Origin of the sequence: Porphyromonas uenonis 60-3 (assembly GCF_000174775.1) — a bacterium.
Classification (GTDB): domain Bacteria; phylum Bacteroidota; class Bacteroidia; order Bacteroidales; family Porphyromonadaceae; genus Porphyromonas; species Porphyromonas uenonis_A.
In genome coordinates this window covers 1-102,573 of the sequence record NZ_ACLR01000214.1, presented here as the reverse complement: position 1 = coordinate 102,573, position 102,573 = coordinate 1, and the positions used below count along the sequence as shown (strand labels likewise).

Genomic DNA, 102,573 nt, shown 5'->3' with positions numbered 1-102,573 from the left:
CTTCCGTATGAAACTCTGGTTTCACCCAAGTGGTACTGATAGATAGCTCATTCCTTCAGAACTACCTACTTGATCTTTCTCAAAAGGATGGCTCCTTTGGCTGGATTAAAAGAGCGAGCCAGCTCTCCGACGCGCATGGGTCGAGGAGCTGGCTCTGTGTATGAAAGCCCTCTGTAGTACTAGAACTCTACTGTAGGTGTCTTGGTGTATACACCCATTGCCGTAGGAAATGCTCCACCGACTAGGCTGTACTCAAAGTAGACCTTCAGCTGGTCATTGTAGTACTGATATAAGTCTGCTTCTATATCGTATATACTTACCTTTTCCATTCCTTGGTAGGTGAAGCCATTCTTCGTCATGAAGTCCTTAATGAGGGGATCCGTCCCTGGTATATTGGCTTTCATCCACTCTTGTGTGAAGAGGTAAGAAATCAGCTCGATGGTCGAGCCACTTTTTGACTCGTAGGAGTAGCTCCTAACTCGAGGTTTGCTGCGGTCAGCGGGCTTGAGCTTTGTGATGAAAGGCATGTTGACCACAATGGCATCATGCTTATAGCCCTTATCAACGTTTGCTTTCACAAACTCAATCTCGCAGTCGGGGTGGGTCTTTTGCTCACGATCGATGATGGGGCTGTCTTGGCTAATCTTCTGACCGAAGACGTCTAGCAGTGGTAGGTAGAGCGCTTGGAAGTTCGGATCCCCAGGGGTCGTCTTCTTGTGATAGAGGTCGGGAGCATCTGTAAAGGTGAGACCGACTCCAGGTGTCGTGCTAGAGAGCGTAAGGCGTACGGCGAGGTCCTTGTTGACAAACTTCTCCGAAGCGTTTTGATCAGAGCCCTCGTAGGTGAAGCCGTTGAGCTCGAAGTAAGAGCGTAGCTCAGGCTGCTCACACATATCCATTGTGAAGCGGTCGGCTCGTGCGAAAGCCCCCGACTTACTCTCATCCCTAGGGATAATCTTGTAGCAGACATAGGTGAGGTTGACTTTCTTGGGGTTGATAGCCTCATAAATGAGACTGGTATCCGTCTTCTTGGTCAGCTTGCGTAGTCCGAGCTGCTTCTCGTAAGCTTCTATCTCTCCAAAGGAGTAGGTGCTCATCTTGGACTCTTTCTTGAGATAGGGGAAGTCTTTGACCTGCAGAACTTCAGTAGTCGTAGTCGGCTCTGATTTGGGCTTGCAACTATTCATCGCAAGGGTCACGCAGACGATCGCGGTGAGTGCTGCTAGGATACGTTGTAAGTTTGTCATGATTGAATAGGGTTTAGATGATTGTTTGTAAGGAGCTGTCTGCAGATGGTCTAGCTGGTCTGTCAAGACTGCTGTGTAGTGTATGCGAAAAAAAAAGGCGAGGAGGCACCCCGATGCGAGATCTCGCATCAGTTCCCCCTACGCCTTGTATAGAGTACTCCTAGTCACTGTCTAGGAGCTATGTGCGTGCTATAGGTATCTCCTATCCGATGATGAGGATGTCTGTACCCTCTAGGATGGAGTCTCCAGCCTTGACTTTGATCTCGGTGATGGTGCCGTCACACTCTGCGTTGATGCCGTTCTCCATCTTCATAGCTTCGAGTACAGCCACTTGCTGACCGCGCTTGACCTGCTGACCGACCTGTACATCTACCGATATGATGACGCCAGGTAGGGGAGCCTTGACTGCTTTGCCCTTGCCTGTGGAGGCTGGCACTGCAGCGGGTGCGGGTGCTGCAGTAGCAGCGGGTGCAGATGTAGGAGCAGGCTTGGTGACCTTCGGGGTCTCCTTCTTCTTCTCCTGTATGATCTCGACGCTGTATGGGGTGCCGTTGACCTCTAGTTGAGCTTGGTCACCCTCGATCTTGTCTATCTTGACGGCGTACTCTTTGCCATCGATCTTATACTTATATTCTTTCATAAGGGATTTGATATGGGTGCTTAGTAGTCTAGCGAGCTAGCCTGCTAAGGTACTGCCGTTTAGGATTAGATATAATACTGCTTCTGTGGTGTGACACGCATGTTCTGTAGCTTGTGGGACCAAGGGTCAAACTCCTTGTGCCGTATCGTGAGCTGGTAGGACTCCTCATCGTGAGGGGTGCCTAGCGCCTGCGCTAAGGCGAGCGCTATAGCAACCTCCTCGGGAGAGGGTGCTGGCGCTGCCTTCTTAGCTCTCTTGGCGGGTGCCTTCTTACCCTTTTCTATCTTCTTGGTAGCCATCGGTAGAAGGGGTTAGAGAGGTACGTTGTCATGCTTCTTAGCGGGGAGCGTCTGGCGCTTCGTGCGTAGCTGTTGTAGCGCACGGATGATGCGGAAGCGGGTGTTCCTCGGCTCGATGACGTCATCGATGTAACCGTAGGAAGCAGCATTGTATGGATTGGCAAAAGCATCACGATACTCCTGCTCTTTCTCCAGAGCTGTCTTGGCGGGATCGTCGCTTGCCTTGACCTCCTTGGCAAAGACCACCTCGACGGCTCCTGACGGACCCATGACGGCAATCTCGGCAGAGGGCCAAGCGTAGTTGATATCTGCGCGAAGGTGCTTGGAACCCATCACGATGTAGGCACCACCGTACGCCTTGCGTAGGACGACCGTGATCTTAGGTACGGTAGCCTCGCCGTAAGCGTAGAGGAGCTTAGCTCCGTGTGTGATGACGGCGTTGTACTCCTGACCAGTACCTGGGAGGAAGCCTGGCACGTCGACGAGTGTGACGATGGGGATGTTGAATGAGTCGCAGAAGCGTACGAAGCGTGCTGCCTTGCGAGAAGAGTTGCAGTCGAGACTACCAGCCATTACCTTGGGCTGGTTGGCGACGATACCGACGCTCTGTCCGTTGAAGCGTGCGAAGCCGACGATGATGTTGCGGGCGTAGTCACGATGTACCTCGAGGAACTCGCCGTGATCCACGATAGCTCCGATCACTTCGTACATATCGTAAGCACGGTTGGGCGAGTCAGGGATGATTTCGTTGAGAAGCTCCTCGCAGCGGTCAGCGGGATCGTCGCAAGCGACGAAGGGTGGCTCCTCCATGTTGTTTTGTGGCAGGAAGGAGAGCAACTGACGGATGAGCTGAAGGCCAGCCTCGTCGTTGTCTACAGCGAAGTGTGCCACGCCACTCTTAGAAGCGTGTACATCGGCACCGCCTAGCTCCTCCTGTGTGACGTCCTCGCCAGTGACCGTCTTGACCACCTTAGGACCAGTGAGGAACATGTAGCTGGAGTTGCGCACCATAATGTTGAAGTCGGTCAATGCAGGAGAGTAGACAGCGCCACCAGCGCAAGGCCCGAAGATACCAGAGATCTGAGGAATGACGCCTGAAGCAAGGATGTTGCGCTCGAAGATCTCGCCGTAACCACAGAGCGCGTTGACCGCCTCTTGGATACGAGCACCACCCGAGTCGTTGAGACCAATACAGGGAGCGCCCATAGTCATGGCTAGGTCCATGACCTTGCAGATCTTAGCCGCGAGCATCTCACCGAGTGCGCCACCGATGACGGTAAAGTCCTGAGCGAAGACGTAGACGAGGCGTCCGTCAATGGTACCACTACCTACGACGACACCGTCCCCGAGGAACTTCTTCTTCTCCATGCCAAAGTTCGTGCAGCGGTGCTGGACGAACATGTCTATCTCCTCAAAGGAACCCTCATCGAGGAGCATAGCGATACGCTCACGAGCTGTGTACTTGCCCTTAGCGTGTTGCTTCTCAATGCGCTCCTCGCCTCCTCCGAGACGAGCCTCCTCACGCTTGGCAAGGAGTTGCTTTATCTTCTCTTGTTGTACACTCATTATTCTATGTAGCGTTTGTTTGATTGGACGAAATTACTTAGCGACATCCTTGCAGTCGCAGATCTCTAGGAGTATGCCGTGTGCACTCTTGGGGTGAACGAAGGCAATGTTGAGACCCTCAGCACCTTTGCGAGGCTTCTCATCAATGAGGCGTATGCCCTTGCCCTTGAGCTCCTCGAGAGCTGGTGCCACATCGTCAGATGATAGTGCTAGGTGGTGGATACCCTCGCCACGCTTCTCAATAAACTTCGCAATAGGGCTCTCATCGCTCGTAGGCTCTAGGAGCTCTAGCTTGACCTCGCCTATCTTGAGGAATGCGGTACGCACCTTCTGGTCGGCGACCTCCTCAATGTTGTAGCAGGTTAGTCCGAGGACTCCCTCAAAGAAGGGGAGCGCCTCCTCTATGCTCTTGACTGCTATCCCAAGATGCTCAATGTGTGACAGATTCATACGCTATACTGTTTTTTGATTTGTGTATCTATTCAAAGGAAGAAGGGACTACGCCCTCCAAACGGGGACAACCTCTCTAGAGACTATCACCCGACTGCAAATATAATAATAATCGCTAACGTAGCGAATGTGCTGGACCTCCCAGCTACGATTTCGTCCCTCGGCGAGAGATCGCTCAGGCGAAGGTGAGCGCATGGACAGGAGGGCGGCTGGTCAATTGCCCGTCACGGTAAGCGATCTGTCCATTGACCCAAGTAGCTACGATGCGATGCGAGAAGGTGTAGCCCTCCAGTGGTGACCAGCCACACTTGCTGTAGAGACTCTCCTTAGTCACCGTGGTTTCCTGATGCGGATCTACGAGGACTAGGTCGGCGTAGTAGCCAGTGCGGATGTAGCCTCGCTCACGGACCCCAAAGAGCTGGGCGGGAGCGTGCGCCATCTTCTCAACCACCAGTTCTGGAGACCAAAGCCCCTCGTGAGCCAGCTCTAGCATCATCAGTAGACTGTGCTGTACGAGCGGACCTCCCGAAGCTGCCGTGAGAGCGTCGCCCTCCTTGTCGGCTAATGTGTGAGGTGCATGGTCGGTAGCTATTACATCGATACGACCCTCGACGAGCGCTTGGCGTAGAGCCTCACGGTCACGAGCCGTCTTGACTGCGGGATTCCACTTGATGCGGTTGCCTAGGCGACTATAGTCCTCATCGGTAAACCATAAGTGATGGACGCACACCTCAGCGGTGATGCGCTTCTCTGGCGAAAGGGGAGCTGCCGAAAAGAGCTCCATCTCCTCCGCTGTCGATAGGTGTAGCACGTGTAGTCTAGCACCGAGACGCTTGGCACGCTCTATGGCGCTGTGCGAAGACGCGTAGCACGCCTCGCGAGAGCGTATCAGCGGGTGCGCCTCAATGGGGGGATGCCCATCGTACCGCTGGCGGTAAAGCTCTTTATTGCGTGTGATGATCTCCTCGCTCTCGCAATGCGTGGCGATGAGCTTGGGGGCATGGGCGAAGAAGTAGTCGAGTGCCTCCTCGCTGTCCACCAGCATATTCCCCGTGGAGGCTCCTAGAAAGAGCTTGTACCCTGGGATCAGGGCTGGGTCGATAGCACACGCTTCGGGCGCATTGTCATTGGTTCCGCCGAAGTAGAAGGCATAGTTTGCCCAGCTTGTCTCCTGAGCACGCTGACGCTTGTCGAGGAGCGCCTCGAGGGTGACCGTCGGAGGCTTTACATTTGGCATATCCATGTAGGAGGTGACACCGCCAGCCACGGCAGCACGGCTCTCGTGCGCTATGTCGCCCTTGTGAGTCAGTCCAGGCTCTCTAAAGTGTACCTGATCATCGATGCAACCAGGTAGTAGCCAGAGCCCATGTGCATCCACGATCTCCGCTCCTTGGAGTAGTTCGTCTGGGAGTTCAGACGCTTGGTCGACACCTATATATATAGACTCGATGCGCTCGTCGGAGAGGCATACGGAGCCGACGACCTGTCGACCTTCATTGATTAGGGTAGCTCCGAGTATGATCTGTTTCATATTATTTCTCAGGATTACGACGCTTGGGGAAGCCCTTGAAGAGTCGCCAGTAGCGTAGCTTGAGGACACCCGTGAAGGCTTCGCCAAAGATTGACCCATTCATCTTCGAGCTCCCGAGCTTACGATTGACAAAAGTGATGGGCACCTCCTTGATCTTGAAGCCCAGACAGTGAGCCGTGTACTTCATCTCAATCTGAAAGGCGTAGCCCTTGAAGTGCACCTCGTCCAGTCTCATCGCCTCCAGCACCTCACGCCTGTAGCAGACGAAGCCAGCTGTCGTGTCTCGTACGGGTAGCCAGGTGACTAGGCGCACGTAGACCGATGCGAGATAGCTCATGAGGATACGGTTCAGAGGCCAATCCTTGACCCCGCCGCCCCGCACGTAGCGAGAGCCTACCGCCACATCGTAGCCCTCCTCAGAGACTGCACGTAGGAGATGAGGAAGCGCTGAGAGAGGATGGCTAAAGTCGCAATCCATCTCAAAGATATAGTTGTATCCATGCTCTAGAGCCCACTCGAAGCCTGTGAGATAGGCGGTGCCTAGTCCCATTTTGCCTGGACGCACGATCAGGTGCAGACGGTCCGTGTAGTCCGTCTCCTGCTGTAGCGTACGGACGATCTCTGCAGTTCCGTCTGGCGAATTGTCATCTAGGATCAGCAGGTCGAAGGCTTCGGGCAGAGCCAGGACAGCGCGAATCATCTCGGCGACATTCTCGCTCTCGTTGTAGGTAGGTATGATGATAAGGCTAGCGTGCATAGCGTGGTGGTCTCGGTGAGTGGTGATGCGTAGGGTGAGGCGTACACAGACACCTCATGTCATAGCACCACAAAGGTAGTAAAAAACTGCTTGTCCTCTGACTGAGATACTGCAAACCCCTGAAGTGACAAATTGTCAAAAATGAGCTCTTCAAGGGGTAGTGTTGAGGAAATGGAAAATGCCTCGGTAGAAAACAGAAATCCTCCACCGAAGAACGAAAAAATTCTTCGGAACTTTGATTTCTTTCTTCCGAAGTTTCATTTCATTCTTCCGAACTTTTATTTCGGCCCTCCGTGACGAATTTTTCTTTTCCAGCGGGCTATTCGGATTTTTCTGCCTAGGGGTGGGGTGTCGGAGGGAGAGACCAGAGAAGGTCGCACAAAAGAAGAGCCTGCCACGAGACATTGTGACAGGCTCTTGCGTTGTTTGTATGGATCAGGTGCTAACTGTCTTTTGATCAGCTAGCTACGCTGTGTGATTAGCGGAGACCGCGGAAGCGTAGGAGTGGCTCGATGTCGACCTCCTTGTGACCAGTGAATTGCTCGAAGAGCACCATCAGATCCTCGCTGTTACCACGAGAGAGGAGGATGTCGGCTAGACGCTGTCCGTTCTCACGGGTCATACCACCGTGAGCCTCGATCCAAGCGTAGACCTCGTTGTCTACAGCCTCGCTCCAGAGGTAGGAGTAGTAACCAGCAGAGTAACCGTTGCTCCAGATGTGGCGGAAGTATGGTGAGCGGTAGCGTGGTGGAATCTGCGCATTGAGCATACCATACTTTGTAAGTGCCTCCTGCTCAAAGGCCTGAACGTCATCAACCTTGTCGCCTACTGCGAGGGCGTGCCAGCACTGGTCGATGAGTGAGGATGCGATGTTTTCGCCGATAGAGTAAGCCTGGTTGAAGTTGCCCGCAGCAATCATCTTGTCACGTAGCTCGGTAGGCATAGCCTCGCCAGTCTTGTAGTGCTTCGCATAGTTGGCAAAGACAGTTGGCTCGGATGCCCAGTGCTCGTTGAACTGTGAGGGGAACTCAACAAAGTCTCTTGATACGTTGGTCCCAGAGATCGAAGGATAGGTCTGCGTAGAGAGCATACCGTGTAGCGCATGACCGAACTCGTGGAAGAGCGTCGTCACCTCGTCCCAGGTCATCAGACAGGGCTGACCAGCAGCGGGCTTCTTATTGTTGCAGACGTTATAGATGACAGGCTTATTGCCTAGGAGTGTAGACTGCTCGACGAAGTTGCTCATCCAGGCACCACCGCTCTTGGAGGGACGTGCATAGGGGTCGAAGTAGAAGAGTGCGATCACCTCGCCCTTGTCATTCTTCACATCATAGACCGTTACGTCGGGATGATAGACAGAGACATCGGTGCGCTGCTCGAAGGTGAGACCGTAGAGCTTATTGGCAGCATAGAAGACACCATTGTGCAAGACGCTATCTAGTACGAAGTACTCACTGAGCTGCGTCTCATCGATGTCGTACTGCTCCTTACGCATCTTCTCAGCGTAGTAAGCCCAGTCGTAAGCCTCGAGCTTGAAGTCAGGACCCTCGCTCTTGCGAGCAAACTCCTCTAGCATCTTAGCATCCTCCGCAGCCTTAGGCTGGTAGAGCTTAGCTAGACGCTCAAGGAAGTTGCGAGCTGTCTCGCCATTCTTAGCAAGAGCGTCTTGTAGTGTCCAGTCGGCAAAGGTCTTGAAGCCAAGTAGCTGAGCCTTCTCAGCACGGAGCGTAGCGAGACGCTTGATGATGGACTGCGTGTCGTACTTGTCGCCATTGTTGCAACGATTGATAGAAGCCTCAAGGATAGCCTTGCGACTGTCACGATTGTTGAGCTTAGCCATGACGGGCTGCTGGGTCGTGTTGACTAGGCGGATAGCCCACTGTCCCTTTTTGCCCTCCTCCTTGGCGAGGTCGGCAGCCTCTTGTAGCTCGCTCTCGGAGAGACCGTCGAGCTGGCTCTTGTCGGTGAAGAAGACGGGCACGTTCGTGGCATCGGTCAGCATATTACCAAACTTAGCGGTGAGCTCGGCCTCCTCGCCGTTGAGCTTCTTGAGCTTCTCCTTGTCCTCAGCGGATAGGTTAGCACCAGCCTTGACATAGTTGTCGTAGTACTGCTTGGTGAGGCGTACCTGATCTGGCTGTAGTCCCTCTAGGCCAGTCTCGTAGACAGTCTTGATGCGAGCGAAGAGCTTGTCATTGAGCATGATCTCATCACTGTGGGCTGTGAGCTTGGGTACGTACTCAGCCTCGATGGCGCGTAGCTCATCGTTGGTATCGGCACTGGTCAGTGCGAAGAAGACGGCAGAGGTGCGCTGGAGTACCTGTCCAGCACGCTCGAGTGCCTCGATGGTATTGGTAAAGGTGGGTGCCTCAGCATTGTCCACGATGGCTGCTATCTCCTCGTTGTGCTGACGCATACCCTCGTCAAAGGCGGGCGCAAAGTGCTCTGCCTTGATCTTGGTAAAGTCGGGTGCATTCATGTAAGTTTCACTAGGATGAACGAATGGATTGTCAGCCAGGTCAGCCTGCTTCTGCTTGTTGCAAGCGAGTAGCATCGTGGCGATGGCTAATAGCATAATTGCTTGTTTACGCATAGTCTTAGTTCGTTTGTATGATTTATATAGTTACTTTTGCATAGCAATGAGGTGCCAAGATGTGGCACTACACGAGACAAAGATACTAATAATAAAACACATACCCCCATGACAGACGCTAGCAAGAGCCTCGCCGAGGAGCCACAGCAGACCTACCAAGAGGCGATCACACGTATTCAAGAGATCGTGCGACTCCTCGAGGCGGGAGACATAGAGGTGGACGAACTGACCAAGCTCATCGAGGAGGCGACGGGCTTGATACAGTTTTGCTCCACACGACTCACCGCTATCGACAAGGAGGTCTCACAGCTCCTCCAGCAGCTCGACGAGAGCCAGGAGTAAGCTCTTACTTTACTTAACGATACTGATGGGTCGGTCGCCCTCGAAGTAGCCGATGATGCAGTTGCACAGCTCCTGCGCCATAGCGACTCGCGCCTCGTAGGTCTGCGTGCCTACATGCGGTGTCATGGTCACCTGCTCCATCTCGTACAGCTCGGGGAGCGGGTTGTCACTATGCTCGAAGACATCTAGCCCCGCAGCGGCGATCTCGCCAGTCTGGAGGGCGTGCACGAGAGCTGCCTCGTCAACGACCGCTCCGCGCGCTGCATTAATCAAGATAGCCGAGCGCTTCATCTGAGCTAGACGACTAGCCGAGACGAGGTGGTGCGAGTCTTCATTGTATGGGGTGTGGAGGGATACGACATCACACTCCGTAAAGATCTTGTCCAAGTCCGCATAGGTGACTCCTAGCTCCTGCTCCGTGGCAGCGTCGAGCTGGTGACGCTTGTTGTAGAGGACGGTCATACCAAAGGCTTGCGCCATATGTCCCACGGCTCGGCCAATGTTGCCGTAGCCAATGATGCCGATAGTCTTGCCACAAAGATTGGTCGCCATGCCAGAGCTGTCGGAGAGCGACTTGCTACTGCTCTTGGTGCGACGCATGTGACGATCCCACATAGCGATCTTGCGACTGCAGCTGAGGAGTAGTCCCATCGTTAGCTCTGCGGTAGGCTGGATCACGGCACGAGGCGTATTGGTCACGGTGATCCCTTTGCTGTGTGCGTAGGCGACATCGATGTTGTTGTAGCCGACGCCATAGTTGGCGATTAGCTTGATATTGGGGAAAGCATCAATCAGCTCACGATCCACAGGGAAGGTAAACTGCGTGGCGAGCGCATCGTACTGTGCGCCTATCTCCATCATCTCCTCACGTGTGAAGCTCTCGCCCTCAGGGCGGCGGGTCATGTCGGCCCACTCGACAAGCTCCTCGAAGCCGGGGCGTACGGTGTCAAAGGAGATGAGTACTTTCTTTTTCTTGTCCATAAGATATATCTGGTTTAGATGTTGATTAGATACGTAGGCGGTAGGGCTTAGGGTATAAGTTGTTGAGCCGTGCGCCCGTGCTGTGTGCTAAGCCTAAGGGGATGCCCCGATAGGTGATGACTGTGACGCCTCGCTCTGTCGGTGTCTCCGTCGTGAGCGCCTCGCCTCGCAGGTAGCGCAGTGCTTCTTGCAGAGGAAGCTCTAGAGCGGGCAGGCCTGCCGTGGCATATAGTGGGTGATGTAGCAGGGCAAAAGAAGGTTCGTAGCCCTTCGCCTGATGGCGCATGGAGGCTATCTCAAGTCCTGGAGTGGCAATGGCGAGACGATGCTTGTAAGCCTCGGCAAGATGCTGTGTCGCCTCGGGCGTGAGCTGGTAGATGCGCTCGCCGATGGTGTAGTAGTCTGCGGATGTTGCTTTGCTGAGCCAAGAGAGCGAGTCGAAGGTCTGTCGGCTGGTTCGTGTCAAACCTTTGGCTTTGTGCGTTTCGCTCGGGGTTTCTACGATATCGGTGAGACGTAGCGCAGCGAGGTATTGCCCCTCACCACGTACGATGCCTGGCCAGAGGTGCAAACCATACGAAGTGGCGCAAGCTCCAGCGATGCGCTCGGCACAGTGGGAGAGGTCGATGAGTTCGCATGGGTAGTTGTCAAGTAGCCATTGAACCATCTGATCGTTTTCCTCTTGGTTGAGCGTGCAGGTGGCGTAGAGGAGCACGCCCTCAGGAGCCAGCATACGCATCGCCTCCTGTAGGATAGATCGCTGGCGGGTCACGCAGTCGGCGACGAGCTGAGGCGACCACATACGCCTCGCCTCCTCGTCACGGCGCATCAGCCCCTCGCCACTACAAGGCGCATCAACTAATATGAGGTCACAGAAGCCTTGTAGCCAAGGCGTCAGACGCTGTGGCTCCTCTTGCGTGATGATCATTTGGTCGGCACCGCACCACTTGACCATATTCTCCACAAGGATTTTGCATCGCTTGGGTAGTATCTCATTGCTCACGAGGAGCGTTTCTGCGGGGAGCAGATCGCGCAGGAGCGTACTCTTACCTCCAGGCGCTGCGCAAAGGTCAAGAGCTAGCTTAGGCGTCTCGTGCCAGCCGAGCTGCTCCCAAATCGTGGCAAGCGTCATCGCACTAGCGTCCTGCACATAGTAAGCTCCAGCGTGCCATAGAGGATCTAGCGCAAAGGTGGGACGCTCGCTGAGCCAGTAACCCTCCAGCTCCGTCGGCAGCCACGGTATAGTCCCATCCTCCAGCTCTGCAAAAGGGTGTGCCGATAAGGTGCGAGCCGGGTTAAGACGCAGAGAGACTGAGGGGGGCGTCTCTAGAGCCTCGACAATGCGAGAGGCATGCTCGGGGTATGCTTGCGCTAGCTTAGCTTTTAGCTCTGACGGGACAGGAGTCTGCATGGTGTCGGAGATGTTAGGGCAGGAGCGTCATACGCTTGATGATCACATCTCGCTTGGGACGGTTCGTGCTGTCGGTCGGTAGGTCTTCAATCTTGGTAATCGTGCGCATACCATCGGTGACTTCGCCAAAGACCGTGTACTGCCTGTCCAACCATGGGGCACCGCCCTGAGTCTTGTACGCCTGACGCTGCTCTGGCGTGTAGTCCCACCCACGCTGAGCTGCTATGTCGTCCAGGTCAAAGTCGGTGTAGTAGGTGCCCGTGACAATGTAAAACTGACTGCCCGAAGAGTCCTTCTTCGGATTCTCTTCATCCGGTAAACGCGCTGCCGCTAGGGCGCCCCGCTTATGGATATGGTGCGGTAGGATCTCCGCAGGAATGGTGGTCGAGAGGGTGTCAATGGATACATCCGTCTCGCGGGTCGCTCCACGGGTCGAGAGGTTACCTCCCTGGATCATAAATTGCGCTATGACACGGTGCATCAAGACTCCCTCGTAGTCTCCCCGACGTACATGCTCTAGGAAGGCCGCTTGGTGTAGAGGTGTATCGTCATAGAGTAGGAGCGTGAAGTCTCCCTGCGAAGTCTCCACGAGCACCCGTCGCCCAGCGGGAAGAGCTTCAGCCGTAGTCTGAGCTGTGAGTGAGGTAACGCAAAGAGCGCAGAGGAGTAAAAGGGTGGCAAATGGTTTCATAGCTTAGAGGATCTGAGGCGCAGTATCGTTAGTCGCATTGGTCGTTGCGATAAAGGCTTTGGGGTCAGCGAGGAGTACCGCTTTCTTGAGCTTATTGACATGTTTGCGCTCCACAATCATAAAGATGATGTCCCGTTCGGCACCTGCGTAGATACCGCTACCGTGGAGGAAGGTGCCCCGCAGATTCAGTTGCTCGATGATGAGCGTGCGTAGCTCAGCGGTATGCTCGGAGACGATGAAGATCGCTTTGTTGGGATTCTCAGGCTGTAGGAAGTCGACGACCTTGCCATAGACGAAGATGGTGATCCAGGAGTAGAGAGGTACGCTAACGTCATTAAAGGCGACTAGTCCAAAGAGTACGATAGCCGAGTCAACTGCTATAATCATATGGCTGGTCTTGAGGTTGTTGCCTTTGGAGAGTACCCGAGCGATGACATCGGTTCCTGCACTGGTGCTGCCCGCCTTGAAGGTAAGTAGCACGCCCAGCCCGAGGATAGCCCCGCCATAGACGGAGGAGAGAAACTTGTCGTTGCTCACGATAATCACATCTCGTGTCATCGAGGTGATTAGGTCGGTGCAAATGGATATAAGTAGGAAGGTAGCGATCGTCTTGCCCCCACTGCGCAAACCGAGGGAGCGAGCTGCTAAGAGAAAGAAGGGAATGTTGAAGCAGAGCGCCACAGCACCAATGGGTAGCCCCTGGGGAAAGGCCTCAAAGGTTCCTTGCGTCAGGTGGTTAATCGTGATACTGAGGCCATAGCACCCACCTGGGACAATATTGGCAGGAGCGATAAAGCAAGCGTAAGCGGCTGCTTGGCACACAGCTCCGATGATGAGGTAGAGTATCTCCACGGCAAGCGGAGAGCGTCGAGGCGTGAAGGTTTGTCGCTCATGAGGCGATGGTGCAGGCTGTCGCTTTAAGTGCAGTGTCGTGCTGGGCATAGATTGCTAGAAGGAAGACGAATGGATGATAGCTTGATTGCAAAGTTACTCAATCTTTGCAATTGGAGTGCTGAGTAGACGGGTTCTTCGACTAACTCTAGAAGCCACGCACGATGATGAACAAGGGGACAGGATTTGCTTGTTGCTACACGGTGCTACAGACTTGCCCTGTTCGCCTTGCTTCGCTTGAGAGGAGTTACGCCGTGGGGGCGGGGCGACGGTGCTTGACGGCGACCATCTTGCCACGAGCGGTGATGCGCTCGCCACAGTGTAGCTCAAGTGACATGATGACCTTGCGATCGGTCACCTCTACGGGGTATGCGCGGATCTCTAGCTCGATGCCCATCGGTGTCGGGGCGAGGTAGTCCACCTCTAGGTGTGCGGTGATGAAGCGCTGGAGGTTGTCTGCCGTCAGCTCCTCCGCATGTGCTACTAAGTAAAGAGCGGCAGCTGCGGCTGTGCCGTGGCAGTCAAAGAGCATGGCGATGAAGCCTCCGTATAGGTTGTCGGGGACTCCGCCTGTGTAGACAGCATTGGGCGTGTGATGACAGTAACAGTAAGCGTGGTCTTCGCTGAGGTAGCTCTTGAGATGTAGCCCGTAAGGGTGAGCAGCGCCACAACCCCAGCAGTGGCTGTACTCGGGAGCGTAGAGGTCTTGGATGGCGGACATATTAGACTTTAGAAGTTAGAGGTTAGACTTTAGACTTATTAGGGTATCCTTAGGCGCTGACCTGGGCGGAGTCGTGGATTGCGACCCTTGAGGCCGTTGGCTCGCTTGATGGCAGAGGCGGAGACGCCGTGTCGCTTAGCAATCTTGGATATGGTGTCCCCACGTCGCACCTTATATGTTTTGTGCCCACCCCGAGAGGCTTTGCTCTTTTGCGTGGGGGCGGGGGCTTGTTTGATCTCTTGTTTGACCTCTTCCTGCGCCTCGGCGATCTGCTTGGAGAGCGCCTCTTTGTGATCGCGACGCAGTGTGATGAGCGCCTCGTCTAGACGTGAGATACTCTTCAGAGGAAGTCGTATGGTGTAGGGGACTGGTCCAGCAGCGGGTATGACGCCTCGCTTGTATTGCGGGTTGAGCGTGCGGATCTGTTCGGTGGGTATGCCAGTGCTCTGTGAAATCTGGGCAAAGGTAAGCGGTATCTGCACGGCTAGTGTGTCAGTCGCCAGAGGCATCGACTGAGCTTGGGGGCAGATGTTGTGCTCGTTGTGATAGTAGCAAGCGTAGTAGGCTCCGATAAAGAGGGGAATGTAGTTGCGCGTCTCACGAGGCAGATAGGGATAGACATCCCAAAAGGTGGTCTTCCCGCCAGAGCGCCGGATTGCTTTGGTGACATTGCCCGGGCCACAGTTGTACGCAGCGATAGCTAGGAGCCAATTGTCAAAGAGCCCGTAGAGCTGCTTGAGATAGAGCGCAGCAGCTTCACTGCTCTTGTACACGTCAAAGCGTTCGTCAATAAGGCTATTGACCGTCAGTCCCAAACTACGTCCCGTGGGGAGCATAAGTTGCCAAAGTCCAGAGGCCCCTGCAGGTGAAACGGCAAAGGGATTGAGCGCCGACTCAACGACGGTCAGATAGATAAGCTCGACGGGTAGTCCATTACGGTCGAAGATCTCCTCCATAATGGGGAAGTAGTAGTCCCCGAGGGCTAGGATGACACGTATCAGTCGAGGACGATCCGTGATGTAAGTAGCAATGCCCTCCTTGACCATAGCGTTGTAGGGGATCGGGATGACGGTGGGCAGCGCCTGCAGTCGGGATATCAGCACGGAGTCGCTTAGGGAGCGAATGTTCTCAGCCTTGTAGGAGCCACACGGTACCTCAAAGCGCTTCTGTGTCGCATAGCCCGTACGCCAGGTCTCCATGAGCAGACCGAGGTCCGTGTCTAGACTCTTCGGCAGGTACTCCTGTAGCTCTTTGCGAGCCGTGACAGCGTCCAGCTCGACGGCACCCTCCGTGTCTACACTGTCTTGAGCGGTGTACAGAGGTGTCGCTACGAGCAGTGCTGGCAGGCAACAGAAGAGCATTATATAGGTCGTGATTCTGACACCAGTGTGTCTTAGAAAGGGGATCTTCATACAGAGGTCTTGTCTAAAAGCGCACCGAGGCACCGACCATCACACTTTGAGGTCGAGGTCCTGCAGGCTTGTCTCGTAGTCCCTCGCCCATATCTACTGTGAGCTGTGGGGATACATTAAAGTAGTATAGCTCCGCATCTACATAAGCGTCCAGCGCTGAGAGGAGATAGAGCGCCACCGTGAGGACGATGCTCAGGTCTCTACTCTCCTTGTATTGCTTAGAGCCACGCTCCAGACGCGAGCGCAGATTGCCGTCGGAGACATACTGACTAGGATCAGCTCCAGACGGGATAAAAGCTTGCCAAGAGGTGTGGTCGAGCGGATTTTCGCTTAGCAAGTCAGCGTAGGCCGTGTGGTACTCGTTGTAGAGTCGCTGATTCCACGTGACCGCATAGAGCCCCGCCGTCATGGCCGAGAGCGCGATCGGTATCTTCCAGTAGCGCTGATTGTAGAGCTGTCCGCCACCTGGGATGATGGAGCAGAGGAGCGCCACGTTGGAGTTGGGATAGCGCGTGAACCACCTGGTCATCTTCTTGAAAAAAGGCACTCCTTCAGGGCGCTTGTCTCCCTTCGTCGCTGTCGTACTTTGCAAAGCTTTGCTCTCAGTCTTGCCCTTAGCGGTCAAGTCTGAAGTAGCCTTCTGTGGAGTAGCGACGAGTTTGCTCGGCTCCTTCGTACCCAGCGTGTCGGCTGTGCTCGTGCCCAACGTGTCGGTCACCAGCGCCGTCGTGTCTTGTGGCACTATCGGCGTAGTCGCATGGAGAGCCATCCCGCTGTAGCAAGCTATAGCGCAGCTCATCACGAGGATGAGTAGGGAGCGGGTCAGGGCGGTGCGGGACATCTTTTTAAATAGTTGACTAATGGTTAGCTCCGCCCTCTAGGATCGAGCAGATCTCAATGAGCTGCTCCTCAGAGCTAAAGGGAATTGTGATGGTTCCCTTGCCACTCTCTTTACAACGCAGAGAGACCTTCGTCCCGAAGAAGCTACTCAGCTGCTTAGCTAGAGGAGCGTAGTCATTGCCACTGGAAGCGAGCTTGGAGAGCGTCTGCCTTTTCTTGCTCGCTTTTGGAGTCTCTTCGGTCGGCTCTCGCATCTCATTGGCCAAAGCCTCTACCTGTCGCACGCTCAGATGCTCCGTGAGGGTGGTCTGGTAAAGCTTTAGCTGCTGTGCTGGATCGGTCAAGCTCAGTATGGCACGAGCGTGACCCATGTCGATCTTCTTCTCCGTCAGTCCCAGCTGCACCTCTGCGGGCAGACGGAGGAGACGTAGGTAATTGCTAATAGAGGAGCGAGTCTTGCCCACCTTCTTGGCAAGCTCCTCTTGCGTCCCCTCGGAGTGCTCTAGGAGACGCTTGTAGGTGAGTGCTATCTCAATGGCGTTGAGGTCTTCGCGCTGTATGTTTTCGATCAGCGCCATCTCGACCACCTGCTCATCGTTTGCCTTGACGATGTATGCCGGAATGGAGGTTAGGTTGGCTAGCTTAGAGGCTCTCCAGCGACGCTCTCCCGATATGATGAGATGCCGTCCGTCAGTCAGCTCCCGCACCGTGATAGGCTGCACAATGCCGAGGGCACGTATGGAGGCGGCCAGCTCCTCGAGACTCTCTGGGTCAAAGTGTGTACGAGGTTGGTCAGGATTAGGCTCGATCTTGTCGATGGCTATCTCGCTAATGCTGGAGGAGTTGCTCACATCGCCGAGTAGAGCGTCTAGTCCTCTGCCGATTACTTTGTTCTCTTTCTTCTTGTTTGTCATGATGAACGTAGGGGTAGGGTGTAGTTATAGCGCAGCGCGCTGAGCCGTGCGACGAATCAGTTCCTCGGCCAGCTGGAGGTGGTTGATCGCCCCCTTGCTGTCCGCATCGTAAAGGAGTGCGGGCAAGCCGTGACTAGGCGCCTCGCTCAACTTAACATTGCGCTGTATGACCGTGTCGAAGACAAGCTGCCCGAAATGCTCCTTGACCTCCTCGTACACTTGATTAGCCAGTCGCAGACGGCTGTCGTACATGGTAAGGAGAAAGCCCTCGATCTCCAGCGCTGGGTTGAGGCGACTCTTGATGATACGTATCGTGTTGAGGAGCTTAGAGATCCCCTCCAGTGCAAAGTACTCGCACTGCACGGGAATGATCACCGCATGGCTAGCGACCAAAGCATTGACCGTGATAATGCCGAGCGAGGGCGAGCAGTCGATGAGGATGTAGTCATACTGATCCACGACAGGGCGGAGCATCTCTCTCATGACGGTCTCCCGCTCCTTAAGCTGGAGCATCTCTATCTCCGCTCCGACCAGGTCAATGTGTGAGGGAAGTATGAAGAGATTGTCTACGTGTGTGGGGCGTACCACCTTGTCGAGCGGTAGACCACCGATGAGGCACTCGTAGATAGTCTCGCTGAGGGTCGTGGAGTTGACACCCAGTCCCGACGAAGCGTTAGCCTGTGGATCGGCATCGACTACGAGTACCTTCTTCTCGAGTACAGCCAAGGAGGCTGCGAGGTTGATCGTAGTGGTCGTTTTGCCGACTCCACCCTTCTGATTAGCAAGAGAGATGATTCTACCCATGATACATATCGGTCATAAATAACGCGTCAAAGCTACAGAATAATCTAGACATAGACGCTTAACTGTTGATAACTTGAATCCCGCAGAATCGCTGCAAAGCAAGGCGCAATGCGGTTTGTAGAGCGTAAAGACGTGTAGCCCGCTGTAGGGACGTACGGAAGTGTCTAGCGGGAGGGCGTCCGTTGTGTCAAGGGTTACAGCGTTGTGGTTTTAACGAAGACGGACGCTCGACCGAGCGTCCCTACAAAGGGTTACTCGTATCGTGCTGCTGGTGTGGCGGATACGAGTTTCAAAATGGTTCCTCGGGCGGAATTCTGGAGTTCTCAGGGAGCTATTCCTTATCCTCCACGGAGGAATGAGAAAATTCTTCGGAACTTTGAAATCTTTCTTCCGAAGTTTCATTTCATTCTTCCGAACTTTTATTTCAAACTTCGGAGGAATTTGGGATTTCCTCGGGAGCTTTTGGAAAATTGCTACCGAAGAATTGGTTTCTAGAGGAGACTGTTGCAAAAGTTTCTAGAGGTGAGCGGTGAGTCGCTTGGCTGGGGCATCGGGACGACCCAAACGCAAGTAGCCCCACTCGGTACTGAGACCAAGCGGGGCTACTAGGCGTGTGTTAGACTTTTATGGTGAGACTAGAGCGGGAGGCTCTGGTCTAGCGGTGTGGCGCTATTACTCGATAGCGATGGTGCGACGAGCCTTCTGCTGATCCTCTTCGCTGATCTTGGGAATCGATAGGGTGAGGACACCGTCGGCCATGCGAGCCTGGATGCGCTCCTCGTCGACATTGTCTGGCAGGATGAGGGTCTGCTCGAACTTGCTGTAGGAGAACTCGCGACGTAGGTAGCGACTCTGCTCGTTGTCGTGCTGCTCCTCCTCGTTGTGGCGCTCCATCGTGATGACTAGGTCGTGCTCCTCGTTGATCTCGATGTTGAAGTCTTCGCGCTTCATGCCTGGAGCTGCGATCTCTACGCGAAATTCCTCGGGAGTCTCTAGTACGTTGATAGCGGGTGCGGTAGCATTGGGTCTTACCATCCAGTTGCTGTCAAATAGGTCGCTCCATAGTGCGGGCCTCCAGTTGTTGTCTCTTCTTGATAGTGTCATAGTTGTATTGATTTTAATAGGTGTTTGTATACTCACTCTGTGCAGGGCCTCTGATCTCTCAGGGTGACCTGCACTAACTATCTAGCAAAGGGTAAGCCAACGGCTGGAAGTGCGACAATTTGTCGCAAAGAAGAAACTAGCAAAGCTACTCAGAGCGCTTAGCACCGCGGGCTAGCTGGTAGAAGACCTCGTCCATCGAGTCACAGTCAAATTGTCGCTTTAAGGCTCGTGGGGTGTCTAGAGCTTTGATTTGACCGTCTACCATGATGGAGATGCGGTCGCAGTACTCCGACTCGTCCATATAGTGTGTGGTGACGAAGACGGTGATGCCCTCGGCGGCTGCGTTGTAGATAAGCTCCCAGAAGCGTCGCCGTGCCACAGGGTCTACGCCTCCCGTAGGCTCATCGAGGAAGACTATCTTGGGGCGGTGAAAGATGGCAACGGAGAAGGCTAACTTCTGCTTCCACCCGAGGGGAAGGCTGCCCACGCGAAGCTTGCGCTGATCGTAGAAGTTGAGCTCCTCAAGGAGTCGCTCCATACGACTCTGTATGATGCGTCGCGAGAGACCGTAGATGCGCCCGTAGAGGAAGATATTCTCCTCGACAGATAGGTAGTCGTAGAGTGAGAACTTTTGGCTCATATAGCCGATGTTGCGCTTGATCAGCTCGGTCTCTTTGCGCACATCATAGCCTGCGACCTCGGCATAGCCTGAGGAGGGCTTGAGGAGTCCGGTGAGCATACGTATGGCGGTGCTTTTGCCAGCACCATTGGCTCCGAGGAAGCCGAAGATTTCGCCAGGCAAGACATCAAAGGTAATCTCATCGACAGCGGTGAAGTCTCCGAAGCGCTTGGTGAGTTTATTGGCCAATATACTATACTCGGTGGAGGGCATGGGCTAGGACTCTTGGGAGATGATGAGGAAGTAGTCCTCGATGGAGGGGGGGATCTTGCGAATGTCTAGCCCCCGCACGCCCTGCTCTAGGAGTCGCATGTGGATCTCCTCGGGGGTGATCACCTGCTCGTCAAAGGTGAAGTGGTGCGCCTCGCCAAAGGCAAAGCTGCTGAGCACGCCCTGGAGGCTGCGCAACTTGAGGAGTAGGTCGCCCATATCCTCTGCGGTGGCGGACCAGAGGGCACGATCCATCTGCGAGACGAGCCCGTCGGGGGTGTCTATGGAGAGGATCTGCCCATCTTTCATCAGGGCAACTTGGTCGCATAGCACTGCCTCGTCCATGTAGGGTGTGCTGACGATCATCGTGATCTCGCCCTGCTCGCGTAGCTTGGAGAGCATCTGCCAGAACTCACGTCGTGAGACGGGGTCTACGCCTGTGGTCGGTTCGTCGAGAAGGAGTAGACGAGGCTTGTGTATGAGTGCGCAGGAGAGCGCTAGCTTTTGCTTCATACCACCTGAGAGCTTGCCAGCGGGGCGCTTTTCGAAGGGAAGGAGCATCTTGTAGATGTCCTCAATGAGGTGGTAATTCTCCTCGACGGTCGTCTTGTAGACGGTGGCGAAGAACTCTAGATTCTCCCGCACGGTGAGATCTTGGTAGAGGGAGAAGCGACCTGGCATATAGCCGATCTGATGGCGCAGCGGGCGGTAGTCGCGCTTGACGTCGTGACCTAGGACGGTGACTGCACCAGCGTCGGGGTTGAGGAGCGTGGCGATGATGCGTATGAGGGTTGTCTTGCCGGCTCCATCGGGCCCGATGAGTCCGAGCAGCTCGCCCTCACGGACGCTGAGGTCGATGCCCTGGAGCGCAACGGTCTTGCCAAAGCTCTTGCATACGCCCTGGCAAGATACTGCTGGTTGGGTCGCCTCCTCTACAGACATAGGTCTAGTGGTCTAGCGCTACACGTCCATACTGTCCGATGCGTAGCTTGCCGTCGTTGGGGACGCGCACCTTGATCGCGTAGATGAGCGAGGCGCGGGCATCGGGTGTCTGGATGTTCTTGGGGGTAAACTCAGCGCGGTCGGAGATCCATACCACTTCTCCTGTGTAAGCTTGCGGCTCCTCCTCGCCCATGTCGCTATAGACGGAGACTTGCTGACCGAGGGTCACCTTTTGGAGTTGCTCTGCTGTGACGTAAGCCCGTAGGTACATTTGCTGGAGATTGGCTAGACGAAAGAGCGGCATGCCTTGTCCTGCGAGCTCACCCTGATGCAGGTAAACGGTGAGCACCGTCCCCGAGATAGGCGCCTTGATGAAGCTTCGAGAGATCATCTGGTCGACTTGACTCTCTTGTACAGAGAGCGCATTTCCGCTCCCTGTGGCGGAGCGGTTTTGCTGTCCGATGGTAGCTCGTGCGGCAGCTATTTGCCCCTGGACAGCGGAGATCTTGGCATCGATCTCGTCTAGCGTGCGCTGAGCCATGATGCCACGAGCCACGAGTGGGGCGTAGCGGTCACGCTCTTTGCGGAGCGCTTTGAGTTGAGCCTCTAGAGGCGCTACCTGTGTCGCTGCATTGGTATGTCCCGCTGCATTGACTGTCGCCTGCTGCGTGTCGACGAGGTCTTTCTGTAGCGCCAGGAAGGTGGTATCGATCAAGCCTACGACCTGTCCCTCCTCTAGCTGGTCTCCCTCAGAGACATCTAGACGAAGCAACTCGCCAGAGGTGGTCGCTGAGACGACGATCTCGTCTGCCTCAAAGATGCCTTGGGCGGAGTAGTCGCTACTGTGGTCTTTGCAACCCCACGAGAGGAGGAGGGTGAGGAGGAAGAGGTAACCTATATATCGCTTAGCGTGTGTCATCTTATTGGTCAATGAGAGAAAAAAAGGAAGGGACGTATCAAAGGTAAAGAAAGTTTTTGAGAGAAGCGGGAATATCGCCTTTGAGTTCCTCGCGCGAACCTTGCCACGCGACCTGCCCTTTGTCTAGATATAGGATGTGATCAGCGACAGTCTTGATGGAGTTCATGTCATGCGTGTTGATGACTGTCGTGATCTGGTACTCCTCGGTGAGCTCTTTGAGGAGCTTGTCTATCGAAGCCGAGGTGGTGGGGTCTAGTCCAGAGTTTGGCTCATCGCAGAAGAGGTAGTGCGGGTTGAGCGCTACGGCTCGAGCTATGGCGACGCGCTTCATCATACCGCCACTGATCTCGGAGGGAAACTTGCGCTGAGCACCCTCTAGTCCGACTCGATCGAGGAGTGCCATCGCATGAGCTTTGCGCTCTCGTGGCGAAAGCTTGGAGAAGAGCTGGAGCGGGAAGAGGACATTCTCTAGAACGGTCATACTATCGAAGAGTGCCGACCCCTGAAAGAGCACACCGGTCACTTGCCTTAGTTGTTTGAGTTGCTCCTTAGACAAGAGCGTCATGCTGTGCCCGTCGAAGAGGATCTCGCCCGAGGTGGGCTGTATGAGACCTATGAGGCACTTGAGCATGACGGTCTTGCCAGCGCCACTGCGTCCGATGATGCAACTGATGCTTCCTGGCTTAAAGGTGGCGTTGATCTGGTTTAGCACCTCCTTTCCGTCAAACTCTTTGCAGAGCTCCCTGACCTCTATGATCTTAGTTCCTTTGCTCTCTGTCATACCTACATAAACAATAGACTGGTGAGTACGACATCGGCGAGGAGGATGAGTACGCAGCTTGAGACTACCGCATTGGTGCTGGCGCGTCCTACGCCGAGGGCTCCTCCCTTGACCGTATAGCCGAAGTAGCTAGCGCCCGATGAGATGATGAAGGCGTAGACGAGCGACTTGATGATGGAGTAAAAGATGTTGCGAGTGACAAAGAAAGTCTGCAGTCCCATCTCAAAGTCTGACGGCGTGATCGTGGGAATGAAGTAAGTCGCCAAGTATCCGCCCACTAGCCCTGTAGACATGCTGATGACGCTCAGTACGGGGATGAATAGCATGAGCCCGAGGATCTTGGGGAGGATGAGGAAGTTGGCCGAGTTGACCCCCATAATCTCCATAGCGTCGATCTGCTCCGTCACACGCATGGTGGCTAGCTCTGAGGCGATGCTGGAGCCGACCTTACCTGCGAGGATGAGACACATGATAGAGGAGGAGAACTCGAGAAACATGATCTCGCGACTGGCATACCCTATGGTAAAGTGCGGGATGAGTGGCGAGTTCATATTGATCGACAGCTGGATCGTGATGACCGTGCCAATGAAAAAGCTGATGATCACCACGATCCATATGGAGTCAAGGCCATACTTAGCGATCTCACGGATCAGCTGCTTGAAGAAGATGCCCCACTTCTTCGGCCGTCTGAAGACCTGCGCCATGAGGAGTGTGTACTCGCCCATGACACTGAGCGCATTGCTGATCGGTTTAGCCATAGCTTAGCGGACTCGGATGGTGCTTAGCTCCTCCCCGCACACCTATGCGGACTGAGCCTTCGAGAGCTGCTTGGGATGAAAGAGTAGCAAGAAGAGGACTCCCGTCACGAGCGCATAGCCAGCGAAGATGTACCAGACAGTCGTCCAGTCGGTCACCTTAGCTATGGTAAAGTGCTCTACAACCCAGCCCGCACCTAGCGAACCGATGACGACACCGAGCCCGTTGGTCATCAAGAGGAAGAGCCCCTGAGCACTGGCTCGCATTGAGGGCGAGACGGACTGATCGACAAACATGGAGCCAGAGATGTTGAAGAAGTCAAACGCCATCCCGTAGACTACCATGGATAGAACGAGTGCGATGATGCCTGGCATCCCAGGGTCGCCTATGCCAAAGAGTCCGAAGCGTAGGAACCTCGCAGCGAAGCTCATCGTCATCACACCCTTGATACCAAAGCGCTTTAAGAAGAATGGGATCGCTAGAATAAAGAGCGTCTCCGAGATCTGGGAGAGCGACAGTAAGATGTTAGGATACTTGACCGCAAAGCTATCGGCATACTCAGCGACCCCCTTGAAGTGGTCGAGGTACATATTGCCGTAAGCATTGGTCACCTGTAGCGCTGCGCCGAGGAGTATGCAGAAGGTAAAGAAAACCGCCATCTGCCTATTCTTAAAGAGCACCAGAGCGTCCAGCCCTAGGATGGATAGGAGCGAGCGACGTCCCTCTTGAGCCTTCTTGACTCCGTGCGGTACTGCTGGTAGTGTCCAGGCATAGATCGCTAGGGCGATGGCGGCAAAGGCGCCTAGATTGAACTGCATCGGGCTGTCCATCCACTTAAATAGGTTGACCAGCCACATCGCTACGATGAAGCCGATGGTACCCCAGACACGTATCGGTGGAAAGTCCTTGACGATGTCAGCCTGTACCGTGCCGAGTGCATGATAAGCGACCGTATTGGAGAGCGATAGGGTCGGCATGAAGAAGAGGTTGACCCCAAAGATGACTAGCCAGGTGGTCGCAAAGGGTGTCCCTACGGGTAGGAAGCCGACAGCGATCAGGCAGGCACCCGTCAGTAAGTGGCAGATCGAGAGCAGACGCTCAGCGCCGATCCATCGGTCAGCGATGATACCAGTCAGTGCGGGCGTGATGATCGCTGCAAAGCCTGCCGTAGCAAAGAGCCCGCCGACCTCCTGTCCGTCGTACTGCATTACATTGCCCATGTAGCGTCCCATAGAGATGAGCCATGCCCCCCAGATGAAGAACTGGAGGAAGTTCATCACGATCAGTTTGAGCTTGATCTGTTCCTTTTCTTTAGTCATACCTTTAGTCGCTAATGTGTCTCTTCTGAGGCTTATCGCCGATTGTAAAACCCAGTCCCGATGACGCCCAGCTTGAATTCCTTAGCACCCCACTTGAGCTGTACGGCTGAAGGGTAGAGCAGGTTGGTTATAGCAACTGTCTGTCCAGCTGAACTGGGCGTCGATGCTAGTTCCGTGGCTACGGGGATCAGGAGTAGCTCTAAGTCTTTTGTGACGCGATGGGTGCCATCCGCATCGGTCACCATATTGCCCCGCATATGCGCCTCAATGAGGTGACTTATATTGCTAAACGTATAGTTGCGCTCCAAGACGCTGTATCGTCCAGAGACAAAGGCCGTCGAGGCGACCAAGGGATCGTTGATACTCCTCGCAAAGAAGTGCGCCACACTATCCTTCGGTATGAGGAGTAGCTGAGGGGGTGGGTTGAAGTGGGTATCTACATTGGGGACATCTACGGCTATCTGTAGCTTGCCCTCGTTGATTACCCAGCCAAAGTCCTTTTTATCCTTGCTCATCTTCTCGTACTCGTGGAGCAGTCGGCTGAGCTCCTCCTTGCTACAGGAGAGCTTGGTCACGACACCTGCAGGAGATTTAATGTAAGTCTTGCCGTCAGGAGAGGGCTTTTTGAGGAGCTTCTCCAGGTAGCTGTGCTTGAGGCTGTTTAGAGCGTAGAGGCTCTTGTTGTTTGTAAAGATCTCCCACGTAGGCTTGTAGACTGTCGAGTCCACACCTTTGGACGACTTTTGCTTAGTCTCATAGGTGTAGAAGATGCGGAGAGCCGTCGAGTAGACAGAGATGACATGTCCCGTGCCCGTTGTTGTGGTGACGTAGAGGCCACGGAGTAGATTGGACTCAAAGGCTTCTTGCGAGGCAAACCACTCGGGATGCTCACGAGAGGCTTTGAGAAAGCGCTCTCCCAGCTCATTCGGCACACGTATCGTAAGCCCTTTGACTCTTGTCGTGTCGGAGGGGCGGTAAGTCAGTTCGCCGAGTAGCTTAGCCCCCTGCGTATAAGGTGTCAAGTCATCTACCGAGTAGCGACTCTTGGGTAGTGGCTTGGTAATCTCATAGACCTGAGCTTTGCCCCAAGTGGTCGTATCACCGACACCACTGTAGTAAGAGAGTATGATGTTGACCGAGTCAATGCGATCGTTGACCGGCTTACGAGAGAACGTGAAGCCTGGAGCACACTGCAAGCGGTTGATATAGGAAGCCTCAAAGTCTCCAAAGACTGGGTCAGATATCTGCCCCAGCAGTGAGATAGCACTACGACTATATATAGAGTCTAGAGGTATCGTCTCGGCACGAAAGATGAGTGAGTCGCCACGCGCCGTCACGAGGTCTCGCTCGGGGCGTAGACTCCCTCCGAGGGTAGAGTAAGCATCATTGCAAGAGGTCAGTCCTAGAGTGCATAAGATGCAGATCAGGAGGGGCGTCTGAAGGATATGTAGTAAAGTGCGATTCATAGATTCAGTCTAAGTGTCAGGAGCTCGGTCTATAGTCCCAGTATAGTAGCTAGAGACCACCAAAAAAGCACCAAACAAGTAATCTAGCTCCAAAGGTAAGGAAAAAAACGATTTGACCGTACATGTGCCCTAGCTGACGCATGATAATCCTCTCCTCTAGGGACGACATACGATGACCTCCAAGGAATATAGGGGTGTTTCCTAGCTCTAGAGCGCTATAGACTCACTTGATAGCAACTCCTACATCTCCGCTGATTGCAATTTCTTACGAGGAAATCGAAAATCTCCAGCGAGGAAGCGAAAATTCTCCACGGAACCGGGAAATAAAAGTTCGGAAGAATGAAATGAAACTTCGGAAGAAAGATTTCGAAGTTCCGAAGAATTTTTTGATTCCTCCGTGGAGATTTGGTGATCTCCACCGAGGAATTGCTCGATTTCCTTGATAGTAGCGTAGGTGAACTCATCCTATATCATCTGTCAACTCTGCAGTCGATGCCTAAGACGCAAGAAAAAGCACCGCCTGCGTAGGAGTGACCTTTGCGGGCGGTGCTTTAGTTATGTAGACTAGAGGTAGATCGACTTACTGCTTCTTGTCGAGCAGGTTGCGGATCTCCGTCAGTAGCTTGACCTCGTCAGAGGGCTCGGGAGCTGGTGCTGCGGGCTCCTCGTGCTTTCTCCTCAGACTGTTGATCGCACGGATCATGATGAAGATGACTAGTGCGATGATGAGGAAGTCAACAACGTTCTGTATGAAGAGTCCATAGTTGAGCGTAGTCGCTGAGACGATCTCCTCGCCAAACTCATTGAACTCAGCGGGCTTGATCTCATAGGCTAGCTCGGTGAAGTTGATACCTCCCGTAAAGAGCCCAATGATAGGCATCAAGATGTCATCAACGAGTGAGGAGACAATCTTGCCAAAGGCTCCTCCGATGATGATACCGACAGCCATGTCCATGACGTTGCCCCGGAGGACAAACTCTTTGAATTCTTTTTTGAAGCTTGCCATAATATCGTTTATTTAGTTAGTTCATCAATGATCTCTGGGGTGCAGGCGCAGAAAGCTGGGATTAGGTTACGGTCACCAAATCCGTTGTCTATGCGAGAGACATTGACCCAAAACTTGTTATCCTCGAGATAGGGTAGTGCGAAGGCGGCTTGCTTGCGGGTGTAAGCGTGATGCCACTCGTCGGCACAGACCTCGTACTGGGGGTGAGGAGCGTTTTTGATCACATTGTCCTCAGCGTCTGCCTTGCCTGAGGCGATATCCTGTGCCTCTTGGTAGATCTGATTCATCACAGCGACAAAGCGATCGAGCTCAGCCTTGCTCTCGCTCTCGGTCGGCTCGATCATGAGCGTACCGTGAACGGGGAAAGAGACCGTCGGAGCGTGATAGCCGAAGTCCATCAGACGCTTAGAGATGTCGCCCTCGTCGACGCCTGCCTGAGCCTTGACACCACGACAGTCGAGGATCATCTCGTGTCCGACGAAGCCACGGTCGCCCGTGTAGACGACACCGTAGTTGTCTTGGAAGCGTGCCTTCAGATAGTTGGCATTGAGGATCGCCATAGCGGTCGCTTGACGTAGACCTTCGTAGCCTAGTAAGCGAATGTAAGCGTAGGTAATCACAATCACACCAGCACTACCGTAGGGGGCTGCTGAGACTTGGTTCGTACCGTCAGACCAGCGCTCCACATGCTTAGGTAGATGGGGTACTAAGTGCTCTGCTACGCAGATCGGACCGACACCAGGTCCACCACCACCGTGGGGGATGGCGAAGCTCTTGTGCAGGTTCAGGTGGCAGACGTCAGCTCCCATATAGCCTGGATTGGTCCAGCCGACCTGTGCATTGAGGTTGGCACCGTCCATGTAGACCTGTCCGCCGATCTCGTGGATGCGGTCGATGATGGTGCGGATGTTGCTCTCGAAGATACCGTGCGTACTTGGATAAGTGATCATGATGGCTGCGATACGATCCTTGTACTGCTCGGTGAGCTCCATAAAGTGATCCATATCAATGTCCCCATTGTCGGCCGTGCGAATGGTGATCGTGTCAAAGCCTGCCTGTACAGCACTCGCGGGGTTGGTACCGTGTGCAGAAGCGGGTAGGATGATGAGGTCACGAGCGCCCTGACCCGTAGCCTGTAGATAGCTACGGATGACACGCAGACCAGTGTACTCACCCGCAGCACCTGAGTTGGGCTGGAGCGAAGCACCCTTCATACCAGTGATCTCGCAGAGGAGAGCGGATAGGTTGCGTATCATCTCTAGGTAGCCTTCGACTTGGTCGTCGGGAGCGTAGGGGTGGATATAGGCAAACTGTGGATTGCTTAGCTGAGCCACCTCCGAAGCCGCATTGAGCTTCATGGTACAGGAGCCTAGCGAAATCATTGACTGAGCGAGCGAGATGTCCTTGCGGTCTAGTCGCTTGATGTAGCGCATCAGCTCGGTCTCGGAGTGATACTTCTGGAAGGTCTCATACTGTAGGAAGTCACTCTGACGAGCGAACTTCTTATCAAAGTAAACCTTCGTGTCGTCTACCTCAACGCCCTCGATGTCTCCCTCTTTGCCCTGAAGCTGCGAGAAGATGTAGAGGAGGACTGAGAGGTCGCTCTCGAGCGTGGTCTCGTCGATGCTGATACCGATGTGACGACCATCCTCGTAGTAGCGCAGGTTAACCTGACAGTCGAGGGCGATCTCACGGAGCTTCTCAGCCGAAAGCCCTTCGGGAAGCTCGATGTATAGGGTATCGAAGAAGTTATCGTTGAGCTGCTTGTAGCCCATCGCTACGAGTTGCTCGGCTAGATAGCCCGCATAAGCGTGGATACGGTGAGCGATGTCACGTAGTCCCTCGGGACCGTGGTAGACAGCGTAGAAGCTACTCATCGTAGCCAGCAGAGCTTGTGCCGTACAGATGTTGCTGGTGGCACGCTCACGCTTGATGTGTTGCTCGCGCGTCTGGAGAGCTAGGCGGTAAGCGGAATGACCGTAGGTATCTTTGGAAATGCCGATGATACGTCCAGGGATGGTGCGCTTGAAGTCCATCGTCGAGGCAAGATAGCCCGCGCTAGGTCCGCCGAAGTACATCGGGATACCGAAGCGCTGAGCCGATCCGAAGACGATGTCTGCGCCCCACTCGCCTGGAGGCGTGAGTAGTACGAGACTCATCAGGTCGGCCGCTACGGCAACACGTGTACCAGTAGCTTTGGCACGTTCCATAAAGTCGTGGTAGCAGTGGATGCTTCCCTTTTCGTCTGGGTACTGGATGATAGCTCCGAAGACTTTGTCCGTAAAGTCAAAGGTCTCGTAGTCGCCTACGACGATCTCCATGCCCTGCTGGGGCACACGTGTCTGGATGACCGCCTGCGTAGAGGCGAAGACACGCTTGTCTATGAAGAGCTGGTTGGCACCAGCCTTCTTTTGCTCTCTCGAACGCTCGTTGTAGAGCATGAGGGCAGCCTCGGCACCTGCGGTAGCTTCGTCAAGTAGCGAGCAGTTCGTCAGAGGTAGTCCCGTCAGGTCGGTGATGACCGTCTGGAAGTTAAAGAGCGCCTCAAGACGACCCTGCGATACCTCAGCCTGGTAAGGTGTGTAGCTGGTGTACCAAACGGGATTCTCTAGGACATTGCGGATGATAGGCTGTGGGGTTACGGTATCGTACCAGCCCATACCGATGTATGAGGTGAAGATACGGTTGCGAGACCCTAGCTCGAAGAGATGCTCGCTGAGCTCACGCTCGGTCATAGGCTCAGGTAGGTCAAGTGGCTTCTCGAGGAAGATCCCCTCGGGGTAGACCTTGTGCATCAGCGCATCAACGCTGTCTACGCCGACGACCCTGAGCATCTCGGGCAGGTCAGCCTCGGAGATGCCTATGTGACGATAGGCAAAGTTTCTTGTATCCATCTAGTTTAGTTGATATAAGGGTTATTGATTTTTTCGTTGTGTATGGTAGTGTGCGGTCCATGCCCAGGGTAAACGATCGTGTCGTCTGGTAGGGGACGCAGTTGAGTCTTGATGCTGTGCAGAAGCGTCTGGTAGTCGCCTCCTGGTAGGTCGCTACGACCGATGTCGCCTCTGAAGAGTACGTCGCCCGTGAAGACGATATGCTCGCTCGGTAGGTAGTAGGCGACGTGTCCTGCTGTGTGTCCTGGTACGAAGAGGTTGTAGATAGCTATCTCGCCCAGTCGTAGCGGTTGATCGCTCGGTAGAGGGCGTATCTGAGACAGGTCGAAGGCTTCCTCTGGTACCTCAAAGCCCCAAGCACGCATCTGCGCTTCGGGAGAGACAGCCTGTGCTAGCTCGACAGGGTGCGCATAAGCCTTTGCCTCGGGGAAAGCTTGGAGTGCCCAGGGTAAGCCCCAGAGATGGTCAAAGTGTAGGTGCGTGAAGAGGAGCAGATCTACACTTAGTCCCCACTGCTCAATGCGCTGTGCGAGGCGCTTCTGCTCGCTCACGGTGGCGCATCCGCAGTCGATGATGGCTGCGTGGCCGTCGTTGGTCGAGAGGAGGTAAGTGTTTTCCTGTATGATGTTACATACGAATGTAGATACTTCGCAGTTCATGGGTCTTTTTCTGTTAGTTGGTTCGTTTGCCCTGCTTAGCGACATAGACGATCCATTTGTCCTGATAGTAGTCAGGGTAGTCCGCCAGTGTAGAAATCGCTGTGAGTTGCGCGGTCACGCCCGCCTGCGCTATCTCCTCGCTGAGGTCACCACCCTTGAGACAGTAGATGCCAGTGCGTGGAGCCGTGGAGCCGTGGAGCATATGCTGTGTGTACTTATGGAGGAGCTCTAGAGGCATCGCCGCACGAGACACGACGTAGTCGCAGCACAGGTCGCAACTCTCGACGCGCGTGTGATGCGTAGAGACATTGGTCAGACCTATCTCGTCAGCGATGGACTGAGCGACGTGGAGCTTCTTGGCGATGCTGTCGATCAGCAGGAACTGGTACTGAGGAAATAGGATAGCTAGCGGGATGCTGGGGAAGCCTCCGCCACAGCCCACGTCGGCGATGGTGAAACTCGTTGGCTCGTCGGGTAGGAGCCAGGCGAGCGCCAGCGAGTGCATCACGTGGTGCAGATAGAGATTGTCAATGTCTCGTCGGGAGATGACGTTGATGCGTGCGTTCCACTCTCGGTATAGCGGATAGAGAGCGGTCAACTGCTGTGTGGCAGTTGGTGAGAGCGCAGGAAACTGCCTCAGGAGCCTATCCAATTGCTCCGTGGGGGTAGTAGTTGGTGTGATGGGCATCTCTAGGGCGCACGGTTAATAGCAGGAGGGTACATCGTATCCCTCCACAAATGTACAAAAAAAGAGCACACCCCACAGTGTCGTGAGTTGTGCTCTTAATCTCTTTGTGCTGTACCTCCGACTGGAAGTATCAGTAAAGTCTTAGGAAGCTGTCTAGTCCCTTTAGTCTAGTTAGTCTACGAAGGTGAGCTGTCCGTCGGTGCCTACGTCTAGCGTGATAGGCTTCGTGCGCTCTACGGTGCCTGCTAGGAGTGCCTTCGAGAGCTCGTTGAGGACGAGACGCTGTATGACACGCTTGACAGGACGTGCGCCAAACTCGGGATCGTAGCCCCGCTCGGAGAGTAGATCGATGGCGGCGTCGCTGTAGTGGAGCGTCACGCCATTTTCCTGTAGTGTACGAGCCACCTTGTCAAGCTGTAGCCGTACGATCTGAGCGATCTGAGCCTTCGTCAGCGGTGTGAAGACGATGGTTTCATCGATACGGTTGACAAACTCAGGACGGATCGTCTGCTTGAGTAGCGTCTTGACCTCCTCTTCGGTCCGCTCAATGACCTCTTCACGGTTCTGCTCGTCGATGTGCTCGAAGTTGTGACGGATCAGGTCGGAGCCGAGGTTGCTGGTCATGATGATGATCGTGTTCTTGAAGTTGACCACATGACCCTTATTGTCGGTCAGCCTACCATCGTCCAGTACTTGGAGGAGTAGGTTGAAGACGTCAGGGTGTGCCTTCTCAATCTCATCAAAGAGCACGACCGAGTAAGGCTTACGCCTGATCGCCTCGGTGAGCTGACCACCCTCATCGTAGCCGACATAGCCAGGAGGTGCACCGATCAGACGAGTGGCGCTAAACTTCTCCTGATACTCGCTCATATCGATACGGGTCATCATGTGCTCATCGTCAAAGAGGCACTCAGCCAAGGCTCGAGCCACTTCTGTCTTACCGACACCTGTCGTGCCGAGGAAGATAAAGGAACCGATCGGCCTATTGGGATCCTGTAAGCCAGCACGACTACGACGCACCGCATCTGCAATGGCAGTGATCGCCTCATCCTGACCAACGACACGCTTGTGTAGCTCGTCCTCTAGGTTGAGGAGCTTGTCGCGCTCGCTCATGAGCATACGACTGACAGGTATGCCAGTCCAGCGAGCTACGATGTCAGCGATGTCTTCGGCTGTCACCTCTTCGGTGATCAGTGCGGTACCAGAGGCACGCTGCTCGGCAAGCTTCTGATTGATCTGGGCTATCTGATCGTCTATCTCTTTGAGCCGTCCGTAGCGTAGCTCAGCAACACGACCGTAGTCGCCTAGTCGCTCCGCTTTGTCCGCCTCAATAGTGGCTTGCTCACGCTCGACTTTCAGTTGCTGCGCTTCATTGACTAGATCTTTCTCGCCGTGCCACTGAGCAGCCAGCGCATTGCGCTCTTCCTCGAGGTCAGCTATCTGCTTAGAGAGTGCAGCCAGCTTAGGCTCGTCGTGCTCGCGCTTGATCGCTTCACGCTCTATCTCTAGCTGCTTGATACGACGCTCCAACTCATCTAGCTCCTCGGGCATTGAGTCAATCTGGATGCGTAGTCGTGCGGCAGCCTCGTCCACAAGGTCGATCGCCTTGTCGGGAAGGAAGCGGTCGGTGATGTATCGCTCGCTCAACTGTACGGCTGCTAGGATAGCATCGTCCTGGATACGCACCTTGTGGTGGTTCTCGTAGCGCTCCTTCAGACCTCTTAGGATAGAGATACTGCTCATCTCATCTGGTTCGTCGACCATTACCATCTGGAAGCGACGCTCGAGCGCCTTGTCCTTCTCAAAGTACTTGCGGTACTCATCAAGGGTGGTGGCACCGATGGCCCGTAGCTCACCACGAGCGAGGGCGGGCTTGAGGATGTTTGCCGCATCCATAGCGCCTTGCGAAGCGCCCGCACCAACGAGCGTGTGGATCTCATCGATGAAGAGGATCACCTCACCGTTGGAGGCGGTCACCTCGTTGACGACTGACTTGAGACGCTCCTCAAACTCTCCCTGATACTTCGCACCTGCGATGAGAGCACCCATATCAAGTGAGTAGATGAGCTTGTCCTTGAGGTTCTCTGGCACGTCGCCACGTATGACACGATGCGCTAATCCCTCGGCGATAGCGGTCTTACCGACACCTGGCTCACCGACGAGGATAGGATTATTCTTCGTACGGCGAGAGAGGATCTGTAGGACACGACGTATCTCTTCGTCACGACCTATGACAGGGTCTAGCTTGCCCTCACGAGCTCGCTCGCAAAGGTTGATCGCATACTTGCCAAGGGCGTTGTACTGCTGATCGCTCGTGGCGGAGTCTACCTTGCGCCCCTTGCGCAGCTCACGGATTGCGCTCTCAGCGTCGGCGTAGTTCAAGCCTGCATCTAGGAGTAGCTGACGAGCTTCACTGGATACCTTGAGAAGAGCTAGGAGAATATGCTCTACAGCGATGTATTGGTCACCCATATCGCTAGCTATCTGCTCCGACTGGGTGAGCACTTGGTTCGTCTGGTTGGAGAGGTAAGGCTCTCCTCCAGAAACGTGAGGCAGACGCTCTAGTTGCTGCGCTACGGCCTGCTCGATCTGGTGCATGTAGGCACCCGCCTTGGTAGCGACATACTCAACGACATCACGTCCCTCACGTAGCAACGCATCCAGGAGACAGATCGGCTCTAGAGCCTGATGCCCCTGCTGGCGCGCTTGGGCGATCATCGTTTGGATCACCCGTTGGGATTTAATGGTGTACTTATCTATGTTCATGTTTTTAAGGTTTGATTCTGACTATCTCAAGCAAGTGATGTGCCATTGGACAAAATGTCACGCATTGGTGTCTTGAGCTCACACAAAAGAAGAGAAGGCAAGCACACTTCGCTTACCTCCTCTTACTATTATATATAAAGGTATCTTGATTGGCCGCTTACCTCTTCGGTGCTGTAGAGGTGGCAATCTGTAGTCTCAGACCGAAGCCAGCTCCATCGGAAGCAGGCACAGACTGGATGCAAAGCCACAAGTCACCTTCGGGGTATCGGCCTCTACAGTAAGCATTGAAGAGTGGCCCTTTCTTGTCATCCTTTGTCATCCTAAAGTCTTCGGTAAAGCCGTACCCCTGAGCGATACTCTTGAGTAGATTGTAAGCTTCGCTGTCTTTGCCTTTTTGGTACGCTTTGATGAGAATGTCTTCATTGGATAGATAGGCGGTGAAGAGTAGCAGGAAAGATCGATCCGTACGACCAGGTGTGTATCTGTAAGCGATGCGCTTGATGTAGCGTATGTCGGTATAATTGTCTCCTTGACTCGGGGCGATAAAGGAGAGTGCGTAGGAAGGGCTCCTAGGTACCTTACGATCACCTTCCAAGAGCCAATCTTTAGCTTCGTTTGCCTCCTGTATCTCATCCTTGCGTTGCTCTATCTCCGCAAGGATTGGTATGTAGATTGGGACAAATCGTCTGTCGGTGTCATCAGCTCCTATATATCTCTTGGCATCAATCTGGACGGCGGGCAAGACTTGGACAGGAACGGTGACACGCGCTTCGCCAGCAGCTATAGTTATAGTACAGTGCCCTTCAGCCACGGCGGTTACTAAGCCTTGGTTGCTGACGGTGGCGACGGTCTCATTTGTCGACTTGTAGGTGTATCGCAGTGTCGCATCGGCGGGTGTCGCCGAGACGCTCAGCTGTGCATGCTTCCCTATCCGTAATGAGAGCCTATCGGGTGTGACGGATAGCGTCGTCTGAGTAGGCTCCGTGGATGGCTTCGGCTTTTCGCCTGGCTCCTTGTGACAAGCTATGAGCGAGAGCATCAGAGCTAGGAGTAAAGCGCTTAATGGTAGTGTTTTGATGAACATATGGTTGGTCTTAGGGGATCTAGAGAATCTCTCTGTCTGAGTGGTACAAAGGTAGAAAAAACAAATCACTTGTCGCACTGTGCCCTTTGGCGGAAATGAACTTAATACAAAAGGAGACCTACACACTCTTTGGTGTAAGTCTCCTTCGGTATGGTTAGACTGCTATTGCTATGGACTAGCTATAGGCAGACCGGAGTTGTATTACTAGTAGATGACGTCCATGTCTACACGACGAGCGTCAGTTCGCTTGCTGGGAGTCGTATCAACACCGTTATCGTAGCGCTTGATAGCTGCTGCGGGTACGCCTGCTGCTTGGAGTGCCTTGATGACACTAGCAGCACGCTTGGCAGCGAGTCTATTGTTGAAGGCTACAGGACCATCGATACTAGCATAGCCGTATACGAGGACGAGTGCGCGTGGATCGCCGATGACAAAGTCAGCGACGTTACGTACGGCCTCGAGACCCTCTGCGTTGAGAACGTCCGAATTGACCTTAAAGAAGACGCTACGACTGAGCTGTACGTTGTTACGTGAGCGATCCTGGTGGATCACCCGACGGTTGTCGTAGTTGTACACAGGAGCCTGTGCGGGAGCCTTCTCTAGCTCATCAATCTGCTGACGTAGTGCTGCCAGCTGCTGAGCTATCTGATCATCGTTACGCTGCGGATTTTGCTGAGCCTCCTTGAGGCGAGCCAGCTCATCTTCGAGTGCTTTGATCTTGTCAGCATCGTTAGCGACTGGAGCCCCTTGAGCACCCTGAGTGACAACTAGGTTGCTGCTCCCAGCAGGATAGTAGAGCTGTCCTCCCCAGCTGATAGGCTGTCCAGCCTGCATGGCGGGCTGTGCGAAGGTGGGGACGGAAGCCTTCATCGCATTCAGGTTGTGATACTGCAGTAGTAGGTAGAGGAGGTCTCTATCCTTGTCATCCGTGATGGTTATGTCACGTTGCTGTGCATGTGGACAAGCTGGCTTTCTCACTTCCTCGGTAGCGTCATTCTCTTCGGCAGCTGTGACGATAGCATTGACGAGCGTGGCTAGCTCCTGCTTGGTCATAACCACCACTTTCTCACGTCTGTCACGCTCGCCCTTGTCGACACGCTCTGTGCGGTCGCGCTTCTGGCGAGGTGCCTGACGCTTGTCTTGCTGTGCCTCCACAGAAGTGGAGACAGCAGCAGACAGAAGGATCACGCACAGCCCGACTATTATTGATTTCTTAGTCATACTGTTGTAGTGATAAATGATTAGAAGTAGAAGCGATATCCGAGAGATATGCTATGATTGCGTAGTGAGTGACGGAAGCCGTAGTCTAGGAAGACGGCACTGTTGAGCTGTGGTAGCTTGTAAGCTGTACCTAGGAGGAAGTTAGCACCGAGCTTGGTGTCTGTAAACCAACCGATACCAGCACCTAGGTAGGGTACGAAGTCGCCTAGCTCCTTAAAGTTGAAGTTGTAAGCTACATTACCAGATACACCGATGGTGGTCTTCTTGCCAAAGCCTACGAAGAGCTCAGGGATGAAGTCAAGGTTGGTGTTGCTGATAGGCATGTAAGCACGAGCGCCTACGGCAAAAGTGCTGATGAGGTTTGCATCCTGAGGCTTAACAAGGTTCGTACCGATGAGTAGACCTACAGAGTTAAGACGTACGAGGCTGTTAGAGTCGTTGTCAGCTGGAGTAGCGTCAGCACTAGGCGTTGTCGTAGCAGGAGTCGTATAGGCAGGATGTGTAGGAGGCGTTACGATCGTCGTGGTCGTAGCGGGCTGCTGTGTACGCACCTGCTCGCTCTGCTCGATCTTTCTGTCCAGTGCGTCAAGACGGTTGAGGATCTCCTCGTTTTGCTTAGCTATCTGCTCGTTGTCTTGAGCCTCTGTAGCCTGAGCTGCAGCTTTAGGGCACTGAGCAGCTTGCTGCTGGAGCATCTGCTGCTGAGCGACATACTGAGGAGAGTTGCCGATGAGGGCATGTACTAGCTCGCGCTCTAGAGGTGTGAGTGCGTCATCGTTAGGCTGACGGTGGAACTGTCCCTTGGACTTGCACTGATCCTTAGACTTGCACTTACTATGCTCGGTCTTAGTAGCCTTGTTGCGGTCGATGATACGCTGTGCCATCTCCTCGATCTCCTCTGGAGTCATGCGTACGTACTCGTCATCGTTGTCCTGACCATAGTAGTAGTACTCACGGATCTCGTTGACGCGATCTTGTGTCTCTGTGCTCTCCTCTGTGTCAAACTGATAGTGACGAGCTGGCTTGCCTAGGTTAAAGCGTACACCGAACTGGTAAGCCACGTTCTTAGCAAGGATCTCAGACTTATTCGTGACAGAAGTTGTCTTGACACCAGGAGCAGGGTGTGCGATGAAGTTGGCACTACCGAACACGCTGATATAGCGGAAGAGGGGTACCTCAAGACCGACACCTGCCATAGCGAAGACTACGTCGTGTAGGTTAGCCTTGTCTAGCTCAGTAGCCTTCTCAGAGAGCTTGGCGTCGAGGTAACCAGCACCGAGGTTGACGTAAGGCGTCACACCACGAGGTAGGTTGAGGCGACCGGTGAAGTAACCACCATACATAGCACGCTCCTTGTCAAACTTGAAGTTGGGCTTCTTACCGGGTTGACCAGCCTGATAGTAGAATGCGCGAACACCGAAGGTGCTATTGAAGTCAAGACCGAGCTGACCACCGTAGAACCATGAGTCACGGCTATTCCAGTAAGAGTTCTTGTTGAAGTCCATGTAGAGCATAGAAGGCTCAACAGTGAAGACCATACCACGGAAGCCGTTAGAGAAGAACTTCCTGTAAGCACGGCTTACCTCATTGCCACCTGTGGGGTTGTAGCCACCGAGATAGATGGAGAGACCAGCACGAGCTGAGAAGTTGTTCATCAGAGCTAGACCGTTCTTGTCTGCCTTAGCCTTGGTGATGTCGACGTATGGGTTAAGTAGGTCCGTGCGGAAGCCTAGATAGTTACCCGATAGGTTGAGGGCAACACGACGAGTGAGGTTGATCTTGAAGCCTAGAGCTCCAGAGAAGTATAGGTGATCAGCCTTCATCATCTCGATCTTGTCATCAGCGATGGGGAGCTCATACTTCATGTTTTGTACACCACCTCCTACGAGTACGTAGGGAGCTAGGATGTAGCCGTCGAGGAGGTTGAACTTGAGCTCAGCTCCGTAGCGCTCAATGTCGATTCTGCGATCAGACATTTTGTTTTGGAAGACGGGATCAATGTTCCACTGTCCGCCATTGAGCTTAGAGTTGATGCCGAAAGAGCGGTCATAGACACCGCGTAGCTCTACGATAGGACCAAAGCCGAAGCCTGCGCGTACGCCCCAAAACATGGCGTTATCGATGTTGAGGGCTTTGTCGAGGAACTGATACTCGACGCCACCACCGACGGTGACGCTAGCATCCTTGACCTGTGCCTTGGCTACGTTGAAGCTCAGAAGAGCTACAAGAGCCGTACATAGTAATAGGATCTTTTTATTCATAGGTTGAACTATTAAGTTGATTGATAATGCTAAGTGATTGGTGTAGGAATATGGTAACCCTAATCCCTCCAAAAAGCGAGGCAAATGTCTCTCAAAAGTGTCTGAACGGGGAAGTAGATCACCTATCCTATCGCCAAAGGTATAAAAAAACAGCGACACGGCACAACTTTTGTCCAAACAATTTGACGTTTTCAGTGATGTTTGATAGCTCTATAACCTGCTCTAGTAGTAGCTTTGGAGTAGTAGTGCTACAGAGGGTGCTCATACCCTTGCACAAACTCACTTTATAGCCAATCCTAGATCTCTGCTGATGGCAATCTCTCCCGAGGAAATCGGAAATCTCCACGGAGCAAACGAAAATTCTCCACGGAACCGGGAAATAAAAGTTCGGAAGAATGAAATGAAACTTCGGAAGAAAGAAATCAAAGTTCCGAAGAATTTCTCCTTTTCTCGCTGGATAATCAAAGATCTCCACGGCGAAATTTGAGATTTCCTATGCGTAGATGCTACAGAAGTTGTTACATCTCTCCATTCCTGCAAGTTGGATCTATTTTGAAGAATTGGGGAGGTCAGGTCTGACGCAATTGCTCCGTTAGGAGCCACACATTAGCGACAAGCGAGACTTGGATGAATTCATTATATAGTATTGCTGTCCGACTACTCGACTTCGACCAAACTACAGTTTTCTTCGTAGGAAACTCTAGTTTCATACCTAGAAAACTCTAGTTTCATGCCTAGGAAACTCTAGTTTCATACTTAGGAAACTTTAGTTTCATGCCTGGGAAACTTTAGTTTCACCCAAGTGGTACTGATAGTTAGCTCATTTCTGCAGAACGATCTACCTGATGCCCCCTCAAAAAGCTTTCACTGGGCAGCAATAACTATATATAATGCGTCACCCCTATTGGGGAGGCCCGAAATGAGTACGGGGAGTCGGTTATTTATTACCTTTGCCAGCGCAAGTGTTAACAACTAAAAACCTGATAAAATGAAGCAGTGTGGTTTTTTTTACTGTAAGGGCTTAGCAAAGCTGTCTTGCCTAGTGGCTTCGCTTCTACTTTTGCTAGCTAGTTGCTATATGCCCAAGAGCGAGGTCAGTTGCAAGAACTTTGTTTTTGAGACTTTATCCCCACGCTATTTGTCTGTAAACGAATACCAATCTAGGAGTCGTTTAGACACGCTGACAGAGGCAGAGGCGTTGAGACCACGCACCTTCAAGTGTCGGGTAGTGGATGGTCAAATTCGCAATGTCGACTATCTTACCCTCACAGGAGTGAATACGGACAATGGCTGGTTTTTTGGTAAAGAGATCGGGGATACGGCTTATTATCGTCGCATCCCTGTCGTTCAGCGTGAAGATCTATATTTTAAGAAGAAGTACACCAAGTATTATATCCCTGATCGGGCTCTCTACTGGGAGTTTCAAGATATATCCATCGTGAGTAATAATGCCAGCTTTGGTGCAGACTATCCTGTCGGAAGTGACCTAACCCCAATTATTCTCTTTGGCTTTCCCTCCCTTATGGAGTTCATAGAGAACGGCTACAAAGGTCCCTATACCACCGAGCATCTCATACGAGCTAACGACAAGGAGGCGTGGGCTAACCTTAAAGTGTTTGAGACGGGCAAGCCTACGCTCATTATTGACCGACTACCAACGGAGGTGATAGATGGTGGTAAGCCTACAATTACTATCCGTATGAAGTTCATCGATAAGGGAGCTATCCTCAAGAATAAGAATGCTTCCTGGGATCAATATATGGAGATTCGGGATGATATCAAACCGTTCAAAGAGACCTTCGACCTGCCAGTCACGCTACAACTAGACATTCAGCAGTAGACGCACGGATCGAAAAGTCGTTCTAAAGAGGGCTAACTTCTCTTTTGAGAGGAGTCAGCCCTTGTTCTATACCTTACCCAAGTTTTACCGCAGATCTGCTACTAAGGTAGTTAGTGAGGGTGGAGGCTTTGACGTGAAATGAGTACATTTGCAGAGCGAGTGAAGTAGACGGAAGATGGACGAGCAAACGAAGCAACTGATCATAGATACGGCACGCATTGAGGATGTGGTGTCTGACTTTGTGCAGCTACGGCGCAAGGGGTCGGGCTTTGTGGGGTTGTGCCCATTTCACAAGGATCGTCACCCCTCCTTTATCGTTACTCCGTCCAAGAATATCTGCAAGTGCTTCGCCTGCGGTGCTGGTGGTACGCCTGTCTCCTTCATCATGAAGATACAGAACTGCTCCTTCGTTGATGCGCTACGCTACCTCGCTCAGAAGTACAATATCCCCGTGCCTGAGCGGGAGATGACTGAGGAGGAGCAGCAGCGACAGAATGAGCGTGAGGCGCTTTACCTTGCTAATGAGGTGGCAGCGAAGTTCTTTACCGAGCAGCTCCTCAGCCAGGAGGAGGGTCTGGACGTAGCCTTGCCCTACTTTACGCAACGTGGGGTGCGGTCGGAGGCGATACAGACCTTTGGGCTGGGCTACTCGCCGAGTGATCGACGTGCGCTGGCGAAGTATGTCGAGGAGCATGGCTATGACATGGAGAGCTTTGTGGCGACGGGCCTGCTCTACGCTCCGAGCGAGGGCCGCCCGAGTGCCGACCGCTATCACGAGCGCGTTATATTCCCCATATATAATGTGGGGGGGCGTGTCGTCGGCTTCGGAGGGCGCACGATGCGTAAGGCGGACAAGATCGCCAAGTATATCAATTCGCCCGAGAGCTTCATCTACGACAAGAGCCGTGAGCTATACGGCCTCTATCAGGCTAAGCGCGCCATAGCACAACGGGATCAAGGTATCATCGTCGAGGGTTATCTCGATGTGATCGCCATGCACCAAGTGGGGATAGAGAATGTGGTGGCGACGTCTGGCACGGCGCTTACGGAGAGTCAGATACAACTCTTGCGACGCTTCTCGCGCAATGTGCTGGTGCTCTTTGACGGTGATGAGGCGGGTGTCAAGGCTGCGCTGCGCTCGGTCGATATGCTCCTCGCTGAGGGGATGCAGATCAAGCTCTTAGTGCTACCCGATGGCGAGGATCCCGACGAATTTGTCTCTAAGCGTAGTCGCGCTGAGGTGGAGGAGTACTTTGCAGCGCATCAGCAGGACTTCCTAACCTTCAAGTCTCAGCTCTATGCTCCGCAGATGGCGCAAGATCCACAGCTTAAGACGCAACTGATGCGAGACATCTTGCAGAGCATTGCTACGATCCCCGACAGCCTTGAGCGGATTGTCTACATTCAGCAGATGTCTCAGATGTATGGCGTGGCGGAGGATCTACTCTTGCAGCAGATCAAGCAGGAGCGCTTTAGCCGTGGACGGGTCTATCAGTATGCCCCGCCAGAGGCAGCAACACCTGAGGAGAGCGCCCCCGAGGAGACCCCGCAGGAGGTTTCGCCTCTAGATGCACCGATGAGCAACGAGGCACTGGACTTGATCCGCCTAGTGGTGCGCTACGGGGAACGTATGCTCAAGATATCCGTGCAGGACGAGGAGGCAGACGAGAGTGCAGAGCCTACGGTGATACGGGTCTCTGTGGCCAACTTTGTCTATCAGGAGCTCAAGCAGGATGATATAGTCATCGAGCACCCGCTGGTCAAGCGCATTCTCAACGATAGTAATAAGATGATGCTGGAGGAGCTCGACGTGTCGGGAGGCGAGTCGGAGCGTACGTGTGGTTCCTTCCTCTGTAACTCGGAGATCCCGCAGGTGTCAGCGCTGGCGGTGGATCTCTACGCGACTCCCTACCGCCTCTCTCGCAAGGCCCGCGAAGAGCTACAGATGCCTGATGATGAGAATGAGAAAGTGCCTGACGAATGGGTGCAGGAGATGACCTTTAAGGTGCTATACACCTATAAGTTAGCGTACGCTGAGGAGCGCTGTCAGCAGATTTCGCAGCAGATTCAGACGCTACAGCAGGAGCACCCAGAGGCAGACTACGAGAGCTATCAGCCACTCCTTCAGGAGCTGTCTACATGGCAGGAGATACGTAAGATGCTGGGACAGTTTAGCGGTCAGCGGGTGGTCATTTCGTGAGCTAAAGAAGAGAGTCACCGTTAACCCTTTTACCAAACCTAAAGAAGAAAGTGCCGTCATGCAGTTTGCCGATATATATGGATACCAAGCCCTCAAGCAGCAGTTCGCACATTTGACCCACTCAGGACAGATGCCCCATGCGGTGCTCCTAGAGATCCAGGAGGGCTACCCGGGGCTACACCTAGCGTGGGCCTGGGCGCAGTACATCCAGTGCCAGTCGCCTACGGACGAGGACTCGTGTGGTGCGTGCGCCTCCTGCAAGAAGGTCGCAGCCATCGCTCATCCCGATGTCATCTTCGTCTATCCCGTGGTCAAAGCAGCACAAGACGAGACCCCTACGGAGCGATACTTCGATGAGTGGCGCACCTTCCTCGAGCGGTCACCCTACATTACCGATCAGGACTGGCTTGAAGTGCTGGAGGCGGGCAATAGTCAGCCTGTCATCTATGTGAATGAGATCAATAGTCTCTTGTCTCGTCTCTCGGTTACAACCACTGAAGGGGGCTGGCGCACGATCATCATCTACCAGCCAGAGCGTATGAATGACGCAGCGGCCAACAAACTTCTCAAGTCGCTCGAAGAGCCTCCCGCCGAGACGCTCTTTATCCTTGTGTCGGCACACTCGGATCGTCTCCTAGACACGATCCTGAGCCGTGTACAGCGCTTCGAGCTGCCCCCGATGACGGAGGCAGAGATGAGAGAGGCGCTAACCGCAATGCACCCAGAGCTGGCGACTGATGCACTGGAGGCGATGATTCCCCTAGTGGACGGTAACCTGAGTGATGCGCTACGGTTGCTCGACAGCTCCGCCTCGCAAGACAAACTACAGGAGCTGGCGCAGCAGTGGTACGATGCGACGCTACGAGCCGACATCTTGCGACTGAAGCTTCTCAGTGAGGAGGTGGACAAAGCTGGTCGCGAGGGAGCGGTTGCTTTCCTCAAACTACTGATGCAGCAGGTGGGGCAGCAGTGGCACCGTGCGCTCCGTGGCGAAGCTCGTGTGGGAGAGCTACGAGTCAACAACAAGGCGATGGGTGCCTGCTACAGACTCCTCGAGGAGGCGATGCGAGAGATCCGTGGCAATGTGCTGACAAAGATGGTGCTCTTCGACACGTTCCTGCGGATGCTGCTTGCTTTGCGCAACTAAGACCAGCTACGATGTCAGAGCAGACGTTACGCCATCAGGGACTTGACCTCTTACGGCTCCTCTCGGTCGTGATGGTGATCGGCATCCACACGGCGGGAGGTTACTTTATCGGAGAGGCTTCGCTCGCAGAGCGTTGGCAGGCTGCCCCATGGTATGCGCTTTCGGTGGGAGCGGTGCCACTCTTTGTGATGATGAGCGGAGCCTTCATGCTGTCGTCCGAGAGACAGATCGGGAGCTTGGCACACTTCTACAAGCGTAGGGTAGGGCGCAAGATACTCTTGCCACTAGTTGTTTGGTCTGTGGGCTACTACTTCTGGCACTGTGCGAAGGAGCAGACATGGCTCGCCTTCCAGTGGTATCACTTGTGGTATCTCGTGATGCTGGCGGGGCTCTACGTAGTCACTCCTATGCTGCGTTGGCTCTGCGAGCGGATCGAGCGTAGCGATAGTCCTACCTATGGTGGCAATCGTGGACTACTTATCTTAACGCTCGGGAGCTATCTCGTGGCGCTTACGATAGATGTTTACTACCGCTCGTACGACGTTCGTCAAGTTTGCCTGCTTTGGTGGGTACAGTACCTGCCTTACTTCCTTGCGGGGCATTTGCTCGCTCGCACCGCTAGTCGGTTGCCTAGTAGGAGCTGGCTCTTGACGCTATTCATCGGGAGTATGCTACTACACGGAGCGCTGCTCATTTACGTGCCTTACCAACTATTAGAGCGGGTGGGTGTCAACTTCCAGCCTCTGGTCGTCCTCAAGGTTCTCTCGCTCTTCGCCCTTTGCTATAGCTGGCGTCCCAAGGGTCGGCTCCTTGTCTCGGCAAGTACGCTCTATCCCTACGTGATGGGGATCTACTTAGTTCACTTTGCGGTGCTACAGGTGGTCTTCAAGCTGTTTGAGCTATTCCTCCCTACAGTGACCGCTTGCTTAGTCGTAAGCCTCCCCCTGCGCATCCTGCTCATTGCGCTCATCTCGCTAGGGGTCACCGCCTTGATGCGCAAGGTGCCCCTACTGCGACAGCTTGTTTAGAGGAAAAGCCTTCACAAGAAGGCAATGATTTCGTATCTTTGCGAAGTAACCAATCAATAGAGCAAACCGAATACATATATGTTTAGTGGAATAGTAGAAGGCATGGCGCAGGTGCGTCGCCTAACCCGCGAAGGGAGCAACCTGCACATCACACTCGCTTGTAGCTTTGCCGCAGAGCTACAGATAGATCAGAGCATCGCACACAATGGGGTCTGCCTTACCGTTGTCTCGCTCGAGGAGGGCGGCTACACGGTGACAGCCGTCCAGGAGACGCTGGATCGCAGTAATCTGGGACTCCTGCAGGTGGGCGACTATGTCAATGTGGAGCGTAGCATGATGCTCGGAGGTCGTCTGGACGGTCACATCGTGCAGGGACATGTGGATCAGACGGCTCGTTGTACGGCCATTCGTGAGATGGACGGAAGCCACTACTTTACCTTCGCCTATGAGGTGGATCGTGAAATGATGCGCCAAGGCTATATGACGGTCGAGAAGGGCTCCGTGACGGTCAACGGCGTGAGCCTCACCGTCTGCAATTCGCAGGAAAACTCATTTGAGGTAGCGATCATCCCTTATACGCTGGAGCATACCAACTTCAAGTACTTTAAGGAGGGAAGCGTGGTCAACCTCGAGTTTGACATCTTGGGCAAATACATTGCTCGTCTGCGCTCCTTTGACTAAACCCCTGTAGCTATCTATGAAAGCGGAAGACCTATACGCTCTCTATCGGGAGCGTCAGAGCGATCGAAAGTTTGCCGATCGCCCCGTACCGCAGGAAGTGCTGGAGCGTATCCTGCACAACGCCATGCTGGCGCCCTCAGCGACCAATCAGCAGCCTTGGAGCATCGTCGCAGTCTCCGAGCCAGAGACTGTGCAGCGTGTGGGACAGGCGGTCATCAAGGGGGTGACTAATATGAATAAGTTCGCACTAGAAGCACCCGCCCACCTACTCATCGTGGCAGAGCGGGGACGCTGGATAGCGCGTATGGGTAGCCGCGTGATGGGTGTGGACTACCGCCCCATAGATCTAGGCATCCTCGCAGCGCACATCGTCCTGGCTGCTCAGGCGGAGGGTGTCGGGAGCTGTATCCTTGGCTGGATCAATGACACTGCTCTGCGCAAGGAGCTCGGCATCCCCAGCAACCGCCAGGTAGTCCTAGACATCCTCCTCGGCTACTCGGAGCAGCCGACCCGTGAGAAGAAGCGCAAGCGCCCCGACGAGGTCATCCACTGGAACCAGTGGTGACCAGCTCACTACGAGACACCTCCCGTAAGGCTGTATCATCGCAGGTTCGCTACCCTTTGAATTTCAATAAAAGAGCGCTCTCCACTTAGCAAAGAGCGTAGCGGGATCGAAGGAGGATTTGCTTTTGTCAAAATAATTGCGTTACTTTGCAGTCTGATTGCAGACCCACACCATGATGATGCTAATGGATGGGCTGTGTCATCTCAGAAACATCGTAGAAGTATAAAAGAAATACCACACCGTCATGTCTAAGATATGTCAGATCACCGGTAAGAAGGCTATGGTGGGCAACAATGTCTCCCACTCAAAGCGTCGCACGAAGCGCACCTTTGACGTTAACCTCTTCCGCAAGAAGTTTTATTGGCCAGAGGAGGATCGCTGGATCTCTCTAAAGGTTTCAGCAGCAGGGCTTCGGCTCATCAACCGTGTAGGGCTCAACGAGGCTCTCCGTCGCGCTAGCGATGCTGGCTACCTAAGCATCAAGAGCAAATAAACCACTCACTCCCTAATTACACTGATTTACTATGTCTAAGAAAGGTAAAGGCGATCGAGTACAGGTGATACTCGAGTGCACAGAGCACAAAGAGAGTGGCATGCCAGGCACCTCTCGCTACGTCACCACAAAGAACAGAAAGAATACGACACAGCGTCTAGAGCTTAAGAAGTACAATCCTATCCTCAAGCGCTACACGCTACATCGTGAGATTAAATAATCATCTCTCCCCTTCACTAACTAAATAAGAACTAAGTACAATGGCTAAGAAATCGGTCGCAACCTTTAGAACGGGCGATGGTCGCTCATACTCGAAGGTTATCAAGATGGTCAAGTCGCCTAAGACTGGTGCTTATACCTTCCAAGAGGAGATGGTACCAAATGACCACGTACAGGACTTCCTCAAGAAGTAATCTGAATACGCTATAGAGTCCTACCGTAGAGAGGACGGTGATCCACATCTCTCTACTCGGTGGGCGGACACCATATGGAGAGCATTGACACGCTAGTCGTGTCGATGCTCTCGCTTTGTTTTTAGGGTGGAGCTGTCGGAGGTTAGAGATTGGAGATTAGAAATTAGAGGTTAGAGAGATACGAGTTGCGATTTTGTAGTGAAGATCCTCCTCATTAGGTTGAGCAACTAATGGGGGGGGTAGGAGCATCTACGGAGGAAATCGAGAATCTCCACGGAGCAAATGAAAATTTTCCACGGAACCGGGAAATAAAAGTTCGGAAGAATGAAATGAAACTTCGGAAGAAAGATTTCGAAGTTCCGAAGAATTTTTTCGTTCCTCGGTGAAGGATCAAGAAAAGCTTCGTGGGGATTTCTCAATTCTCGCGGAGCTTTTTTTATTGCGTAGTGAGATGAGTGCTCGAGAAGTGGCGGAATTGTAGGCCTAGAGCGGTAAAGTGATAGGGGAGTCGTCTGATGGCTTAACAACTTCACCGTGTCGTAACATTTTCGTCACAGTGGAATAATCCATTGGGCGTAATATTGCAAGCGAAAAGGGAGATCTAACCTTCCCGATTGTCTCGGTAGGTCCCTCTCTCAGCAACAAACAAACTTACCAATATAACTATGAATAAGAGTACACTCCAGGCTTTAGTCCTCATCCCCATCGCTCTCATGACTGCCAGTTGCGCTGGCAAAGGTGGGCGTGTGACCCAGCTTGACGCTGCGGGAGCGACCTTCCCGCTACCTTATTATACCGAGGCCTTCAAAGCTTATGAGGAGCTGTCGGGGATACATGTTAACTACGGTGCCGTGGGTAGTGGCGGTGGTATCCGTAGCCTCAAGGATGAGGTGGTTGACTTTGCCGCTTCTGACGCCTTCCTCTCGGATGAGGAGCTGGCGGAGATGCCTCGCGAGGTGATCCACATACCGACCTGCATGGGCGCCGTCGTCATCGCATACAATTGTCCCGAGATCACCTCCTTACAGCTCACGGGTGAGATCATAGCAAACATTTATCTAGGCAAGATAACCCGCTGGAATGACCCCGCTATCGCTGCGATCAACCCTGACCAAAAGCTCCCCGACAAGGAGATCTCACCCGTCTATCGCTCTGATGGTAGTGGCACGACGAATGTCTTCAGCGACTATCTGACGAAGGTGAGCCCCGACTGGGCTGCGCAGATCGGTACGGGCAAGTCGCTCAAGTGGCCTACGGGTATGGCTGCAAAGGGCAATCCAGGTGTCGCAGGCGTGATCGCTCAGACGGATGGGGCACTCGGCTATGTGGGTAGCGAGTACAGCTTTTCGCTAGATATACCGACAGCAAAGGTGCAGAATCAGGCGGGAAACTTTGTCCTCCCCTCACTCGAGTCAATCTCTGCGGCAGCTGCTGGCGAGGTGGCCCCCGATACACGACAGATGATCACCAACTCGGCGCACCCTGAGGCTTATCCTATCAGTTGCCTCACCTGGCTCATCACTTACAAGGATCTTAGCTACAGCAACCACTCAGAGGCTGAGGCTACCGAGACGGCTCGTCTACTCAACTGGATGCTAAGTGATAAGGCGCAAGCGATCACTTCGCAGATCCACTTCGCTCCGCTATCGCCTGAGATGCTCGCTGCAGCCAAGGCACAGCTAGCTCAGCTAACCTATGGCGGTAATCCGATAGACTTAACTAGCTCTCCTAAGGAGTAGCTCCCTATATACACCTGAAAAACAAAAAAAGGAGACTGCTACCGTCTCTGTAGCAATCTCCTCACACCAAAAGAAGAACGTCTCTCCTCCCCCTCTCAACAGTAGTGCCGTCTGGATAGCTCCGATGACTTAGTGAGTCGCATCCGACCTGTACCGCTCTCTATTCGGAGGAGAGATGTCTCTTTACCTTTCACACCTACTATTCAAACAGTATGTCCACCCTCGTCCGTAAAGCGTCACGCCCCATCGGAGACAAGATCTTCCGAGGTCTACTCATGAGCTCTGGGCTCCTCGTGCTACTGATCTGCCTAGCGATGCTGATCAGTCTGATTAGTAACAGCATGGAGGCCTTTAGTGAGTTTGGCTTCTTTCGCTTCATCTGCTCCTCCGAGTGGGACCCCACGGCTGGGCGGGAGCAGTATGGGGCGTTGCCCTTTATCGTGGGGACCGTGGTCACCTCGATACTAGCCTTGATCCTCTGCGTCCCCTTCTCACTACCGGTGGCACTCTTCATCGGAGAGTACTTCAAGGGGAAGCGCATCGCAGGCGTCATACGTTCGCTGACGGACCTGCTGGCGGGCATTCCCTCTATCGTGTACGGTCTGTGGGGCTTCTACACCCTTCGTCCGCTCATTGACATGATCGATGGACCGCAAGGCAATGGCTACGGGATCCTCACTTCGGTGCTCATACTGACCATTATGATCATCCCCTACGCCTCGTCACTCACGGCGGAGTTTGTCATGCTTACGCCGAAGTCGCTCAAGGAGGCAGCTTACAGTCTCGGAGCCACCCGCACGGAGGTGATCGGATCGGTCATCCTACCCAACGCACGGAGCGGGATCATCGCAGCGTACATCCTCGCTTTGGGACGAGCGCTCGGCGAGACGATGGCGGTGACCATGCTGATCGGCAATACGGACAAGGTGCCCACATCGCTCTTTGACACGGGACAGAGTATGGCTTCGCTGATTGCTAATCAGTTCAACGAGGCACACGGGCTCAAACTCAGTTCGCTCATAGCGATCGCACTCGTCCTTTTCCTGATCACTGCCATTATCAATGGCATTGTGAAGATTATCCTAAACAAGCAACGAGCTTAACCGACCATGGCATCACTCAAAGTAAGACAGGGCTGGGACCGTACGGTCTATCTAGTCAATATCGTACTCGCCTGCATTACCGTCATACCGCTCTTTCTCATCATCGGTAAGATCGTCATGGAGGGGTATGAGCAGATCAACTGGGACTTCTTCACCAAGACGGCACCGACAGCTGTCGAGGCGATGATGGCTAAGCGCGCTAACACGATCGAAGGCTCTCGCACGATACTCCCAGGCGGTATCGCTAATGGTATCGTCGGCACGCTCCTCATGACCTTTGTAGCCTCTATCATCGCTATCCCCATAGGTCTCCTAGGTGGTATCTATCTTTCGGAGAATAGATCGTCACACCTCGCCAGTGTAGTACGCTTTGTCACGGACCTACTACAAGGCACTCCCTCGATCGTCATCGGTATCATCGTCTACGCTTGGATCGTACTACCGATGCGGGGCTACTCGGCTCTAGCTGGTGCTGTGGCTCTAGCGATCATGATGTTACCGCTCATCATACGCTCTACGGAGGAGACGCTGGCGCGACTGCCTAAGTCCTTCAAAGAGTCGGCGCTCGCTCTCGGTTGCTCCTATCGCAAGATGGTACTTAAGATCCTTCTTCCCTCTGCCATGGGTGGTTTGCTGACAGGTATCCTGCTAGCTGTGAGTCGTATCATCGGCGAGACGGCACCGCTCATCATGACGGCTCTGGGCAGTGCCCGCATATCGTGGACGCTCGACACCCCTTCGTCAGCTGTGCCGCTACTCATCTGGGAGTTTTACAGTGATCCCAACCTTCAGGAGCTGATATGGAGCTCGTCGCTCTTCCTCTTGCTCCTAGTACTCCTTCTAAACTTTATCGCCAAGCGTATCTCCGCTCGGACACGCTACTAGTAACCTCTTTTTGTCAAAAGCATGACTCTAAACGCTATACAGACGACAACGCCCGACGTGGTCCTCCAGCTAGACAACGTAAGCATCTGGTACACTTCTGAGAAGAGTGCCGTGACCAATGTCTCGGCGGAGATCCACGACCATGAGATCACCGCCATCATGGGACCCAGTGGTTGTGGCAAGAGTACCTTGCTACGAGCCATCAACCGCATGCACGAGCTTTACCCCGGTATACGTACCGACGGGCGCATCCTCCTGCAGGGGGAAAACATCTTAGAGAAAGACCCGATGGTCGTCCGTCGTATGGCGGGGATGGTCTTTCAGCAGCCGAATCCCTTCCCGACGATGAGCATCGCTGACAATGTGATGGCGGGCTACAAGCTCAACGGTATCAAAGTCTCCAAGGCGCAGCGCGAAGAGATCCTGACCAGCTCTCTGCAGTCGGTCGGACTCTGGGAGGAGGTCAAGGACAGACTGGACAAGCGTGGCTCCTTCCTCTCGGGCGGACAGCAACAGCGGCTCTGTATCGCTCGTGCTTTGGCACTACGTCCTCGGCTTCTACTGATGGACGAGCCGACCTCCGCACTAGACCCGATAGCGACCAATCGCATCGAGGAGCTGATCTTAGAGCTTAAGAAGGAGATAGCCATCCTCATCGTCACGCACAATATGGGGCAGGCAGCGCGCATATCCGACCGCTCTATGTTTATGTACCTTGGCGAGCTGGTCGAGTATGACCGCACCGACAAGATGTTTACCAACCCCAGCGATCAGCGCACCGAGGACTACCTACAGGGCAACTTCGGATAAAACGTTGTAACTTAGATCTGCCGTACAGACAGACACATAATCAAGTAAAAAACGAAACTGTCACAGCCTATGTCACCCAATATGGATCACCACGTCGTCCTGATCAAGGAAGACTTCAACGTACTCAACAAAGTGATCGCTCGCCAAGTCGAGGCGATACAGCTTCTCCTCAGCGGGATCGTCGAGCCTGAGGCTTACGAGCACATTGAGATGAACGAAACCATCATAGATAGCCTAGAGGTCAAGATAAGGAGCGAAGTCATCAACGGGATCATCCTCTACGCTCCTCGTGCCTCTGAGGCGAGGCGTATGTTTGCCCTGCACGATATGACCAGCTACCTAGAGCGCATCGGTGATCTACTGCTCAATGTGGCCAACTTCACCCGTGCGATTGATATGGGCAATGGGCTGTACCTACAGTATGCCGACACGCTTCGTGAGATGCTTGCTGAAACCTATAGGATGGTTACAGATGCGGTCACATCGTTCTTCGCTGGTGACTCCGAGCTTTCACGCAGTGTCATCGGTCGAGACACGCATATAGACGATCTGCACTACCAAATCAACGATTCGCTACCCCAAGCCTTACTAGACACTGAGCAAAGTCCCGACGTAGACTCCATACAGGCTTCACTGGCGATCAGCAGCATAGCCTACAATCTGGAGCGTATCGGTGACAATGCGACAAACATTGCCGAGGCGGCCATCTTCCATTCAGAAGGAAAGAACCTGCTCCACGCTAAGAGCCAAAAAGTAGAGATCCCCACCGAACAAGAGCTAGAGAATTATGGACAAGAAGAAGTTTAAGCTCCTCATCGTCGATGACGAGGAGGATCTCCGCGAGATACTTACCTTCAACCTCGCCAGCGAGGGATATCAAGTCTCCACGGCTGCCAATGCTGAGGAGGCGCTCAAGATGCCACTTGAAGAGTACCACCTGCTTATCCTCGACGTGATGATGCCTGGGATGAACGGCTTCAAGCTCGCTGAACTCATACGACGGGATAAGAAGCTCACCACGCCGATCATCTTCCTCACTGCTAAGGGAACAGAAAACGATCTCCTCACTGGCTTTAACATCGGAGCCGATGACTATATGGCGAAGCCCTTCTCCATCAAGGAGCTACAAGCACGCATTCAGGCTATCCTCATGCGCTTCTTGCAGAGCGGACCAGATTTTGGCGAGAGCCAGATAGAGATCGGCACGCTCCTCATTGATCTAGATGCCAAGCAGGTCTTCGTCCATGGGGAGCTTATCGAGCTAACTAAGAAAGAGCTTGAGATCCTCGTCTTATTGGCACGAGATCCAGGCAAAGTCTTCTCCCGTGAGGAGATCCTCGACCGAGTATGGCGCGAAGACGTCTTCGTCTTGGAGCGCACCATTGACGTACATATTACCCGCATTCGCAAGAAGCTACGCAGTGGCGGGATCAAGATCATCAACCGCTCAGGCTTCGGCTATTGCCTCGTCGAGGAGGAGCCCCAGTAGTCCCACGCTTACACCATCTACCGTCCTACTATGAGCCAGTACAACTATAAGTCCAAAGTCTTTATCTCCGCAACGCTACTATTTATCCTCTTTGGTGGCATCATCTACTTCGTACAGCGTGCCTCCGAAAAGGAGATCAAGACCAAAGCCCTCGAGGAATACCTCGAGCAGGCCACCGATTGTGTTAATAGCTACATCATAGACTACACGACACACCCTCAGAAGCGACAGCCAGACACGCTCTCTAACTTTAGCCACTTACCTGATCCACAAGCTCTAGGACACTTCTTGGCTTACCTCCCGAACAAGTTGCGCTTTACGATCATCAACCTGAGGGGCGATGTCTACTTTGACAACTTTACCCAGGGACCTATCCCTGAGAACCACCTCTCACGTGCAGAGCTACAGCAGGCCAATCTCCATGGCACTGGCACCTCCAAGCGCTATAGCGAAACGCTCGGGGAGGACTTCTACTACTTTGCGAAGGAGTACCAAGATCAGGGATACTACATTCGTGTTGCCATACCTTATCATATAGACTATGTCAACTACTTTCGCTCCAATCACTTCTTCCTCCTCCTCATTGTCGGCATCTTTAGTCTAGCTCTGCTGGCAGTGGTCTTCTTTACCGACCAGTTCTCCCGCTCAGTGCGTAAGCTTCATGACTTTGTGGCGAAGGCACAGGCTGGAGGGGAGTACGAGTCGGTCACCTTCCCCAAGAGTGAAATCGGAGAGCTAGGAGAGCAGCTTAAGAAGACCTTTAAGATGCTCGAAGAGAGCAAAACCCGCTACGAGATCGAGCGCGAGAAGCTCATACAGCACTTCGCTAGCTCCGACGCTGGCATATCTTTCTTTAGTGCGGAGCGCAAGTTTATCTATGCCAATAGCCACTTCATACAGAATCTCAACACCCTCGTCGACACCCCCACCTTTATCATCGATGAGCGCATCCTCGACTACCCAGAGCTTTATCAGGTCAAGACCCTTCTAGCTGGTATAGAGTCCGATTCAGATACTGCTCCCCGCTCCACACGATACATCATCGACAGGGACGGCTCGCACCTAGAGGTACGCGCTCAGCTCTTCCCGGACAATAGCTTTGAGGTCGTCCTAACCAATGTGACTAAGAAGGAAAACGATCGTCGCCTCAAGCACGACATGACTAATAGTATAGCCCACGAATTGCGCACCCCAGTCACTTGTGCTCGTGGTTACCTTGAGACAATCCTCAACCAGCCACTTCCAGAGGAGAAGCAGCGCTACTTCATCGAGCGTACTTACAATCAGATGATACGTCTCTCGCAGCTCATCAGTGACGTCTCTATGATCACCAAGCTGGAGGAGGCGAGCGACCTCTACGCTCTGCAGGAGCTCACTCCATACAGTGTCGTCGAGGAGGTCAAAGCGGCTCTAGAGATCAAGCTCCAAGAGGCGCAGATGACCATCTGTAATCGGATCCCTGTGCAGACCACCGTACAGGCGAATCACTCGCTACTCTACGCTGTCTTTGCCAATCTGACGGAGAATAGTATCCGCTACGCTGGCACTGGCACCACCATAGAGATCGAGCAGACGATGGAGGACGAGCGGTACTACTACTTCACCTTTGCTGACAACGGTCCTGGCATCCCTGAGAGCGAGAGCCTAGCTAAGATCTTCGACCGCTTCTACCGCATCGATGGCGGACGCAGTCGTGAGATGGGCGGATCGGGACTAGGGCTCTCCATAGTACGCAATGCTATCCGCTTCCATGGTGGAGAGATCTCGGCAAAGAACAGACCCACGGGAGGACTTGAGTTCTTCTTTTCGCTAGCCAAGAGTGCACCCGACAAGACGCCTCGTGAGCATTAGTTAAAGATTGCCTCTCCTATCCGACCAATATTCGCACTATTCGTGTGAAGGGATGCTATCCAAATTTGTAAAGCAAACCAGCTGACATCAATCCTTCCTGAGGAAATTGGTAAACTTCAGCGAGCAAACGAAAATTCCCCACGGAACCGGGAAATAAAAGTTCGGAAGAATGAAATGAAACTTCGGAAGAAAGATTTCGAAGTTCCGAAGAATTTTTTCGTTCCTCGCTGGCCATCCCAAGATCTCCACGGAGGAATTGTCCAATTTCCTTGATAGTGCGTAGATGAAGGCATTCCGTAGTAAAGCTTCCATCCTTGGGAAAAAACATTTCCTCCCTTGGGAAACTAAATTTCCAAGGGAGGAAACACTTTGGCGCCTTAACAAGACGGCTCCACGCTTCGCTTCTGACTCCTATCAGGGGTGCTAGAGTAGAGTAACTCTAGGAGAGGAGCGTCTTGTAGTAGCGATGATTCGGCATTTGTGTTTGCCAGCCAGCTTTACTTAGGACTTTTCTGAACCACCTGCATCTCTAGGTAGTAAACAGACTCCTGAAGCTGGGTGCAATAGATGGAGCCCCACATAGGGCCCTCGGGGAACTGAGTCATGTTGTACCCCTCGAAGTTGAGCTGTCCACTCTTCTTGAAAGCAGATGGTTTCAGCTGCTCAGTGAAGCCATACAGTGTCAGGATGTCCTTGAGTAGCTTAATGTCTTCAGCTGAACCCTCATGGGCGGCCTTGACTATATCCTTCTTGAAGATAGGCTTGGACCAGCAGTCGAAGTAGACATCACCCTTCTTGTAGTGATAGAAGAGGCGCTCGATGAGTCGGCTGTCTGTGTAGCCAGTATCGTTTCTAGGAGCCAGCATGGTGAGCATTCTGTGATCCTCCTCGGTGTCATCCTTGAAAAAGGTCCAGCCGTACTGCTCATTTGCCTTTCTCAGGCTGGCACGGTTCTCATCTTTGGCTAGCTCATCAGTCAGGACGGGAAGATAGATAGGCATTATCTTCTTGTCGCTAGAGACTTTACCGAGATAGCGAGTTGCTTCGGTCGTTTTCTGTTGCTCGGGCTCGCACTCTTGATTGCAAGAGCTGAAGAGCGTAAGTGTGGCTAGTGCTACTAGGAGCACATAGACTTTTTGCTTCATCATAGGATGCTTATTGTTTAGTGAATTATTCTCTGTTGCAAAGATACTTGTTTTAGATGACAAGACAACTAACCTCAGTGGAGCTACTCTAGGTGACGCTCGGCGTGGTAGGAGGAGCGTACGAGAGGACCGCTCTCGACATGGCGGAAGCCTTTGCCCAGGGCTATCTCCCGAAGCTCGGTAAAGCGGTCGGGATGCACATACTCCTGCACAGGATAGTGACGACGAGTCGGCTGGAGGTATTGACCGAGCGTGAGGATACTACACTGGACCTGACGCAGATCGTCCATCGTCTCGAGGATCTCCTCCTGCGTCTCTCCGAGACCGAGCATCAGTCCCGTCTTAGCGGGCAGCCCCGCCTCAGCAATCTGTGCCAAGACAGAGATACTGCAGTCATAAGTAGCTCGGCTACGCACGATGGGGGTGAGCCGTCGCACGGTCTCCATGTTGTGCGCCACCACCTCGGGACGCTCCTGTAGGATTGGAGCAATGAGCTCCGCCTGACCATCGAAGTCTGGTATCAGTACTTCGATCGTGACACTTGGGCAGAGCTCACGTATCTGTCGTATCGTCTCGACCCAGTGGGCACTGCCCTTGTCGGGTAGGTCGTCGCGATCCACACTGGTGACCACCGCATGCTTGAGCCCTAGCGCACGGACACTCTCGGCTACATGACGAGGCTCCGCTGGGTCTAGCGGTAGCGGACGACCTGTCTCTGTATTGCAAAACTTACAAGCGCGTGTACAGACCGCCCCTCCGATCATAAAGGTAGCGGTACCTCGTGACCAGCACTCACCTTGATTGGGGCAGCGCCCGCTCGTGCAGATGGTGTGCAGGCAATGCTTCTGCAGCACCGCACGCGTCTCGTCATAAGTTACATCGCTACCAAGCTTGATCTTGAGCCACTCAGGCTTGCGTATGTGGGGTTGCTTCATCAGCTCTTACTACTTCAGCTTACGATCGAGGAACTCGATGATGCGACTGTAGAGGTGCTGTCTATTGTTGCCCCCATAGATGCTGTGATCCTTGTCCGTGTAGGTTGCCATCTCAAAGGGTATGTCCGCCTTGACCAGCTCGGTGGCTAGACGCATCGTGTTTTGCAGATGCACATTGTCATCAGCCGTGCCGTGGATGACCAGCAGTTCGCCATGGAGGTTGTGCGCGATAGAGAGGACTGAAGAAGCCTCGTAGCCCTTGTTATTAACCTGCGGTGTCGCCATAAAGCGCTCTGTATAAACTGTGTCGTAAAAGCGCCAGTCGGTCACAGGAGCCACTGCTACACCAGCACGAAAGACTTTGCCACGGCAGAGCGACATGAGCGTATTGTATCCACCGAAACTCCAGCCGAAGATAGCGATGCGACTTCCATCGATATAGTTAAACTGCTTGGGTAGCGCCTCAGCAGCTGCTATCTGGTCGCTACTCTCGCGCAGACCTAGCTCACGATAGGTGCACTTGCGCCATTCGGTGCCACGCCCACCAGTGCCACGTCCGTCCACACAGACTACGACGTAGCCTGCCTGTGCGAGCGCATACTCCCAGCCGATGTAAAACTGATCCAGTACCTCCTGCGAGTCGGGACCGCTGTACTGGTGCATCACCGTGGGGTAACGCTTGCTCGCATCAAAGTGTGGCGGGCGGATCATCCAGCCGTGGAGCGTACGCCCAGGAGCCACCTCAATGGTGAAGAACTCCTTGTCATTGTAGTCATACCCCTTGAGCTTAGCGACCAGCTGTGCATTGTCTTCGAGCGTACGGATCACCTTCCCCTCCTTGGTCGTGCGGATTGTCGTGATAGCTGGTGTCTTAGCATTGCTATAGCTATTGATGAAGTAGCTGTAGTCCTGAGTAAAGCTAGCGCGATTGATGCCAGCCTCTCCCGCTAAGACGGTCGTCTTACCCCGCGGGGTCGTCTTGAGGACACGTCGCTGAGTAGGCGTCTGGTCGGCAGCCTGGTAGTAGACATTGCCCTCACTGTCACAACCGTAGAAGTTGATGATGTCCCAGTTGCCCTGCGTCAGGCGCTTCTGTAGCGCTCCATTCGTGCCGTACTTGTAGAGCTGTGTAGATCCATCGCGCTCGCTCAGCATGACGATGCCATCGGGGACGAAGCGCATGGAGTTGATGAACTCATTGTTGATATATCGTGGATCTTGCTCACGAAGGGTCAGACGAGGCGTGCGGCTCTTCGGGTTGATGCGATAGACCTTGAGGTCGTTCTGCAGGCGATTGATCGTGACGGCTGCTAGATCGCTACCCCAACCAGTGAAGACGATGCGGGGTATGTAGCCGTCAGCGTCTAGCGGTAGATCCACACGGTCGGTGCGCTTGAGATCAAGGTTGTAGAGGTGTAGCGATACGGTCGAGTTTTGCTCGCCCACCTTCGGATACTTGTAGACATAGTCCGTGGGGTAGAGGTCATCCCCGTAGATAGGCATTGAGTAAGCCTTGACCTGGCTCTCGTCACTGCGTACGAAGGCTAGGAAGTCGCTCTGGGGGCTCCACTCCATCAGGCGTGTCGTGCTAAACTCCTCTTCGTATACCCAGTCGGTGGTACCGTTGATTACCTCGTTGCGCTTTCCTTCTGTAGTGACCTGTACCTCAGAGTTGAAGTCAAACTTCTTGATAAATATGTTGTTGTCCCTGACGAAAGCAACCATCCGCCCATCAGGACTAAAGGTGGGGATCATAATGTCGCCCTCGGTGAGTGGCTCGCAAAGGTTACGGCGCACATCGTAGTGGGTGGCACGTAGCGTGTAGGAGCGCCGGTAGATCGGCTTGATGTCGGTATAGATCAGGATATGATGTCCCGAGGGGGCTATGTCGTAGTCCCAGATCGCCTTGATGTCGCACTCACGCGCCTTGGCAATGTCAAAGAGCGTATCGACAGCCCGCCCCGTAGCGTACTCGTACTTGACGATGCGCTGGTAGTCGTCGCTGATGAGCGTGTAGTGCTTGCCGTCAGGTAGAGAGCGAAAGCCGTTTCCAGCGCCACGAGCTGCAAAAGCGCCTGATGTGACCTCTGGTAAAGTGATCTCACGTTGCTGCTGGGCGACGAGTGTGAGCGAGCAGAGGAGTGCGAGGGTGGTAAAGAGTGTGCGGATACGCATGGGGAAGAGGTTAGAGATTAGAAGTGAGAGATTAGAGGTAAGGTCATAGCGTAGACCTTGAGTGAAGGTCTACGCTATGGCAAGATGTCGTGCGGGGTTACTTGCGCTTGAAGGTGAGGCTGGGCTGACCCGAAGCGTCGTGCGTAGAGTAGAGCATGAGCTTGTTGGAGCCACTCATACGGAAGGTCTTAGCCTCCTCTAGCGATGCTAGGAAGATACGCTCGTACATTAGTCTGTCGCAAGCCATCAGTGTGGACGTTATATCACCGATCTTGATGCGACCGTCAGAGTAGACGAGGCACTCAGCACCGTAGCTATTGCAGGCAGCTCGTCCTGAGATTCGGCCTTTACTGATATTGATGTTGGCCGTTTGGATAGCATCCTTATTGACCTTAATACCATCCATATGGGTGAGTACCCAAGAGCTACCATCGAGTGTAGCTAGATTGACGTCGTTACTGCTCTTACAGGTACCACAGCTGACGCAGAGTAGAGAGGTCAGCAGGAGTAGTGCTACAAAATAGATTCTCTTCATAGTGATTCGTTTTGCAATTGGTTATTTCATTAGTACTGTGATAGAGACAGATGCTCTACCGCTATGGGTGTGTCAAAGAATATAGAAGCCGTACGGGAGAAACGCTCCGTCTGCTCCGTCGTGTAGTAGCGTGTCGTACCACCACGTGTTAGCTGCGCCTCCATCTCGGGGTGTCGTACGAGGTACTCTTCGAGAGACTTAGCTACTAGTTCGCCCTGAGCCACAACCTTGATCGAGGGGGTGAGCAGGCGCTGTATCTTAGGCATCAGAATAGGGTAGTGGGTACAGCCGAGGATGATCGTGTCGATCTTCTCGTCCTGTGCCAAGAGACGCTCCAAGTGCTTGCGCACGAAGAAGTCGGTCCCTGGGCTATCACTCTCGCCTGTCTCTACGATCGGCACCCAAAGCGGACAAGCCTCCTGCACGACGGTCATGTCGGGGTAGAGCTTGTGTATCTCAGCTACATAGCTCTCGCTAGAGACGGTGCCCTCAGTGGCTAGGATACCCACATGCTTAGTGCCCGTGAGTGTGTCGATGCACTCGACTGTCGGGCGAATGATCCCCAGCACACGACGACGCATGGAGCCACCGTCAAGCTTGGGCAGATCCTCTTGCTGTATCTGTCGGAGCGCCTTCGCTGAGGCGGTGTTGCAGGCGAGGATGACTAGGGGACAACCTAGGTCAAAGAGCTTCTCAACGGCCTCTCTCGTAAATTGGTAGACGACATGCATAGACCGCGAGCCGTAGGGCGAGCGCGCATTGTCGCCGAGATAAACGAAGTCGTACTGAGGTAGCTGCTCACGTAGCTTACGCAGGATGGTCAATCCTCCGTACCCTGAGTCAAATACCCCGATGGGACCCTCTATCTGTTGCATCGATTGTACTATAGTTTATAGTGTCTAGCTTGGGAAATGGGAGCAACTCTCGCAACTCCACTCCAAAGGTACGAAAAAGAAGTTAGAGGTTAGAGATTAGAAGTTAGAGATTAGAGGTTAGAGGAACTAATATCCCTCGGAGCACTAGTGGCGCTAGAGAGAATTGAGTCTCTATGTAACAGCCAGCCGTTGACAGCCGATCACCGCCACTCAGCCCAGAGCTCCGAGGAAATCGAAATTGCCTCGGTGGAAAATGAGAATCCTTCACGGAGGAATAAAAAGATTCATCGGAACTTCGAAATCTTTCTTCCGAAGTTTCATTTCATTCTTCCGAACTTTTATTTCGGCCCTCGGTGAAGAAAATTCATTTCCTCCCTGAGAAAACGAAAATAGCCACGGAGATCTCTGAGTGACTCGTCTTAGCGGACAACACAATCGGCGAAAAGGATTGGAGGGCGAAGCGAAAAAGCCCCAAAGGAGGTCAAAACTTCCTTTGGGGCTGCCTAATTGATTGGTTTATAAGGCCTAGTGGGCGACGACTACACGTCGGCTTCCTAGCGCAGTATTGAGAATGTAGGCACCACTGGGTAGATGTGCTAGGCTAATCTGTAGCTGGCCACTGGCTGAGGTGACCGCCTCTAGTAGTCGCTCACCTTGTAGCGTGTAGAGCGTCACGGAGCTGGTCGCAGGAAGCCCCACGACGGTCATCTGATCCCGTACGGGCATCGGATAGATTGCCCAGTCACTTTGCATTGCCTCCGCAGGCGTATCAATGGCCGTATAAGCATTCCCCTGCTGATCGGTGACGGTCCAGCCACGCTGTGCTGCCAGTGCTACCTGCTCTGGGGTGCAGATGCTGCCCTCGAGGTCAGGTCTAGAGGTGTCGATGAGTGCTATGGTACCAGGTGTGGTCGCTGAGCGGTCGGGTAGTGACTGTAGCATCTCGGTCATCGCCTCACCTCTTATCTTGCTGTGGCATATGGATACGTGCTGTAAGAGGGGAGAGGCGTGAGAGAAGTCGGCCGCGATAATTCCCGTGGAACTGTCTGTCTGGTCAAACTCTAGGGAGCTGAAAGCTCCAATGATGGCGGTACGACCATCGCTAGCTCTACCGTTGATATGGTAGACTCCATCTTTTTGTGACATCCCCGTGAGGCTCAGTCCATTGAGGCGAATCATACTGGGTGTTGCTACATTGACCTTGAGAGGGTATGCACGGTCAGACTCCTTCTCTAGTGAGACGTAGTGCTCCTCGTCAATGGCTGGTGAGAGCTGGTCTACAATAGCTATGGGGAGGTTCAGCTCGCCTTCTTTTTCTCCATATCTATTGACTCCGAAGTCCTCAACTATGTCGTACAGCTGGACGATGAGGTAGTAGTCAGAGCCTTTTGCCACATCTGTCCACTGAGAGGACTTTATAGTGTACTGCTTCGTCTCCCCTCTCTTGAGGGTCTCTATGTAGCCTTGACCTTCATGTCTGATGGAGTCACTATCTTTTAGATTAGTCTGTACGAGTGCCCACTGAATGAGCATCCTGCCTCTTGAGAGTTTGCCCAGATTGCTCACCTCAAAGGTCATATCGTGAACTCCTGGGGCATACTCTATAGCTCCCGTTAGAGAGCGCTGAGCGACACACTTGAGAGAGGATGCCTTGTAGATGGGGTCTTTGGCTGGGAGTACCTCTAGACACTGTCGGGAGCGTATGATGTAGTCTTGATCGCTACCATCGGCATCTATGTAGCTTCCCTTGAGGAGTATGTTGCCCTTGGTGCCAGCGGGGAGCGATAGTCTGGGGACCTTGAGGGGAATCTCTTGCTTTACCTGTGGACTCAACAATGCGGAGGGCGTTCCTAGGAAGGTGTGGTCACCCTTCATATCCTCAAAGTAGCAGTCCCATGACGAGAAGTACTCCTCCTGGCTTAGGTTGTCAATGAAGAGTGTGACCGAGCTCCTGCTGTAGCCACGTAAGTCAGACGTTTTGATTTCGGACAAAGCTAGTCTAGGCTTCATCTGGGGGGACGTGCAGTGAGCCTTGCCGTCTGAGTCAAAGGTGACTGTCACCTCAGAGACACCACCATTGTAGTGGCGTACGGGGATGAGCTTACCGCCATTGCCAGCGTAGGCGAGCGTCACAACGTAGCTCGCATTCTGTGTGGGTAGACCTAGGTCTCTGAGGTCAACGGAGGGAACGGGGTGTAGGCTTTTCTCAGAGTAGATATAGTAGTTGTGAAACTCTAGCTCTTGCTCCTCACTGAGTGCTCCGTATTTACTCTGTGCTCCCTCCTGAGTTGGTGTGATGGCGAGGCAGAGCTGCGTCTTGTACTGGACGGCAGAGCCCAGCTCGAGGACGACATCTTTGAGCGCAATCGTCTTATTGTCATCGCATGACACGGCTAGGGCAAGTGCTGATATATCCTCACTGACGGTGCGCTCCGAAGACCCGTCACGGTCGGGCTCTATGCCGATCATGATCTCCTGCAGGTTGTTGTACCCATCATAGGAGGTTCCGCCACCAGTACCTAGCGTCCTAGGCGTGATAGCATAGAGGAGGAAGAATCCGTCCGCCATACCGTTCCACCCGAAGTTGATGTGGAAGTATCCATTCTGCCGATAGCCATCGCAGACGAAGGCGTGTCCTACGGTGCTACTGGCTCCAGCGTAGTAGACGGGGCGCTCCTCGTTGAGCTCCTTGGCAATGATGTCCATCCAGTCAGCAATCTTGTAGTTCATGCGGTTGAGTAGCTGGATGTTTTTGCTGTACTTGAGGTATTGGCTTAATCCCTCCTTAGGGTATTGCGAGAAGGTGCCACTACCCGCAGGACTATACTGCATGTGTGAGAGGACACCGACGTGATAGCATAGCGTAGAGAGCGCATCGGTCACATCTTGTGGCTCATACCGATTAGGGCGTTTAGGCATTTTTGCCCAGTTGTAGGTAGTCTGAGAGAAGTCAACACGATGCTCGGTGCCGTCCTTCTCCTTATACTCGCAGATCCCCACACCCTTGTCATCAGGCCACTGGTGATAGCGAAGGATCTGTGAGAGAGCCGTTGCGACACACCCTACGACAGACTGACCTCCATTCTTGTAGGGGCAGTGCGTATTGAAGGGGTAATCTTGTCCCCACTGAATGCGATCGAGAAGAGGGTTTACGCCTTCCGGACGTAGCTGTGAGGTGCGGGGCATCACTACGGGCTTGCCTTGCGCTACCAAGTATTGTAGAGAGGCTCGCACCTGAGCGAGAAAGGAGGCGATGTGCTCTGGCTGCTCCTCATCAGGAAGGAAGGCCCCAGCGTCGGCATAGGCGATTACCTCGGGGAGTAGATCATCGCCCGAGACCATCACGTAGCCTCTTTCGGTACCTATATTATATACGTAGTATGCGGTGGCTTGATCTTGCACGGTCGGAGCCATCATCTGATGACGTACGGTCATACCATCGGTGTCTGCGGAGGGGGCTGACACGAGCGTTAGCAAAGGCGTAGTGCCAGAGCGTAGAGAGGCTAGCTCACTACTGCTAAGTCGTTGTATAGTATATTGCTCGGCTATGAGTCGAGCCTGCGTCTCTGTACGAGGTTTAGCCCACAGCGTGCTCATAGAGAGGATCACGCTTAAGGCTAGGAAGAAGAAGCGTTGGGTCATATGGTTACAGCGTTTTGTCTAAGGAAGCAAAAGTAGTACAATTTCCCTACACGACAGCCCGTCCAACTCATCAAAAACATACCTTATAGTAGGTATTTTTGTGCGTGTTGGCTATTGATTTTCTCGAAAAATAAAACTATCTTTGTTATAGGTATTACTCTTAAAGCTTAAAACGATATGACAAGAAAACTACTCTCTTCATTACTCCTACTCCTTGCGCTGAGCTGCGCACTGACAGCTCAGAAGACAGGATGTAAGATCACGCAAGAGCCGAAGGCACTACCAGCCGAGGCTTGTAGCTTCTCCATCTACGGTACCAGTCCCAACGGACGATACATATATGGAGGTAGTCCTAACTCCACAGCTTTCTGCTACGACACGCAGCGAGACACGACATCACTCTTCCTCTCTGAGACGGGTGCTGAGAAGTATATGATCTACGCTGTCTCTGATGATGGTGAGATCTTTGTCGCTCAGGATGAGGTAGGGGCTTTTGTCTACAATATGGCACAAGAGAAGCTACACGAGATTAAGACCCCAGAGAGTGATTGGTCTGACGTAAGACCTGTCTATGTAACTCCCGATGCCAAGCACCTCGTGGGCTACGTGATGGATCCGACCTATGCTCAGGAGAGCATGGCGATACCTATCTACGGTACACGTAGTGAGGATGGCTCCTGGACGATTAAAAAGCTCCCTATGCTTGAGAAGGACTATCTGAACAACAAGCCCAACTACACGCAAGCCTTCTTCTGCTCTGATGATGGAAAGAAGATCTTAGGGCGACAAAACACCCACAACGGGACCGACAGACCTCTCTTCTGGCAACTTGATGACCAGGGGCAGTACCAGTGCTCTACACCTTGTGACTCATTCCTCTACAATCTAGAGGCTCCACTGCCTGGTCCTCAGCCAGAGTGGGACGACTATGTGACTGCAGACTATGAGACGGATCCTGACACCTACGCTCAGCAAGAGGCTAAGTATAATGAAGCTTATGCGGCCTGGGAGAAGGCATACAATAAGGCCGTCAAGAGAGCTGTCCCTGATCTAGCGTGGCAGATTATGTCTCCAGCAAGTGGCTACTGGATGATATCCATCCAAGAGATGGTGGGAGAGGGCGATGACATGGTTACAATCACCTATCCTGGATCTCTAAGTGTGGCTGATGGTAGCATCAGTCGGCTCAATATAAAAGAGGCTTATGGTCTCGGAGGTGTCGGGCGTACTAATGATGGCGGATGGATATGCTATCCAGATGGAAGCTTGGACCCCTCTGACCGCAACACCTACGTGCTTTACTCAGACGGCAAGAAGATGACTATGCTGGAGTATCTGAAGCAGATCACAGGTACAGACCTATCCCCAGCCTTCACTTACTCTTACACACCTTATGGCAAGACGGAGCAGGAGAGTATTACAGATATGGGGGCTATAGCACTCTCTGCAGATGGTAAGACCTTGACCTCTTGCGCTGTGGATATGACGGGAGCGAAGTACTATCGCAGTGCTTATCTGCGTATGGACAAACACTTCCTAGTTCAGCCACTAGCGATTGCGCCTATTGAGATCGAGCGTAGTAACCTTTCTGTCCTTTGGCAGGGTGATGCACTTCACTTCTCAGAGCCCGCTACGGGTACACTCTATCTGTACGACACAACGGGTAGACTACTAGAGAGCTACAGACTGTTAGATAGTTCAAAGCTTTTCCTGACTGAACTAGCTCAGGGGCTTTACGTTGGTCAACTGGTGACGGAGCGAGGCGTTAGTACTGTACGATTCGTCCGTTAGAAGACGTTTCTGATAAAACAAACCAGTCCCGTGAGGAGTCTACAGCAATGTTGTGCTCCCCGCGGGACTGCTTTGTTTGCGCTTATTCGAAGCTATAGCTCAGTAGCGACCCAAGCGACACCGACTGTCTCGATGCCCGTGAGGGTGTCTTGACCAGTCGCCTGGCTTAGCTCGATGGTGTAGAGCCCCGGGTGAGGCGGTGTCAGGAGCGTGTTGACTTTGTAAAGTTGCTGTCGCAGTGCGTAGCCCTCTCCAGACCAAACGCCAGGCTCCTCGGTGAGAGGCAGTGCCAGGGTCGTCGTAGCGCTCCACCCGAGAGCAGAGCGTAGACGAATGGTGAGCGGTAGGGTAGTGTATGCGTAGCGACTGTTGTACCGTATGTAGAGGTAAAGCGTGTGAGGCGTCCGAGGGTGCTCGACGAAGCTATCAAAAGAGATGTTACGTCCCGCAGACCATCCGCTCTCGGGTATCTCTTCGGTCTGCATTTGCTTCTGATAAGCCGCATAGTGGCAGGAGCCAAGAGTTAGGAGAGTCAGGATAGACAGCACAGCTATCCACCCGACGACACCACCTCTGCACCCTCTGCTCATAGCTCTAAGTGATCTAGCGGTAGTGGGCTACTCCTCCTGAGGCTTCGTGCGTGGACGGCGACGACGATTGCCCGCCTGAGGCTTGCGCCTCGGCTTGCGAGGTGATTGCGTGTCTGACTCTTCGCTAGCACTTTGCCCGTCCAGAGGCTCCTCAGTATTGTCGCTCTCTAGGTTGGCCTCCTTCGCTCTCGGTGTGTCAGAGCTGAAACGCTCTCTCTTCTTTGACTTACGACGCTTACGCTTCTTGGGCTGATCAAAGCGGTTGATTGCATTGTCAAAGAGTATGTCCTTAGGCTTCTTCGGAGCCTCCTGCTGGTCAGAGAGCGTCTCGGGGATCTCGCCACGCTGGTTCATCTCTATAACCTCCTTAGCCCGCTCCACAGATATGGTCTCAGGCTCTTCAAGACTCTTAGGCGCTAGGCTGTAAGTGATCTCTCCCGCTAGGAGGTCGCACTTGTTGAAGTAGTAGGTGCCACTCTCCGTCTCTAGGGTCGTACGACTCGAGGGAAAAGACTTCTTCGCCTCCATGTAGACGTCTACCTCATAGTTGGTACAGCACTTGAGCTTGCCACACTGTCCGGTGAGCTTGAGCGAGTTCTGAGCTAAGTTCTGAAAGCGAGCTGCAGCCGTACTGACAGAGTTAAAGCGGGAGAGCCACGTCGAGCAGCAGAGCGCTCGTCCGCAGGGACCGATACCTCCTATACGTCCCGCCTCTTGTCTAGCGCCTATCTGACGCATCTCCACACGTATGTGGAAGGCATCAGCTAGGAGTCGTATCAACTTGCGAAAGTCTACTCGCTGATCCGCTATGTAGTAGAATATAGCGCGCGTCCCGTCGGCCTGATACTCCACATCGCCTATCTTCATGTCTAGTCCCAGCGAAGTAGCTATCTCGCGCGACTCAATCATCGTCGGGTGCTCGCGAAGCTTAGCCTCACGGTAGTGATCCATGTCGGCAGGACGAGCTTTGCGGTAGATCGCCTTGGCGTTGTCCACATACTGCTCATCATGGTTGGCTCGTATCCTCGTGGAGACCAGCGTCCCCGTGAGTGCTACCATGCCGACATCATAGCCTCCGCTGTCAGCCTCTACGACCACGTAGTCTCCTCGCTTGAGGTCCAGGTGATCCACGTTGCGGTAGTAGTTTTTGCGGGTATTCTTGAACTGCACCTCGACGATCTCCTGCTGCTGCACCCCGTCGGGCAGATCCGCCAGCCAGTCAAAGGTGGAGAGCTTGCAGCAGCGCGACCCTACGCCTTTGCATCGTGGGCAGTCTATTTTATCTAGTAGGTCTGGTTTGTATTCCATCGCATAGTTTCAAAAATGAGAAGGTCGTAAGATTACTTCTTCTTCCTTCCAGTCACCTTTTCTAGCGAATCAAAGCCTTGCCCATATACGCCATGTACAGTAGACTCAGAGATAAAGGCGTTGGGGTCTACAGCATTGATCACTTGGTAGAGACTACCTCGCATGTTCTTGCGTATAGTCACTAGGACCACATGAGTAGGCTGATGGCTGTAGCCACCCTCACCATGTAGTATCGTACAGCCATATCCTAGACTCTGAGTCACAGCCTCGCTGATCTGCTCGTACTTGGTGCTGACGATGAGTAGCTGCACGGACTGCTTGTTGGCATTCATGATGTAGTCCAGCATCTGCCCCACGATAGTGATCTCTATGAAGGAGAAGGCGAGCTTGCCTAGAGCCGTGCCCCAGTTGTATTGTGGCCCGAAGAAGTGGCTCACGACAGCACCCGTCGTGACGATGATGGCATCCATAAAGATCATAGCACGTCCCAGTGAGAGCGTGCTGTACTTATTGACGATAGCCACGATTATGTCCGTGCCACCCGTACTACCATTGGCAGAGAAGACTAAGCCTAGTCCAGCACCGCAGATACTAGCCCCGATGATCAGTGCAACAAAAGGCTCGTCAGGAGCCAAGAGAGGTCCGAAGTTAGGTAGCATCTCTGTCAGAAAGTGAGGTAGGTTGTTGTACACCTCCAGACCCTGTCCCACCATAGGAGTGAAGAGCGCCTGCCCGACAGGTATCGTCAGGAAGAGCATCCCGACAGCTATGATAGTCTTCAAAGAGAAGTGCAGACCTAAGACAAAAATAGCGAGTATCAGTAAGCCTCCATTGAGGATGTAATATGGTATGGTAGCAGGTATATTTGTCGCAAGCTGCACGATGGTGACGATACCTGCCAGCCCCCCAGAGGTGATGTCCTGCGAGAGGATGAAGGCAGTCCAGCCGAAGGTGTAGAGGACGACACCAGCGAAGATAATCAGTATATCCCTTAGGAAGTCGGTAGACTTGCGTGGATCAGGATAGTGCAAAGGTTTTTCAGTAGTCATGAGTGACAAGTTTATTATGTGGTGAAGAGGAGTCACACCTCCAGGCACCAACTTCAGAAGTTACACAAAGGTAGCAAAAAAGAGAGATAGGAGTCTTCATATCAGCCGATGGAAGAGCTTGGTGTCGCTATCAAACACTCTAATCCATCCAGCCTGTTATGAGGGCTCCTATCCCTAGACATTCTAGTCCTATGCAGAGATTACTCTGCGTGGTCGGGATGAGAAGACTCGAACTTCCGACCTCCACGTCCCGAACGTGGCGCGCTACCAACTGTGCTACATCCCGATAGGACTACCGCTCCACGGCGACTAGTCCCTACTTACGACTGCAAAGGTACTAAATAATGAGACACCGCAGACAACCCCACGGGTGACGCAGCATAGGGGAGGGGGGCATCCGTGTCACTATCAAGGAATTTGAGCAACTCCTCGGTGGAAATCGCCGAATATCCACGGAGGTATCGAAAAATTCTTCGGAACTTCGAAATCTTTCTTCCGAAGTTTCATTTCATTCTTCCGAACTTTTATTTCCCGGTTCCGTGGAGAATTTTCGTTTTCTCCCTGGAGATTCCCTATTTCCTCGGGAGAGATTGGCATCAACGGAGATCGATAAGTAGCCATAAAGTGAGGCTATAGCGCTACACAAGCCACATATCCCGTGCTCGTCGTTAGGTTTGGCTCCTTGAAGGTTAATTGAGATGTTTAAGCTCTGTCTGCAGGATTGAGAGCGATTTGCATTTTTTCTAGGGATTGTGTATCTTTGTGATGTAAGAGTTTATGCTGTGAAGAACAAGGTTTGTTTTTGCGAAAATAGGTTCTGTAATTAGTTCAGCTAAGACAAGCCAGGTCGGAAGAGCGTTGTTTGCATACACTATCAATTAGTTATGGATAGACTATTATTGCGCAGATTCATTTTGCTTTTTGAGCTAGTAGCATTTTTGATCCCTACTTGCTTAGTGGCTCAGGAATCTTTTGGTGGAGTCCCTAGGGGATCTCGCCTCATCCGTGCATCGTCAAGAGTCCATCGAATAATGGAAAGTGCCTCAGATGCTGAGGCTGTTTTGTCTTGGAAGAGTCAGCAAGAGGGAACATCTTATATAGGGAAAGTTATTTCCCTAGATCCCGCTTCATTAGAGTGGCAATATGATCCTGCCACAGACATTTGGCAACTAGAAATTGAGGCTACGGGTGCAAAGGCTTTATCTCTCTACTATGATTCATTTCATATACCTGAGGGAGCTAAGCTGTATATTTATAATCCATCCTTGAGTAGTGGTCGAGTCTTAGGAGCCTATACATCAACCTCTCTACCTCAAGAGAATAAGGGGCGGTATGCTACGGAAATGCTATCAGGAGATCACTTAACTCTAGAGTATCAGTCATCATCCGATGGAGAAGAGCCTACTGTCAAGCCCTCGGCTGTTGGATACATTGTCCATCTCCCACAGAACAGTAGTAGTTTACGGTATACTGATAGTTATGACTTTGCTGGAGAAAATAACTCAGGCTCTTGTATGGTAAATGTAAACTGTGAGGAAGGTCGTGCTTGGCAAAACGAAAAGAAAGGGATCGCATTTATCCAGACTAAAGTAGGAGAGTATATTGGCGTGTGTAGTGGCACGCTCCTCAATAACACGGCAGAGGACGGAGCTCCCTATCTCATCACTGCCGCTCACTGTGCCATCCCAGAGGAAGGACAGAAGTCCTCTCCTGAAGATTTGGATCAGTGGGTCTTCTACTTTCACTACGAGAAGGAGGCCTGTGACAATAGTAGTGTCGCAACGCTCAATGCGGTATCCCTCGTTGGCGCAGAACTCCTAGCTGTCAGCCCCCTCAAAGGTGGAACGGATGGTCTCTTCTTGCGCCTTAAATCTGAGATCCCCGCAAGTTATAATCTTTATCTCAACGGTTGGTCTAGAACGACTTCATTACCTCAATCAGGAGTGGGATTGCACCATCCATCTGGTGATGCAACCAAAATATCTACCTTTACAACTCCTCCTAAGGTAGAGCCATGGAATGAAGATTCTCAACCCACGGCACATATCAATGTCGCTTACCAAGGTACATCGCATGGACATGCTGTCACCGAAAAAGGATCAAGTGGGTCGGGACTCTTTAACTCTGAGCATCTTTTGGTAGGTACACTGACTGGTGGCGATGCGTCTTGTACTCATTTAGAGGGGACGAACTTATATGGGCGCTTTTCTAGTCACTTTGAGAGTATGAAGCTATCTCGTTGGCTAGCTCCAGGACAATCAGATCTGATTTCTCTCTCAGGACGTTACATGGGGGGAGAGAATCTCGCAGAGATACAGGATCTCCTTGTCTGGATGACTCAGAAAGGGCTTCATGTTCAGTGGTCAAAGCCTTTAGTACCTACTGAAAAGGTTCAAAGCTATCTCATATATGTGGACAACAAAAAGCTTCAAGAGGTAGCCTCTGATGCTCCTTTTCCACTCGTATTGGACTTTCAAGAGCCAGGAGATCACTACTTATCAGTTGTGACACAGTATGCCTCTGGCGAGAGCCGTCCGATGGGAGCCTACTTCTCTAATAGAATGCGCCACATAGAGGTGCCTATATCTGATGAGCATACAGACTCTAGCTTGACGTGGCTTAAGCCTCGCTTGGAGCAGACTTGGTCCTTTGCTGAGCCTGCGATTAATACTGCGGAACTACATAGGGTGGGTGACATCTCTGTTGTGACCTACTTCTATGCAGGGGTTTGGTATGGAGCAGATCAACTGCGTCGTGCAGCTCTAGCTCACTCATATATTACAGCCATACGGTATGTACCCATCAGCTCCTCTGTGAAGTCGTATATATACATTCGCCAGGGAGATAGAGAGTACTCTCAGAAGATTACAGATCCAATGAGTCTGGATGTGCTTACCACGATCCAGCTAAAAGAGCCTTTTGTCCTTAATGATAGGGAACCCATCTTTGTGGGGCTGAAGTTTCGAGGTGACACGAAGACCCCATTCATCGCTATGACTAGTCAACCTCGCATATTGGGACGAAGTATGATGGCGTCACTAGACGGCAAAAACTTTTTTGAATACAAGACTTTGTCTCATAGCCTAGCGATGGAGACAGTGGTTACTGCATCGCTATCTAAGGGTGAGCCTCAAGAAGTCATCCGATGTGCTATGCCGAGCACATTTCCTCAGATTGTGGGGTATAGGATTATGTACGGTGACAAAGAGGTAGTTACACTTATGTCAAGTGAAGAGCAGTGCTCCTATAGTCCGTCTCTCACAGACTATCCTGACAGATCAAAGTTTAGGGTCTTTGCTGTTATTGATGGTCAGAAGCCTACCGCCCTGATCTCTCAGTCTCATGGCGAGACTCGCCCCTTCCTTTGGAGCAACCAAGGAAGGCTGCATCTGGCGCAAGCGGAGAGCATTACAGAATTGGCTCTATATGATCTCATGGGCAAGTGCCTGTATAGGATAACTCCTGAGCAAGTAAGCGATATAAGTCTCTCCTCGGGTACTTATGTAGTGCGCATAGGCTTACGAGATGGCTCTGTCCTTGTCCAAAAGATCACTCATCGGAACTAAATCAATCAAGTATAACTAAACACAAAGCGCAATTCTTATGAAACAATCTAGTTCAGCTTCATGCTCTATCTTGCTGACGCTTGTAGCGTTGCTAACAATGAGCCTAAAGGGGTATGCTCAAGATGGTCAGTGGGTCACAGTAATTCACGAGACCTTTGATGCCTTTTCACAAGGCACCAATACTGCTCCAACACAACCTGAGGCAACCCTTCTAATCAAAGATCAAACGCTAGACAAGTTTGACCTAACCAAGTCTAAGTCGCTCTATCAAGCTGGTGGAGCAATCCTCTTTTATGATGCTGAAGGAGCTTCGCTTTTCACTAAAGAAATGAACCTCCTAGGAGACAAGCTACGCATCTCTTGCAAAGTAAAAGCCTTTAGTGCTATGTCTCCACTTGCTTTCAAACTAACCTCAGAAGGAGCCGAGCAAGAGACTCAGTTTATAGACAATGACTATAGCAAAGACTGGCAGTCTATGACCTTTGAGATGCCTGCAGGCAGTGAAAAGTGTGCCTTACGGATCTCCACAAAACCTGGCTTTTTTGGAACTGTTACAGGAGTCTTCCTAGATGAGATAACGGTGGAGGTCCTAAATCCTAGAGAGGTCACTACAGATCCTCAACTCATCGTCAGTGAGTCTGATGTTACCTTCCTCGACTCTGAGGTCAATGACGAGAGCTATGCCAAGGAAATAACTGTAAAGGGCTATAATCTCACGGAGCTCCCTACTTATGAAATAGAAGGAGCCAATGCGGATGAGGCTAAGTTTACAGCTTCAGGTGACTTGACAAAAGACGGTGGTAAAGTATCTGTGAACGTAACTCACCTTAAGCCTGGCGTTCACACGGCCCAGCTTGTTATCACTAGTGGTAGTCTTAAGCATACTGTCAACTTAAAGGGCCGAGGACTAGGTGGTAACCCTATAGAGGGTATGCCTCAAGACAATCCTAAGGTAGAGCTACAGGAGTCTTTTGCTAAGGCGGGTTTACCAGAAGGCTGGAAGACCTTTATCACTGCTGGGTATGAAGACTGGAGTATACAACCTTCTAGCTTTGATAAGACTAACTTTGTGGCAACGATGAATGCAACTAAGTCTTCGCTCGAAGATTTTATTTGTGCATCATTCCTTATTACCCCTTGTATGACCAATCCCAAGGGGTACCAGCCTGAGATCTCTTACGACCTCGCAGTAATGAAGTCCAACGAACTCTTTGCTAGTTCTACAGCGTCTGTCTACTGTATCCTAGCCGATGGATCGATGGATATAAAGGCTCCACTGTTTACTGTTAATTATGATCAGCAAGCAGAGTATGCTACTCTTAAAAACATCAAGGTGAAAGCTCCTGACACCCTAGCTGGAAAGTATTTCGTAGGGTTCTATTATCAGGGGGCAACGGCTGCTAGTCGCTCTGTTGGAATTGAAGTGGACAACATCCAGATCTCCTCTAAAGAGAAGCCTACATCTGTAGAAGAGGCTACTGTAGCTCCTGCTAAAGTGTGGCGTAGTGGCGATCAGATCTATTTTGAAGGCCTAAATGGGGTGGAGCTACAAGTTTATTCAATCACGGGTACGTTGCTTGTGACATTCCCAGTTGCTGATACAGGGGCTGTAACCCTTCGAGATGCAAATCAGCACTGCCTAGTACGTTACGGTACGAGCAGTCTGGTACTTTAGATAGAGCAAACTAACTAACAAACTCATATAGATATGAAGACTTTAATCTCGTGGAGTACTCCACTACTCCTTCTAGTCCTCTTTGCTGCGACCTCCTGTCAGTCACAGAAGCCGACTCCAAAGCCTCAAAAAGAGAAGGAGGCAATATCCTACAAGCTTCCAATTGTCGACTACGACTTCAAAGGGTCAATAGATGATATTGTGGCTTTTGAGACTGCATTGGGACATACATTGGACAAGAGCCAGTCTGATGCTACAACCCTCACCTTTAGCACTGGCAAAAAGGAATTCTCCGAGACTGTGTATCGTCTACAGAATAAGCGAATCGTGGAGGTCTATCAGCCCAGTACTAGTGGCGAGGCTGTAGAGGACATTCTCCCTCAGCTGACTAAAGAACTAAAGGAAAAGGGGTGGAGTGAATGGCCGATGCCAGTGAGCAATGGACAGTGTGATGCGGCTTTTCAACTGAGTCGTGAAATCAATGGTGCTCAATCGCAGATTGGATCCGTCGTTGTACACACTCGCACTAACAATGTCAAGAAGACCTATCCTAGTATCACATTTATATTTAGCCGTATCGCAGAGGACATTGACCCTAATACCGTCGTCCTGCCTGACATCTATTTAGATGGTTTGGACAAGACAAAGGAAGAGATCAAAAAGTACTATGAGCCAAAGGGCTGTGACTTCAAAACGTCTGCTGCTTTTCTAGATGTGTCTGTAGACAATCCTGCGTATAAAGATAGAGTGTCCTTCTTCTTTCAAGAGGGAAATCCTAAGTGTCACTCGATTATTATTACTGCAGTGAACTTCGGCATCAATAAATCTAAGAACTTACCCAAGCAGTTAGAGAAGCTAGGCTTTGAATTCGATAGTGAGGAGGGTAAGGCTATTAGCAAATACTTCAACGAAGAGAAGCAGATTTGGGCGTTCGTTCGCTTCTATCCTCTATCGCAGTTAGATCAGCCAAACATAACCTTTACTAGGCATCCCAAAAACTTCTAATCAGAAGCCTTAGGCGCTCTGTAGAGCTCCTCTCTCATACTAAAGCGTAGCTTTGAGTGTTGTCATACCCAAAGCTACGCTTTTTGTGTAGGAGAGAATAATATTAGGACCGGGTGACGCAGCATAGGGGAGGGGGGGCATCCGTGTCACTATCAAGGAAATTGAGCAACTCCTCGGTGGAAATCGCCGAATATCCACGGAGGTATCGAAAAATTCTTCGGAACTTCGAAATCTTTCTTCCGAAGTTTCATTTCATTCTTCCGAACTTTTATTTCCCGGTTCCGTGGAGAATTTTCGTTTGCTCCCTGGCGCTTTCCAATTTCCTCCGTAGAGATTGGCATCAACGGAGATCGATGAGTAGCCATAAAGTGAGGCTATAGCGCTACACAAGCCACATATCCCGTGTTCGTCGTCAGGTGTCGTCTTGGGATGCTGGGTTATCCTGCGTCGATCCTAGATGGAGGCTTTGACTTCGGTGATGTTAGGGCTTGATTTCGTAACTTTGCGCCACATGCTTACATAACAGGAGATAGCACTTATGTACCCAGACAATCTTATCAAGGCTTACGAGGCGAGCTTCCGAGAGCACTTCCGACAGCCGGCTCTATCGGATTACGCCACTGGCTATACGATATCTTATCGAGACTTAGCGCTACAGATCGCACACCTACACTACGTATATAAGGAGACTGGTCTACAGCGTGGTGACCGTGTCGCCCTGATGGGGGCCGACTCGGTGCACTGGTGCGTCATCTTTATGGCTACGATCACTTACGGCGCTGTGATCGTCCCGATACTGCAGGACTTCAATGTCGAGGACGCTAAGACGATCATCAATCACAGTGAGGCGAAGCTCCTCTTTATAGACGATCTTATCTTGTCAAAGCTCAATCCGGAGGAGGATCTGCCGATGGTGCAGACGATCTTTGACCTCAAAAAGATCACTTGGCGGTACGCTCGCTCGGGGATGCCGTATGACTACAAGCAGCTCCTTCCCTTTGCACCCTTTGTGGCGCGCTTTTACCCCAAGGGCTTTCGTCGCACTGACATTGTCTACCCCGAGGTGGGCAATGATGAGTTGGTCGTAATCAACTATACCTCAGGTACAACTGGCTTTAGCAAAGGGGTACTGATCACAGCGGGCAATCTGGCGGGTAATGCCATCTATGCGGACTCGCTTGATCTTATGTTTAGCGGCGAGCAGATTATCTGTTTCTTGCCATTGGCACACACGTACAGTTGCGCTTTCAACATGCTTGCAGCTCTTTACATTGGTGTCCACACGTATATCTTAGGTAAGGTCCCTTCGCCCAAGATATTGATGCAAGCCTTTGCCGAGATACGCCCCGTGCTCATTATCTCTGTGCCACTTATCTTGGAGAAGATCTACAAGCAGTCTATCGTGCCTGTCATAGAGCGCCCTGCGATCAAGGCACTCCTGCGTATCCCGCTCCTACGCAAGCTGGTCTACCGAGTAATCCGCAAGAAACTCACTGAGGGGCTCGGGGGCAACTTCCGCGAGGTGATCGTCGGGGGTGCTCCGCTCTCCAAGGAGGTGGGGCTCTTCCTACATCGTATAGGCTTCCCGCTCACCGTCGGCTACGGCATGACCGAGTGCGCTCCACTCATTTCTTACAGCAACCATCGCCACTGGGTGCCCCTATCTGCGGGGCGCTCCCTGCCTCATATGGATATACGTGTTGAGGTGCCAGAAGACTTTGACCAGCCGCTAGCTCCAGGTGTCGGTGAGATACAGGTGCGCGGTGACAATGTATGTCTTGGCTACAACAAGCTCCCCGAGATCAATAAGCATCTCTTCACCTCGGACGGCTGGATGCGTACGGGTGACCTAGGGCGTCTGGACAAGCGGGGCAATCTCTTCATCCTCGGTCGCTCTAAGACAATGATCCTAGGGGCTAATGGCCAAAACATTTACCCCGAAGAGATTGAGGCGAAGCTCAATAATCTCCACTTTGTGGCAGAGAGTTTGGTCTATCAGAAGAATGGACGTCTTGAGGCGCTCGTCTATCCCGACGAACTGGCTGCCAAGCAGGCGGGACTAACTATGGAAGAGGCGTGGGAGCAGATCAAAGCTCAGCGTAATCATCTCAATGCTAAGCTAGGCTCCTACGAGATGGTGACCAAGTTTGTCCTGCAGAGGACCCCCTTCATCAAGTCGCCCAAGCGCAGTATCAAGAGACATCTATACAAGGATGGCATTGAGGTGACGCAGACCAATGGGTAGCATCACTGAGCCCGCTTATCATATCGAGGGAACGCTCCGTCAGCTGCCTCTAGAGGCGTATATGGCGGAGTACTTTGACCCTGAGCGCTTCCTCGCTCTGTGCGAGCATTGTCCTACTTACTTGACCAATTGGTCTTGCCCGCCCTTTGCCTTTGATGTGCGGGAGGCGCTGGCGCACTACCGCTATGCGCATATCCTCGTGCATCGTGTCACGCCTGATGAGCAGTCGTGGACTGCTTGTCAGCCAGCCGAGGTGGGGGACTACTGCTTTCGCTTGATGAGAGCCGTGCGAGACTGGATTGATCCGCTCCTCTATCAGCTAGAGCGACAGCATGCGGGGAGTCGGCTCTTTACGGCAGGTCGCTGTCGGCTCTGCCAGCCACAGGAGTGTACACGTCGTGCTGGCGAGCCTTGCCGTCATCCCGACCAGATGCGTTCATCGCTTGAGTCGTGGGGCTTTGACCTGAGTGGCACCACAGAGCGCCTAGCTGGGATCCCGATGGTGTGGGGCGAGGAGGGGCATCCGCCACGCTACCTTACGATGGTCTCGGCTCTACTCTCGGCCGAGCCTGTCCCTGAGAGAGACTTTGAGAGACTAGAGGTTAGACTTTAGAGGTTAGAAGTTAGAGGTGCGTAGAGGCTCTGCTCTTTATTTTGTAACTTTGTGGAGCTAAAGACTGCATATCAATATAAACTTATCATACACCTCTATGGAACTACTTCAAAAGAACGTACAGCGCGCTAAGGCTAACAAGCAGCGCATCGTACTCCCCGAGGGTCTCGAGCCTCGCACCCTCCAAGCTGCTGATCGCATCCTCGCTGACGGCATCGCTCACATCATCCTCCTAGGCAACCCCGCTGAGATCCAGGCTAAGGCTGCTGAGCTAGGGCTCAAGCACATTGACCAGGCTGAGATCATCGATCCGCAAAATCACGCACGCCGTGAGGCTTATCGTGACCTCCTGATGGAGCTGCGTAAGTCTAAGGGCATGACCCGTGAGCAGGCTGACGAGCTAGTGGTCAATCCGCTCTACCTCGCCTGCCTGATGATCAAGTCTGGCGACGCTGACGGTGAGGTAGCTGGTGCACACAACACAACGGGCAACGTGCTCCGTCCTGCACTACAGCTTATCAAGACTCGCCCAGGGCTCAAGGTGGTCAGTGGCGCATTCCTCATCTTCTCTCCGCTCAAGGAGTATGGCGAGAACGGCTTCTTCATCTTTGCCGACTGCGCCGTCACGCCCAATCCTGACAGCAACGAGCTTGCTCAGATAGCTATCGCTTCTGCCGATACGGCTCGTAGCATTGGCGACATGGAGCCACGCGTTGCCCTCCTAAGCTACTCTACAAAGGGCTCTGCCAAGAGCGAGATGATCGACAAGGTTACGGAGGCTTACAAGATTGCTAAGGAGATGGCTCCTGATCTACTCATCGACGGTGAGCTACAGGCTGACGCTGCTATCGTAAGCAAGATCGCTGAGCTCAAGGCTCCCGAGAGTCCCGTGGCTGGTAAGGCAAACGTCCTCGTCTTCCCGAACCTAGAGGTGGGCAATGTCGCTTACAAGCTCGTCGAGCGTCTCGGTCGTGCTACCGCTGTCGGTCCTATCCTACAGGGTATGGCTGCTCCAGTCAATGACCTAAGCCGTGGTTGCTCTGTAGACGATGTCTACAATGTGATCACGATCACTTGCAACCAGGCTATCGCAGCTAAGAAGTAATTCACCACCCCCCTTCCCCTTACTAAAGATAAATTATGATCGTACTAGTCCTTAACTGTGGCAGCTCGTCTGTCAAGTATTCACTATATGACATGCCTGAGGCTCGTATCCTCGCTTCAGGTGGTATTGAAAAGCTCGGCCTGCCCGACTCTTTCATCAAGTTCAAGACGACCGATGGCAAGAAGGTGCAGATAGACCGTCCGCTACCCGAGCACACGGTAGCTGTCGAGTTTATCCTCGAGATCCTGACGAAGTCTGAGTACGCTGTCCTAGACAGTGTTGACCAGATCGAGGCTGTGGGTCACCGTCTCGTACATGGTGGTGAGGCGATCAATAAGAGCGTCCTCATCAATGACGAGGTGATCGAGCAGGTGAAGCGTGTCTCTGACCTCGCTCCTCTGCACAATCCACCCTCACTGAAGGGTATCGACGCTATCACGAAGCTCCTCCCGAAGGTGCAGCAGGTAGCAGTCTTTGATACGGCCTTCCACCAGACGATGCCCGCATATACTTATATGTATGCACTACCCTACGAGTACTATGAGAAGTACGGGGTGCGTCGCTACGGCTTCCACGGCACGAGCCACCGCTACATTAGCCATCGTGCTTGTGAGATCCTTGGGAAGGACTTTGACAAGACCCGCATCATCACCTGCCACATCGGCAATGGCGCTTCGATCGCAGCTGTATGCAATGGCAAGGTCCTTGACACCTCTATGGGCTTGACCCCTACGGATGGTCTGATGATGGGTACTCGCTGCGGAAGCATTGACCCAGGTATCGTGCCCTTTATCATGGAGCATGAGAAGATGACTCCGAGCGACTTCTCGACGATGGTCAATAAGAAGAGCGGTGTGATGGGCATCAGCGGTGTCTCCTCCGACATGCGTGACGTAGAGCAGGCTGCTGAGGCTGGCAACGGGCGCGCTAAGCTTGCGCTCGAGATGTATCGCTACCGTATCAAGAAGTACATCGGAGCCTACGCAGCTGCTATGGGCGGTGTCGATGTCATCGTCTTCACGGGCGGTGTCGGTGAGAACGACCAGACGACTCGTGAGTCGGTAGTCTCTGGACTAGAGTTTATGGGCGTTGAGTTTGACTCAGCAGTCAATCGCTCTAGCCGTGGCGAGGAGAAGGTACTCTCGAAGCCCTCTAGCCGTGTGACCGTCCTCTGCGTCCCCACCGACGAGGAGCTGATGATAGCACGCGACACGATGGATCTCGTCAAGTAAAGCGAGCCAACGAACTCGTCACAAGACGACAAAAATAAAGGTAGGGGCGGACATCTGCGGATGTTCGTCCCTACCTTATTATATATATAGGTGTGCTGTCCTATCTTGAGACTGTTGCAAAAGTCAACAGTCTCATCTTGTGAGCGTGCCGAGGCGCAAGTCCGTGTGCCACGACAAATCTCTTTGTATCGTGCTGGTTTTCTAGTATATATGAGTTCCAAAAATGGTTCTCCTCTTGGAACTTTTTAGTTCCAAGGCGGGAACTTCTCAGTTCCAGCGGAGGAACTTCTCAGTTCCAGCGGAGGAACTTTCACATTCCACCGTTGGAAAAGTAACTTTCCACCAAAGGAATGTTTAGACGAAGCCGGATCTGGCGCTGATCCCGTGTAAGAGGCTCTAGATGAGTTCGTAGCATGAGACATTTGCCACCTTTTACTGTCAGCTTTCCGTCAGAGAGTACCTAACAGATAGTATTGAACGGTTATTACTCTTCGCTCGTATACCTACAATTTGCTAGTCTTTACCGAGAGCCATTGTACGCTCCTGCCGTACCTTTGTGGTAGGAATTTGTCGGGTAGTCGGCAAGCTCCATTGGATGCCCTGTAGCAGGAGGTTTCGTTCCCCTTAATATCTTCGTTTCCCCACCCTGCCACCGCCCGTTCATACATACACAAAACAAAGTAAGGGTCGCTGAAGAGGCTTCCCCTGCGTTTGATTCACTCGGATGTCAAACACTCTATAATAATATATGAAACGATTCATTTCGTATCTCCTCTGTGGGCTCGTACTGTGTACCGTACAGCTATCAGAGGCGCAGACTGTGGACACTTTGTCGCAGACCTCCGCACCAGCTCCTCGTCGGCTCACCATCGGTGGGTATGGAGAGGCTGTCGCATCGAGGATGTTTTACAGTAATAACTTCAAGCGCTACACCGATGCTGCGCTCTACAAAGATGCTCGTAGCTTCGGTCAGGTAGACTTGCCACACGTTGTTTTCTTCGTTGGTTATGACTTCGGTCATGGTTGGTCTCTAGGCTCTGAGATTGAATTTGAGCATGGTGGCACGGAGAGTGCTGTCGAGATTGAAGAGGAGGAGACTGGCGAGTACGAGTCTGAGATAGAGCGTGGTGGCGAGGTGGCTCTCGAGCAGTTTTGGCTACAGAAGAGCTTCTCACCAGCGCTCAACCTGCGCATAGGACATATGGTCGTACCTGTCGGAGCAACGAACGCATCTCACATGCCGACAGAGTTCTTTACGGTCTACCGCCCCGAGGGCGAGAACACAATCCTGCCCTGCACCTGGCATGAGACGGGTATAGGCCTGTGGGGTAAACTACCTAACTGGCGGTATGAGGTGATGGGTATCGCTGGGCTAGATGCTGACCGCTTTAACAATAAGGACTGGATCCATGGCGGGTCTGGTAGTCCCTACGAGTTTAAGATGGCGACGAACTATGCCTGTGCTATGCGTGTGGACAACTACTCGGTACGCAATCTGCGTCTTAGCCTGAGTGGTTACGTCGGGACGAGCGGTCGTAACACGCTCAATGCGACAAACAAGTATGACCATATCAAGGGTCTCGTCTGCATCGGAGCTTTTGACTTTCAGTATGCTAATCCGCACCTCATCTTGCGAGGCAATGTGGACTACGGTCATCTAGGCGACTCAATGGAGATCACGAAGGCTAATCGTACGACCCGCAAGGACTCCCCCTCGCCAAAGAATAGTGTCGCCAAGGCGGCTCTAGCTGCTGGCCTGGAGGGCGGTTATGACCTCTTCTCAGCTTCGGCCAAGCTTCGTCAGCTCAAGCAGCGCCTTTACCTCTTCGGACGGTATGATTACTACGACTCCATGTTTCAAGTAGTGCCCAATATGACCGACGAGCTGGAGTGGGAGCGACAGAAGTTTACCGTCGGACTCAACTACTACCCGATCCCTGATATCGTCGTCAAGGCTGAGTATAGTCACCGTATGCTACACAAGCAGTTCAACGATGAGCCGACCGTCAGCCTCGGCATCGCATACTTTGGTATGTTTCACTTCTAAGCTTTTATAATTCAACACAATACAGTCAACTATGAATAAGTACACTAACGTTTTTAAGATGCTCCTTCTCTCAGTCGTGGGCATTCTCCTCGTCTCTTGTCAAGAGAGCGATGAGCCAAAGGCAAAGCAGGTCGACCCAGAGCAGACAGCTATCCTCGAGCAGTTTGTCCACGGAGTCGTAGTACCCACCTACAAATCTCTAGCAGACAATACCATCGAGCTATCGGGTATCTGCCAGGAGCTGATGAAGAGCCCCTCCCAAGAGCTGGTCGACAAGGCTTGCAAGAAGTGGGTTGAGGCACGTGCATACTGGGAGCTAAGCGAGGCTATCCTCTTTGGTGCGGCTGGCGACTACAATATCGATCCACACATTGACTCTTGGCCTCTACAGAAGAATCAGCTAGATAACATCCTTCAGAACAAAGACCTCCTCGATGAGCTTAAGGAGGAAGGCGCTGATGCCAAGGGCTTCGCTTCTCTAGGCTACGGTCTACTAGGCTTCCACGCTGTGGAGTACATGATCTTTAGAGATGGTAAGGCTCGCAAGGTCGCTGAGATTACAGAGCCTGAGCGCATCTACAATGCGGCCGTCGCTGAGGATCTAGCTCGTCAGGCTACTCGTCTAGAGGCTAGCTGGGCTGGTGTAGACAAGATCACCGCAGCTAAGAAGAAGACCCTCGAGGATGCCGAACTCCTCCCCACAATGGACTACGGCGAGATCATGATAGCCGCTGGAGAGCAGGGCAATACGACCTACAAGAGCCAGAAGGATGCCTTCGTACAGATCCTACAAGGTGCGAGCGACATAACCGATGAGGTGGGTAACACGAAGATTACCGACCCTGTTAACTCTGGCAACGTCCTAGACGTGGAGTCTTGGTACAGCTGGAACTCTATTGAGGACTTCACAGACAACCTCCGTAGCGTCCGCAATGCTTACTACGGCTCTCTCGACGGCACTGCCCACAAGCATTCTATGGCTAGCTACATGGCTCAGCATCATCCTGAGCTAGACAAGGAGATCCGCTCTGCCATAGACAATGCGATCAAGACGGTCGCAGCTATGCCTGCGCCCTTCCGCAATAACCTAACCAAGGATGCTACTAAGCCCGCCATCGATGCGTGCAATGCGCTCCTTGAGAAGATCGATGCAGCTATTGAGGCTGTACAGAAGTAATCAATAACCAACCGTCATACCATCTGCAGGATCCCTAGGGGAACCCTGCAGATGTATGATAGTATTTTAGAGGAAGTTGTTATGAACAAGGTATTAAGCATATGTAGCCTGATAGGCTGTCTGGCTCTCCTGAGCGCATGTAGCTCAGACTGTCCAGATTCAAGCGAAACGAATCCATACGAAGAGCAGTACTATAGCGGGGGAAAGCTAGGCACCGCGTTCAATAACACGGCCACTTGTTACGAGCAGTTTACCCCTGCAGTCGAGGAGGCCGGTTTGGTCGCTAGGTTTAAGAGGGGGGAGCGCCTCTTCGAGAATCCCTTTGACACATCTACTGACCCAAACTTCCCGCTGCGTGGCTTAGGCCCCTTGTGGCTGCGTGCTAGCTGTATCGCTTGCCACCCGGGATACGGTCATGGCGCTAGACAGACTGAGTACAACTCAAACATCATAGGTAACGGCTATCTACTCGTCCTCACGGATCAAAACGATAACTACCTATCCTCCCTTACAGGTATGCCTCAGACGCAAGCTGCGCCACCCTTTAAGGCACCACTTGATGAGCGTAAGATCAAGATAGACTGGCTCCCCTACACAGATGAGTGGGGCAACAAGTTTGACGATGGCGAGACCTACGACCTCATTTACCCAGAGGTGACCATTCCTGAGGATGCCTTCTATGTACCTCTACAGGCCAAGGGCAAGGACATCCCATACTCCGATCTACGCGTTCGTCTCGAGAGCACCATCGGTATCTACGGTACGGGTCTACTCGACGCTATCAGTGACGAAGACCTCCGTGCGCAGTATCAGACGGAGGAGAAGCATGGCGCCAACCTCAACCCCACCGTGTGGAAGAATGGAGACTTCGTTAGGTACTACGTCAATAAGAAGCAGGGTGACGGCACTAAGTACCTGCCCCGCTACACCTATGGCTTGACACGTGGTAGCATACAGGATGGTCCTGGAGCCAATGCTATCTGGAACATCACCAACGTAACTCGTAGCGATCGTCGCTACCACTATATGACTACTGCCTATGCCAAGGTCGCTTCCGAAGACCCCGATGTACAGGCAAAGTTTTACTCCTATTATCCAGAGTGGAGGAAGAGCGGGGATGTCAAGAAGGACATCTACGACTACCTAACCTCTAGCGAGCTCCCTGCCGATATGACCGACGAGGAGTACATTAACTTTATGGTATGGCACCGTGGACTAGCCGTCCCGTCGGCACGAGATGCAGATAGCGAAGAGTTCCAACAGGGTAAGAAGCTCTTCGAGGAGATGGGGTGCGCTACCTGCCACCGTCCTACCTGGACTACGGGCGAGGATAAGATCCGTGACCCGAACAACTTCTTCGTAGGTGCTCGTGCCAATCTCCTACCACGCTACCCGCATCAGAAGATCTGGCCATACACCGACATGATCCAGCACCAGCTACAGATGAAGAACAACATTCGCACAGGTTGGTGTCGTACCACTCCGCTGTGGGGTCGTGGCCTCAGCATGAAGGCTACAGGAGCTAGCGACCGACTACACGACTGCCGTGCGCGTACCGTGATCGAGGCGATCATGTGGCACGGCGCTAAGAACAGCGATGCGAGACAGTCAATTGAGAAGTTTCGTAAGCTCAGCAAGGAGGAGCGCAAAGCTGTCGTTACCTTCATTGAGTCGATCTAATCTCTAACTTCTAAAGTCTAATCTCTAGACTCTATTTAATTCTACCCCTCCCCTGAGCGAGCATTTGCCAGAGCAATAGATTATGATGATAGATATAAGCTGTCGGGGGAGGGGAGACACATTCCCCAAAAATCACTTTATCCTTATGAAGCACTTAACTACACAGCTAGCTCTACTAGCACTCATCCTCACCTGTCTGACAGCTTGTCAGCAGGATTGTGGGACGGACACTCCTCAGACGCTTAGCGAGGAGTACTACAGTGGAGGTAAGCTCGGCACTACCTTCAACAACACCTCCTCCTGCTTTGAGCAGCCCACGGAGGCTATCGCACTAGCTGGACTAGATGCCAACTTCAAGCAGGGTGAGCGTCGCTTTGAGACAGCACACGCTGCTGGCGATGTGCCTGGTCTCACCTTTACGGGACTAGGCCCGCTGTATCACCGCACATCGTGTGAGGCTTGTCACCCAGGCTATGGACATGGTAGGCGCGTCACACGCTACAATAGTGAGCAGATGGGCAATGGATGTCTCATCATCGTCACTGACAAGGAGGGGAATATAGCTACATCTCTTGGCTTAGTACCTATGACAGCTGCGCTACCTCCGTTCAAGCCGATGATAGACGAAAAGAAGATGACCATCGACTGGCGTAGCTATACGGACGAGTGGGGCAATAAGTTTGACGATGGCGAGACCTACGACCTCATCTATCCTGAGGTCCACCTACCTGCGGATGCTCTCTACTCACCGCTAGAGGTGAAAGGCAAGCCCTTCCCGCTTGATCAGGCCGTTGTCACGCTTGAGTCCACTATCGGTATCTATGGTACAGGTCTGCTTGATGCGATCAGTGACGAGGATATACGTCAGCAGTATATCAAGGAGGCTCCGCACACGCCACTCAACCCCGCCATCTGGGCAGGCAACGACTTCGCTCCCACGGGGGTAGACCCTGCGGGGCATCCGATGCGCTTCGACTATGCGTGTGACTTCACCAAGCTCTCTGCCAATGTGAGCCTATGGGAGGTGACCAACATCATTACGCCGATGTTTCGTAAGTTCTACATACCTGAGGCTTACGCACGGACGGCAAGCAAAGATCCCGACGTGCAGGCACAGTTCTACAAATACTTCCCAGAGCGCAAGAAGACTGGCAATGTGGAGAAGGATATCTACGACTTCTTTACAGCTACAGACCTGCCTGTCGAGATGGATGCACAGGCTTGCTACGATCTGATGGTGTGGATACGTGGTCTTGCGGTGCCAGCTGCGAGAGATATAGATGCTCCCGATGTACAGCGTGGTAAGCAACTCTTCACCGAGATAGGTTGTGCTACTTGCCACCGTCCCTCTTGGACTACGGGCGACGATGTGGTCGTGGATGTGTATGGCCTGACCGAGGGTGGCAAGAAGGCTATGCCTCGCTATCCCAAGCAAAAGATCTGGCCCTATACCGATATGATCCAGCATAAGCTCCATATGCAAAACGATATCCGCACTGGCTGGTGCCGTACCACACCGCTCTGGGGACGTGGTCTGAGCCAGAAAGCTTCTGGACATCAGGATCGTCTGCACGACTGCCGTGCACGCAATGTGATCGAGGCAATCATGTGGCACGGTGCTAAGGATAGTGATGCACGCTTTACCGTAGAGAAGTTTCGTAAGCTCAATCGCCAGGATCGTGAGGCGGTTGTCAAGTTTATCAATGCTGTATAGCTTCACACACTAGATACAATATAAATATGGTGTGGCGCAAGCTCCCTTTCATACTACTACTTATCACGGTGGCTGTCCTCGCGGCAGCCACTGTGGTTGAAAAGCTTTACGGTACGCCCTTTGTTCAGGAGCACTGGTACGGCTCACCGCTCTTTACCATCTTGTGGGTGCTACTCTCCTGTGCTGGATTGATTTACATCTTACGGGCTAAGCTCTACAGACGCTTCTGGATCTGGATGATCCACGTCTCACTGCTGGTCATCTTGCTGGGCGCAGGACTGACCAGCTGGACCGCTATACATGGACGTATCAAGCTCCAGGAGGGTGCCACCCCCACGGATCGCTATCAGAGCGATCAGGGAGAGACGTTGACCCTCCCCTTTGAGGTCGCTTTGGAGCGCTTTGATCTGACCTACTACACAGGTACCCAATTTCCGCTAGACTACCAGAGCAATCTCATCATTCAGGACGGGGAGCGGTCGCAGAGCCTCCGTGGTGCGGTCTCGATGAATCGCATCTTTCGTTACCGCTTCTATCGCTTCTACCAGTCAGGCTACGATCCAGAGACGACCTCCTCGATACTCTCTATCGCTTATGATCCGTGGGGTATAGCGATCTCTTACTTAGGCTATGCGCTCCTAGCGATCAGTCTCGTAGGGGGCATGTTCGCGCGCCGTCATCGGGTGAGACAGCTCCTCAAGCAGGCACTCGTCTCTCCCGTTGCGATGCTCCTGATACTCCTCGTGGGTGGTACGCTCTCGGCAGAGGCAAAAGCACCTGCGACTCCTCTCCCCAAGACGATCCCAGCCAGTGTGGCGAAAAGCTTTGGCGAACTGTACATCTTGTATAATAATCGTATTTGTCCGCTAGGAACCTACGCTCAGGAGTTTACCGAGAAGCTCTATGGACGCAGTAGCTACCGAGGACTTTCGGCCGAGCAAGTCTTGGCGGGCTGGATCTTTTACTACGACAATTGGGTCGATGAGCCGATGATACGGATCAAAGATCGGAGCATCCGCAAGCTCCTCGAGTGCTACGAGGGTCAGCGGGTGAGCTATCGTCAGTTCTTTGACCTCCAAGGCAATTATCGTCTAGAGTCTCTGCTGGATAACTACATACAGCACCCCGACCAGCCTGGGCGCAAGGCGCTCTTTGAGGCGCATGAGAAGTGTCAGGTGATACAGAGCGTAGGGCTAGGCGAGTCGCTCTCGATCTTCCCCGTACAGAGCCACGGTCGTATCGTCTGGTACCATCCCGCCTCTACTGATCTACCCGCAGAGATGCCTCTAGATCAGTGGACATTCGTGCGCAAAGGCTTTAACTACCTCAGCGAACTGATTATCATGCAGGAATGGGACGAGGCGCAAGAGTTTCTCGTCAAGCTCCGACAGTATCAGCTCAAGGAGGGCGGTGAGAGTTGTCCCTCGGCACTACGCTTTCGCTCTGAGATCTACTATAATCAGCTATCGCCTTATATAGGACTTCTCGCCAAGATACTCGCCACCGTCGGGATCTTGCTCTTCATCTGGACCGCTTATCAGCTCTCCGTGGGGCGGCTCCAAGACCCTCCGCTGGTCAAGTGGGGCTTCTGGGGTATTCTCTACGCTAGCATGCTCTACCTCACTCTGATGGTGATCCTGCGCTGGATCGTCTCGGGATATGTGCCCCTGAGCAATGGCTTTGAGACGATGCAAGCCTTAGCCTGGATCGTGCTTCTGCTGACCATCCTTACGGGGCGCAAACATCGTGTGCTAATCCCCTTTGGTCTACTCATGGGCGGTTTGTCGCTCTTGGTGGCCTCCTTCGGGGGAAGCAATCCGCAGATCACTCTGCTGATGCCAGTGCTTCACTCGCCGCTACTGAGCATTCACGTGCTGGTCATCATGATAGCGTATAGTCTCTTGGCCTTTATGATGCTCAATAGCTGTATGGCGCTGATCCTGTCACGTCGCCCTGCCATCGGGACGCACCTAGAGGCACTCAGTAGACTGCTCCTCTATCCCGCAGTAGCACTGCTGGCTATCGGTATCTTCATCGGAGCCGTCTGGGCTAATGTCTCGTGGGGACGCTACTGGAGCTGGGATCCCAAAGAGGTGTGGGCACTCATCACGCTCATTATCTACGCCCTGCCACTACACAGCGAGTCGCTGCGCTGCTTCCGCTCGCAGAGGTTCCTGCACGTCTATCTCTTGATCGCCTTCGTGTCGGTGCTGGTCACCTACTTTGGGGTCAACTTCTTCCTCGGCGGGATGCACAGCTACGCTTAGCTAGCTAAGAGTCTCCATCAATTACTGATTAGACGGCTGAAAGTAGCTACCAGAGCGGGACGTACGAGATTCCTTTTTTGAAGCAAAAATCTCTCCACGGAGGAAATTGACCACATCCTCCGTGGAGATTTTTCATTATCTAGTGAGGAACGGGAAAATTCTTCGGAACTTTGATTTCTTTCTTCCGAACTTTCATTTCATTCTTCCGAACTTTTATTTCCCGGTTCCGTGGGGAATTTTTGTTTTCTCGTGAGCTATCGGGAAATTTCTCGGTAGATATCGGAATCAGCGGAGATGTGGAGGTGACTATAAGGTGAGGCTCAGGACAAAAAATAGTGTCACTGCGTGTGGTCTTCTTTTATTTAGTAACTTTGGGGCGTGGTATATACCTAGACCTATAGTATAGACATGATGCAAGACAAGATTGACCTACAGGCTGCGAAGGATGACTTGAGATACCTCCAGCTCCTCTCCAATCAGTTTCGCAACTCTGCCGAGGTCTCTACAGAGATCATCAATCTGCAGGCGATCCTGAGCCTTCCGAAGGGTACGGAGCACTTTCTCGCAGACGTGCACGGTGAGCATGAAGCCTTTGACCATGTGCTGAAGAATGCCTCTGGTAGCGTGATGCGTAAGATACGTGAGGTTTTCGCCGGGCAGATGATGGAGCTGCAGATGCGTGAGCTAGCTACGCTGATCTACTATCCTCAGGCTAAGCTGGAGCAGCTCCATGAGGTGGGCGAAATTGATGAGGAGTGGTATAAGGTGACGCTCAATCGCCTCATCAAGGTGTGCCGTAAGGTGGGGGAGAAGTACACCCGCTCGAAGGTGCGCAAGGCGCTTCCGCCTCAGTATAGCTACATCATTCAGGAGCTACTACACGAGGACGGAGTCAACCCCAACAAGTCGGCTTACATCTCTAGCATCATCTCTACAATCATCTCCACGGGCAAGGCCGAGGACTTCATCTGCGCTATCTCAGCGACGATCAAGCGACTCGTCATTGATCGTCTGCATATCGTGGGCGACATTTACGATCGTGGTCCTGGTGCTCAGTACATCATGGATACGCTCCTAGACTACCACAATGTGGATATACAGTGGGGCAATCACGATATGCTCTGGATGGGCGCGGCTGCGGGCAATGACGCCTGCATTGCCTGTGTCATACGTATCGCTCTGCGCTATGCTAATCTAGACACCATCGAGGATGGATACGGGATCAATCTCATGCCACTCTCTCGCTTAGCTAGTGAAGTGTACGCAGGAGACCCGTGTACCTACTTCAAGCCTAAGCTAGGCGACTCAGACGCTTCGTACGATGAGAAGGGCATTTACCTGATTAGCCAGATGCACAAGGCGATCAGCATTATCCAGTTCAAGCTGGAGCATCAGTTGATCGCTCGCCACCCTGAGTGGCAGATGCAGGAGCGTGACCTACTCCACAAGATAGACTTTGAGGCTGGCACTGTAGACCTCTCACATACCAATCCCAACGAGGACTATGGGGTGCATGAGATGCTGGATATGAACTTCCCGACGATCGATCCGAAGGATCCTTATCGGCTTACCCCCCAAGAGGAGGAGGTGATGGATCGGTTGCGTCGCTCTTTCGCCACGAGTGAGCGACTTCACACGCATATAGACGCTTTCTATCGACTGGGTAGTATGTACCTTGTGTGCAATGGCAATCTGCTCTACCACGCCTCTATGCCTCTTGATGCTTCGGGTCAGCTCAAGGCGGTGAGCGTCTTGGATTCGCAGCCCTTACGTGGACGCGCTCTGCTAGATGAGATAGACCGTGTGGTGCGTTTGGCACACCCCTCTAGGCACAATCATCCGAAGCATGAGGCGGCTGTGGACTACATCTTCTATCTCTGGTGCGGTCCCGACTCGCCACTCTTTGACAAGTCTGCCATGACCACTTTCGAGCGCTACTTCGTCGCTGACAAGAAGACGCACACGGAGACCAAGGGCTACTACTTTAAGTATCGCCAGGATCGTGAGACGATCGAGATGATCCTCCGTGAGTTTGGACTAGAGGGCGAAGACTGTCACGTGATCAACGGGCATGTCCCTGTCAAGGTTGCCAAGGGCGAGAAGCCTATTGCTGCGGGTGGTAAGCTGATGATCATCGATGGAGGCTTTAGTCGAGCTTATCAGAGCAGTACGGGCATTGCGGGCTATACTTTGATCTACAACTCGCAAGGCATGCAGTTGGTACAGCACGAGCCCTTTACAACGATGCGCCGTGCTGTCGAGCTGATGGAGGATATCAAGAGTGTGACGGTCATCTCGGAGCGTACGACACACCGCATGCTGGTGGCCGACACCGATGTGGGTGCTGAGCTACAGCAGCAGGTGAATGATCTGGAGAAGCTCCTCAAAGCCTTTAACGCTGGACTCATCAAGGAGCGCAAGTCCCTCCCTCAGATTAACGCTAAGTAATGCTTGGGCGACTACCTTGCTGAGGTAGATTGGTCGGCTTCTCACTCTTATATTATATATATAGTAGCAAAAACTCTTTCGTATGAAAGGAAAGGTAATCAAGGTGCTGTGGTGGCTCTTTGGGGCTTTTTGGGCTTTGGTCTTTATCACATTTGTGCTGATTTGGTTTGGCATCATAGGCTACATGCCCGATGTGGAGCAGTTGCAAAATCCTATCGACAAGTACGCCTCTGTCCTCATATCTGATGATGGTGTGCAACTAGGATCCTATGCTCATGGCTCGACAAATCGTATCTACGTAGGCTATGACGAGCTGGCAGAGCCTCTTGTACAGGCTCTAGTGGCTACGGAGGATGTTCGCTTTTACAAGCACTCGGGCGTTGACGTGCGAGGCGTAGGACGTGCCATCGTCAAGCGTGGTATGCTCCGCAATACGGCCAGTGGTGGCGGTAGTACCATCACGCAGCAGCTGGCTAAGCAGCTTTACTCGCCTCATGCTAAGTCCTCTCTACAGCGTCTCCTGCAGAAGCCGATTGAGTGGGTCATAGCGATCAAGCTGGAGCGCAACTATACCAAGGAGGAGATCATTGCGATGTATCTCAATCAGTTTGACTTCCTCTACAACGCTGTCGGTATCCGCTCGGCTGCGCAGACCTACTTTGGCAAGAAGCCCTCAGAGCTGACGCTCACCGAGTCGGCTATGCTGGTGGGTATGTGTAAGAATCCGTCGCTCTACAACCCAGTCCTACACGCCGATAGCGATGCTCCAGTGAATCGTCGCAACACGGTGCTACTACAGATGAAGAAGGCGGGATACATATCCGAGGAGACCTATAAGAAAGCTATCGCTGAGCCGCTCAAGATACACTTCACTCGCAACAAGCAATCCGATGGTCTGGCTCCTTACTACAAAGAGTATGTGCGTCTCCTCTTGACTGCCAAGAAGCCTAAGAAGAGTGACTACTCAAAGTGGAGTCAAGAGCAGTACACCATTGACTCAATCCTCTGGGAGACGCAGCCGATCTATGGCTGGTGCCAGAAAAACAAGAAGTCGGACGGCTCTCATTATGATCTCTATGCTGATGGACTTAAGATCTACGGCACGATCGATAGTCGCATGCAGCAGTACGCTGAGGAAGCCGTGCAGAAGCACATGAGTGAGTTCGTACAGCCTAACTTCAATCGTGAGCTAAAGGGATCCAAGCTGGCTCCTTACAGTAGCGATCTGACGGCACAGCAACGCAAGGAAGCTATAGAGCGAGCCTTGCGCAATACGGATCGCTGGCGTTCACTCAAGAAGCTCGGTATGTCCCCAGAGGAGATCCGCAAGACTTTTGATGAAAAGCGCAAGATGCGCGTCTGGAGCTACAACGGTTGGATAGACAAGGAGATGACTCCCCGTGACTCGGTTCTGTACTATAAGCAGTTCCTCCACACGGGCTTCATGGCGATGAATCCGCACAATGGTAATATCCTAGCTTATGTTGGGGATGTGGACTTCCGCACATTTAAGTATGACATGGTCTCTCAGGGACGTAGACAGGTGGGATCGACGATTAAGCCTTTTCTCTACTCGCTCAGTATGATACAGGGTATTTCTCCGTGTGAGCAGGTGATGCATCAGCCGATCACGCTCTATGATGCCAATGGCAAGGCGTGGACACCGCGCAATACTGGAGCTAAGCGGGTGGGGGAGATGGTTTCGATCAAGTGGGGACTACAAAACTCCTCTAACTGGGTCACGGCATACCTAATGGGTCGCACCTCGCCCTATACCTTTGTCCGCTTGCTCCACTCCTTCGGCATCAAGGGCTATATAGACCCCGTCGTCTCGGTGGCTCTCGGCACGCCCGATGTGACGGTCAGTGAGATGGTGGCGGCTTACAGTGCATTCGTCAATCAAGGTATCCGTGTCGACCCGATCCCCGTGACCCGTATTGAGGACCGCTACGGCAATGTGGTGGCGACCTTTACGGCGAATCTTACGGAGGTCCTCCCTGCACGTGCAGCACTGCAGATGCTAGACATGATGCGTGCCGTTATCGATGGAGGTACGGGTGGTAGACTACGCTTCCGACACAATCTGACGATGCCTCTAGGCGGTAAGACTGGTACGACACAGCGCAACAGCGATGGTTGGTTTATCGGCTTCTCTCCAGAGATCGTAGCTGGATGCTGGGTCGGTGGCGAGGAGCGCTCGATACACTTCCGCTCGATGGCATATGGTCAGGGCGCCTCGGCCGCGCTACCTATCTTTGGTTACTTCATGAAGGCTGTCTATGCTGATCCTACGCTGGGCTACTCAGCGCATACTCCGTTCAATGTGCCTGCGGGCTTCTCTCCGTGTGGCGCTCAGGAGACGGTCGATATACACGAACCACTGAGTGATGCTGTCGATGAGGCCGTCGATGACGTTATGGAGGATATCTTAGAGTGACAAAATAAACTTTTGGACGTTAGTCTCTCTAACTACAAGAGAGATGGAGCTACGGATCCTCTCCAAAGACTAAATAAGAGTGCTACTCAGACTCTAAAAAGGTTCATCTATCCCCTAGATTCCGCAATTTGCGGAATCTAGGCATGTCATTTGTTTTTGCTACCTTTGCATTCGGTTTGAGTACACTGAGTATTTGTACCCTTTTGCGCAGAGCGCTCTGTTGTGGATGATTAGAGTGCGTGAGCGCATTGTAGAGTTAACCCTTTAAATCGAGTATAGCCATGGCAATGAGACAATTAAAAATCAATCAGTCGATCACCAACCGTGAGAGTGCATCGCTGGATCGTTACCTCCAAGAGATCGGGCGGACGAGCCTCATATCTCCCGAGGAGGAGGTGGAGCTAGCGCGTGAGATACATCGTGGTAATCGGCGAGCATTGAACAAACTGGTTGAGGCCAATCTCCGGTTTGTCGTCTCTGTGGCAAAGCAATATCAGAATCAAGGACTGAGCCTGCCCGACCTGATCAATGAGGGAAACATTGGAATGATCAAGGCCGCTGAGAAGTTTGACGAGACACGTGGATTTAAGTTCATCTCCTACGCTGTATGGTGGATCCGACAGTCTATCCTGCAGGCACTCGCCGAGCAGTCACGCATCGTGCGTCTGCCACTCAACCAGGTGGGACTGCAGCAGAAGATGAATAAGGCGATCGTTAAGTTTGAGCAACTCAATGGTCGTCGTCCTAGTCCGCAGGAGATTGCTGACGAGCTAGAGCTCCCCGAGGACAAGATCCGTGAGGCGCTCAAGGTGCAGGGTAAGCATCAGTCGCTTGACGCTCCATTTGTAGAGGGAGAGGACAATAACATGCTGGATGTCCTGGTCAATGAGGATACGCCCTCGACCGATAGCAGTCTGATCAATGAGTCGCTCTCTGCCGAGATAGATCGTATCCTCGAGCAGCTGGGAGATCGTGAGGCGGAGGTGCTACGTTGCTTCTTCGGTATCGGGTGTCCTGAGATGACCCTTGAGGAGATCGGCGAGCGCACCAAGCTCTCTCGTGAGCGTGTGCGTCAGATCAAGGAGAAAGCGATCCGTCGTCTCAAGCAGTCCGATCGCTGCGAGTACCTAAAGGCATATCTCGGATAGTCGTCTCGCTCGATAGCCGAGGCGCATATCACGCTATCATATAAAGAGCCTCATTGGTCTAGCGTACGACTGTAGCTAGAGCAATGAGGCTCCTTTTCTATTACGAATAATCTTATATCATATGACTGACAAGACAAGTACCTCCGCAACCGACTGGCTGGGCTATCTGATGGGGCTCATCTCCTCCGCTACCTTTGGGCTGATACCACTGCTCAGCATACCTGTGCTATCGCAAGGCGTGTCGGAGGGGACGGTGCTCATGTACCGCTTTCTCATCGCAGCGCTTATCGTCGGTAGCATCGTCGTGATACGTAGAGAGTCTCTGCGGGTATCGCTGCGGAGCTTCTTGATCCTGCTCGCCTTGTCGGTTTTGTATTTCTTCTCCTCTTTTCTGCTCATTGAGGGGTATCAGCACATGCCGTCGGGTGTCGCTACGGTACTACACTTCAGCTACCCAACGTTTGTCGTGCTACTCATGTTTCTCGTCTTTCGTCAGCGGATCAACGTACTACAAGGGCTGGCCGTCCTCTTAGCTTTAAGTGGCGTGTCGCTCATCTCAGGCTTCTTTGAGTCAGACGTGACCGCTATCTCACTCAGACCGTTGCTCACGGTGCTCTTCTCGGGCTTTTGCTACGCCACCTACATCGTCATCCTGCGGCACGCTCGTCTAGAGCCGATGAGTAGCTTTAAGCTAACCACCTACGTGATGGGACTCTCGACCATACTCTTCGCGCTCTTTTGCAAAGCCACAGGTGCCAGCCTCCTCTTGGACAATGAGACGCAATGGATCTACACCGCCCTGCTGGCACTCATCCCGACCGTCTGTGCTAATATCACACTCGTCTGGGCGGTGCAGCGGATAGGCTCTACACCGACCGCCATCATGGGAGCATTGGAGCCACTCACAGCCGTGGTCGTGGGCGCCTTCGCTCTAGGCGAGGAGCTCTCTCTAGGTCAAGGGATCGGCATTGGCGTCGTCCTAATGGCCGTCCTGCTACTCGTCGTATCGCCCCTCTTGATGCGCCGACTCAAGCGGGCCTAGCTAAAGTGAGACTGTTGACTTGTGCAACAGTCTCAAAGTTGCTGCGCCAAGGCACGAGACAGATAGAACTTATTCGTCTCCGAGACATAGATCACAGGCGTCGGAAGCTCTCGCTCCACCCCGTCTACCCAAGCTCTGCGCTGGTAAGCGCGTAGCTCGATCTGGTGCCCCTGGTAGTGGATCATGATCCGCTTCTCCTCCGGCTGGTCACCCGTTATCTCGTACTGAGCTTGAGGAAAGAGCGCATCGTGTGGTGCATAGTACTCCTCCGACAGCTCCAGCATCGTCTGCTTCAGCCCCAGTTGCGTACGCATATAGTTGTGCAGGTCAATGTTCGTCACGCAACCTCTGATCGGTGTCAACCGTTGAGGCGTATAGCTAGCGAGAAAGACCTCTTCGCCAGTATGCCCATGCGTTGTAAAGCCAATGAGCAGGTGTCGCTTCATCCAGTCTACGAAGTACTCCTTCAGACGATACTTCTGACTCCATCCATACTCCGCATACTTAGCCTTGCGCTGCTCCGCCGATAGCGTTGAGCAGGCATAGTCCTCCACCGCATTGATCTCTGCCAGCTCCTCCTCCGAGGGACGTATGCTGGTCCATAGGTAGAGACTGTCGGCTAGGTGTGAGAGCGCCGTCTGACTTGTCTTGCGCCCCAGCTCCACCGAGCTATAGCGAAAGCGTGTCAGTGGCATAATCAGTTCGTCTAGAGTCAGACGCGCATAGCCCCTGTCCACACGACCTATGCTCATACCACTATTGCCATGGTCAGCCGTTACGAGGATGATCGTATTCCCGTCCCGCTGCGCATAGTCCAGCGCCACAGCTACCGCCTTGTCAAAAGCTAGAAACTCCGTAGCCATCGCCACGGGGTCGTTGGCGTGAGCTGCCCAGTCCACCTTGCTTCCCTCCACCATTAGGACAAAGCCGTTAGGGTTCTCCAGATTACGTATTGCCGTCTCCGTCATCTCAGCCAGCGAAGGGTAGCGTAGCGTATCTCCCAGCGAGCGACGATCCAAGTCGTACGGCATATCCATCTTGTCAAAAAGCGCCCACATACCACCCCCACGATGCGTCCGCATAGCTGCGAGATCATCGAGGTACAGTGCTATACCCTGACGGTTCAGTCGCTTCTTTAGTTCGCTCGTCATCAGCGAGGTACCACCGCCCAGTAGGATGTCCACTCCGTTGTCCACCATCTGCGGTACGATGCTCTTGTAGAGCTTGCGAGAGGACGAGTGAGCCGTGCAGTCAGCTGGCGTAGCGTGGGGAAACTCACACGTGCAGACCACCCCGATACGCTTGCCCTGCGTCTGCTTGGCAGCCTCCATAAGGGTCACCACAGGACGGTAAGCCCACGAGGAGTCCAGCGGTACGAGATCATTGTGTGGCTCACTGTACGGATAGGTTGCGATGAAGCCATCTATCGAGGGCACGCCCGTCATATAGCACGAAGTTGTCGGTGCCGAGTCCCCGATCGGCGCATTGGAGCAGTAGGTGATGACGCTCCCCGAGAGATAAGGGTCGAGCGATAGGTGCTGCGCCTGAGGATTGAGCGCTCTCTGATACCAGCGAGCCAGCGAAACCGCCGGTAGCGAAGTCCCGTCCGAGATGAGGAGGATCACATTCTTGGCGGGGTGCTCGGGTAGTGGATATTTCTGTTGTTGCGCCACCAGTGAGAGCGACGCTAGGAGGAGCAGTAAGATATGTGAGAAGCTTTTCATAGTCTATCTAAAGTGTTGTTGTGTTCTCTTGGGGTAGTGCTTCGTACATCAAGGTGAGACCGATGAAGTCCTCCACCGAGAGGCGCTCTGCACGGAGCGTAAAGATGTCGTGATCGGCATAGGGAAACTCTTTGCCAAAGAGCGATTGCAGGGCATTGCGCAGCATCTTCCGTCGCTGTCCGAAGGCCGTTTTGACCACCCGCTTGAAGTTGGTCTCATCGCAGGGGAGCGACGTGCGTCCATTCCGTCGAGCGATCATCACGCCCCCGTCCACCTTGGGCGGTGGATTGAAGTCCCGCTTTGAGACCTTAAAGAGGTAGTCGCAGTCGTACCAGCACTGGAGCAAGACGCTCAGGATACCGTAGTCACGACCGCCAGGCGAAGCGCAGAGTCGCTGCGCCACCTCATGCTGTAGCATACCCGCCACGGCTGGGATGCGCTCACGCAGCTCTAGGATACGGAAGAAGATCTGCGAAGAGATGTTGTACGGATAGTTGCCGATCACCACAAAAGGCGTGTCCGCTCGTCCAGGGATCAGCTCCTCAGCGGGTAGCTTGAGGAAGTCTCCCTCGATGATCCGCCCCTCCTGGCTTAGCTGTGGAAAGTGCTGGTGCAGATACTCAATACTCTCATGATCTATGTCGATCACCTGCAGGTCGTGCCCCGCCTCTAGGAGTGGCTGCGTCAAGACGCCCATACCTGGTCCCACCTCTAGGATCGGCGTGCCGAGGTAGTCCGCCACCGAGTCGGCAATGCGCTGCGCTGCACCGAGATCAGTGAGAAAGTGTTGCCCTAGATATTTCTTCGCTCGTACAGATTCCATAGTTCTTTCGCTCGTTGTCGTGTCAAAAGTACAACATTTCCGTCAAGGAAGCGAGATTAAAGAGAGGTTAGAGGTTAGAGATTAGAGGTTAGAAATTAGAGATTAGAGCGAAACGTGTGCGTTGCTACATCGAGCTACTCGTGAGATGGGCGGAGTCTAGAACAGGGCTGACGCATTATAATTGCTCCGTTAGGAGCTACACATTAGCGACAAGCGAGACTTGGATGAATTCATTATATAGTATTGCTGTCCGACTACTCGACTTCGACCAATCTACAGTTTTCTTCGTAGGAAACTCTAGTCTCATGCCTAGGAAACTCTAGTTTCATACCTAGGAAACTTTAGTGTCATGCCTAGGAAACTTTAGTTTCACCCAAGTGGTACTGATAGTTAGCTCATTTCTGCAGAACGATCTACCCGTTGCCCCCTCAAAAAGCTTTCACTGGACAGCAATAGCTATATATAATGCGTCAGCCCTGCGTGCTCTAATCTCTAACTTCTAGTCTCTCTAGATTTGAGTACATTTGCCTAGCAATGTGAGTAGCTCACCGTAAGAGCTGGCGCATTCATGATAGATGGCAAAGGTTAAGACGATATACAAGTGTAGTGCCTGTGGCGCTACCTACAGTCGCTGGCAAGGCCAGTGTAACGAGTGTCAGGAGTGGAATACGATCGAGGAGCAGCTGGCTCAGCCAGAGACGACCTCGGGGCGCTCGACACCAGCGCAAGAGATACAGCGTAAGCTCAAGCAGATCCACGAGGGCGCTACGTGGGACGGCCTTCACTCTGAGGAGGTGCGTCCCATACAACTGATCGAAGGAAGCGAGGAGAGTCGGGTAGATCTGCACGACGAAGAGCTAAACCGCCTCCTCGGAGGTGGGCTGGTACAAGGCTCCTTTACCTTGCTGGGTGGTGAGCCAGGTATTGGTAAGTCTACACTGATTTTTCAGACCGTGCTGCGCTGTCCAGAGCTCAAGACGCTCTATGTATCGGGCGAGGAGAGTGCCCAGCAACTCAAGCTGCGTGCCGACCGCATCGGCATACACTCGGAGCAGTGCCTCATCTACTGCGACACCGACCTGGACAACATACTCCTGAAGGCACTGCAGATAGCGCCCGACCTGCTGGTCATCGACAGTATTCAGACGGTTACGACTGCGCGCTCCGAATCTTCGCCTGGATCCATCAGCCAGATTAAGGAGTGCGCCAACCTGCTCCTGCACTTTGCCAAGAGTAGTGGCATCCCCGTGATCGTCATTGGGCATATCAACAAAGAGGGCTCCATAGCGGGCCCGAAGATCTTGGAACATACGGTAGACACGGTCTTGCAGTTTGAGGGTGACAAGCAGCATCTCTACCGCATCTTGCGTAGCCATAAGAACCGCTTTGGCTCTACCGACGATCTCGGCATCTACGAGATGAATAGCTCGGGTCTAGTCGCTGTGAGCAATCCCTCGGAGCATCTCATCTCGGGCAATACGGAGGGACTCAGTGGCGTCGTGGTCGCCTGCGCCGTGGAGGGTATTCGTCCGATCATGATCGAGACGCAAGCCTTGGTCAGTTCCGCCATTTACAATAACCCGCAGAGGTCCACCACGGGCTTTGACCTGAGGCGACTCAACATGCTGCTGGCCGTTTTGGAGAAGCGGGCTGGCTTCAAGCTCATACAGAAGGACGTTTTTCTCAACATCACGGGTGGCATCAAGATCAACGATACTGCCGTGGATCTAGCGGTCCTCTGTGCCGTCCTCTCCTCCAATCTGGACATAGCCGTCCCCTCGAAGACCTGCATGACGGGCGAGGTGGGGCTGGCTGGCGAGATACGTGCCGTGAGCCGTATAGAGCGACGCATTGCGGAGGCGCATCGTCTGGGCTTCACGCGGATACTGATCCCCAAGGCAAATGCTAAGAGCCTGCAACAGCGAAACTATGACATAGAGATCGTGCCGTGTGATCGGGTGGATCACGCCTTCAGAACACTCTTCTCACAAAGACAATAGACACTATACAATAATGAGTAGGATGAACTGGGATCAGCTGATCTCTAACCGACGCTTTGGGGCAGCTGCTCCGCAACTCTCTGGGGGTATGGAGATGCGCACGGAGTTTGACAGAGACTACGATCGTCTGATCTTCTCGGCTCCATTTCGCAGACTACAAAACAAAGCGCAGATCTTCCCCCTGCCTAAGAGCATCTTTGTGCATAACCGCCTGACGCATAGTTTGGAGGTGAGCTGTGTGGGGCGCAGCCTGGGCAACTACATAGCGTGCCGCCTGACGGACAATCAGGATACGCCTCATCGGGGTAGCATCGCCACGGTCGTCTCGGCTGCTTGTCTGGCACACGATATGGGCAATCCCCCTTTCGGGCATAGTGGCGAGCGGGCCATACGGGCTTACTTTACCGAGGGCAATGGACGCCAATGGTATGACGCCGTAGTAGGGGAGGGGCACTCGTGGGAGGACTTCGCTTATTTTGAGGGCAATGCCAACGGCTTTCGCCTGCTGACGCATCAGTTTGAAGGGCGCAGGCCCGGGGGCTTTGCTTTGACCTATACCACGCTGGCAGCTATTGTCAAGTACCCCTGGTCATCGGCGAGGGCGCCTGAGAGCGGGAAGTTTGGCTACTTCCAGTCAGAGCGGGCTACCTACCTTGATGTGGCGAATTACCTAGGCATCCTACCTGTAGATCCCGCCTCGGGACACTACGTGCGTCACCCGCTGGTCTACCTCGTGGAGGCGGCCGACGATATATGCTATCAGGTGATGGACGTGGAGGATGCTTACAAACTGCGCATCCTGAGCTACGAACGTACGGTGGATCTGCTCCTGCGCTACTTTCCCACAGATAGTCACGACCATGTGTTAGCCACGATGGAGGCTATCGGCGATCGTAATGAGCGGATCGCTTACCTGAGAGCTAAGGCGATCAATATGCTCGTGGAGGCTTGTGCCGAGGTCTTCATAGAGCACGAGGAGGAGATACTGCGGGGCGCTTTCGCAGGGACGCTGGTTAGCCGAATGCCTGAGAGGCTCTATGCGGCTTACCGAGCCAATAGTGCGGTGGCGCAGAGTGAGATCTACACAGCGCGGGCGGTGATCGACGTGGAGCTGGCAGGGCATCGGATCTTCTCAGAGTTGATCGACAAAGTGATGCACTCGCTCCTACACCCGGACGATGCGTATAGTCGTACGCTCCTCTCGCTGGTGAGCAGTCAGTACAACCTGCACGAAGCGTCAATCTACGGCAAGCTCCAGTGTACGCTCGACTACATCTCTGGCATGACCGACCCCTATGCGCTAGACCTCTACCGACGCATCACCGGCATGAGCCTGCCAGCAATCTAGAGGAGTAGCCCGTTGCTTTCTAAGTTCAAATGCAAGTAAAAAGCGAAGTTTTTTTCTCGTTTCGCAAGCTCGGTCGACTTCTCTTCGGGAACCCGCTCGTCGGGGTGGGGGCTCCCACCCCTTGCCGCGGGGGCGCTCCCGGA

General features: G+C 52.9%; 80 protein-coding genes and 1 tRNA gene. 36 read left to right on the top strand and 45 right to left on the bottom strand.

Annotation, left to right across the window (positions count from 1 at the left end; all coding sequences use genetic code 11):
• Positions 1–179: 179 nt before the first annotated feature.
• From PORUE0001_RS08600 to PORUE0001_RS08560, 8 genes are all read right to left on the bottom strand, one after another.
• Positions 180–1,247, bottom strand: coding sequence for a hypothetical protein (locus tag PORUE0001_RS08600; RefSeq protein ID WP_050771571.1), 1,068 nt, complete (start codon positions 1,245–1,247; stop codon positions 180–182).
• Positions 1,248–1,449: 202 nt separating this feature from the next.
• The gene (locus PORUE0001_RS08595; protein WP_007366036.1) at positions 1,450–1,887 is read right to left on the bottom strand and encodes an acetyl-CoA carboxylase biotin carboxyl carrier protein subunit; all 438 of its coding nucleotides are present in this window, start codon (positions 1,885–1,887) and stop codon (positions 1,450–1,452) included.
• A 65-nt stretch (positions 1,888–1,952) separates the two neighbouring features.
• Positions 1,953–2,186, bottom strand: a complete 234-nt coding sequence (locus PORUE0001_RS08590) for a hypothetical protein (protein ID WP_007366050.1) — start codon at positions 2,184–2,186, stop codon at positions 1,953–1,955.
• Positions 2,187–2,198: 12 nt separating this feature from the next.
• Positions 2,199–3,752: an acyl-CoA carboxylase subunit beta gene (locus tag PORUE0001_RS08585; protein ID WP_007366044.1), complete on the bottom strand. Its 1,554-nt coding sequence runs from the start codon at positions 3,750–3,752 to the stop codon at positions 2,199–2,201.
• A 33-nt stretch (positions 3,753–3,785) separates the two neighbouring features.
• Positions 3,786–4,202 (bottom strand): methylmalonyl-CoA epimerase, encoded by a 417-nt coding sequence (gene mce, locus PORUE0001_RS08580; protein WP_007366055.1) that lies wholly within the window; start codon positions 4,200–4,202, stop codon positions 3,786–3,788.
• 175 nt (positions 4,203–4,377) lie between these two features.
• Positions 4,378–5,733, bottom strand: a complete 1,356-nt coding sequence (locus PORUE0001_RS08575; protein WP_007366049.1) for a dihydroorotase — start codon at positions 5,731–5,733, stop codon at positions 4,378–4,380.
• Position 5,734: 1 nt separating this feature from the next.
• On the bottom strand, positions 5,735–6,490 hold the full coding sequence (locus PORUE0001_RS08570) for a polyprenol monophosphomannose synthase (RefSeq protein WP_007365999.1): 756 nt from the start codon (positions 6,488–6,490) through the stop codon (positions 5,735–5,737).
• A 478-nt stretch (positions 6,491–6,968) separates the two neighbouring features.
• Complete coding sequence (locus PORUE0001_RS08560) at positions 6,969–9,083, bottom strand: M3 family metallopeptidase (protein ID WP_100067385.1); 2,115 nt, start codon at positions 9,081–9,083, stop codon at positions 6,969–6,971.
• A gap of 108 nt (positions 9,084–9,191) precedes the next feature.
• Here PORUE0001_RS08560 and xseB point away from each other — a divergent pair, with 108 nt between their 5' ends.
• A complete protein-coding gene (gene xseB, locus PORUE0001_RS08555) occupies positions 9,192–9,425 on the top strand; it encodes an exodeoxyribonuclease VII small subunit (RefSeq protein ID WP_007366056.1) in 234 nt (77 codons plus the stop codon).
• 9 nt (positions 9,426–9,434) lie between these two features.
• Here xseB and PORUE0001_RS08550 read toward each other — a convergent pair whose 3' ends face one another.
• The 25 genes from PORUE0001_RS08550 to PORUE0001_RS08430 form a co-directional block, all read right to left on the bottom strand.
• Complete coding sequence (locus PORUE0001_RS08550; protein ID WP_007366021.1) at positions 9,435–10,406, bottom strand: 2-hydroxyacid dehydrogenase family protein; 972 nt, start codon at positions 10,404–10,406, stop codon at positions 9,435–9,437.
• A 25-nt stretch (positions 10,407–10,431) separates the two neighbouring features.
• Positions 10,432–11,817: a methyltransferase RsmF C-terminal domain-like protein gene (locus PORUE0001_RS08545; RefSeq protein WP_007366046.1), complete on the bottom strand. Its 1,386-nt coding sequence runs from the start codon at positions 11,815–11,817 to the stop codon at positions 10,432–10,434.
• 13 nt (positions 11,818–11,830) lie between these two features.
• Positions 11,831–12,508, bottom strand: a complete 678-nt coding sequence (locus tag PORUE0001_RS08540; protein WP_007366029.1) for a peptidylprolyl isomerase — start codon at positions 12,506–12,508, stop codon at positions 11,831–11,833.
• Positions 12,509–12,511: 3 nt separating this feature from the next.
• Entirely contained in the window at positions 12,512–13,450 is a 939-nt protein-coding gene (locus tag PORUE0001_RS08535) for a YitT family protein (protein WP_007366053.1), read from the bottom strand.
• Between the two features lie 196 nt (positions 13,451–13,646).
• Complete coding sequence (locus PORUE0001_RS08530; protein WP_007366054.1) at positions 13,647–14,120, bottom strand: PaaI family thioesterase; 474 nt, start codon at positions 14,118–14,120, stop codon at positions 13,647–13,649.
• Positions 14,121–14,158: 38 nt separating this feature from the next.
• Entirely contained in the window at positions 14,159–15,532 is a 1,374-nt protein-coding gene (locus PORUE0001_RS08525; protein WP_007366061.1) for a lytic transglycosylase domain-containing protein, read from the bottom strand.
• A gap of 13 nt (positions 15,533–15,545) precedes the next feature.
• A complete protein-coding gene (locus PORUE0001_RS08520; protein ID WP_007366009.1) occupies positions 15,546–16,373 on the bottom strand; it encodes a DUF5683 domain-containing protein in 828 nt (275 codons plus the stop codon).
• A gap of 16 nt (positions 16,374–16,389) precedes the next feature.
• On the bottom strand, positions 16,390–17,286 hold the full coding sequence (locus PORUE0001_RS08515) for a ParB/RepB/Spo0J family partition protein (protein ID WP_007366058.1): 897 nt from the start codon (positions 17,284–17,286) through the stop codon (positions 16,390–16,392).
• Positions 17,287–17,310: 24 nt separating this feature from the next.
• Positions 17,311–18,090 (bottom strand): ParA family protein, encoded by a 780-nt coding sequence (locus tag PORUE0001_RS08510; RefSeq protein ID WP_007365989.1) that lies wholly within the window; start codon positions 18,088–18,090, stop codon positions 17,311–17,313.
• A gap of 672 nt (positions 18,091–18,762) precedes the next feature.
• A complete protein-coding gene (locus tag PORUE0001_RS08505) occupies positions 18,763–19,194 on the bottom strand; it encodes an Hsp20/alpha crystallin family protein (RefSeq protein ID WP_039865826.1) in 432 nt (143 codons plus the stop codon).
• Between the two features lie 145 nt (positions 19,195–19,339).
• The gene (locus tag PORUE0001_RS08500; RefSeq protein ID WP_007366010.1) at positions 19,340–20,086 is read right to left on the bottom strand and encodes an ABC transporter ATP-binding protein; all 747 of its coding nucleotides are present in this window, start codon (positions 20,084–20,086) and stop codon (positions 19,340–19,342) included.
• 3 nt (positions 20,087–20,089) lie between these two features.
• A complete protein-coding gene (locus PORUE0001_RS08495) occupies positions 20,090–21,025 on the bottom strand; it encodes an ABC transporter ATP-binding protein (protein ID WP_007365993.1) in 936 nt (311 codons plus the stop codon).
• 4 nt (positions 21,026–21,029) lie between these two features.
• Positions 21,030–21,944, bottom strand: coding sequence for an HlyD family secretion protein (locus PORUE0001_RS08490; RefSeq protein WP_007365987.1), 915 nt, complete (start codon positions 21,942–21,944; stop codon positions 21,030–21,032).
• A 37-nt stretch (positions 21,945–21,981) separates the two neighbouring features.
• A complete protein-coding gene (locus PORUE0001_RS08485; RefSeq protein WP_007366048.1) occupies positions 21,982–22,725 on the bottom strand; it encodes an ABC transporter ATP-binding protein in 744 nt (247 codons plus the stop codon).
• Between the two features lie 2 nt (positions 22,726–22,727).
• Entirely contained in the window at positions 22,728–23,483 is a 756-nt protein-coding gene (locus tag PORUE0001_RS08480) for an MlaE family ABC transporter permease (protein WP_007365992.1), read from the bottom strand.
• Positions 23,484–23,525: 42 nt separating this feature from the next.
• Positions 23,526–24,800 carry a nucleoside permease gene (locus tag PORUE0001_RS08475; protein ID WP_007366016.1) on the bottom strand — a complete coding sequence of 425 codons (1,275 nt, stop codon included), beginning with the start codon at positions 24,798–24,800 and terminating at the stop codon, positions 23,526–23,528.
• A gap of 32 nt (positions 24,801–24,832) precedes the next feature.
• Positions 24,833–26,266: a DUF4270 domain-containing protein gene (locus tag PORUE0001_RS08470; protein ID WP_007366028.1), complete on the bottom strand. Its 1,434-nt coding sequence runs from the start codon at positions 26,264–26,266 to the stop codon at positions 24,833–24,835.
• Between the two features lie 580 nt (positions 26,267–26,846).
• Positions 26,847–27,272 carry a large-conductance mechanosensitive channel protein MscL gene (mscL, locus tag PORUE0001_RS08465; protein WP_007366057.1) on the bottom strand — a complete coding sequence of 142 codons (426 nt, stop codon included), beginning with the start codon at positions 27,270–27,272 and terminating at the stop codon, positions 26,847–26,849.
• Positions 27,273–27,280: 8 nt separating this feature from the next.
• Complete coding sequence (gene gcvP, locus PORUE0001_RS08460) at positions 27,281–30,166, bottom strand: aminomethyl-transferring glycine dehydrogenase (protein ID WP_007366038.1); 2,886 nt, start codon at positions 30,164–30,166, stop codon at positions 27,281–27,283.
• A 5-nt stretch (positions 30,167–30,171) separates the two neighbouring features.
• Positions 30,172–30,825 carry an MBL fold metallo-hydrolase gene (locus PORUE0001_RS08455; protein ID WP_007366035.1) on the bottom strand — a complete coding sequence of 218 codons (654 nt, stop codon included), beginning with the start codon at positions 30,823–30,825 and terminating at the stop codon, positions 30,172–30,174.
• A gap of 13 nt (positions 30,826–30,838) precedes the next feature.
• A complete protein-coding gene (rsmG, locus tag PORUE0001_RS08450) occupies positions 30,839–31,513 on the bottom strand; it encodes a 16S rRNA (guanine(527)-N(7))-methyltransferase RsmG (protein ID WP_007366026.1) in 675 nt (224 codons plus the stop codon).
• Between the two features lie 171 nt (positions 31,514–31,684).
• The gene (gene clpB, locus PORUE0001_RS08445; RefSeq protein WP_007366014.1) at positions 31,685–34,279 is read right to left on the bottom strand and encodes an ATP-dependent chaperone ClpB; all 2,595 of its coding nucleotides are present in this window, start codon (positions 34,277–34,279) and stop codon (positions 31,685–31,687) included.
• A 157-nt stretch (positions 34,280–34,436) separates the two neighbouring features.
• Positions 34,437–35,363 carry an Ig-like domain-containing protein gene (locus PORUE0001_RS08440; RefSeq protein ID WP_007366041.1) on the bottom strand — a complete coding sequence of 309 codons (927 nt, stop codon included), beginning with the start codon at positions 35,361–35,363 and terminating at the stop codon, positions 34,437–34,439.
• Positions 35,364–35,567: 204 nt separating this feature from the next.
• Positions 35,568–36,584 carry an OmpA family protein gene (locus PORUE0001_RS08435; RefSeq protein ID WP_007366019.1) on the bottom strand — a complete coding sequence of 339 codons (1,017 nt, stop codon included), beginning with the start codon at positions 36,582–36,584 and terminating at the stop codon, positions 35,568–35,570.
• A 20-nt stretch (positions 36,585–36,604) separates the two neighbouring features.
• The gene (locus tag PORUE0001_RS08430; RefSeq protein ID WP_007366001.1) at positions 36,605–38,845 is read right to left on the bottom strand and encodes an outer membrane beta-barrel protein; all 2,241 of its coding nucleotides are present in this window, start codon (positions 38,843–38,845) and stop codon (positions 36,605–36,607) included.
• A 1,078-nt stretch (positions 38,846–39,923) separates the two neighbouring features.
• Here PORUE0001_RS08430 and PORUE0001_RS08425 point away from each other — a divergent pair.
• The 16 genes from PORUE0001_RS08425 to PORUE0001_RS08355 all read left to right on the top strand — a co-directional run bounded on the left by PORUE0001_RS08425 (position 39,924) and on the right by PORUE0001_RS08355 (position 55,089).
• A complete protein-coding gene (locus tag PORUE0001_RS08425; RefSeq protein WP_007366005.1) occupies positions 39,924–40,685 on the top strand; it encodes a hypothetical protein in 762 nt (253 codons plus the stop codon).
• Between the two features lie 175 nt (positions 40,686–40,860).
• A complete protein-coding gene (dnaG, locus tag PORUE0001_RS08420) occupies positions 40,861–42,885 on the top strand; it encodes a DNA primase (RefSeq protein WP_007365994.1) in 2,025 nt (674 codons plus the stop codon).
• A 58-nt stretch (positions 42,886–42,943) separates the two neighbouring features.
• Positions 42,944–44,032: an ATP-binding protein gene (locus PORUE0001_RS08415; protein ID WP_007366039.1), complete on the top strand. Its 1,089-nt coding sequence runs from the start codon at positions 42,944–42,946 to the stop codon at positions 44,030–44,032.
• An 11-nt stretch (positions 44,033–44,043) separates the two neighbouring features.
• Positions 44,044–45,060: an acyltransferase gene (locus PORUE0001_RS08410; RefSeq protein ID WP_007366004.1), complete on the top strand. Its 1,017-nt coding sequence runs from the start codon at positions 44,044–44,046 to the stop codon at positions 45,058–45,060.
• Positions 45,061–45,138: 78 nt separating this feature from the next.
• Positions 45,139–45,741: a riboflavin synthase gene (locus PORUE0001_RS08405; protein WP_007366047.1), complete on the top strand. Its 603-nt coding sequence runs from the start codon at positions 45,139–45,141 to the stop codon at positions 45,739–45,741.
• A gap of 16 nt (positions 45,742–45,757) precedes the next feature.
• Positions 45,758–46,306 carry a nitroreductase family protein gene (locus tag PORUE0001_RS08400; protein WP_007366051.1) on the top strand — a complete coding sequence of 183 codons (549 nt, stop codon included), beginning with the start codon at positions 45,758–45,760 and terminating at the stop codon, positions 46,304–46,306.
• A gap of 244 nt (positions 46,307–46,550) precedes the next feature.
• Complete coding sequence (gene rpmB, locus PORUE0001_RS08395; RefSeq protein ID WP_004331861.1) at positions 46,551–46,799, top strand: 50S ribosomal protein L28; 249 nt, start codon at positions 46,551–46,553, stop codon at positions 46,797–46,799.
• Between the two features lie 31 nt (positions 46,800–46,830).
• Entirely contained in the window at positions 46,831–47,019 is a 189-nt protein-coding gene (gene rpmG, locus PORUE0001_RS08390; RefSeq protein ID WP_007366007.1) for a 50S ribosomal protein L33, read from the top strand.
• 40 nt (positions 47,020–47,059) lie between these two features.
• Complete coding sequence (locus tag PORUE0001_RS10180; RefSeq protein ID WP_004331849.1) at positions 47,060–47,212, top strand: DUF4295 domain-containing protein; 153 nt, start codon at positions 47,060–47,062, stop codon at positions 47,210–47,212.
• 665 nt (positions 47,213–47,877) lie between these two features.
• Positions 47,878–48,951, top strand: a complete 1,074-nt coding sequence (gene pstS / locus PORUE0001_RS08385) for a phosphate ABC transporter substrate-binding protein PstS (protein ID WP_007366060.1) — start codon at positions 47,878–47,880, stop codon at positions 48,949–48,951.
• Positions 48,952–49,163: 212 nt separating this feature from the next.
• On the top strand, positions 49,164–50,054 hold the full coding sequence (gene pstC / locus PORUE0001_RS08380; RefSeq protein WP_007365998.1) for a phosphate ABC transporter permease subunit PstC: 891 nt from the start codon (positions 49,164–49,166) through the stop codon (positions 50,052–50,054).
• A 6-nt stretch (positions 50,055–50,060) separates the two neighbouring features.
• Positions 50,061–50,939 (top strand): phosphate ABC transporter permease PstA, encoded by an 879-nt coding sequence (gene pstA / locus PORUE0001_RS08375; RefSeq protein ID WP_007366031.1) that lies wholly within the window; start codon positions 50,061–50,063, stop codon positions 50,937–50,939.
• Positions 50,940–50,960: 21 nt separating this feature from the next.
• On the top strand, positions 50,961–51,749 hold the full coding sequence (pstB, locus tag PORUE0001_RS08370; protein ID WP_007366017.1) for a phosphate ABC transporter ATP-binding protein PstB: 789 nt from the start codon (positions 50,961–50,963) through the stop codon (positions 51,747–51,749).
• A 69-nt stretch (positions 51,750–51,818) separates the two neighbouring features.
• Positions 51,819–52,556: a phosphate signaling complex PhoU family protein gene (locus PORUE0001_RS08365; RefSeq protein WP_007365985.1), complete on the top strand. Its 738-nt coding sequence runs from the start codon at positions 51,819–51,821 to the stop codon at positions 52,554–52,556.
• Positions 52,537–53,238, top strand: a complete 702-nt coding sequence (locus PORUE0001_RS08360) for a response regulator transcription factor (protein WP_007366027.1) — start codon at positions 52,537–52,539, stop codon at positions 53,236–53,238. Before PORUE0001_RS08365 ends, PORUE0001_RS08360 begins: the two co-directional genes overlap by 20 nt.
• A 30-nt stretch (positions 53,239–53,268) precedes the next feature.
• Positions 53,269–55,089: a sensor histidine kinase gene (locus PORUE0001_RS08355; protein ID WP_007366059.1), complete on the top strand. Its 1,821-nt coding sequence runs from the start codon at positions 53,269–53,271 to the stop codon at positions 55,087–55,089.
• 497 nt (positions 55,090–55,586) lie between these two features.
• On the opposite strand, the gene PORUE0001_RS08345 is transcribed toward PORUE0001_RS08355, so the two are convergent.
• From PORUE0001_RS08345 to PORUE0001_RS08320, 6 genes are all read right to left on the bottom strand, one after another.
• The gene (locus tag PORUE0001_RS08345) at positions 55,587–56,237 is read right to left on the bottom strand and encodes a hypothetical protein (protein ID WP_007365984.1); all 651 of its coding nucleotides are present in this window, start codon (positions 56,235–56,237) and stop codon (positions 55,587–55,589) included.
• Positions 56,238–56,317: 80 nt separating this feature from the next.
• Positions 56,318–57,169, bottom strand: coding sequence for a lipoyl synthase (gene lipA / locus PORUE0001_RS08340; protein ID WP_007366034.1), 852 nt, complete (start codon positions 57,167–57,169; stop codon positions 56,318–56,320).
• 9 nt (positions 57,170–57,178) lie between these two features.
• Entirely contained in the window at positions 57,179–59,344 is a 2,166-nt protein-coding gene (locus PORUE0001_RS08335) for a S9 family peptidase (RefSeq protein ID WP_007365990.1), read from the bottom strand.
• A gap of 97 nt (positions 59,345–59,441) precedes the next feature.
• Entirely contained in the window at positions 59,442–59,879 is a 438-nt protein-coding gene (locus PORUE0001_RS08330) for an META domain-containing protein (RefSeq protein WP_007366052.1), read from the bottom strand.
• Between the two features lie 29 nt (positions 59,880–59,908).
• Positions 59,909–60,754 carry a glutamate racemase gene (murI, locus tag PORUE0001_RS08325; protein WP_007366000.1) on the bottom strand — a complete coding sequence of 282 codons (846 nt, stop codon included), beginning with the start codon at positions 60,752–60,754 and terminating at the stop codon, positions 59,909–59,911.
• A 525-nt stretch (positions 60,755–61,279) separates the two neighbouring features.
• Positions 61,280–64,396 (bottom strand): thiol protease/hemagglutinin PrtT, encoded by a 3,117-nt coding sequence (locus PORUE0001_RS08320; RefSeq protein WP_007366037.1) that lies wholly within the window; start codon positions 64,394–64,396, stop codon positions 61,280–61,282.
• A 177-nt stretch (positions 64,397–64,573) separates the two neighbouring features.
• Here PORUE0001_RS08320 and PORUE0001_RS08315 point away from each other — a divergent pair, with 177 nt between their 5' ends.
• Complete coding sequence (locus tag PORUE0001_RS08315; protein ID WP_007365988.1) at positions 64,574–66,187, top strand: T9SS type A sorting domain-containing protein; 1,614 nt, start codon at positions 64,574–64,576, stop codon at positions 66,185–66,187.
• Positions 66,188–66,279: 92 nt separating this feature from the next.
• Here the strand turns inward: PORUE0001_RS08315 and PORUE0001_RS08310 are convergent, their stop codons facing one another.
• The 4 genes from PORUE0001_RS08310 to PORUE0001_RS08295 all read right to left on the bottom strand — a co-directional run bounded on the left by PORUE0001_RS08310 (position 66,280) and on the right by PORUE0001_RS08295 (position 69,420).
• Positions 66,280–66,777, bottom strand: a complete 498-nt coding sequence (locus PORUE0001_RS08310; RefSeq protein ID WP_007366045.1) for a gliding motility lipoprotein GldH — start codon at positions 66,775–66,777, stop codon at positions 66,280–66,282.
• A gap of 27 nt (positions 66,778–66,804) precedes the next feature.
• Positions 66,805–68,085: a stage 0 sporulation family protein gene (locus PORUE0001_RS08305; RefSeq protein WP_007365995.1), complete on the bottom strand. Its 1,281-nt coding sequence runs from the start codon at positions 68,083–68,085 to the stop codon at positions 66,805–66,807.
• A gap of 32 nt (positions 68,086–68,117) precedes the next feature.
• Complete coding sequence (locus PORUE0001_RS08300) at positions 68,118–69,134, bottom strand: YitT family protein (protein WP_007366012.1); 1,017 nt, start codon at positions 69,132–69,134, stop codon at positions 68,118–68,120.
• A 210-nt stretch (positions 69,135–69,344) separates the two neighbouring features.
• Positions 69,345–69,420: transfer RNA gene (locus PORUE0001_RS08295), tRNA-Pro, on the bottom strand.
• A 1,228-nt stretch (positions 69,421–70,648) separates the two neighbouring features.
• Here PORUE0001_RS08295 and PORUE0001_RS09845 point away from each other — a divergent pair.
• From PORUE0001_RS09845 to PORUE0001_RS08210, 16 genes are all read left to right on the top strand, one after another.
• Positions 70,649–72,700 carry a T9SS type A sorting domain-containing protein gene (locus PORUE0001_RS09845; protein ID WP_157750207.1) on the top strand — a complete coding sequence of 684 codons (2,052 nt, stop codon included), beginning with the start codon at positions 70,649–70,651 and terminating at the stop codon, positions 72,698–72,700.
• 37 nt (positions 72,701–72,737) lie between these two features.
• A complete protein-coding gene (locus PORUE0001_RS08280; protein ID WP_157750206.1) occupies positions 72,738–74,375 on the top strand; it encodes a hypothetical protein in 1,638 nt (545 codons plus the stop codon).
• A 33-nt stretch (positions 74,376–74,408) separates the two neighbouring features.
• Positions 74,409–75,380, top strand: coding sequence for a hypothetical protein (locus tag PORUE0001_RS08275; RefSeq protein ID WP_007366008.1), 972 nt, complete (start codon positions 74,409–74,411; stop codon positions 75,378–75,380).
• 538 nt (positions 75,381–75,918) lie between these two features.
• Positions 75,919–77,625, top strand: coding sequence for an AMP-binding protein (locus PORUE0001_RS08270; protein WP_007366023.1), 1,707 nt, complete (start codon positions 75,919–75,921; stop codon positions 77,623–77,625).
• Positions 77,618–78,238: a DUF2284 domain-containing protein gene (locus tag PORUE0001_RS08265; protein WP_007366043.1), complete on the top strand. Its 621-nt coding sequence runs from the start codon at positions 77,618–77,620 to the stop codon at positions 78,236–78,238. Before PORUE0001_RS08270 ends, PORUE0001_RS08265 begins: the two co-directional genes overlap by 8 nt.
• Positions 78,239–78,335: 97 nt before the next feature.
• Positions 78,336–79,343, top strand: a complete 1,008-nt coding sequence (gene pta, locus PORUE0001_RS08260; RefSeq protein ID WP_007366002.1) for a phosphate acetyltransferase — start codon at positions 78,336–78,338, stop codon at positions 79,341–79,343.
• 35 nt (positions 79,344–79,378) lie between these two features.
• On the top strand, positions 79,379–80,575 hold the full coding sequence (locus tag PORUE0001_RS08255; RefSeq protein WP_007366020.1) for an acetate/propionate family kinase: 1,197 nt from the start codon (positions 79,379–79,381) through the stop codon (positions 80,573–80,575).
• Positions 80,576–81,323: 748 nt separating this feature from the next.
• The gene (locus PORUE0001_RS08250) at positions 81,324–82,622 is read left to right on the top strand and encodes a hypothetical protein (RefSeq protein WP_007366025.1); all 1,299 of its coding nucleotides are present in this window, start codon (positions 81,324–81,326) and stop codon (positions 82,620–82,622) included.
• A 31-nt stretch (positions 82,623–82,653) separates the two neighbouring features.
• Positions 82,654–83,799 (top strand): imelysin family protein, encoded by a 1,146-nt coding sequence (locus PORUE0001_RS08245; RefSeq protein ID WP_039865820.1) that lies wholly within the window; start codon positions 82,654–82,656, stop codon positions 83,797–83,799.
• Between the two features lie 81 nt (positions 83,800–83,880).
• Entirely contained in the window at positions 83,881–85,479 is a 1,599-nt protein-coding gene (locus PORUE0001_RS08240) for a di-heme oxidoredictase family protein (RefSeq protein WP_007366032.1), read from the top strand.
• A gap of 145 nt (positions 85,480–85,624) precedes the next feature.
• Positions 85,625–87,193, top strand: a complete 1,569-nt coding sequence (locus PORUE0001_RS08235; protein WP_007365986.1) for a di-heme oxidoredictase family protein — start codon at positions 85,625–85,627, stop codon at positions 87,191–87,193.
• A gap of 26 nt (positions 87,194–87,219) precedes the next feature.
• Entirely contained in the window at positions 87,220–89,460 is a 2,241-nt protein-coding gene (gene ccsA / locus PORUE0001_RS08230; protein WP_007366006.1) for a cytochrome c biogenesis protein CcsA, read from the top strand.
• A 408-nt stretch (positions 89,461–89,868) separates the two neighbouring features.
• Positions 89,869–91,908, top strand: coding sequence for a fructose-bisphosphatase class III (locus PORUE0001_RS08225; protein WP_007366018.1), 2,040 nt, complete (start codon positions 89,869–89,871; stop codon positions 91,906–91,908).
• Between the two features lie 82 nt (positions 91,909–91,990).
• Positions 91,991–94,345 (top strand): transglycosylase domain-containing protein, encoded by a 2,355-nt coding sequence (locus PORUE0001_RS08220; protein ID WP_007365996.1) that lies wholly within the window; start codon positions 91,991–91,993, stop codon positions 94,343–94,345.
• A 287-nt stretch (positions 94,346–94,632) separates the two neighbouring features.
• Positions 94,633–95,493, top strand: a complete 861-nt coding sequence (locus PORUE0001_RS08215; protein ID WP_007366040.1) for an RNA polymerase sigma factor RpoD/SigA — start codon at positions 94,633–94,635, stop codon at positions 95,491–95,493.
• Positions 95,494–95,614: 121 nt separating this feature from the next.
• The gene (locus PORUE0001_RS08210) at positions 95,615–96,535 is read left to right on the top strand and encodes a DMT family transporter (RefSeq protein WP_007366013.1); all 921 of its coding nucleotides are present in this window, start codon (positions 95,615–95,617) and stop codon (positions 96,533–96,535) included.
• A gap of 32 nt (positions 96,536–96,567) precedes the next feature.
• On the opposite strand, the gene PORUE0001_RS08205 is transcribed toward PORUE0001_RS08210, so the two are convergent.
• Positions 96,568–98,259, bottom strand: coding sequence for an alkaline phosphatase (locus PORUE0001_RS08205; protein ID WP_007366022.1), 1,692 nt, complete (start codon positions 98,257–98,259; stop codon positions 96,568–96,570).
• Between the two features lie 7 nt (positions 98,260–98,266).
• Positions 98,267–99,082 carry a 16S rRNA (adenine(1518)-N(6)/adenine(1519)-N(6))-dimethyltransferase RsmA gene (gene rsmA, locus PORUE0001_RS08200; protein ID WP_007366011.1) on the bottom strand — a complete coding sequence of 272 codons (816 nt, stop codon included), beginning with the start codon at positions 99,080–99,082 and terminating at the stop codon, positions 98,267–98,269.
• A 575-nt stretch (positions 99,083–99,657) separates the two neighbouring features.
• Here rsmA and radA point away from each other — a divergent pair.
• Positions 99,658–101,082 carry a DNA repair protein RadA gene (gene radA / locus PORUE0001_RS08195; protein WP_007366033.1) on the top strand — a complete coding sequence of 475 codons (1,425 nt, stop codon included), beginning with the start codon at positions 99,658–99,660 and terminating at the stop codon, positions 101,080–101,082.
• Positions 101,083–101,104: 22 nt separating this feature from the next.
• Entirely contained in the window at positions 101,105–102,430 is a 1,326-nt protein-coding gene (gene dgt / locus PORUE0001_RS08190) for a dGTP triphosphohydrolase (RefSeq protein WP_039865819.1), read from the top strand.
• Positions 102,431–102,573 lie beyond the last annotated feature (143 nt).

Bases quoted from the DNA above. Each gene is read 5' to 3' on its own strand.
- mce (WP_007366055.1), bottom strand. From the start codon at position 4,202: ATGAATCTGTCACACATTGAGCATCTTGGGATAGCAGTCAAGAGCATA.
- PORUE0001_RS08515 (WP_007366058.1), bottom strand. From the start codon at position 17,286: ATGACAAACAAGAAGAAAGAGAACAAAGTAATCGGCAGAGGACTAGAC.
- PORUE0001_RS08315 (WP_007365988.1), top strand. From the start codon at position 64,574: ATGACAAGAAAACTACTCTCTTCATTACTCCTACTCCTTGCGCTGAGC.
- PORUE0001_RS08310 (WP_007366045.1), bottom strand. From the start codon at position 66,777: ATGAGCAGAGGGTGCAGAGGTGGTGTCGTCGGGTGGATAGCTGTGCTG.
- PORUE0001_RS08220 (WP_007365996.1), top strand. From the start codon at position 91,991: ATGAAAGGAAAGGTAATCAAGGTGCTGTGGTGGCTCTTTGGGGCTTTT.
- PORUE0001_RS08550 (WP_007366021.1), bottom strand. From the start codon at position 10,406: ATGGACAAGAAAAAGAAAGTACTCATCTCCTTTGACACCGTACGCCCC.
- PORUE0001_RS08360 (WP_007366027.1), top strand. From the start codon at position 52,537: ATGGACAAGAAGAAGTTTAAGCTCCTCATCGTCGATGACGAGGAGGAT.
- mscL (WP_007366057.1), bottom strand. From the start codon at position 27,272: ATGGCAAGCTTCAAAAAAGAATTCAAAGAGTTTGTCCTCCGGGGCAAC.
- PORUE0001_RS08505 (WP_039865826.1), bottom strand. From the start codon at position 19,194: ATGACACTATCAAGAAGAGACAACAACTGGAGGCCCGCACTATGGAGC.
- PORUE0001_RS08410 (WP_007366004.1), top strand. From the start codon at position 44,044: ATGTCAGAGCAGACGTTACGCCATCAGGGACTTGACCTCTTACGGCTC.
- PORUE0001_RS08330 (WP_007366052.1), bottom strand. From the start codon at position 59,879: ATGAAGAGAATCTATTTTGTAGCACTACTCCTGCTGACCTCTCTACTC.
- PORUE0001_RS08245 (WP_039865820.1), top strand. From the start codon at position 82,654: ATGAATAAGTACACTAACGTTTTTAAGATGCTCCTTCTCTCAGTCGTG.
- lipA (WP_007366034.1), bottom strand. From the start codon at position 57,169: ATGAAGCAACCCCACATACGCAAGCCTGAGTGGCTCAAGATCAAGCTT.
- PORUE0001_RS08215 (WP_007366040.1), top strand. From the start codon at position 94,633: ATGAGACAATTAAAAATCAATCAGTCGATCACCAACCGTGAGAGTGCA.
- rsmG (WP_007366026.1), bottom strand. From the start codon at position 31,513: ATGCCCATCACACCAACTACTACCCCCACGGAGCAATTGGATAGGCTC.
- PORUE0001_RS08495 (WP_007365993.1), bottom strand. From the start codon at position 21,025: ATGTCTGTAGAGGAGGCGACCCAACCAGCAGTATCTTGCCAGGGCGTA.
- pta (WP_007366002.1), top strand. From the start codon at position 78,336: ATGGAACTACTTCAAAAGAACGTACAGCGCGCTAAGGCTAACAAGCAG.
- PORUE0001_RS08575 (WP_007366049.1), bottom strand. From the start codon at position 5,733: ATGAAACAGATCATACTCGGAGCTACCCTAATCAATGAAGGTCGACAG.
- PORUE0001_RS08590 (WP_007366050.1), bottom strand. From the start codon at position 2,186: ATGGCTACCAAGAAGATAGAAAAGGGTAAGAAGGCACCCGCCAAGAGA.
- PORUE0001_RS08525 (WP_007366061.1), bottom strand. From the start codon at position 15,532: ATGAAGATCCCCTTTCTAAGACACACTGGTGTCAGAATCACGACCTAT.
- xseB (WP_007366056.1), top strand. From the start codon at position 9,192: ATGACAGACGCTAGCAAGAGCCTCGCCGAGGAGCCACAGCAGACCTAC.
- PORUE0001_RS10180 (WP_004331849.1), top strand. From the start codon at position 47,060: ATGGCTAAGAAATCGGTCGCAACCTTTAGAACGGGCGATGGTCGCTCA.
- PORUE0001_RS08440 (WP_007366041.1), bottom strand. From the start codon at position 35,363: ATGTTCATCAAAACACTACCATTAAGCGCTTTACTCCTAGCTCTGATG.
- PORUE0001_RS08570 (WP_007365999.1), bottom strand. From the start codon at position 6,490: ATGCACGCTAGCCTTATCATCATACCTACCTACAACGAGAGCGAGAAT.
- PORUE0001_RS08545 (WP_007366046.1), bottom strand. From the start codon at position 11,817: ATGCAGACTCCTGTCCCGTCAGAGCTAAAAGCTAAGCTAGCGCAAGCA.
- PORUE0001_RS08280 (WP_157750206.1), top strand. From the start codon at position 72,738: ATGAAACAATCTAGTTCAGCTTCATGCTCTATCTTGCTGACGCTTGTA.
- ccsA (WP_007366006.1), top strand. From the start codon at position 87,220: ATGGTGTGGCGCAAGCTCCCTTTCATACTACTACTTATCACGGTGGCT.
- PORUE0001_RS08320 (WP_007366037.1), bottom strand. From the start codon at position 64,396: ATGACCCAACGCTTCTTCTTCCTAGCCTTAAGCGTGATCCTCTCTATG.
- pstC (WP_007365998.1), top strand. From the start codon at position 49,164: ATGTCCACCCTCGTCCGTAAAGCGTCACGCCCCATCGGAGACAAGATC.
- PORUE0001_RS08405 (WP_007366047.1), top strand. From the start codon at position 45,139: ATGTTTAGTGGAATAGTAGAAGGCATGGCGCAGGTGCGTCGCCTAACC.
- PORUE0001_RS08270 (WP_007366023.1), top strand. From the start codon at position 75,919: ATGTACCCAGACAATCTTATCAAGGCTTACGAGGCGAGCTTCCGAGAG.
- pstB (WP_007366017.1), top strand. From the start codon at position 50,961: ATGACTCTAAACGCTATACAGACGACAACGCCCGACGTGGTCCTCCAG.
- PORUE0001_RS08530 (WP_007366054.1), bottom strand. From the start codon at position 14,120: ATGTCCGCCATCCAAGACCTCTACGCTCCCGAGTACAGCCACTGCTGG.
- PORUE0001_RS08430 (WP_007366001.1), bottom strand. From the start codon at position 38,845: ATGAATAAAAAGATCCTATTACTATGTACGGCTCTTGTAGCTCTTCTG.
- PORUE0001_RS08520 (WP_007366009.1), bottom strand. From the start codon at position 16,373: ATGTCCCGCACCGCCCTGACCCGCTCCCTACTCATCCTCGTGATGAGC.
- radA (WP_007366033.1), top strand. From the start codon at position 99,658: ATGGCAAAGGTTAAGACGATATACAAGTGTAGTGCCTGTGGCGCTACC.
- PORUE0001_RS08455 (WP_007366035.1), bottom strand. From the start codon at position 30,825: ATGAACTGCGAAGTATCTACATTCGTATGTAACATCATACAGGAAAAC.
- PORUE0001_RS08345 (WP_007365984.1), bottom strand. From the start codon at position 56,237: ATGATGAAGCAAAAAGTCTATGTGCTCCTAGTAGCACTAGCCACACTT.
- murI (WP_007366000.1), bottom strand. From the start codon at position 60,754: ATGCAACAGATAGAGGGTCCCATCGGGGTATTTGACTCAGGGTACGGA.
- PORUE0001_RS08510 (WP_007365989.1), bottom strand. From the start codon at position 18,090: ATGGGTAGAATCATCTCTCTTGCTAATCAGAAGGGTGGAGTCGGCAAA.
- dnaG (WP_007365994.1), top strand. From the start codon at position 40,861: ATGGACGAGCAAACGAAGCAACTGATCATAGATACGGCACGCATTGAG.
- pstA (WP_007366031.1), top strand. From the start codon at position 50,061: ATGGCATCACTCAAAGTAAGACAGGGCTGGGACCGTACGGTCTATCTA.
- PORUE0001_RS08560 (WP_100067385.1), bottom strand. From the start codon at position 9,083: ATGCGTAAACAAGCAATTATGCTATTAGCCATCGCCACGATGCTACTC.
- PORUE0001_RS08600 (WP_050771571.1), bottom strand. From the start codon at position 1,247: ATGACAAACTTACAACGTATCCTAGCAGCACTCACCGCGATCGTCTGC.
- PORUE0001_RS08415 (WP_007366039.1), top strand. From the start codon at position 42,944: ATGCAGTTTGCCGATATATATGGATACCAAGCCCTCAAGCAGCAGTTC.
- PORUE0001_RS08225 (WP_007366018.1), top strand. From the start codon at position 89,869: ATGATGCAAGACAAGATTGACCTACAGGCTGCGAAGGATGACTTGAGA.
- PORUE0001_RS08585 (WP_007366044.1), bottom strand. From the start codon at position 3,752: ATGAGTGTACAACAAGAGAAGATAAAGCAACTCCTTGCCAAGCGTGAG.
- clpB (WP_007366014.1), bottom strand. From the start codon at position 34,279: ATGAACATAGATAAGTACACCATTAAATCCCAACGGGTGATCCAAACG.
- PORUE0001_RS08535 (WP_007366053.1), bottom strand. From the start codon at position 13,450: ATGCCCAGCACGACACTGCACTTAAAGCGACAGCCTGCACCATCGCCT.
- PORUE0001_RS08235 (WP_007365986.1), top strand. From the start codon at position 85,625: ATGAAGCACTTAACTACACAGCTAGCTCTACTAGCACTCATCCTCACC.
- PORUE0001_RS08475 (WP_007366016.1), bottom strand. From the start codon at position 24,800: ATGACTAAAGAAAAGGAACAGATCAAGCTCAAACTGATCGTGATGAAC.
- PORUE0001_RS08425 (WP_007366005.1), top strand. From the start codon at position 39,924: ATGCCCAAGAGCGAGGTCAGTTGCAAGAACTTTGTTTTTGAGACTTTA.
- PORUE0001_RS08250 (WP_007366025.1), top strand. From the start codon at position 81,324: ATGAAACGATTCATTTCGTATCTCCTCTGTGGGCTCGTACTGTGTACC.
- PORUE0001_RS08205 (WP_007366022.1), bottom strand. From the start codon at position 98,259: ATGAAAAGCTTCTCACATATCTTACTGCTCCTCCTAGCGTCGCTCTCA.
- rpmB (WP_004331861.1), top strand. From the start codon at position 46,551: ATGTCTAAGATATGTCAGATCACCGGTAAGAAGGCTATGGTGGGCAAC.
- PORUE0001_RS08240 (WP_007366032.1), top strand. From the start codon at position 83,881: ATGAACAAGGTATTAAGCATATGTAGCCTGATAGGCTGTCTGGCTCTC.
- PORUE0001_RS08275 (WP_007366008.1), top strand. From the start codon at position 74,409: ATGAAGACTTTAATCTCGTGGAGTACTCCACTACTCCTTCTAGTCCTC.
- pstS (WP_007366060.1), top strand. From the start codon at position 47,878: ATGAATAAGAGTACACTCCAGGCTTTAGTCCTCATCCCCATCGCTCTC.
- dgt (WP_039865819.1), top strand. From the start codon at position 101,105: ATGAACTGGGATCAGCTGATCTCTAACCGACGCTTTGGGGCAGCTGCT.
- PORUE0001_RS08355 (WP_007366059.1), top strand. From the start codon at position 53,269: ATGAGCCAGTACAACTATAAGTCCAAAGTCTTTATCTCCGCAACGCTA.
- PORUE0001_RS08540 (WP_007366029.1), bottom strand. From the start codon at position 12,508: ATGAAACCATTTGCCACCCTTTTACTCCTCTGCGCTCTTTGCGTTACC.
- gcvP (WP_007366038.1), bottom strand. From the start codon at position 30,166: ATGGATACAAGAAACTTTGCCTATCGTCACATAGGCATCTCCGAGGCT.
- PORUE0001_RS08485 (WP_007366048.1), bottom strand. From the start codon at position 22,725: ATGACAGAGAGCAAAGGAACTAAGATCATAGAGGTCAGGGAGCTCTGC.
- PORUE0001_RS09845 (WP_157750207.1), top strand. From the start codon at position 70,649: ATGGTAAATGTAAACTGTGAGGAAGGTCGTGCTTGGCAAAACGAAAAG.
- PORUE0001_RS08470 (WP_007366028.1), bottom strand. From the start codon at position 26,266: ATGAATCGCACTTTACTACATATCCTTCAGACGCCCCTCCTGATCTGC.
- PORUE0001_RS08490 (WP_007365987.1), bottom strand. From the start codon at position 21,944: ATGACACACGCTAAGCGATATATAGGTTACCTCTTCCTCCTCACCCTC.
- PORUE0001_RS08300 (WP_007366012.1), bottom strand. From the start codon at position 69,134: ATGACTACTGAAAAACCTTTGCACTATCCTGATCCACGCAAGTCTACC.
- rsmA (WP_007366011.1), bottom strand. From the start codon at position 99,082: ATGGAATCTGTACGAGCGAAGAAATATCTAGGGCAACACTTTCTCACT.
- rpmG (WP_007366007.1), top strand. From the start codon at position 46,831: ATGTCTAAGAAAGGTAAAGGCGATCGAGTACAGGTGATACTCGAGTGC.
- PORUE0001_RS08480 (WP_007365992.1), bottom strand. From the start codon at position 23,483: ATGGCTAAACCGATCAGCAATGCGCTCAGTGTCATGGGCGAGTACACA.
- PORUE0001_RS08265 (WP_007366043.1), top strand. From the start codon at position 77,618: ATGGGTAGCATCACTGAGCCCGCTTATCATATCGAGGGAACGCTCCGT.
- PORUE0001_RS08335 (WP_007365990.1), bottom strand. From the start codon at position 59,344: ATGCGTATCCGCACACTCTTTACCACCCTCGCACTCCTCTGCTCGCTC.
- PORUE0001_RS08365 (WP_007365985.1), top strand. From the start codon at position 51,819: ATGTCACCCAATATGGATCACCACGTCGTCCTGATCAAGGAAGACTTC.
- PORUE0001_RS08435 (WP_007366019.1), bottom strand. From the start codon at position 36,584: ATGACTAAGAAATCAATAATAGTCGGGCTGTGCGTGATCCTTCTGTCT.
- PORUE0001_RS08305 (WP_007365995.1), bottom strand. From the start codon at position 68,085: ATGGAATACAAACCAGACCTACTAGATAAAATAGACTGCCCACGATGC.
- PORUE0001_RS08255 (WP_007366020.1), top strand. From the start codon at position 79,379: ATGATCGTACTAGTCCTTAACTGTGGCAGCTCGTCTGTCAAGTATTCA.
- PORUE0001_RS08400 (WP_007366051.1), top strand. From the start codon at position 45,758: ATGAAAGCGGAAGACCTATACGCTCTCTATCGGGAGCGTCAGAGCGAT.
- PORUE0001_RS08210 (WP_007366013.1), top strand. From the start codon at position 95,615: ATGACTGACAAGACAAGTACCTCCGCAACCGACTGGCTGGGCTATCTG.
- PORUE0001_RS08595 (WP_007366036.1), bottom strand. From the start codon at position 1,887: ATGAAAGAATATAAGTATAAGATCGATGGCAAAGAGTACGCCGTCAAG.
- PORUE0001_RS08500 (WP_007366010.1), bottom strand. From the start codon at position 20,086: ATGCCCTCCACCGAGTATAGTATATTGGCCAATAAACTCACCAAGCGC.